This window comes from Pseudomonas sp. NPDC087358, from assembly GCF_044900785.1.
Classification (GTDB): Bacteria; Pseudomonadota; Gammaproteobacteria; order Pseudomonadales; family Pseudomonadaceae; genus Aquipseudomonas.
The window spans coordinates 538693-633974 of the sequence record NZ_JBJDOA010000004.1; the positions used below are offsets into that span (position 1 = coordinate 538693).

Annotated in this window: 80 protein-coding genes, 1 tRNA gene and 2 pseudogenes; 35 read left to right on the top strand and 48 right to left on the bottom strand. The window is 61.8% G+C overall.

The window, feature by feature from the left end; genetic code table 11:
* Positions 1-198: 198 nt before the first annotated feature.
* The 3 genes and pseudogenes from ACI2KS_RS12475 to ACI2KS_RS12485 all read right to left on the bottom strand — a co-directional run.
* Positions 199-792, bottom strand: a pseudogene (locus tag ACI2KS_RS12475) (transposase); the annotation flags it as partial.
* Positions 793-1151: 359 nt separating this feature from the next.
* Complete coding sequence (locus ACI2KS_RS12480; protein ID WP_404620525.1) at positions 1152-3566, bottom strand: membrane-bound PQQ-dependent dehydrogenase, glucose/quinate/shikimate family; 2415 nt, start codon at positions 3564-3566, stop codon at positions 1152-1154.
* 197 nt (positions 3567-3763) lie between these two features.
* The gene (locus ACI2KS_RS12485; protein WP_404620527.1) at positions 3764-3988 is read right to left on the bottom strand and encodes a hypothetical protein; all 225 of its coding nucleotides are present in this window, start codon (positions 3986-3988) and stop codon (positions 3764-3766) included.
* Between the two features lie 170 nt (positions 3989-4158).
* On the opposite strand from ACI2KS_RS12485, the gene ligD reads away from it, so the two are divergent.
* Both ligD and ACI2KS_RS12495 read left to right on the top strand, forming a co-directional pair.
* Positions 4159-7611, top strand: a complete 3453-nt coding sequence (ligD, locus tag ACI2KS_RS12490; protein WP_404620529.1) for a DNA ligase D — start codon at positions 4159-4161, stop codon at positions 7609-7611.
* Between the two features lie 24 nt (positions 7612-7635).
* The gene (locus ACI2KS_RS12495; protein ID WP_404620531.1) at positions 7636-7860 is read left to right on the top strand and encodes a DUF2188 domain-containing protein; all 225 of its coding nucleotides are present in this window, start codon (positions 7636-7638) and stop codon (positions 7858-7860) included.
* Between the two features lie 36 nt (positions 7861-7896).
* On the opposite strand, the gene ACI2KS_RS12500 is transcribed toward ACI2KS_RS12495, so the two are convergent.
* Entirely contained in the window at positions 7897-8394 is a 498-nt protein-coding gene (locus ACI2KS_RS12500) for a CinA family protein (protein WP_404620533.1), read from the bottom strand.
* Positions 8395-8642: 248 nt separating this feature from the next.
* Here ACI2KS_RS12500 and ACI2KS_RS12505 point away from each other — a divergent pair, with 248 nt between their 5' ends.
* Positions 8643-9866, top strand: a complete 1224-nt coding sequence (locus ACI2KS_RS12505) for a zinc-dependent alcohol dehydrogenase (RefSeq protein WP_404620535.1) — start codon at positions 8643-8645, stop codon at positions 9864-9866.
* A gap of 24 nt (positions 9867-9890) precedes the next feature.
* Positions 9891-10112, top strand: coding sequence for a PLD nuclease N-terminal domain-containing protein (locus ACI2KS_RS12510; RefSeq protein ID WP_404620537.1), 222 nt, complete (start codon positions 9891-9893; stop codon positions 10110-10112).
* A gap of 243 nt (positions 10113-10355) precedes the next feature.
* Here ACI2KS_RS12510 and ACI2KS_RS12515 read toward each other — a convergent pair whose 3' ends face one another.
* Positions 10356-10709 (bottom strand): hypothetical protein, encoded by a 354-nt coding sequence (locus tag ACI2KS_RS12515; RefSeq protein ID WP_404620539.1) that lies wholly within the window; start codon positions 10707-10709, stop codon positions 10356-10358.
* A 249-nt stretch (positions 10710-10958) separates the two neighbouring features.
* On the opposite strand from ACI2KS_RS12515, the gene ACI2KS_RS12520 reads away from it, so the two are divergent.
* Both ACI2KS_RS12520 and ACI2KS_RS12525 read left to right on the top strand, forming a co-directional pair.
* The gene (locus tag ACI2KS_RS12520) at positions 10959-12296 is read left to right on the top strand and encodes a Gfo/Idh/MocA family protein (protein ID WP_404620541.1); all 1338 of its coding nucleotides are present in this window, start codon (positions 10959-10961) and stop codon (positions 12294-12296) included.
* 142 nt (positions 12297-12438) lie between these two features.
* On the top strand, positions 12439-12582 hold the full coding sequence (locus tag ACI2KS_RS12525; RefSeq protein ID WP_404620543.1) for a hypothetical protein: 144 nt from the start codon (positions 12439-12441) through the stop codon (positions 12580-12582).
* Between the two features lie 107 nt (positions 12583-12689).
* Here the strand turns inward: ACI2KS_RS12525 and ACI2KS_RS12530 are convergent, their stop codons facing one another.
* The gene (locus tag ACI2KS_RS12530) at positions 12690-13004 is read right to left on the bottom strand and encodes an RcnB family protein (protein ID WP_404620545.1); all 315 of its coding nucleotides are present in this window, start codon (positions 13002-13004) and stop codon (positions 12690-12692) included.
* Between the two features lie 298 nt (positions 13005-13302).
* On the opposite strand from ACI2KS_RS12530, the gene ACI2KS_RS12535 reads away from it, so the two are divergent.
* Together ACI2KS_RS12535 and ACI2KS_RS12540 are read left to right on the top strand one after the other, a co-directional pair.
* Positions 13303-14202, top strand: a complete 900-nt coding sequence (locus ACI2KS_RS12535) for an SDR family oxidoreductase (RefSeq protein ID WP_404620547.1) — start codon at positions 13303-13305, stop codon at positions 14200-14202.
* Positions 14199-15992 (top strand): glycoside hydrolase family 15 protein, encoded by a 1794-nt coding sequence (locus ACI2KS_RS12540; RefSeq protein ID WP_404620549.1) that lies wholly within the window; start codon positions 14199-14201, stop codon positions 15990-15992. Before ACI2KS_RS12535 ends, ACI2KS_RS12540 begins: the two co-directional genes overlap by 4 nt.
* 241 nt (positions 15993-16233) lie before the next feature.
* Here the strand turns inward: ACI2KS_RS12540 and ACI2KS_RS12545 are convergent, their stop codons facing one another.
* The 9 genes from ACI2KS_RS12545 to ACI2KS_RS12585 all read right to left on the bottom strand — a co-directional run bounded on the left by ACI2KS_RS12545 (position 16234) and on the right by ACI2KS_RS12585 (position 24542).
* Positions 16234-16587 (bottom strand): RidA family protein, encoded by a 354-nt coding sequence (locus ACI2KS_RS12545; RefSeq protein WP_404620551.1) that lies wholly within the window; start codon positions 16585-16587, stop codon positions 16234-16236.
* Positions 16588-16596: 9 nt separating this feature from the next.
* Positions 16597-17808, bottom strand: a complete 1212-nt coding sequence (locus ACI2KS_RS12550) for an NAD(P)/FAD-dependent oxidoreductase (RefSeq protein ID WP_404620553.1) — start codon at positions 17806-17808, stop codon at positions 16597-16599.
* Positions 17801-19177: an FAD-dependent oxidoreductase gene (locus tag ACI2KS_RS12555; protein WP_404620555.1), complete on the bottom strand. Its 1377-nt coding sequence runs from the start codon at positions 19175-19177 to the stop codon at positions 17801-17803. Before ACI2KS_RS12555 ends, ACI2KS_RS12550 begins: the two co-directional genes overlap by 8 nt.
* A complete protein-coding gene (locus ACI2KS_RS12560) occupies positions 19174-19527 on the bottom strand; it encodes a (2Fe-2S)-binding protein (protein ID WP_404620556.1) in 354 nt (117 codons plus the stop codon). The genes ACI2KS_RS12555 and ACI2KS_RS12560 overlap by 4 nt, the downstream gene beginning before the upstream one ends.
* Positions 19517-20659, bottom strand: a complete 1143-nt coding sequence (locus ACI2KS_RS12565) for an NAD(P)/FAD-dependent oxidoreductase (protein WP_404620558.1) — start codon at positions 20657-20659, stop codon at positions 19517-19519. Before ACI2KS_RS12565 ends, ACI2KS_RS12560 begins: the two co-directional genes overlap by 11 nt.
* Positions 20656-21453 carry an ABC transporter permease gene (locus ACI2KS_RS12570; RefSeq protein WP_404620560.1) on the bottom strand — a complete coding sequence of 266 codons (798 nt, stop codon included), beginning with the start codon at positions 21451-21453 and terminating at the stop codon, positions 20656-20658. Before ACI2KS_RS12570 ends, ACI2KS_RS12565 begins: the two co-directional genes overlap by 4 nt.
* Positions 21454-21459: 6 nt before the next feature.
* Entirely contained in the window at positions 21460-22332 is an 873-nt protein-coding gene (locus tag ACI2KS_RS12575) for an ABC transporter permease (protein ID WP_404620562.1), read from the bottom strand.
* Positions 22319-23392 (bottom strand): ABC transporter ATP-binding protein, encoded by a 1074-nt coding sequence (locus tag ACI2KS_RS12580; protein ID WP_404620564.1) that lies wholly within the window; start codon positions 23390-23392, stop codon positions 22319-22321. Before ACI2KS_RS12580 ends, ACI2KS_RS12575 begins: the two co-directional genes overlap by 14 nt.
* Before the next feature lie 73 nt (positions 23393-23465).
* Positions 23466-24542, bottom strand: coding sequence for an extracellular solute-binding protein (locus ACI2KS_RS12585; RefSeq protein ID WP_404620566.1), 1077 nt, complete (start codon positions 24540-24542; stop codon positions 23466-23468).
* Positions 24543-24764: 222 nt separating this feature from the next.
* On the opposite strand from ACI2KS_RS12585, the gene ACI2KS_RS12590 reads away from it, so the two are divergent.
* From ACI2KS_RS12590 to ACI2KS_RS12600, 3 genes are all read left to right on the top strand, one after another.
* Positions 24765-25661, top strand: a complete 897-nt coding sequence (locus tag ACI2KS_RS12590; RefSeq protein WP_404620568.1) for a LysR substrate-binding domain-containing protein — start codon at positions 24765-24767, stop codon at positions 25659-25661.
* Positions 25662-25843: 182 nt separating this feature from the next.
* A complete protein-coding gene (locus ACI2KS_RS12595) occupies positions 25844-28396 on the top strand; it encodes a PAS domain-containing protein (protein ID WP_404620570.1) in 2553 nt (850 codons plus the stop codon).
* A 27-nt stretch (positions 28397-28423) separates the two neighbouring features.
* The gene (locus ACI2KS_RS12600) at positions 28424-29047 is read left to right on the top strand and encodes a glutathione S-transferase family protein (protein ID WP_404620572.1); all 624 of its coding nucleotides are present in this window, start codon (positions 28424-28426) and stop codon (positions 29045-29047) included.
* Positions 29048-29323: 276 nt separating this feature from the next.
* Here ACI2KS_RS12600 and ACI2KS_RS12605 read toward each other — a convergent pair whose 3' ends face one another.
* The gene (locus tag ACI2KS_RS12605) at positions 29324-29698 is read right to left on the bottom strand and encodes a MerR family transcriptional regulator (protein ID WP_404620574.1); all 375 of its coding nucleotides are present in this window, start codon (positions 29696-29698) and stop codon (positions 29324-29326) included.
* Between the two features lie 75 nt (positions 29699-29773).
* Here ACI2KS_RS12605 and ACI2KS_RS12610 point away from each other — a divergent pair, with 75 nt between their 5' ends.
* The 5 genes and pseudogenes from ACI2KS_RS12610 to ACI2KS_RS12630 all read left to right on the top strand — a co-directional run bounded on the left by ACI2KS_RS12610 (position 29774) and on the right by ACI2KS_RS12630 (position 34677).
* On the top strand, positions 29774-30223 hold the full coding sequence (locus ACI2KS_RS12610; protein WP_404620576.1) for a hypothetical protein: 450 nt from the start codon (positions 29774-29776) through the stop codon (positions 30221-30223).
* 278 nt (positions 30224-30501) lie between these two features.
* Positions 30502-30999, top strand: a complete 498-nt coding sequence (locus ACI2KS_RS12615) for an RNA polymerase sigma factor (RefSeq protein ID WP_404620578.1) — start codon at positions 30502-30504, stop codon at positions 30997-30999.
* 100 nt (positions 31000-31099) lie between these two features.
* Positions 31100-31264 (top strand): annotated as a pseudogene (locus tag ACI2KS_RS12620) (FecR/PupR family sigma factor regulator); the annotation flags it as partial.
* 165 nt (positions 31265-31429) lie between these two features.
* Complete coding sequence (locus ACI2KS_RS12625) at positions 31430-32062, top strand: FecR family protein (RefSeq protein WP_404620720.1); 633 nt, start codon at positions 31430-31432, stop codon at positions 32060-32062.
* 194 nt (positions 32063-32256) lie between these two features.
* The gene (locus ACI2KS_RS12630; RefSeq protein ID WP_404620580.1) at positions 32257-34677 is read left to right on the top strand and encodes a TonB-dependent siderophore receptor; all 2421 of its coding nucleotides are present in this window, start codon (positions 32257-32259) and stop codon (positions 34675-34677) included.
* Between the two features lie 2 nt (positions 34678-34679).
* Here ACI2KS_RS12630 and ACI2KS_RS12635 read toward each other — a convergent pair whose 3' ends face one another.
* Both ACI2KS_RS12635 and ACI2KS_RS12640 read right to left on the bottom strand, forming a co-directional pair.
* Complete coding sequence (locus ACI2KS_RS12635; RefSeq protein WP_404620582.1) at positions 34680-35375, bottom strand: cysteine hydrolase family protein; 696 nt, start codon at positions 35373-35375, stop codon at positions 34680-34682.
* Positions 35376-35421: 46 nt separating this feature from the next.
* Positions 35422-35706, bottom strand: a complete 285-nt coding sequence (locus ACI2KS_RS12640; protein WP_404620584.1) for a DUF2934 domain-containing protein — start codon at positions 35704-35706, stop codon at positions 35422-35424.
* Between the two features lie 306 nt (positions 35707-36012).
* Between ACI2KS_RS12640 and ACI2KS_RS12645 the strand changes: the two genes are divergently transcribed.
* On the top strand, positions 36013-37902 hold the full coding sequence (locus ACI2KS_RS12645) for a methyl-accepting chemotaxis protein (protein WP_404620585.1): 1890 nt from the start codon (positions 36013-36015) through the stop codon (positions 37900-37902).
* Between the two features lie 120 nt (positions 37903-38022).
* Here the strand turns inward: ACI2KS_RS12645 and ACI2KS_RS12650 are convergent, their stop codons facing one another.
* Both ACI2KS_RS12650 and ACI2KS_RS12655 read right to left on the bottom strand, forming a co-directional pair.
* Positions 38023-38415 (bottom strand): tautomerase family protein, encoded by a 393-nt coding sequence (locus ACI2KS_RS12650; protein WP_404620587.1) that lies wholly within the window; start codon positions 38413-38415, stop codon positions 38023-38025.
* Between the two features lie 255 nt (positions 38416-38670).
* Entirely contained in the window at positions 38671-40629 is a 1959-nt protein-coding gene (locus ACI2KS_RS12655; RefSeq protein ID WP_404620589.1) for an acyltransferase family protein, read from the bottom strand.
* Positions 40630-40965: 336 nt separating this feature from the next.
* Between ACI2KS_RS12655 and ACI2KS_RS12660 the strand changes: the two genes are divergently transcribed.
* The 3 genes from ACI2KS_RS12660 to ACI2KS_RS12670 all read left to right on the top strand — a co-directional run bounded on the left by ACI2KS_RS12660 (position 40966) and on the right by ACI2KS_RS12670 (position 42756).
* Positions 40966-41835, top strand: coding sequence for an oxaloacetate decarboxylase (locus tag ACI2KS_RS12660; RefSeq protein ID WP_404620591.1), 870 nt, complete (start codon positions 40966-40968; stop codon positions 41833-41835).
* 166 nt (positions 41836-42001) lie between these two features.
* A complete protein-coding gene (gene rnk, locus ACI2KS_RS12665; protein WP_404620593.1) occupies positions 42002-42409 on the top strand; it encodes a nucleoside diphosphate kinase regulator in 408 nt (135 codons plus the stop codon).
* Positions 42410-42426: 17 nt separating this feature from the next.
* Entirely contained in the window at positions 42427-42756 is a 330-nt protein-coding gene (locus tag ACI2KS_RS12670; RefSeq protein WP_404620721.1) for a hypothetical protein, read from the top strand.
* Between the two features lies 1 nt (position 42757).
* On the opposite strand, the gene ACI2KS_RS12675 is transcribed toward ACI2KS_RS12670, so the two are convergent.
* Entirely contained in the window at positions 42758-43657 is a 900-nt protein-coding gene (locus ACI2KS_RS12675; RefSeq protein ID WP_404620595.1) for a LysR family transcriptional regulator, read from the bottom strand.
* Between the two features lie 107 nt (positions 43658-43764).
* Between ACI2KS_RS12675 and ACI2KS_RS12680 the strand changes: the two genes are divergently transcribed.
* The 3 genes from ACI2KS_RS12680 to ACI2KS_RS12690 all read left to right on the top strand — a co-directional run bounded on the left by ACI2KS_RS12680 (position 43765) and on the right by ACI2KS_RS12690 (position 46483).
* The gene (locus tag ACI2KS_RS12680) at positions 43765-44286 is read left to right on the top strand and encodes a heme-binding protein (protein ID WP_404620597.1); all 522 of its coding nucleotides are present in this window, start codon (positions 43765-43767) and stop codon (positions 44284-44286) included.
* Between the two features lie 158 nt (positions 44287-44444).
* Entirely contained in the window at positions 44445-45614 is a 1170-nt protein-coding gene (locus ACI2KS_RS12685) for an SMP-30/gluconolactonase/LRE family protein (protein WP_404620599.1), read from the top strand.
* Positions 45615-45634: 20 nt separating this feature from the next.
* Positions 45635-46483 (top strand): aldo/keto reductase, encoded by an 849-nt coding sequence (locus ACI2KS_RS12690; RefSeq protein WP_404620601.1) that lies wholly within the window; start codon positions 45635-45637, stop codon positions 46481-46483.
* 28 nt (positions 46484-46511) lie between these two features.
* Here ACI2KS_RS12690 and ACI2KS_RS12695 read toward each other — a convergent pair whose 3' ends face one another.
* Positions 46512-47621: a Gfo/Idh/MocA family protein gene (locus tag ACI2KS_RS12695; protein ID WP_404620603.1), complete on the bottom strand. Its 1110-nt coding sequence runs from the start codon at positions 47619-47621 to the stop codon at positions 46512-46514.
* A gap of 147 nt (positions 47622-47768) precedes the next feature.
* Between ACI2KS_RS12695 and ACI2KS_RS12700 the strand changes: the two genes are divergently transcribed.
* The 3 genes from ACI2KS_RS12700 to ACI2KS_RS12710 all read left to right on the top strand — a co-directional run bounded on the left by ACI2KS_RS12700 (position 47769) and on the right by ACI2KS_RS12710 (position 51315).
* On the top strand, positions 47769-48680 hold the full coding sequence (locus ACI2KS_RS12700) for a LysR family transcriptional regulator (RefSeq protein ID WP_404620723.1): 912 nt from the start codon (positions 47769-47771) through the stop codon (positions 48678-48680).
* Between the two features lie 122 nt (positions 48681-48802).
* Complete coding sequence (locus tag ACI2KS_RS12705; protein ID WP_404620605.1) at positions 48803-49183, top strand: RidA family protein; 381 nt, start codon at positions 48803-48805, stop codon at positions 49181-49183.
* Between the two features lie 134 nt (positions 49184-49317).
* A complete protein-coding gene (locus ACI2KS_RS12710) occupies positions 49318-51315 on the top strand; it encodes a U32 family peptidase (RefSeq protein ID WP_404620607.1) in 1998 nt (665 codons plus the stop codon).
* Positions 51316-51367: 52 nt separating this feature from the next.
* Here the strand turns inward: ACI2KS_RS12710 and ACI2KS_RS12715 are convergent, their stop codons facing one another.
* The 4 genes from ACI2KS_RS12715 to ACI2KS_RS12730 are packed head-to-tail and all read right to left on the bottom strand — an operon-like array spanning position 51368 to position 55401.
* Positions 51368-52477, bottom strand: a complete 1110-nt coding sequence (locus ACI2KS_RS12715; RefSeq protein WP_404620609.1) for an ABC transporter ATP-binding protein — start codon at positions 52475-52477, stop codon at positions 51368-51370.
* Positions 52478-52523: 46 nt separating this feature from the next.
* On the bottom strand, positions 52524-53324 hold the full coding sequence (locus ACI2KS_RS12720) for an ABC transporter permease (protein ID WP_404620611.1): 801 nt from the start codon (positions 53322-53324) through the stop codon (positions 52524-52526).
* Positions 53321-54250 (bottom strand): ABC transporter permease, encoded by a 930-nt coding sequence (locus tag ACI2KS_RS12725; protein ID WP_404620613.1) that lies wholly within the window; start codon positions 54248-54250, stop codon positions 53321-53323. The genes ACI2KS_RS12720 and ACI2KS_RS12725 overlap by 4 nt, the downstream gene beginning before the upstream one ends.
* A gap of 23 nt (positions 54251-54273) precedes the next feature.
* The gene (locus tag ACI2KS_RS12730; RefSeq protein WP_404620615.1) at positions 54274-55401 is read right to left on the bottom strand and encodes an extracellular solute-binding protein; all 1128 of its coding nucleotides are present in this window, start codon (positions 55399-55401) and stop codon (positions 54274-54276) included.
* Between the two features lie 324 nt (positions 55402-55725).
* Here ACI2KS_RS12730 and ACI2KS_RS12735 point away from each other — a divergent pair, with 324 nt between their 5' ends.
* The 3 genes from ACI2KS_RS12735 to ACI2KS_RS12745 all read left to right on the top strand — a co-directional run bounded on the left by ACI2KS_RS12735 (position 55726) and on the right by ACI2KS_RS12745 (position 59208).
* Positions 55726-56508, top strand: coding sequence for a creatininase (locus ACI2KS_RS12735; RefSeq protein ID WP_404620617.1), 783 nt, complete (start codon positions 55726-55728; stop codon positions 56506-56508).
* 73 nt (positions 56509-56581) lie between these two features.
* Entirely contained in the window at positions 56582-57961 is a 1380-nt protein-coding gene (gene gabP / locus ACI2KS_RS12740; protein WP_404620619.1) for a GABA permease, read from the top strand.
* Between the two features lie 230 nt (positions 57962-58191).
* Entirely contained in the window at positions 58192-59208 is a 1017-nt protein-coding gene (locus ACI2KS_RS12745; RefSeq protein ID WP_404620621.1) for a GlxA family transcriptional regulator, read from the top strand.
* 123 nt (positions 59209-59331) lie between these two features.
* Here the strand turns inward: ACI2KS_RS12745 and ACI2KS_RS12750 are convergent, their stop codons facing one another.
* From ACI2KS_RS12750 to ACI2KS_RS12765, 4 genes are all read right to left on the bottom strand, one after another.
* Positions 59332-60672 carry an MFS transporter gene (locus ACI2KS_RS12750; RefSeq protein WP_404620623.1) on the bottom strand — a complete coding sequence of 447 codons (1341 nt, stop codon included), beginning with the start codon at positions 60670-60672 and terminating at the stop codon, positions 59332-59334.
* Between the two features lie 122 nt (positions 60673-60794).
* Complete coding sequence (locus tag ACI2KS_RS12755; protein WP_404620625.1) at positions 60795-62006, bottom strand: M24 family metallopeptidase; 1212 nt, start codon at positions 62004-62006, stop codon at positions 60795-60797.
* A 240-nt stretch (positions 62007-62246) separates the two neighbouring features.
* Positions 62247-63206 (bottom strand): GlxA family transcriptional regulator, encoded by a 960-nt coding sequence (locus ACI2KS_RS12760; protein ID WP_404620627.1) that lies wholly within the window; start codon positions 63204-63206, stop codon positions 62247-62249.
* A 171-nt stretch (positions 63207-63377) separates the two neighbouring features.
* Positions 63378-63707 carry a hypothetical protein gene (locus ACI2KS_RS12765; protein ID WP_404620629.1) on the bottom strand — a complete coding sequence of 110 codons (330 nt, stop codon included), beginning with the start codon at positions 63705-63707 and terminating at the stop codon, positions 63378-63380.
* A gap of 298 nt (positions 63708-64005) precedes the next feature.
* Between ACI2KS_RS12765 and pcsA the strand changes: the two genes are divergently transcribed.
* On the top strand, positions 64006-64725 hold the full coding sequence (gene pcsA, locus ACI2KS_RS12770) for a phosphatidylcholine synthase (protein WP_404620631.1): 720 nt from the start codon (positions 64006-64008) through the stop codon (positions 64723-64725).
* 170 nt (positions 64726-64895) lie between these two features.
* On the opposite strand, the gene ACI2KS_RS12775 is transcribed toward pcsA, so the two are convergent.
* Entirely contained in the window at positions 64896-65357 is a 462-nt protein-coding gene (locus ACI2KS_RS12775; RefSeq protein ID WP_404620633.1) for an Lrp/AsnC family transcriptional regulator, read from the bottom strand.
* A gap of 211 nt (positions 65358-65568) precedes the next feature.
* Here ACI2KS_RS12775 and ACI2KS_RS12780 point away from each other — a divergent pair, with 211 nt between their 5' ends.
* The gene (locus ACI2KS_RS12780) at positions 65569-66726 is read left to right on the top strand and encodes an aminotransferase class V-fold PLP-dependent enzyme (RefSeq protein WP_404620635.1); all 1158 of its coding nucleotides are present in this window, start codon (positions 65569-65571) and stop codon (positions 66724-66726) included.
* Between the two features lie 66 nt (positions 66727-66792).
* Here the strand turns inward: ACI2KS_RS12780 and ACI2KS_RS12785 are convergent, their stop codons facing one another.
* Positions 66793-67518: a hypothetical protein gene (locus ACI2KS_RS12785; protein ID WP_404620637.1), complete on the bottom strand. Its 726-nt coding sequence runs from the start codon at positions 67516-67518 to the stop codon at positions 66793-66795.
* Positions 67511-68128 carry a hypothetical protein gene (locus ACI2KS_RS12790; RefSeq protein ID WP_404620639.1) on the bottom strand — a complete coding sequence of 206 codons (618 nt, stop codon included), beginning with the start codon at positions 68126-68128 and terminating at the stop codon, positions 67511-67513. Before ACI2KS_RS12790 ends, ACI2KS_RS12785 begins: the two co-directional genes overlap by 8 nt.
* A 191-nt stretch (positions 68129-68319) precedes the next feature.
* Here ACI2KS_RS12790 and ACI2KS_RS12795 point away from each other — a divergent pair, with 191 nt between their 5' ends.
* Positions 68320-69465, top strand: coding sequence for a MalY/PatB family protein (locus ACI2KS_RS12795; protein ID WP_404620641.1), 1146 nt, complete (start codon positions 68320-68322; stop codon positions 69463-69465).
* Between the two features lie 107 nt (positions 69466-69572).
* Here ACI2KS_RS12795 and ggt read toward each other — a convergent pair whose 3' ends face one another.
* Positions 69573-71300 (bottom strand): gamma-glutamyltransferase, encoded by a 1728-nt coding sequence (ggt, locus tag ACI2KS_RS12800; RefSeq protein ID WP_404620643.1) that lies wholly within the window; start codon positions 71298-71300, stop codon positions 69573-69575.
* A gap of 273 nt (positions 71301-71573) precedes the next feature.
* On the opposite strand from ggt, the gene ACI2KS_RS12805 reads away from it, so the two are divergent.
* Entirely contained in the window at positions 71574-72788 is a 1215-nt protein-coding gene (locus ACI2KS_RS12805; RefSeq protein WP_404620645.1) for an MFS transporter, read from the top strand.
* Here ACI2KS_RS12805 and ACI2KS_RS12810 read toward each other — a convergent pair.
* From ACI2KS_RS12810 to ACI2KS_RS12865, 12 genes are all read right to left on the bottom strand, one after another.
* Entirely contained in the window at positions 72755-74098 is a 1344-nt protein-coding gene (locus ACI2KS_RS12810) for an MFS transporter (protein ID WP_404620647.1), read from the bottom strand. The two genes, ACI2KS_RS12805 and ACI2KS_RS12810, sit on opposite strands and share 34 nt — an antisense overlap.
* Before the next feature lie 215 nt (positions 74099-74313).
* Entirely contained in the window at positions 74314-74994 is a 681-nt protein-coding gene (locus tag ACI2KS_RS12815; protein WP_404620649.1) for a TIGR04211 family SH3 domain-containing protein, read from the bottom strand.
* Positions 74995-75343: 349 nt separating this feature from the next.
* Positions 75344-75439, bottom strand: a tRNA-Sec gene (locus ACI2KS_RS12820).
* An 8-nt stretch (positions 75440-75447) separates the two neighbouring features.
* Positions 75448-77379 (bottom strand): selenocysteine-specific translation elongation factor, encoded by a 1932-nt coding sequence (gene selB / locus ACI2KS_RS12825; RefSeq protein WP_404620651.1) that lies wholly within the window; start codon positions 77377-77379, stop codon positions 75448-75450.
* Positions 77376-78806, bottom strand: a complete 1431-nt coding sequence (gene selA / locus ACI2KS_RS12830; protein ID WP_404620653.1) for an L-seryl-tRNA(Sec) selenium transferase — start codon at positions 78804-78806, stop codon at positions 77376-77378. Before selA ends, selB begins: the two co-directional genes overlap by 4 nt.
* Before the next feature lie 187 nt (positions 78807-78993).
* Positions 78994-79920, bottom strand: a complete 927-nt coding sequence (gene fdhE / locus ACI2KS_RS12835; protein ID WP_404620655.1) for a formate dehydrogenase accessory protein FdhE — start codon at positions 79918-79920, stop codon at positions 78994-78996.
* Positions 79921-79924: 4 nt separating this feature from the next.
* A complete protein-coding gene (locus ACI2KS_RS12840; protein WP_404620657.1) occupies positions 79925-80602 on the bottom strand; it encodes a formate dehydrogenase subunit gamma in 678 nt (225 codons plus the stop codon).
* Positions 80599-81561, bottom strand: coding sequence for a formate dehydrogenase subunit beta (fdxH, locus tag ACI2KS_RS12845; RefSeq protein ID WP_404620659.1), 963 nt, complete (start codon positions 81559-81561; stop codon positions 80599-80601). The genes ACI2KS_RS12840 and fdxH overlap by 4 nt, the downstream gene beginning before the upstream one ends.
* A complete protein-coding gene (gene fdnG, locus ACI2KS_RS12850) occupies positions 81561-84626 on the bottom strand; it encodes a formate dehydrogenase-N subunit alpha (RefSeq protein ID WP_404620661.1) in 3066 nt (1021 codons plus the stop codon). The genes fdxH and fdnG overlap by 1 nt, the downstream gene beginning before the upstream one ends.
* A gap of 244 nt (positions 84627-84870) precedes the next feature.
* Complete coding sequence (glgB, locus tag ACI2KS_RS12855; protein WP_404620663.1) at positions 84871-87108, bottom strand: 1,4-alpha-glucan branching protein GlgB; 2238 nt, start codon at positions 87106-87108, stop codon at positions 84871-84873.
* Between the two features lie 2 nt (positions 87109-87110).
* Positions 87111-90431, bottom strand: coding sequence for a maltose alpha-D-glucosyltransferase (gene treS / locus ACI2KS_RS12860; RefSeq protein WP_404620665.1), 3321 nt, complete (start codon positions 90429-90431; stop codon positions 87111-87113).
* Between the two features lie 16 nt (positions 90432-90447).
* Positions 90448-92484: an alpha-1,4-glucan--maltose-1-phosphate maltosyltransferase gene (locus ACI2KS_RS12865; protein WP_404620667.1), complete on the bottom strand. Its 2037-nt coding sequence runs from the start codon at positions 92482-92484 to the stop codon at positions 90448-90450.
* 333 nt (positions 92485-92817) lie between these two features.
* On the opposite strand from ACI2KS_RS12865, the gene ACI2KS_RS12870 reads away from it, so the two are divergent.
* On the top strand, positions 92818-92994 hold the full coding sequence (locus ACI2KS_RS12870) for a hypothetical protein (protein WP_404620669.1): 177 nt from the start codon (positions 92818-92820) through the stop codon (positions 92992-92994).
* Positions 92995-93036: 42 nt separating this feature from the next.
* Here the strand turns inward: ACI2KS_RS12870 and ACI2KS_RS12875 are convergent, their stop codons facing one another.
* Positions 93037-93582 carry an MgtC/SapB family protein gene (locus tag ACI2KS_RS12875; protein ID WP_404620671.1) on the bottom strand — a complete coding sequence of 182 codons (546 nt, stop codon included), beginning with the start codon at positions 93580-93582 and terminating at the stop codon, positions 93037-93039.
* Positions 93583-93731: 149 nt separating this feature from the next.
* On the opposite strand from ACI2KS_RS12875, the gene ACI2KS_RS12880 reads away from it, so the two are divergent.
* Complete coding sequence (locus tag ACI2KS_RS12880) at positions 93732-93980, top strand: DUF3203 family protein (RefSeq protein ID WP_404620673.1); 249 nt, start codon at positions 93732-93734, stop codon at positions 93978-93980.
* A 456-nt stretch (positions 93981-94436) separates the two neighbouring features.
* On the opposite strand, the gene ACI2KS_RS12885 is transcribed toward ACI2KS_RS12880, so the two are convergent.
* Positions 94437-95282 (bottom strand): IS3 family transposase (locus ACI2KS_RS12885; protein WP_404620674.1); only part of this gene is annotated, 846 nt, incomplete at its 5' end.

Sequence of the window (95282 nt, forward strand, 5' to 3'; positions counted from 1 at the left end):
TCAGACGGCTCGGTAGGTCAGGTGCATAGCGTTCACAGGCTTTGCTGGCGCTTCGCGCCAGATCGTCGGCAAGGTGGAGCGCCACCCCGGCAAACTCCCACGCCCTTCGGGCAGAAGCGATTAACATGTTTTTTCTCCGCCTCCTTTTTGCATCTGGCGGCACGCAGTGGAAGATTCCATCGTTGACTGCAAACACATTTAGGCCGTTTTGCTGATGTATTCGTCCTGATTCTTCATCAGGGCGAATGCGACACGTGCGAGCTTACGAGCCAGAATTACCAACGCTTCAGTGGTTGCCTTACCTTTGTTTCGATAGTGCTGATAAGTCTCTTTCCAAGCTGTCGAGCGACTCGCTGACATCGAGGCGTTATGCAGCAAACGGCGGATTTCCGAGCACCCTCGTTTCGTCAGGCGGCGGCCTGTTTTCTGTCCGGAATCGGAAACGCGTAAATCCATGCCAAGGAACGCGACGAAGGCGTCGCTGCTTTTAAATTCGCCTCGGATAAACGCCATGACCAAGGCCGTAGCCGTCAGGAAACCGATACCCTCGATAGCCTGACAGCGGGCCACCTGGTCCAGTAAACCGGCCTCACGCAGCAAGTCCTTGAGCTTCTTTTGAACCAGCAGATCAAGCTTTTCCATTTGTAGGGTGAAGCTTTTGAAGGCGGCTTTCAGCAGCTGCTCATTGCCCCAGCTCTGGCTAAGGGCGGTGCGCATGGTGACCAGCGCAGCCCTGCGTCGCAGCAGACTCTGCAGCTTGCCGTAGACGGCTGGAGGCGGAGTCCAAGGCTTGTTTCTATCGTCGCTGAGGAAAACGAAGAATTTTTTATCGGCGCTTTGGTGGAAGGGGTGAGGACGATTTCTCCCACGGTCTGTACTGGTGCTAACAGTCAGAAGCCGGCTTTAGGTCCCACCCACCCCTTCGAGTCCTACTATACAAGCCGGCTTGCCGACGAGCCGCGGTCCGACGTGGGTGCCACCGCCGGCAAGCCCGCTCCTACGGGTTGTGCATACGACAGGCGATCTGCCGGACTGCTACGGGATTGGTGTGGATGACCACTGTGGCATCGGTCACGCCGCATACCTGCGTCTGCCCTCAGGGCGTAGGAGTGAGCTTGCTCGCGATCCGGCGCGTAGCAGATCCGGCCGTTTCAATGGGTACTCTGGATGTTCTTGCTCGCAGCATCAGCCGGCAAAGCGAAGGCTTCCAGGTAATCGCCCGATTGGGTACCCAGGCCGCCATGGCCGCCAGCGGCAATCACCACATACTGTCTTCCATCCTTGCCCAGGTACGTCATCGGCGTGGCCTGTCCGCCTGCCGGCAACCGCGCCCGCCACAGCTCGCTGCCGTTCTGGGCGTCGAAAGCACGCAGGTAGTCGTCGGCGGTGGCGCCCATGAAGATCAGCCCCGAGCGGGTCGTGACGTTGCCGCCGATGTTGAAAATCCCGGTCGGGAACGGCAGGTTGGCGTGCAAGCCCATCGGCCCCATGTCGCGGGTCGTGCCGACGTCATGTTTCCAGACGACCGAGCGGGTGCGCAGATCCACTGCCGCCAGCTGCCCCCATGGCGGTGCTTTGCAGGGTGCGCCCAGCACGCCGAGCCAGGGCTCGACTTTCACCACGTAGGGCGTGCCGTATTGCGGGTTGATCGCAAATTCCTTGGGCCTTGGCGGTTGGCCCTGGCCGTCCCACGGCTGCACCAGGCCTTTTTTCTCGGCATCGCCACGCTCGAAGGTCTGAGCAACAAACGGAATGTAGCTCAGGTTCGCGTAGAGCCGTTGGCGTTCTGGATCGACCGAAGCGCCGTGCCAATCGATGACGCCATCGAACGCTGGATACACCAGGGTCTTTTTCTGCAATGAAAACGGGGTGAAAGCACCCTGGTAATCCAGGCTTTGAAATTCGATTCGGCAGAGCATCTGGTCGATCGGTGTGACACCCCAGGCGTCCTTCTCCTGCACTGGCGGCGGTGCGAATGAAGGCATACCCACCGAGTAAGGCTGGGTGGCCGAGACCGGTTCGCCCGGCAGCCCGCCCTGGGGTGCGGGCTTTTCGCTGACCTGCGCCACCGGTTGCCCGGTCTCGCGGTTGAGCACAAACAACTCACCGCGCTTGGTGGTCTGCACCAGCGCCGGAATGGTCTTGCCGTTGCTGTCAGGCAGGTCGACCAGAGTCGGGCCTATGGGCACGTCCATGTCCCACAAATCGTGGTGCAAGGTCTGAAATGACCAGCGCGGCTCACCGCTTTCGATGTCCAGCGCGACCACCGAGCTTGAGTATTTTTCATCGAAGGGCCGTCGCTTGGCGCCGTAGTAATCGGGTACCGCATTGCCGGTGGGCAGATACACCAGGCCACGCTCGACGTCGGCGGTGTACACGCCCCAGGCGTTGGGCGTGCCTGGGGTGAAATTATCGTCCGGCGCCGGATTGGCCACCGCGCTATCGGGGCGTCCGACGTCCCAGGCCCATGCCATGCGTCCGCTGACCGGGTCGAAGGCACGCACGGCGCCCGACGGCTCGTTGGTTTTCTGTCCATCGTAGATCCAGCCGCCGAGAATCACCCGGTCGCCCACCACCAGCGGCGGCGAAGTGACAAAGTGAAAGCCTTTGGGCACCTCACCCAGGTGCTGGCGCAAGGAGACGAACCCCTGATCACCAAAGTTCGCACACGGCTTGCCGGTGTTGGCGTCCAGGGCCACCAGGCGCGCGTCGGCCACAGGCGAGATGATCCGCTGCGCGCACTCGGTGCCCGCAGGAGCCTGGTAATAGGCCACACCGCGACATGCCAGGTAGGCGTTGTTGGCGGTTTCCGGTTTGGGATCGAAGCGCCAGCGCTCGGCGCCCGATTGGGCATCCAGCGCGATGACCTGGCTGTGCGGCGTGCAAATGTAGAGGGTGTCGCCGACCTTGATCGGCGTGACTTCAAAGTTGAATTCGTAGCCGTGCTTGTTCTCCCCGGAGCGCACCACGTCACCGGTGCGATACTCCCAGGCCGGTTGCAGCTGATCGACGTTTTTCTGATCGATCTGGGTCAACGGCGACCAGCGTTCGCCCCGGGCAGTACGGCCGTAGTAACGCCAGTCATTGTCCGCATCATCCCGCGACAGCGACGGCTGGACTGCTTGCGCCTGAGCCTGGCGGGCGGCATAGGGATGGGCCAGGAACAGCAAAGCCACCAGCGCAATGCCGAGCAAGGGAATGAGCACATTCCCGACCGGGGAGACCGGCCTGACCGGCGCAAGCCGTCGGCGAATGCGCGGCAGCAACAGGTACAGGCCGAGCAATGTCGGCATCAACACCCGAGGTTCCAGCGCCCAGACGTCCAGGCCGGACTCCCACAACGCCCATACAAGGGTTGCCAGCCAGATAACGCCGTAAAGCCACAATGACCAGCGCCGTCCTTTGATCAGCCCGAATCCGGTGAGCAGCAAGCCGAGGCCTGTCAGCAGGTAATATGGCGTGCCGTGAAGGGTCACCAGCCACAGGCCACCGGCTGAAAATATCAGGCCGACAAGGGCGACCACCGCCCCAGTCAACAGCGGAGTGCTTCGTCTGAGCAGATTCATGGCATCACCTGAGCTCGATTCACTTGGGGTCGGCGTCACACCGCTGGCGGGCACAACCGCGGCCCACACGTAGGAATTCGCAGCGCCAGGGAAAGTTCACTGAAAATGCGCAAAGGCCGTGCTGTAGAGGCCTGGGGTACAAGCGAGCGGGTGAAAGGCGAACCCGGCACCCACGGCCGGGTTCGTCGGGCGGACGGTCAGCGTTGCGGCGGGTTCTCTTGCGACACGGAATTGTTCACGTCGACATCTCCCATGTCCTCCTCGGCCAGCGCCTCGTCGTCCTCTTGCTCGGGTTGTTCGCCCTGACCAGACGGCGGATCAACGGCTGGGTTGGGCATGATGTCCGGTCTGCCCGGCTCAAGCGGCTCGCCAGGCCTTTTATCGGTTCCCGCGCCGCCCTGCGATTGCGATTCGCTGTTCATAAGCACCTCTCTTACGGCCCGAAGAAGTCGTGGCCTGTGATTTTGAAGGCGCAATCGGGGCGCGGTTCTGTGAATTTCTCAAACGGTAGGCCAGCCATCGATTAAATCCCGAACTCGTGCCGACAGAAGGCCTCAGATAGGAAGGTTCGAGGAGTCGAAGGAACGAGGGCATGCAAAACCTTAAGATCGCCACCTACAACGTCAACGGCATCGGCGCGCGGCTGCCCAATCTGCTGCAATGGCTGGAGCGCGAGCGGCCCGACATCGTCTGCCTGCAGGAGCTCAAGGCGCAGGACAAGGCGTTCCCGGCCGCAGAGCTTGAGGCAGCGGGCTACGGCTCTTTGCATCATGGTCAGGCGTCGTGGAACGGCGTGGCGATTCTGGCCCGCGATTCCGAGCCGCTGCAGATCAACAAAGGACTGCCCGGCGCCGAAGATGATACCCAGTCACGGTATCTGCAAGCGGCGGTACACGGCGTGGTGGTCGGCTGCCTGTATTTGCCCAACGGCAACCCGCAGCCCGGGCCCAAGTTCGACTACAAGCTCAGGTGGTTCGAGCAGCTGATCGAACATGCCGCGAGCTTGCAGTCCGGCGAGCACCCGGTGGTCCTGGCCGGCGATTACAACGTGGTGCCCACCGACGAGGACATCTACAACCCGCGCTCGTGGCTCAAGGACGCCTTGCTGCAGCCCGAAAGCCGCGAGTGCTATCAACGCTTGTTGGCCCAGGGCTGGACTGACTCGATCCGTCACCTGTACCCGGACGAGCGCATCTACACCTTCTGGGATTACTTTCGCCAGCACTGGCAGAAGAACTCCGGGCTGCGCATCGACCATCTGCTGTTGAATCCGGTGCTGGCCGCGCATTTACAGGACGCAGGGGTTGATGCCTGGGTGCGCGGCGAAGAGCACGCCAGCGATCACGCGCCGACCTGGATTCGCATCGGCCAGACCGCGAAAAAATCCAGGAAAACCTCAAGCACGGCCAAACAGGCGCCCGCCCAAGCGAAACCGGCCACCGGGCAAGCTCTGGATGAGTACAACCGCAAGCGTGATTTCAATGCCACGTCGGAACCGTCCGGGGCAGCAAAGGCCAAGCGCGCTACGAAGCAAAAGGCCGACAGCCCCGCCGCGCTGCAGTTCTGCATTCAAAAGCACGACGCCACCCGGCTGCACTACGACTTTCGCCTGGAGCTCGAGGGCACGCTCAAGAGCTGGGCGGTGCCCAAGGGCCCTTCCCTCGATCCCAAGGTCAAACGCCTGGCCGTGCACGTTGAAGACCACCCGATCGACTACGCCACCTTCGAGGGCAACATACCGGAGGGTCACTATGGCGCCGGTGATGTGATTGTCTGGGATCGTGGTATCTGGAAGCCGATTTCCGATCCTGCCCAGGCTTACGCCAAGGGCCGTCTGAAGTTCGAGCTACAGGGTGAAAAGCTCGGCGGCGAGTGGAACCTGGTCAAGACCCACATTCCCGGAAAACAGGAGCAATGGTTCCTGATCAAGCATCAGGATGAGTTCGCCCGACCCGAAGCCGACTACGACGTGGTCCAGGCCGAGCCCCACAGCGTGTTGAGCGATCGCACCATTGTTGAGAAAAAACGCGGCGGCAAGGCGGCGGCACCCAAGCCGGTAGACACTGTACCGGCGCCGCGCAAGAAACCCGTCAAGGCCACACTTACCGGGGCTGTGCCTGCGCAACTGCCTGACAGCATCAAGCCGGAACTGGCGACCCTGGTCGAGTCGGCGCCCGAAGGCGATTGGCGCTATGAAATCAAGTTCGATGGCTACCGGGTCATGGCCAGGGTCGACGACGGCAAGGTGCAGCTGTTTACCCGCAATGGCCATGACTGGACGCACAAGCTGCCGCGCCAGGCCGAAGCCATTGCCAGCCTGGCCCTTGAGTCAGGCTGGCTGGACGGTGAAATGGTGGTCGCCAACGAGCAAGGCGTACCGGACTTTCAGGCGCTGCAGAACGCCTTCGAAGCGGGCCGCAGCGGCAATATCGTTTATTACCTGTTTGACCTGCCGTTTCTCAACGGCGTGGATTTGCGCGACGTACCCGTGGAACAGCGCCGGGCCGCCCTGGCCAAGGTCCTGGAAGGCAGCGAAGACGAGATCCTGCGCTTTTCCGATGACTTCGGCGAAGCCCCCGATGCCCTGCTCAACAGTGCCTGCCAGATGCAAATGGAAGGGCTGATCGGCAAGCGCGTCGGCAGCCCGTACGTGTCCCGTCGCAGCGGTGACTGGATCAAACTCAAGTGCAAGCGGCGTCAGGAGTTCGTGGTTGTCGGCTACAGCGAACCCAAGGGTGCGCGCAGCAAGTTCGGCGCGCTGCTGCTGGGTCTGCATGATGCCGACAGCGGCCAGTTGCGCTACTCGGGCAAGGTCGGCACCGGCTTCAATGAGGCGACCTTGAACACCATCTACGAGCAGTTGCTGGCGTTGGAGACAAAGAAACCAGCGGTGGTCAATCCGCCGACAGGGTTCGAGGCCAAGGGTGTGCACTGGCTTGAACCGGTGCTGCTGGCCGAAGTCGCATTCGCCGAGATCACCAAGGAGGGATCGGTCAGGCACGCGGTCTTCCATGGCCTGCGCAACGACAAGCCCGCGCAGTCGATCACCGAGGAGCGCCCTGCCCCGACGCCTGAAGCCGAGCAGGCACCCGCTGCGGGCAAAACCCGCGCGGCCAAAGCCGTGTCGGCAAAAACCAGGGAGCCCAGAAAAGACCCGGCGCCGGGCTCAGGAAAAATCAGACTCACCCACCCCGAGCGAGTCATCGACTCCACCAGTGGCGCGACCAAACGGGATCTGGCCGACTACTACATCGGCATCTGCCACTGGCTGTTGCCGCAACTGGCCAATCGTCCCGTGGCGTTAGTGCGAGCACCGGAGGGCATCGGCGGCGAACTGTTCTTTCAGAAGAATGCCGAGCGCCTTGCCATTCCGGGTATCGAAACCATGGGCAAGGAATACACCGGCCATCCGGTAATGCTCATCAACAACCCGGAAGCGCTGATTGGCGCGGTGCAGATGAGTGCGATCGAATTGCACACCTGGAATGCCGTGTCCAAAGACCTCGAACGCCCGGACCGCTTCATTCTCGACCTTGACCCTGACCCTGCGCTGCCTTGGAAAAGCATGGTCGAGGCGACCCATCTGACGCTGGCAGTGCTCGATGAGCTGGGCCTGAAGTCGTTTCTCAAGACCAGCGGCGGCAAGGGCATTCACCTGGTCGTGCCGCTGACGCCCAAGGCCGACTGGGATGCCGTAAAGGATTTCAGTCACGCCATCGTCAAGCACATCGCCAAACTGCTGCCGGACCGGTTTTCCGCGGTGTCGGGGCCGAAGAATCGCGTCGGCAAGATCTTCATCGATTACCTGCGCAACGGCTTGGGGGCAACGACCATTTGCGCCTACTCAGTGCGAACCCGTGAAGGCCTGCCGGTGTCGGTGCCCATCTTTCGCGAGGAACTGCTCGAGATCAAAGGCGCCAACGTCTGGAATATCCACAACATCCACGAGCGACTGGGCGAACTGGACAGTGACCCATGGGCCGACATGGCGAAAACCCGGCAAACCATTACCGCCCAGATGCGCAAGCGCGTCGGCCTCAAGTGACATCAATCAAGCAGGAGAAAAACCATGGATAACTACCACATCAGCAAGACCGATAGCGGCTGGGCGCTGAAGAAACAGGGCGCGGACCGAGCGTCGAAGACCGCCGCCACCAAAAGCGAGATTCTGACCCTGGCCAGTGAGTTTCTCGACGGCAAGACCGCGTCACTGAAGATTCACAAGGAAGACGGCACGATTCAGGAAGAGCGCACCTACCCACGCAGCGCCGATCCGCAGAAAACCAAGGGCTGACCGCGTTGCGGGCGGGCAATGCCGGCCGCGGATGGCTCAGCCGGATTCACCGGCGAGCATCCGCTGATGGAAACCCGGCAGCGACTCCAGCGCATGCAGCGCCGCCTGGTGCTGCAGCGACTCGCGGTCGCCGAAAAAGCGCTGGCGCCGGGTGAACAGCGCGGTTCGCCCCTGGTGTATGAACCCCCAGGCGAAACACACGGTGCCCGCCGGAATGCCATCCACATCCTCGGTACCGCACAGCCCGGTGGTGGCGATTGCAACCGTTGCCGGGCTGTCGCGCAACGCGCCCAGCGCCATCTCCCGGGCGACCTCGACGCTGGTCAGGTTGAAATGCTCGATAGTCCGGGCGCTGACCCCCAGCAACCGCTGTTTGGCCTCAGGCGAATAGACAACGTAGCCACACTCCACCAGCGAGCCACTGCCCGGCACCTGCGCGAGCAGCGCGACGATGCGTCCCGCCGTGCATGATTCTGCCGTCGCCAACAATAGGTCGTGCTCCTTCAGATAGGTGACGATGTCGTGCGCGATCATGGGACCACCCTCCTTACGCCTGTTGTATTTGCCGTTAGACAGGTGCTGATCGGGTTCGTCTCGACTTCTGCCCCAGCGCCCGTGCCGGCGCTATGAACGAGCCCGCCAGGCCGGCAAACAGAGGCGTCGCAGCCCGGTTTGGCAAAAACCGCACCGCACATCTCCCGGCCATGCAAATGGCTGAACTAAACCCATACAACCCGGCTCCGCTATTTAGTGGTTCACCATTGAGCAGCGGAGAAAACAAGATGAGAGCACTCACTTACCATGGCGCCCATGACGTCAAAGTCGACACCGTCCCGGACCCAACCATCGAGGCGGCCGACGACATCATCCTGCGGGTGACGGCCACAGCCATCTGCGGCTCGGACCTGCATCTGTATCGAGGCAAGATTCCGACCGTCGAGCATGGCGATATCTTCGGACATGAGTTCATGGGCATCGTGGAGGAAACCGGCTCGGCGGTGACCGCCGTCCAGCGCGGTGACCGGGTAGTGATCCCGTTCGTGATCGCCTGCGGCGAATGTTTTTTCTGCCAGCAGGACCTGTTCGCCGCCTGTGAGACGACCAACACCGGGCGCGGCGCGATCCTCAATAAAAAGTCCATTCCACCGGGCGCCGCGCTGTTCGGTTTCAGCCATATGTACGGCGGTATTCCGGGCGGTCAGGCCGACTACGTGCGAGTGCCCAAAGCCAATACCGGCCCGTTCAAGGTCCCCGGGACGCTGGCCGATGAGAAGGTCCTGTTCCTCTCCGACATCCTGCCCACCGCCTTCCAGGCAGTGACCAACACCGGGATCGGCAAAGGCTCCAGCATCGCCATCTACGGTGCCGGCCCGGTGGGCCTGCTCAGCGCGGCCTGTGCGCGGATGCTCGGCGCCGAGCGCATCTTCATGGTTGATCACCACGACTACCGGCTGGCCTATGCGCAGCGCACCTACGGGGTAATCCCGATCAACTTTGATGAAGACGACGATCCGGCTGACACCATCATCCGCCAGACCCCGGGCATGCGCGGCGTGGATGGCGTAGTGGATGCGGTAGGGTTCGAAGCCAAGGGCAGCACCACCGAAACCATCCTGGCCACGCTCAAGCTCGAAGGCAGCAGCGGCAAAGCGTTGCGTCAGTGCATCGCCGCCGTGCGCCGCGGCGGAGTGGTCAGCGTGCCGGGGGTTTATTCGGGCTTCATCCATGGCTTCCTGTTCGGCGATGCATTCGACAAGGGGCTGACGTTCAAGATGGGCCAGACCCATGTGCAGCGCTTCCTGCCGGAACTGCTCGAGCATATCGAAATGGGCCGGCTGACCCCGGAAGCGATCATCACTCACCGCATGTCATTGGAGCAGGCGGCTGAGGGCTACAAGATTTTCGACAAGAAACAGGAGGACTGCCGCAAGGTGATCCTGACCCCGGGCGGCAGTGACATTCCCGTCGCGCAACCCATTGTCGTCGACGGCGAACCTGCCATGTGAGCGACCTGATGCGAGGTGAAGAAAATGGAAATGACCATATTTTCGATTGCCGTGGTGGTGATCGTGCTGTTCGTGGACCTGTGGGCGATCGCCAGTGTCTGGCACTCGACCAAGACCTCTGCGACAAAAATGGGCTGGGCAGTCGTGATCCTGGCGCTGCCCGTTGTCGGATTGGTGATCTGGGGCATCGCCGGCCCGCGCGGAGTGGCCGAACCGCCTACGTCCAAGGAGCACAGCAAGGGCTAGTCAGCACGTGCCGGCACCGCTGATCTGATCTGATCTGCACAGCTCACGTCAGCGGCGCCGTGAATTTGCAGCACGGCCGCCGAACCACGATAGGCGACGGCGTGCTGGCGAACGCGGTCGATCAGCCATGCATCAGTAGACTGACACGGCGCATTCGTCAGCACGCCGCAAACCGTCCACTGCGACCTGCCGGTTGCCACCCTGGAATCCACACCGCTGCGCACAGCCATCCGCTCTGCGCGTTCAGCTTCGCTCCGCCAACAGGAATTCGATCAACGTCGCGGCGCAGGCGTCGATGCCCGCTTCATCGATGATTTCAAAACCATGGGTGTTTTCCGTGGGGATGCCGTTGGCATCGACCCGCTTGACCAGCATGGCGATTTCATCCAGGTGCGCCATGACCCGGATACCGTCATCCGGATGACTCGGCTGAGCCGAGCGTATCAGGCCAATCACGTTGCCGGCCCGGTCTAGCGTGACCTCATCGCAGTGCCGCGCAAGCTGCGCCTGGCACAGGCTGCGCACCTCGTCTTCCTGCCCGCCAGGCCCGTGGGCCAGCAGCAGACGTTCCAGCAGGCGGTGACTTTCACGATCCATAGTGTCCTCTGGGTAAACGGCGAAAAGGCTGTCAGGCAGGCAGCCGTCGCAGGTCTTTTGATAGGCGTAATGGTCGACCGGTTTGCCGGCGTCGAATTCCCTGCCGATGCGTCGCCAGGCCTTCGCACTCGGTGGGTGACCACTGCAGCGCCGATCACGCCGACAGCCTGCGCCGTACGGACAATTACTCGGAACCGACGTGCCTGCTGGCGTTTCTAACGGCAAACCCCGTCATCAAGGACCACTTCCATGAGCCTGAGCACCCCCGAGCAACTTCCAGAGCGTCGTCGTTTCCTGCGCATCACCGGCTCGGCGGTGGCCGCCGCCAGCATGCTGGGATGGGCCGCGCAATCAGGCTGGGCGCAAGCCGCCGAGGGCACTGCCGCGCAAGGCACTGCGCAGCCCGCCGCCGACCTGCCCAAACCGGTAAAACTGCCGGCGATGCAGGAGGATGAAACCGAGAAATCCGAAATGCCGGTGCAATTGGGCAAGGACGGTCGCCTGGGGATCGCCATCGTCGGCCTGGGCCGCTTGAGTCTTGAGCAGATCATGCCCGCGCTGGCGTCGTCGAAACGCTGTCGGGTCACGGCGCTGGTCAGTGGCGATGCACAGAAGGCCCGGCGGGTGGCGGCGATGTACGACGTGCCGGAATCATCGATCTACGACTACCAGAGCTTCGACCGGCTGCGCGACAATCCCCAGGTGCAGGCGGTGTACATCGTCCTGCCCAATGCCTTGCACCGCGAGTTCACGGTCAGGGCGGCGCAGGCCGGAAAACACGTGCTGTGCGAGAAGCCCATGGCCACCTCGGCCGCTGATTGCCAGGCGATGATCGATGCCTGCAAAGCGGCCAACCGGTTGTTGATGATCGCCTACCGCATCCAGTTCGAACCCCTCAACCGGCAGGTCATGGACTGGGTACGCGACGGCTCCACCCTGGGCAAGATCAAGCTCATCGACATGGCCAACTGTCAGAACCAGTCCAGGGAAAACGTCCACCAGTGGCGCCATGTCAAAGCCTTGGCCGGCGGCGGCGCATTACCGGACATCGGCCTGTACTGCCTGAACACCGCGCGTTTTCTGCTCGGTGAAGAACCTCTGGAAGTGTCGGCAAGCCAGTACAGCAGCGAAGGCGACGCGCGGTTCGCCGAGGTCGAGGAAGCCATGCTCTGGCAAATGCGCTTCCCCAGTGGCGTGCGCGTGCAGTGCACCTGCAGCTATGCGGCCTTCACCTCCAAACGCTATCGGGTCCTGGGTGAAAAAGGCTGGGCCGACATGGACCCGGCGTTCGCCTATGAAGGCTTGCAACTCAAGCGCAGCCGGATCGCCCGCGACACCGATGAATTCATCGCCCCGGGGATCGAGCAGATCAGCACCAAGGCGAAAAACCAGTTCGCCCTGGAGATGGACCACTTCGCCGAATGCGTGGTCAGCGGCAAGCAGCCATGGACGCCCGGCGAAGAAGGCTTGCAGGATCAACGCATCATGGAGGCGATCTACGAGTCGGCGCGCGTCGGCAAGCCGGTGCAACTGGCCCACGTCAAGGGTCTGGACGTTTTTCGCGGCACAGCGCCGTCCAAGGCATGAAACCTGCCCCCTGCCGGCGAGCGAGCCCAGCGGTGGCTGCTACGCCGCCCGCCCAGCGTAAACGGCTGAATCTTTTCCAGGCACTGCTATCCACATCAGTGAACATCGCCCAAAGGGCACGCACGCATGAGAGGAATGACCCATGACAACCACGATCCGCACTGTGCTCGGCCTTTGCTGCGTACTGGCGCTACACGGATGCTTTGACAACGACCACAACCAGGACAAGAACAAGGACCAATCCAAGCCTTCGCTGCAGATGCAGCAGAACGACGACAAGAAGTAGTCTGCTTCGCCTTCATTGGCAGTGCTGCCTGAGCACAAATCAGACCGCCCGCACACCGGCTGTGTTGGCAGGCGGCTGGGTAGACGCTCAGGCAGGCGCAGTGATCACTATTTCACACGGGCCTTGTCGACCATCTGCTTGATGGTGCCGGTCGGGATACTGACCAGTGCGTACTTGTCCTGGACTTCGACCCATTGCTCGTCCTTGCCCGGAGCACTCAGGTGACGTTTCTGCCAGTCCTTGAGGGCAAGGCTTTCGCGTTGGTATTCGTCAGGCAGGTTGTCGCCCTCCTTTATCTGTTTGACCCCGGCACCCGGTCTGTCCAGGGTCACGCTCGGCTCCTCGGCGGCATGGGCGAAGCTGCTCAATGCGCAGAGTGCGGCGAATGCCAAGTGCGCTAGATGGTTTTTACCCGTCATCATCAGTCTCCTTGTGAACCTTGAAGGCAGTGGCTGCCCGTAAAAAAACCGGGCCCGATTGCGGCCGTTGATCTATCGACCGAGCCAAGGCTGAAAGTTTCCATCGTTGTGCTTTTGATCGAGCATTCAATGCTCGCGCTGTGAAAATTTCCAGCGTCACAAATTCGCAGCCGCACGCTGGGCGCATCCGGCGTTTCCGGAAAAAAAATGAACGTTTGCTCTCCCCCGCCTCTCCGAATCTAGGACTGCACATGGCGCAAATGCCATCAGACGCTTCAGACCCTTCACAGGAGAATTCAACATGGCGACCGAAAACCAATACGCGATGCAGAATCCACTGACTCAGTACCCGCAGCCCGAATTTCCCAAGCAACCGCAGACTCCGCCCGGCACGGTGCACAAGCTGCAACCGGCCGCCGACCATGGCGAGACCAGCTACAAAGGCTTTGGCAGACTGGCGGGGCGCAAGGCGCTGATCACCGGCGCGGACTCCGGGATCGGCCGTGCCGCGGCGATTGCCTATGCCCGGGAAGGCGCAGACATCGCCCTCAACTACCTGCCCACAGAAGAGGCAGACGCCCGGGAAGTGGTGGCGTTGATCGAAGCCGAGGGCCGCAAAGCGGTGTGCATTCCTGGCGACCTGACCAACGAAGCGTTTTGTACCGAACTGGTTAGCCAGGCGGCGGCGGGCCTGGGTGGACTGGACGTGCTGGTCAACGTGGCGGGCAAGCAGACGGCGGTCAAGGACATCGCCGAGCTTTCAACCGAACAGTTCGACGCCACCTTCAAAACCAACGTCTACGCGCTGTTCTGGGTGTGCAAGGCGGCCCTGCCCCTGCTCAAACCCGGCGCCACCATCATCAACACCGCCTCGATTCAGGCGTATCAGCCTTCCGAAACGCTGCTCGACTACGCGCCGACCAAGTCGGCGATCGTCGCGTTTACCAAAGCGCTGGCCAAACAGGTGATCAGCAAGGGTATCCGGGTCAATGCCGTGGCCCCCGGACCGTTCTGGACACCGCTGCAACCCAGCGGCGGCCAGCCGCAAGAGAAAATCCCCGCCTTCGGCTCGGAAACGCCCATGGGACGTCCCGGGCAGCCGGCCGAGTGCGCGCCGATCTATGTGCTGCTGGCCAACCAGGAGTCGAGCTACATCACCGGCGAAGTGTTTGGCGTCACCGGCGGCAACCCACTGCCGTGAGTGCACAACGCTGCACCCCGACCCGCGACCGAGGCTACATAGCACTGGATCAGTACATTGCCCTGGGAGACGGTCGCTCCGTCGCCCTGTCGGCCACTGACGGTTCGATCGACTGGTGGTGCGCGCCAAACATGGATTCGCCGCCGCTTTTGGACCGCATGCTCAGTGCCGACAGCGGCGGCTATTTCAGCATCACCCCGCGCCAAGCCTTCACGATAGAGCGCGCCTACCTGCCCGAAAGCAACGTCGCCTGCACGCTGTTCAAGACCGCCACCGGGACCGTGCGGATGACCGAATCGTTGAACAGCGGCAATGCCGGGCGCCTGCCCTGGAGCGAACTGGCGCGGCGTCTGGACGGTGTGGACGGCGAGGTGGTTTTTGACATCGTGTTCAAACCCGGCACCCGCGCCGACAGCGTCAGCCCGTGGATCCAGGAGACCGGTCACGGGCCGGTCTTCCATATCAGCACGCTGATGGTGATGCTCAAGGTCAGCAGCCAGGTGGCCGTCAGCCTCTACAGTGACCGCCGGGTAGACGCACGCTGCACGGTCAGCGCCGGTGAACGCGTGACGCTGGCGCTGCTGGCGTGCGACGACGAGCCGTTCGCAGTGCCGACCCTTGAGCAGATCGATGCGCGGATCGAGCTGAGCGACAATGCCTGGCGCGACTGGACCGCCACCTTGGGTTTTAACGGCGACTACGCCGACCCGGTGCAGCGCTCGGCTCTGGCGCTCAAGTTGCTGCTTTACTCACCCAGTGGCGCGATTGCGGCTGCCGCCACAAGCTCGCTGCCGGAAAAAATCGGCTCGGATCGCAACTACGATTATCGCTATGCCTGGGTGCGCGACGCGGCGTACACCATCAAGGCGTTGCTGCGGGTCGGCGCGCTGCAGGAAGCCAAAGCCGCGTTTGCCTGGCTGATCGGTGCCATCGGCAAGCATGGTCCGCGCATGCACGTGTGCTACACCCTGGAGGGCGATCGCGTCGCCGACCTGCAGACCATTCCCTTGTCCGGTTATAAAGACAGCAAGCCTGTGGTCATCGGCAACTCTGCGTTCGATCAGCTGCAACTGAGCCTGTACGGCGACATCCTCGAGACCGCCTCGCTGTTCGTCGAGCGCGGCCACCTGCTGGATGAGTCCACCGCCCGGTTGTTGCACGATCTGGCCGACCAGTGCGCGGACGAGTGGAATTCTCCGGATGCCGGTATCTGGGAGCTGCCCGAGCAGCAGCACTACACGATCTCCAAGATCGGCTGCTGGATGGCTCTGGATCGGGCCAGCAAACTGGCTGAAGCCGGGCAGATCCCCGATGGCAAGGCGCAACGCTGGGCCAGGGAACGCGACCGGATTCGCGACTGGATCGATGAACACTGTTGGTCGCAGACGCTTGAGGCCTACACCCTGCATCCAGGGACCGAACGCCTGGACGCCTCGTTGCTGCTGGCCGCGCGGTTCGGCTTCGAGCGCAAGGACCGGATCGCCCAGACCCGCGACGCGGTGGTCGCGCAGTTGAGCCGAGGGCCGCTGCTGTACAGGTATTCCGGCGCAGAGGGCAAGGAAGGGTGTTTCCTGGCGTGCTCCTTCTGGTTGGTCGAAGCCTATGCCTTGTTGGGGGAACGCAGCAAAGGCCGGCAGCTCATGCAGGCATTGCTCGAGCAGACCATGCGCAGCAACGGCGTCATGGCCGAGATGCTCGACCCGGACACCGGCCTGCCGCTGGGCAACTTCCCCCAGGGCCTGAGTCACCTGACGCTGATCCACGCAGCGCTCGCTTGTAGGGGTGATTGAGGGCGGTTCAGATACCCGCCCTCGCCTACATGCCTTGCGTCTGGCGGCCTAGCTGCGTGTGTCCGGAGAATGAAAAATAAAGGGTGACCCTTCTGTAGCCGTCCGGCTTGCCGGCGGTGGTGATCTTGCGGGCGATACCGCCGGCAAGCCGGACAGCTACAGGGGTCTGGCGGGCGATCTGCTAGGCCCGGCAGGCAGCGGGCCTTGAGGGGCTCGCCTCTGCAGGGCTCTGGCCCGACTGTCAGCCTGCCGCGACGACGGTGATTTCCACCAGCAGATCCGGGGCGGCGAGGCGGGATTCGACCGTGGCCCGCGCAGGCGCATGGCCTTGCGGTGCCCAGGCGTCCCACACTTCATTCATGCCGGCGAAATTGGCCTGGATGTCCGACAGCCAGACTTGCGCGCTGAGAATCCGGGTCTTGTCCAGACCCGCCTTGGCCAGGAAGTTGTCGATTTTCTCCAGTACTTGAGCCGTCTGCCCCTTGATATCCAGGCTGCGGTCGGTGGCGGTCTGGCCGCCGAGAAAGGTGAAGCCGTTGCACTGTACGACGCGGCTCATGCGTTGATTGGTTTCGATACGGGTGATTTCCAGCATGTGAACTCCTCAGTGATGCGCGATGGTTGTAACGGGTTGAAAGTCAGGTGGCGATGTTGCATTGGCGATTGCGCCAAACCGGTCGACGGCGAAGGCATCCAGTGAAATGTCCGAATGCTCGCCGAGAATCTGTTGGGCCAGGCGCCGGCCGGTTCCGGGGCCCATCTGAAAGCCGCTGCCGCAGAAGCCGAATGAATAGCTCAGGTTGCTGGCCTTGCGACTGGCGCCGATGACCGGAAGATCATCGGCGGTGAAGGCTTCGACACCGGCCCAGACGCGGTTGACGCCCAGATGCCTGAGGTGCGGAAACAGATCGGTGACGGTGCGTGCACTGGTGCCGAGCCGGGTCATGTCGACCTCGCCGTGGCGCGCCGGAAAGTCCAGCGAGCCGATCAGCTTGCCGCCGATCACCACGGTGCCGTTGGCGAACTGCTTGAACGACAGCGAGCGACCGGTCGCCCCCAGCACCGGCGCACAGAAAGGCGCGACGCGATGGGTGACCATCAGCATCAGGCCTTCGGGATGGGCCGGCACCGTTTCGCCCACCTGCGCCGCGAGGTCCCGGGCCCAGGCGCCGGCGGTAATCACCAGGTGTTCAGCGCTGAACAGCCCCTTGGGCGTGCTGACCTTCCACTGCCCGGCGCTTTGTTCAATGCGCTGCGCCGGGGTCGCTTCATGCACCTGCACGCCAAGCTTCTCGGCGGCCAGGCGAAACGCGGTGACCGTCTTGTAGGGGACCGCATAGCCGTCGTCCTTGACCCAGATGCCGCCGACCACATGCCGCGCGACCGTGGGAATGATGTCGAACACCTGCTGCTGATCAATCAATACTTCGTGGTCGAAACCCAGCGCCTGCAGTTGCCGCACGCGCTGGCGGCAGTCTTCGAGTTCGGCCGGGTTCTCCGCCAGTTTCAGCTGACCGCTTGGCACAAACCCGCCATCGTCGCCCAGCACCTGCTTGAGGTCATGCCAAAGGGTGCGCGATGCCAGCGCCAAGGGGATTTCCGCCGCATGTCGGCCAAGGGTGCGCACGCCGCCTGCGTTGACTCCCGAAGCGTGCCGGCCGCAATAGTCGGCTTCCAGGACGGTGACCTTGACCCCGCGCTGCGCCAGATGAAACGCCGTGCTCAGGCCATGAATCCCGCCGCCGATCACCAGCACGTCGCCCTCCCGGGGGCTTGACTGATGCGCCGTCGACTTGCTCACCGTCGACTTACTCACCCGCCAATTCCCCCAACGTGATCGGTTTGATCGGCGGACGAATCCGGTAATAGCCGACCTCCGCTGCCGACACCCCGCGCGCCTTGGCAATGACTTCCGTCACGGTCAGGCCACACATGCGCCCCTGACACGGCCCCATGCCGCAACGGCCGAAGGATTTGGCCTGATTAGGCCCGGTGCAGCCCAGGGCGACGAATTGGCGCAGCTGGCCCGCCGTCACTTCTTCGCAGCGGCAGACCATGACCTCGTCCGCCGGAATGCGGTTTTGCTCCTTGGGTTGATACAGGGCATCGAGGAATGGCCGAATTCGAAGGTTGGCCGCGAGCGTTTCTCGCAGCGGGCCGGCTTGCTGATCACGCTCGGCATCAGTGATTTTCCCCAATTGGCGGGCGATCCCCAGCGCCGTCAACTGCCCCTGGAGTGCCGCCGCCTGTGCGCCGCCGATACCGGCACCGTCGCCTGCCACATACACGCCGGGGACATCCATTTCGCCCCAGGGATCGAGCACCGGGCTGAAGCACAGCTGATCGATGTCCCAGTGATGACGGGCACGCAGGGACTGGCTGAACTGGATGTTCGGCACCACGCCTTGATGCAGCAGCACGCAGCGTGTCGCCACCCGTTGAGCCTTGCCAGAGACGCTGAAGGTCAAGGCAGTGGCCGCCTCGCTGCCCTCGATCGCCAATTGCTCGGCACCGGTGTAGTGCGCGATACCGGCGCTGCGAAGGCTGCGCATCAGGTCCAGGCCCTTGCGCAGATAGGGCCAGGCACGCAGTGCTGCAAACAGATGACGTCGCGCGCGCCAGTAATCCTCCGGGCGTGTGGTATCGACCAACGCCTTGATCGGCACCCCGGCGCGCAGGTATTGCCAGCCCAGCAGGTAAAGCAGCGGGCCGCAGCCGGCCAGCACCACCGGTTCGCTTGGCGCAAGGCCGGAACTTTTCAGCAGAATCTGCGCCGCCCCGGCGCTCATCACCCCGGGCAAGGTCCAGCCGCTGATCGGAAACGGTCGCTCCATGGCGCCGGTTGCCAGCAGCACGGCTTTGGCCTGCAAGGTATGCAAGCGACCGTCGCGCAGGTAGCTGACCTGATGGTCGCGGGTCACCTGCCACACCGCTGCGCCTTTTTCATAACGCACCGTGGACGCGCCAAGCGCCTGCGCCAGCACGTTGCCCTGGGCATAATCAGGCCCGAGCATGTCGCGTCGAGACAACGGCGCCAGGGTGATACCACGGTAAATCTGCCCGCCCGGACTGCCCTGCTCATCGAGCAACACCACCTGCAAGCCCAGGCCGGCGAGCGCCACCGCGCCCGACATGCCGGCCGCGCCGGCGCCCACTACCACCACATCGACGCTCGCATGGCTCATGACTGCACCTCGACGGTCTGCACATTCAGCGGTTGGAAAATCAGGTCGCGGGCGCCTTCCTGGGAGCGGATGCGCATGCCTTCACTGACTTCGATCAGGCAGCTCTGGCGATTGGGTACGCCGTCGATTTCAACCAGGCATTCAAAGCACACGCCCATCATGCAGTAAGGGGCACGGGGCGATTCGCTCACCGGCGTGCCGCGAAAGCGGTTGATGCCGGACATCAGCAAGGCAGCGGCGACCGTGCTGCCCGCCGGAACTGTCAGCGCTTGGTCGTTGAAGCTCAGGCCCACGGTGCGCGTCGACCTGACCTCGCTGGCGACCGGTTGAAACAGCGGATCAGTGCGCATGGGAAAACACCTTGTCAGTCAGAAAACGTTCGCCGGCAAACACGCCCAGCTCATCCGGTATGGCGCCGCCCATGATCCACGGCGCGATGCGCAATGCGTGGGCAGCGGCCAGGGTTACGCCGCTGTGGCAGGTCACCACGAAGGCGCCGGGATGCGCGGCCGATTGCTGATAGATGGGGAAGCCATCGGGACTCATCACGCGCAGGGCGCCCCAGGCCCGGATCAGCCGCACATCCCGTAACAACGGGAAGGTCGCCAGCCCGCGTCTGGCGATGGCAGCCAGTACCTCGGTGGAGGTGCTGTCGTCAAAGCCCACCTCCTCCATCGAGTCGCCCAGTTGCACGGTGCCCTCGTCGGTCTGGCGCACGTTGATGGTCGGATAGTCGAGAAACGGTCGTACTCGCTCGCTGACCAGTACCTGCCCGCGATTGGGCGCCACCGGGGCGTGCAATCCCACCTGGCGTGCCAGGCCCGGATTGCCCAGGCCGGCGGCCAGCACAATGCGCGGCGCCACGAAGCGGCGCTGCCCGGCGGTCACCCGAAACTCGCCCGGCGCGCACTCGATGCGATCGACCTGCACGCCGTTGTGAAAGCGTGCACCTTTGGCCTGCGCCGAGGCATGCAGGGCGCGCAGCAACTTCAGGGGATTGACGTGGCCGTCCTGCGGGCTGTAGCTGGCCCCGACCACGGTCGGGCCGATCAGCGGCAGGCGGGCCTTGAGGTCGGCGGCATCGAGCATCTGGAACGGGTAGTCGCCCAGCGCGTCGTGCAAGGTCTGCAAGCGCGACTGGCGTTCGAGCAGTTCTGCATCACTGAAGCACATGTGAAATCCGCCCGGTTGCTTGAGCTGGACATCGACCCCGCTGTCGGCCTGCAGCGCCTGGGCAAGTTCCGGCCAGCGGCTGGCAGAGGATCGGGTCCAGCGTGCGTAATCCGGCAAGTCATGGCCTTTGCCCTGAACCCAGACCAGGCCGAAATTGCCTCGCGAGGCGCGAAACGCGTCATCGCCCTGATCCACCACCACCGTATCGGCGCCGTTGCGCGCCAGCCCGTACGCCACTGCGGTGCCGACCAGCCCGCCGCCGATCACGATCACATCCGACTGCGTGACGCTGTGCGTATCCTGGCTCATTTGCCTTCTCCGATCAGGACCCGGTCCAGCCCGACCAGGCGGTCGAGGACCAGCATCAACAACAAGGTGCCGACGATCAGTACCGTGGAGACGGCAGTGATCAAGGGGTCGATGGTCTGCGATATCTGGTTGTACATCGCCACCGGCAAGGTCGTGGTGCCGGGGGTGGCGACGAAAACGGTCATGGTCAGTTCGTCGAAGCTCTGGATGAAAGCCAGCATCCATCCGCCGATCACGCCGGTACGAATACGCGGCAGGACCACTCGGTAAAACGCCGTCCAGCGACTGGCGCCCAGCGACAACGCGGCCTGTTCGATGTCGCGCTCAAGGCCGATGGTCGAGGCCAGGGTCAGGCGCAACGCATAAGGCAGGACCACGATCACGTGGGTCAGGGTCAAGGCCCAGAGCGAGCCGCCGATGTGTGCCAGCGAGAAAAAGCGCAGAAACGCGATGCCCAGCACCACGGACGGAATCATCAGCGGCGACAGCAGGAAGCCGGTAACGGTGCCGCGCCCGGGAAAGTCGTAGCGGCTGATGGCCAATGCCGCCGGGATTGCCAGCAAGGCGGCGATGGTGGCCGAAGCCAGCCCCAGCTTGATCGACAACATGAAGGCATCGAGCATCTCCTGATTGTCCAGCAGAGCCCTGAACCAGCGCAGCGACAGGCCTTCGGTCGGCAACGAGAGGTAACCCTTGCTGGTGAACGCCATCGCCATCACCACCACCAGCGGTGCAACGATGAAGGTCACGAAGACAGCATGGAAAAGCAGCGAGAAAAATCCGTTCTTGTGCATGGTCGTCTACTCGAACACTTGCTTGAAGCGGCGCTCGGCCAGCTTGCTGCAGCCCAGGATGATGATCAGATTGGCCACCAGCAGGAGCATCGCAATGGCCGCGCCAAGGGGCCAGTTGAGGGTGCCGAGAAACTCATCGTAGGCAGCGGTCGCCACCACCTTGAGCCGCCGTCCGCCGATGATCGCCGGCGTGGCGAACGCCGATGCCGCCAGGGCGAAGACAATGATCGAGCCTGACAGCACGCCGGGCATGATCTGCGGCAGGATGATCCGGCGGAACACCGTCAGGCGTGATGCGCCCAGCGACAGACCGGCCCACTCGACCTGCAAATCCAGACGCTGCAGGGTGGCCCATACCGCAATGACCATGAACGGCACCAGCACGTGGGTCAGCGCAATGATCACGCCGACCTGGGTGAACAGCATCTTGACCGGCTGATCGGTGATGCCCAAGGCCTGCAGGGTGTCGTTGATCAGGCCGTTGTTGCCCAGCAGGATCGCCCAGCCCAGGGTGCGCACCACCACCGAAATCAACAGCGGCCCCAGCACCACCAACAAAAACAGGGAACGCCAGCGTGGCGCCATGCGCGCAATGATGATGGTTTCCGGGATGCCCAGCACCACGCACAGCAGCGTCACCGCCAGCGCCATGCCACCGGTGCGCAGGAAGATGTCGTGGAAGTAACTGTCCTTGAACACCTCCAGGTAATTGCCCAGGCTGTAACCGGGTATCACCCCGGCGGTGTCGCTGAACAGGTTCAATGACAGCACGGCGGTCAGCAGCAACGGCGCCAGCAGCAGTGCGATGAAAACCAGTAACGCCGGGCCGCTGAGAATCCATGGCGCGGCGCCGACCCGTTCAGCGTCATACGTGGCCATGGGCAACCTCCCGGTCCAGCAGTCGCAGGTCATCGTCGGACCAGTCCAGGCCGACTTCACTGCCCTCCTCCGGCGGCAGCGTGCCGAGGTTGGGCTGGGTCATGTGCACCAGGCCCAGGCGGCTTTCCACGGCAATCAACCACAGGTTGCCGAGAAATACCCGCAGCCGGACGCGTCCGCTCAGGCGCCCGCCAGCGACGCTGGTGAGGCGGATTTTTTCCGGCCGGATATAGACGTTGACGTCATTGCCCAGGGAGCGGTCTTCGTGGGGTACGTGCAACAGCGTGTCGTGAACCTGCACATGGCAGCATCGGTCATTGCGCAGCTGTACGGCCCCGGCGAAAGCGTTGGTCTTGCCCAGAAACGCCGAGGCGAATGGCGAGTGTGGCCGCTCGTACGCTTCAAAAGGTGTGTCGATCTGCACGATGCGACCGTTCTGCATGACCGCGATCCGATCGCTCATGGTCATCGCCTCGACCTGATCATGGGTCACCAGGATGGTGGTGATGCCCAGCTCGCGCTGAATCGCCCGCAACTCGATGTGCATCTCTTCACGCAGCTTGGCGTCCAGGTTGGACATCGGCTCGTCAAGCAACAGCAGGTTCGGCCGTATGGCCAGCGCCCGGGCGATCGCCACCCGTTGCCGTTGCCCGCCCGACAGCGCCTTGGGATAACGTTCGCCAAGCCCGCCCAGGCGTACCAGGTCCAGTGCCTCGTCGATGCGCTTGCTGCGGTCGGCCCTGGGCACGCCGCGCATTTCCAGACCGAAGCTGATGTTTTGCGCCACGGTCATGTGCGGGAACAGCGCGTAGCTCTGGAACACGATCCCCAGCCCGCGCTGTTCGGGGCGCACGTGGGTGATATCGCGCCCATCGAGAACGATCCGCCCTTCGGTGGGCTGGACGAACCCTGCAATCGACTGCAGGGTGGTGGTCTTGCCGCATCCGGACGGCCCGAGCAAGGCGATGAACTCGCCATGCCGGACTTCCAGGTTCAAACCGTCAATGGCCCGGAAACTGCCGTAGGTCTTGACGATGCCTTCGAGTGTGAGAAATGCCATTGGCTTGCCACGCAGGCGGGGCCCGCGTCTCCAGGATGGGTTTCGCAAGGATCGGAAATTGCAGGGTCAGCGATCAACGCTCGACGGTGCGATTCCAGCGCGTGGTCCACTCGCCGCGCTGCTGGTTGATGGTGTCCCAGTCGACCTTGATCAGCGCATTGACCTTGTCCGGTCCGTAGGGCATGCGCGCGGCAATCTCCGCTGGCAGCTTGACCGTCTGGTTGACCGGGGCAAAACCGTTCTCCCGGGCCTGGATTTCCTGAACCTCAGGCGTCAGCACGTACTGGATGAAGGCCTGGGCCAGCTCGGACTGCGCGTTGGGGGTGACGCTGCACGCGGCGATCTGCAAAGCGATGCCGCCTTCCTTGGGGTAGATGAATTTCAGCGGGAAACCGGTGCTCTGAAGCGCCACGGCCCGACCGCTACCGTAGACGGCCATGACCACGTCGCCGTTCTGCATCATGCCGTCCATCTCGCCGGGAGCCGAGACCCACGCCAGCACGTTAGGGCCGATTTCATCTTTCAGGGCCTTGAACCCCGGGTCGATGTTCTTCTCGCCGCCACCGCGCAGGCGGGCCATTTCCACCAACGTGTGCAGGCCATAGGTGTTGGTCACCGGCGGCATGCCCAACAACTGCTTGTAACGCGGGTCGGTGAGGTTTTCCCAGGAATCCGGGGCGCTCCAGCCGCGCTTCTTGAATGCCTCCTCGTTGTAGCCGATGCCGGTCGCAACCATGCCGATACCCGTGGCTTCGGGACTCAGGCGTGCCAGCGGGTAAAGATCCTTGTACACCGGCGCGTCGCTGAGCTTTTCACACAGCCCCATCTGCAACGCCTGATACATCGGGCCGTCATCCATCATTGCCACGTTGATCTGCTGGCGCCCCTTCTGCGCCTGCAACTTGGCCAGGGTTTCGGTGGAATTACCCGCCACATAGATCACTTTGACGTCGTGCTGTTTTTCGAAGGCGGGAATGATCTTGCTCTTGTACATCTGTTCGGTCGAACCACCGACACCGGCGACGTACAGCGTCGATTCGGCGAATGCCGGGGCGCTGCTCACGCCGGCAAGGGTCAGGGCGACGGCGACCGCGATGCGGTTCCATGGGGCAAACGGCTGTGCTGCTGAGGACGGTTTGAGGCTATTCACAGACTATCTCCGAAGTGCATGGGGCAGATCGAACAATGCGTCAGTCACCTGGGCGTAAACCCAAGCCATGCATGCACGGTGCATGCTCCAGGCGAATCCATCGCCCGGCGGCGCATCTTCATGTGCGCTATGGGTTGCTGATTCGAGTATTGCGACGGCCTGCTCATATGGTCAAATACGGATATGCGGGTTAGTTATTCATATTTGATATGGAGGGCACTCATGAACCTGAGGCAGATCGAAGCGTTTCGCAGCGTCATGCGTCTGGGCTCGATGACCGCTGCGGCCGAGGTGCTGTACACCTCACAGCCCAACGTCAGCCGGCTGATTTCACAACTGGAACTGAGCACGGGACTGACCCTGTTCAAACGCGCTGGCGTGCGCCTGATCCCCACCCAGGAAGGCCAGGCCTTCTTTCAGGAGGTCGAGCGGGCGTATGTCGGGCTGGACAGCCTCAAGCTATCGGCGAAGAACATCCGCAACCTGGGCACGGGGCGCCTGCGGGTCGCAGCGGTGCCTTCGACGGGCCTGAGCATGATCCCCAAGGCACTCAAGGCCTTTACCGACACACGCCCGGAGCTGACGGTTTCGCTGCACGTGAACTCATCGCCAACGGTGGAGCAATGGGTCAAGTCGCAGTTCTGCGACATCGGCATCGTGGTCCACCCCGGCGACGTCAGCAGCCAGCAGGTCGAGTTGCTGGCGATGATCGCCGCGGTCTGCGTGATGCCGGCCTCGCACCGCCTGGCTGAGCGCGAGCAGATCACCTTCAGCGACCTTGAAGGCGAGACTTTCGTCTCCCTGTGTCATGGCGATGGCACGCGCGCGCTGGTCGACGGCCTGTTCGAGCAGGCGGGTGTCGAACGGCTGATGACGGTGGAGGCGCAATACAGCGCCATCAACTGCGAGATGGTCGCGCTGGGCATGGGCATCACCCTGGCTCATCCACTGGTGGCCAACGATTATCGGCACCGGGATATCGTGATCAGGCCGTTCCGGCCGGACATCCTGTTTCCCACCTACGTCATCTGGCCCGCGGCACAGGCACGCACCCGACTGGCCGAGGAATTCGTACAAACCCTCAAGGACTTCTACCGCGATGCATTCGACGCAAGGTAAGCGCCCCGAATGCCTTGCCAGCCCGACTGCCAAGCGGTCTGCCCTAGTGCAACTTTGCGGCGTTTCTGCTTTGATTGCGCATCGCCAAATTCAACGTCCACGTTCAGCACACAGGTCATATCGATGCGTCATTGGGGGCAGATCTGAAACGTCTTACTCGTGAGCAGCTGGAGGCAGAAGTCATGCGCCTGCGCACAGCCCTGGAGCAGCAGCAGGTCAGCGCCCCGCCGCCTCCTGTCACACCGGCAGCCGCTGCATCGGCGCTGGTGATCGGCGATCGGCGCCATCGCGTGGGCTTCGAAAATCCCGCCGACCCAAGCCAGACCCAGGAACGTTACCGGCTGGCGGTCAGAGCGACCCGGGATGCGATCTGGGACTGGGATCTGCTGGCCGATCATGTGCTGTGGAACGAGGCGCTCGAGCGCGCCTACGGTCACCCGCTGAAAACGGTGGAGACCACCGGCAACTGGTGGATCGCGCAGATTCACCCGCAGGATCAGGCGCGGGTTCACGCCTCGATCCATGCGGTCATCGACGGCGTCGACAGTGCCTGGAGCGACGAATACCGGTTCCGCCGGGTGGATGGGTCATACGCGGAAATTCTCGACCGCGGGCAGGTAATTCGCAACGCCGACGGCCAGGCGGTGCGCATGATCGGTGCCATGCTCGACCTGTCGCAGGTGCGCACTGCCGAATCCGCGCTGCGCCAGAGCGAGGAGCGTTTCAGGACGATTCTGGAAACCATCGACGCCGCGTTCGCCATTGTCCGGGTCAAGTTCGATGCCGACGACCGCCCGGTCGACTACTGCTTCGTCGAGGCCAACCCGGCGTTTGAGAAGCAGGCCGGGGTCAACCTTCGCGGCAAATGGGTGACCGAGTTCGCGCCTGATCTGGAGCCGTTCTGGTTCCAGACCTATGGCCATGTCGCCAAGACCGGGGAGCCGGCCCATTTCGAGAACTACGCCAGCAGTTTCGAACGCTGGTTCGACGTGCGGGCGATCCGTGTCGGCAACCCGGCGGACCGCCTGATTGCCATCTTCTTCAGCGACGTCACCGAGCGGCGCCACGCTCAGGAGCGTCTGCTGGTCAGCGAGGCGGTGGCCCGAGAGAACGTTGAGCGGGTGCAACTGGCGCTGGCCGCTGGCGCCATCATCGGCACCTGGCACTGGCACCTGCCGACCGACCGCTTCACGGTGGATGAAGCGTTTGCCCGCGCGTTCGGCCTGGATCCGGCGTTGGGCCGCGATGGCCTGAGCCTGGAGCAGATCATCGCCACTGTCCATCCTGAAGACCGCAACGGGCTCACGGCTGCGATTGCCGAGGTGATCAGTCGCGGCGGCGCTTATGCGCATCAATACCGGGTACGCCGGGCTGACGGCCTGTACTACTGGATCGAGGCCAACGGCCGGGTGGAATTGGCCGACAACGGCACTCCGCTACGCTTTCCCGGTGTGCTGATCGACGTTGAGGAGCGGCGCTCCGTGGAGCGCGAACGCGACCGCGCAACCGCAGCGCTGCGTGCCCTCAACGATACCCTGGAACAACGCGTGGCCGAGCGTACGGTGGAGTTGATGCAGGCCGAAGAGAAACTGCGTCAGTCGCAGAAGATGGAAGCGGTCGGCCAGTTGACCGGCGGCATCGCCCACGATTTCAACAACCTGTTGGCGGGCATTTCAGGGTCCCTGGAGCTGATGAGCGCCAGGATCGCACAGGGCCGCCTGAACGAGGTGAACAAGTACATCGTTGCCGCTCAGGCCGCTACCCGCCGCGCCGCCGCCCTCACCCATCGACTGCTGGCGTTCTCGCGCCGGCAGACGCTGGATCCGCGGCCCACCGACGTCAACACCCTGATGGTCGGCATCACCGAGATGGTGGAGCGCACCGTCGGCCCCTCCATTGAAGTCCAGACCATCGGCGCAGCGAACCTCTGGTCAACGCTGGTGGATGCCGGCCAACTTGAGAACGCACTGCTCAATCTGTGCATCAACGCCCGTGACGCCATGCCCCAGGGCGGCCGAATCACCATCGCGACCGCCAACCAGTGGCTCGAAGGCGATGCCGCCAGCCTGCTCGATCTGCCCACCGGCGAGTACATTTCGCTGTCGGTCACTGACACCGGTACAGGCATGACGCCGGAGGTGGTGGCCAAGGTCTTCGACCCCTTCTTCACCACCAAGCCCATCGGCCAGGGTACCGGCCTGGGGCTGTCGATGATCTACGGTTTTGCCAAACAGTCCGGCGGCCAGGTGCGCGTGCATTCGCAGGTCGATGAAGGGACTTGCATGTCTATCTACCTGCCCCGCTACCTGGGTCCGGCGATCACTGACGAGGACCCGGCGAGCGACACGCTGGAGCCCGCACCCAAGGCCAGCGAGACGATCCTGATCGTCGACGACGAGCCGACCGTGCGCATGCTGTTGACCGATATCCTCAGTGACCAGGGCTACACCCTGATCGAAGCCGCCGACAGCGTTGCGGGCCTCAAGGTATTGCGTTCCGACGTACACATCGACCTGCTGATTACCGATGTCGGCCTGCCCGGCGGCATGAACGGACGGCAGATGTTCGATGCAGGTCGCGAGGTCCGGCCTGATCTGAAGACGCTGTTCATCACCGGCTATGCGCAGAATGCGGCGATCGGTGATGGCCATCTCGGCGCCGGCATGTGGGTGTTGACCAAGCCGTTTGCGGTGGATGCGCTGACGGCTCGTGTGCGTGAATTAATGAACAGCTAGTGCGCCAGGCACTACCAGGAGCAAATAATGTTACGGATATTGGGCAGAGCATCGTCGATCAACGTACGCAAAGTGCTGTGGGCCTGTGCCGAGATCGGCATCCCTTTCGAGCGCGAGGATTGGGGGAACGGATTCAAACCCACCGACGCCCCGGAGTTCCTGGCGCTGAACCCGAACGCTATGGTGCCGGTGATCCAGGATGGCGACTTCACGCTGTGGGAATCGAACTCGATCATCCGCTACCTGGCCGCGCGCTATGGGGACGGCGCTGTGTACCCCTCAGAGGCGCAAGCGCGGGCGATGGTCGATCGATGGATCGACTGGCAAGCCTCGGAACTCAACAGGTCCTGGAGCTACCCGTTCATGGCGCTGGTGAGAAAATCCCCCGACTATCAGGACAGCCAGGCGTTGGCCGCAGGGTGCAAGGAATGGTCGCGGAACATGCAGATTCTCAATGACCAGCTCCAGGCCACCGGCGCTTATGTCGCCGGACGCGAATTCTCGCTGGCCGATATCCCCATCGGTCTTTCGGTCAACCGCTGGTTCGAAACGCCCCTGGATCACCCCCCTCTGCCGGCGGTAACCGAGTACTACCAGCGGCTGACTGGCCGTGCCGGTTATGACGTGTATGGACGCAACGGCACGCCCTGAAAGATGAATGGCCCAAGCGGCTCAGGCGCTGGCACCGCAAGATTGTTTCCGAATCAAGGATAGTGTTTCTCATAATGTTAGCTAGCTAACGGTTTCGCCAACTGCTAACTTTTTCCTTGTTGAATCCGCCGATTTGACGCTACACCCCAACCGCGTCCCCGTCCGAGATAACGGGAACGCGGTTTTTTTTCGCGCCTGCGTCAAGAGGCCCGGTTTAGTCACGAATGCGCTGTGACAGCTTTGGGCGTTTGACACACGCTGGCCAGCAGCGGCCATTCAGGACAAGCCAACCTCACCGGTGACCAGCAACGGACATACCTGCGCGGCTCGCTCGGCCAAAAGATCGCGCAGCGCCTGCATGTGGCCGATGCGCTCATCCAGCAAAGCGATTTTCTGTTCAAATAATCCAGCCAGCAGGTCCCTGGAGACGCCTTCGCTGTTCCATAACAGCGGCAGATTTTCACCAATCTCTCTCAGCGAAAATCCGAGCTGCTGCGCTAGCTTGATGTACCCGACCAGCTGCAGCGTTTGCTCGGGATAAAGCCGATAACCGTTGGCAGCGCGGTGCGGCTTGACCAATCCTTTCTCTTCATAAAATCTCAGGGCGTCGACTGACACCCCTGTGTGCGCTGCCACTTCTCCGATTTTCATGAATATCCATTCTCGTGTTGACCCTGGACCTAAGACCAGGCTTTAGCCTGCAGGCTCGAACTTTGAGGGGTGGCTATGATCAGCGTAAAGAGAAATCTACATATCGTCCGGGTCAGCGCTTTATACGACCTGATAGTGACCGCGGGCTTCATGACGCCATGGACAGCCTCATGGGTTTTTAAAGCCTTCGCCGCATTAAGCGACGCGCTGGGATTGAACCGAGCAGTGCCGACGCTGGACGTCACCGCCATGCTTTTCGCCAACCTGCTGGGCAGCCTGGTGGTGGTCTGGTCGCTCTGGCGACTTGTGCAACCGAGTCGCAGGATTGGTTTGTACGATGCTTTGGCGAGAACACTGTTCGTTGTCTGGCAACTGTTCGCGGTCGCCCACGGAGCGAGTTTTCTGATCCTCGGTTTCACCTGTTTCGAGGTGGGATTTACCATGGCGCAACTGCTGCCGCTGAACAGCTCGCGCAAGGTTCAAACGAACGCAGGCCGCACGCCTTCGGGTCTTGCCTCGGACTAGAGGGAAGGTGTGCCAGTGCTGCGGCTACCGTGCGCTCAGCTCCAGTCGTCCATCGCATCTTAGAAGAGCCGGGCGCTCGCTGCCATCAGCGTCCAGAGGAACGATCCACCCATGCGTGTGGGAGTCGTAGTGGGCCTTCCCCATCAGGCGACATGACGTGTTTCGAAGGCGTTCCAGAGGAGCTCACCGGCACGTCAGAACCCGCCCGCCTCTATCGCAAACGATTATCGTTTGTGATATTTTGCCGCGCTCGCTTCCCTGCCCTTTGAGGTTGCTTCATGTCCGGCCCGGATCTCAAGGCGTTATATCTTGCCCATCGTGGAGAGATTCAGGATTATCTGGATCGCCGCTTGCGCTGCAAAGAGACAGCTGCCGACCTGACGCAAGACACGTTCATTCGTCTGTCCGAACAAATGAGCCGCACGCCCATCGCTAATTTCCGGGCCTACCTGTTTTCCAGCGCGCGCAATCTTTTCATCGATCACACCAGGCGCCAGGCGCACCGCAAAGGCGAGCCACTGGATCTGCAGACAACCCGTAGCCTTGAGCAATCGACGCCGACGCTTGAGCAAGCGGCTATCGCCAATCAGCAACTGACTGTCTTGAACGATGTGATCCAGAACATGCCTGCGTCCTGTCGCGAGGTATTTTTGATGGTTCGAGTGGAGGGGCTCACCTATATCGAGATTGGCCAGCGCCTCGGTATTCCTTCCAAGACAGCCTACAGTCGCATGGTCAAAGCCCTGGATCTGTTGAAGATCGGTATGTCTGAATGAATACCGTGCCCTGGTTGGAGTCAACAGAACGCCAGCCTTGCAGGCAACAGGTCGATTACAATCAGCCAATTGCCGTCCCCCAACCTGAATTGATCGCCCTATGAGTGCAGAACCCTCGCAACTCACCCCTGCTCCCCGCGCTGATGACATCTCCCATCAGGCCAGCGCCTGGTTTGCGTTGATCCAGGGTGGATCGCCAACCAAGGCCGAGCGCGAGGGGTTGCAGGCGTGGCTCGAAGCGGACCCCAGACACGCCGAGGCTTACGCCCGGCTTGAGAAGTGGTGGGCGGCCTCGGCACTTCTGTTGCAGCCCGGTGTTCCTGCACCCGAGGCTCGGCTGTCGCGGCGGCGCTTTGTAGGGTTCGGGATTGCCGCCAGTGCGGTCGCAGTCACTGCAGGCGCATCGAGCTTTTGGCTAAAAGACATGGACTTGTCCTTTGCCGACATCCGCACCTCGGTTGGGGAACGGCGCACAGTGAACCTGCCTGACGGATCTCGCGTCGACCTCGCCGGGCATTCAGCACTGAACCTGGACTTTGCAGCAGCCAGGCGCTCGGTAGAACTGCTTCACGGCGAGGCTTTTTTCAGCGTTGTGCCTGGCGCCGGTGATGAATTCAAAGTCAGCACCAAAGCGGGCCAGGTCGTTGCCCGCGAAGGCGAGTTCTGTTTGTCGTGCGACAACGCATCAGCGCTTCTGGCAGTCAGCCGAAAAACCGTGGGTGTAGTGACCGCCAGCCAACAGACGGACTTGGGAGAGGGGCTGTCCCTTCGCTTCAGCATCAATCAAACCGGGCCGATCCAGCGTGCGGAGCTCGATCAGATACTGGCGTGGCGCAGCGGGCGCCTGGTGTTCTTTGACAAGCCGCTGCTCAGTGTCGTTGATGAGTTGCGACGCTGGCGCGCAGGGAAAATCTTCATCATGGACGAGCAACTCGCCGCACGCCGGGTCAGTCTGATCCTCAACCTCGACCGGCCTGAACAGATGCTCGATGCGCTCACCAAAGCCCTTGCGGTGCGCGTGGTGCGGTACACCGATCTGGTCACTCTGATGTATCCGGCCTGAGCCAACAAACTACCTGTCCAGGTTTTCTATAGGCCACCGCCTGCATCAGGCGGGCGGTCAGTGCGCTCAAACCCCTCCTGCCAACATCATTCATAAATTGTTCACAGCGCCTTCAGGAATTGCGATAGCTCATGCGTCTTAACCTGACTGATTGGTATTCGCATGTTAGTGCAATCTTAAAGGGAATAACCTGAATGGCAACGCACCACCCCCATGAATCAAAAATCGAAAACCGCTGGCAACGTCATGCCCTAGGCACGGCATTGGCGTGTACGTTGCTCGTCGGTGCGTTGCAGGCTCATGGGGCGTCAGTTGCGGCAACTGCGGCTTCAGTGGAGAAGTTGTCACTCAACATCCCAGCCCAGCAATTGCGTCAGGCGCTGTTGGCGTTCAGTCAACAATCCGGCCAAAACGTGCTGCTGGACGGCAATCTGGATGCCGCCCTTCAAAGCACTACGGTGGTGGGCAACTACTCTGCGCAAGAGGGGCTGTCGAAGTTGCTACAAGGCAGTGGCTATAACTTTTCGCGCACTGATGCGGTGACTGTGTATCTCGTTCCGGCGCACGAGCCACATCCCGGCAGTCAAGTCATCCTGACCCCGACACAGATTCAATATCGCCCCACTACAGGCATCGGTCAGAGTGCCGGTTACCAGGCGAGAGCGGCCTCCAGCACCACCAGGCTGGGCCTCAGCGATAAGGAAACCGCGCAGGCGATCAGCGTCATCACCCGCGCGCAAATGGACGACTTCAAACTCAACAGTGTGAAAGACGCGTTGCGCAGCGCGCCGTCGGTCACCGTCGAGCAGTTCGAGACCGACCGCACAGCGTTTACTTCACGCGGTTTCAAGATTGAAAACTTCGAGTACGACGGCATGGGCCTGCCTTTTTCCGGTGGCGTGCTGGTCGGCGATCAAGACATGACCGAGTTCGAGCAGATTGATGTGCTGCATGGCGCAAACGGGCTAATGAGCGGTGCTGGCGATCCGTCGGCCACGGTCAATCTGGTGCGCAAACGTCCTACCGATACCTTCCAGGCAAGGGTCGACAGCAGCATCGGTGCCTGGGACAACCGCAGGCTGGCTCTGGACGTGTCCGGCCCTTTGACCGACAGCGGCAATGTTCGCGGCCGATTCATCACTTCGCACGACAAGGGTAATTCCTACCTCGACCAGTACGGCCACGAGGTCAACGTGGCGGTGGGCCTGTTGGCGTTCGACCTGTCTGATGCCGATACCCTGACCCTGGGCTTCACCGAGCAGGACAGTTATTCGAACGGGAGCACCTGGGGTGCATTGCCGATCGCCGATTACGCGGGCAATCGTATTCATTACAGCAGTCGCAGTTCCAGCGTCGGTCAGCCGTGGACTTACTGGAACGTCAAAACCCAACGCGCCTTCGCCGAACTGACCCACGCTTTCGACAATGGCTGGGCAGGCACTGTCACCCTGACCGGAATGAGTCAGGACTCCGATACCAAGATGCTCTACGCCATCCCCGCCACTGCGGATGATGCCTACGCCTACATCAACCGCACCACCAGCACCGAACACCAGGTCACGGGTGAGGCGAAGTTGTCGGGCCCTTTCAGTTTTCTGGGCCGGGAACACGAACTGACACTGGGGGCCAACTACGGGCGCACTCACCATGACGAACGTGGGTACTACAAAGATGCGTCGGGTAATCAGATTGTCAGCCTCGCCGACGCACTGGCCGGCAACGTTGTGCAACCGGCACTGAACTACACCGACGAGCTCAATACCCAATTGTTCACCGACCGACAGAAAAGCGTGTTCGCCGGGGCACGCTTGAGCCTGGCCGACGATCTGCACTGGATTGCAGGGGCACGCATGCTTAACGCCGATGGCGATGGCGCCGGCTATGGCTCGCCGCATGATACGCGGGTGCACGGCAAGGTCACGCCCTACACCGGCCTGGTCTATGACCTCACTCCGGAGTGGAGCCTGTACACCAGCTGGACGGAAATCTTCAAGCCACAGTACGTGCGCAGTACCAGCGGCGGCGTGATCATGCCGCTGCAAGGCAAAAGCCTGGAAGCCGGCGTGAAAGGGCTGTTGCTCGACGAACGACTGAGTGTGACCGCTGCGGTGTTCAAGACAGACCAGCAAAACGTCGCAGAACTCACTGGGGAAATCGTCGGTGGTCAATACGTCTATCGCGGAGCGAATTTCAAAAGCCGGGGCATTGAATTGGGCGCTTCCGGAGAAGCCTTGCCCGGCCTTGAACTGGCAGGCGGCTATACCTTCGTGCGGATCGAAGACGACGATGGCGACGAAGCTCGCAAGTACATCCCCACGCATACATTACGGGGCAGCGTGACTTACCGCCTGCCAGGCCTGCCCCAGGCAAAAGTCGGCACTCGCGTTCAATGGCAAAGCGCAACCGAGCTGGACACCAACAGCAATGTCCGGCAGAACGCCTACGCCCTGGTTGACTTGATGGCCAACTATGACGTCGATGCCCACTGGAGCACATCGCTGAACCTGAACAATGTCACCGACCGCAAATACCTGCTGTCGCTGTATCAGTCAGCCGGGTCCACCAACTACGGCGCGCCACGCAACCTGACCGCGTCAGTCACCTGGAAATACTGAGCCTACCCGGACTCGCTGCTGACGTCTGGCGCGCCCCGGGCAAGCCGGCCCAGTCCGGCGAGCACCGCAGTCGAGTCTGTCAGCGCCCCGAAGATGCCATTCTCGACGGTCACCATGTGCAGAGCCGCATCGTGAGCGTACCGGTCGCCGCTGGCGCAGGCGTCAGAGATCGTCAGGCACTGGAAATTTCTATCGCAGGCCTCTCGCAATGTCGTGTGGACACAGACATCGGTGGTGCAGCCGCTGAACATCAAGTGAGTGATACCGCGCGCACGCAGGATGTGCTCGAAATCGGTGTAGGTGAAAGCGCTGTTGCAGGTCTTGTCGATAATGATGTCTTCGCACGCAACGTCGAGCTCTGGAACCAGCTGGAATCCGGGACCGGAGCGCAGCAATACGTCAGTCCCTTCAAGCCCTGCCCGCTTGCGTCGCCAATTCTCGTAGGGAGTCATGTCCGCCAGGTCGGCCCGGTAACCCTGCCGGGTATGGATGACCTGAATCCCGACAGCCCGGCACTGCTTTATCAGACTGTTCACGGTTGGCAGTATCGCTCTGAGCGGCGCCGGGTCGTATCCGTTTTTGGCGAAGTACCCCGTGGTAGACAGAAAGTCTTCCTGAAGATCTATCACCACTAACGCGGTGTGCCTGGCTTGAAGTTGACCGTCGTAGGGATAATCAAAAGGCCGGGCTGTAATCATGGGTTGCTCCTGCGCGTTCGCATCGGGCATCGTTCATCAACGGCAGTCATCTGCGCGTCGTCTCTGCAGCGCTCTGGCTGATAGGGATCACGGATCCGTCAGCATCCAGAGGATCTGTCGAGCGTGGATCCCGAGGCTTTTGCTCGGCATCGTTTCCTTCCTGCACATCACCGGGAAAGGATTCCTCGATATGGGCGGGTGCTGCGCTGCCTTCGGCTTCGGCCATAACCCGGGCCTTTTCCCAGTGCCGCTGGTGTTCTCCTTCTGGCTCTCCTTCCGACTGCCAGATGGAGTATGCAAAATCGCTGATGCGTTTTTCGTCGATGTCCATTTTGTCTGCCCTCTGCTGGACGACGGAGCCGTCACTCATTTTAGATCCGGTCACGACCCCTGCTGTTGCATCAGATTTGCACCACCCATCAGATCACCGGGCTGGCTCCATTGATCGGCCCCGGTTCATTCAGGCCGCCCCAGCCACGGGCAGACAACCCCCGCAGACTACCGGCGATCTGAAATCCATCCCGCGCCGCCTTCACTGTCAAAATCTGCCTTCAGCAACCGGGTCTCCTGCCGATGCAGCCCGCAGCGATGCGCAATTGATCGTTTTCCTTGAAACAGCTCCATGGATCGCACCGGCATGACCAAATCACTGAAATTCAGTCACAAGATTCTTCTGGCGGCCTCACTGGTTGTTGTCGCCGCGTTCTCCCTGTTTACGCTCTACAACGATTACCTGCAGCGCACCGCCATCGGCGATCAGCTCAAGGACAGTCTCAACCAGGTTGGCCAGAGCACGGCCAGCAATATCCAGAGCTGGCTCAGCGGGCGGATCCTTCTGGTGGAGAATGTCGCCGAAAATGCAAACTGGGCGGCGAATGCCCAGACGCAGAACCTGGCCCTCGGTCAGCGCACGCTGCTTTCGACGTTTGTCAGCATCTATCTGGGCAAGGGTGACGGTTCATTCATCACCCAGCCGCCCGATGAAATGCCCGCTGGCTACGATCCGCGCACCCGGCCGTGGTACACCGACGCGATCAGCGCTGGCAAGACCACGCTGACCGAACCCTACCTGGATGCCCTGACCAAGGCTTTGATCGTGACCATCGCGACGCCGGTAAAAGGCGCATCCGGGGTGTCGGGGGTCGCCGGCGGTGACCTGAGTCTGGAGGCATTGGTGAAGATGATCAGCTCGCTGCGGGTTCACGGCGATGGCTATGCGTTTCTGGTCGATGCCAATGGACGCATCCTCGTGCACCCGGACACCTCGCTGGTCATGAAGACGCTGGCCGAGGTCTATCCGGCCTCCGCGCCGAAGCTTTCCAGCGATATCAGCGAGGGCAACCTGGGCGGCAAGGCGCAGATTCTGACCTTTGCTCATGTCGATGGCCTGCCGTCGGTCAACTGGTACGTCGGCGTAGCTGTCGACAGGAATCAGGCGTATGCAGCGCTGAGCGACTTTCGCACCTCCGCGGTGGTGGCCACGTTGGTTGCCGTGGTGCTGATCATCAGTCTGCTGGGGGTTTTGCTCAGCGTTCTTTTGCGCCCGCTGAACCTGATGGGCCGGGCCATGCACGATATCGCCGCAGGCGACGGCGATCTGACCAAGCGCCTGGCGATCCAGAGTGAGGACGAGTTCGGTTACCTGGGCAATGGCTTCAATCTGTTCGTGGAGCGTATCCATGAATCGATGCGCGAAGTCGCCTCCTCCACCGTGCAGTTGAATGAAGTCGCGCTGAGGGTGGTGCGTGCGTCCAACGCCTCGATGCTCAACTCCGATCAACAGGCCAATCGCACCAACAGCGTGGCCGCCGCGATCAACGAACTGGGGGCGGCGGCGCAGGAGATCGCCCAGAACGCGGCGCGGGCATCCGATCACTCCAGTGATGCCCGCACTTTGGCCAGTGGTGGGCAACAGGTGGTGGGCGAAAACATCGCCTCGATGACCCGTCTTTCCACCAGGATCAGCGGCGCGACCGGGCAGATCGAGACGCTCAATACCAAGACTGCCAACATCGGGCAGATCCTCGAGGTGATCAGCGGCATCTCGCAGCAGACGAACCTGCTGGCACTCAATGCCGCCATCGAGGCTGCGCGCGCCGGTGAGGCGGGACGAGGTTTCGCGGTGGTGGCGGACGAAGTGCGCAACCTGGCTCACCGCACACAGGAATCCTCGGCCCAGGTCCAGGCGATGATCGAGGAGTTGCAGCTGGGTGCTCGGCAGGCGGTGGCAATCATGACCGAAAGCCAGCGCGAGAGCGTCGAAAGCGTCGGCATTGCCCACCGTGCCGGTGCGAGCCTTGAAAACGTCAGCTTGCGCATTGGTGAGATCGATGGCATGAACCAGTCGGTCGCCACTGCGACCGAGGAACAAACAGCCGTGGTGGAAGCCATCAACGTCGACATCACTCAGATCAACACCTTGAATCAGGAAGGCGTCGAGAACCTTCAGACCACATTGCATGCCTGCAAGGATCTCGAACAACAGTCCGGGCGCTTGAGGCAGCTGGTGGGTAGTTTCCGCATCTGATCCGGGCGTTCATGGCCATCGTCGCGGATGCCTGGCGTCCGGGTCGGGGGCAGCCTGTCAGCAATGACCGACAGCTTGCCCCGCAGCGCTTGCGCCCTGCCCCGTCTGGTTGATACGCCCTCAGTCCGTCGGGGCGTACTGCATCTCTCCGTTGCCAAATGACCAGTCCTCACGTTTCACGTCGATGAGGTTGATCCAGATGTCCTCTTTGCGCAGACCGGTCTTGCGGTGAATGCCCTCGGCGACGGCCTTGTAGAACGCCTTTTTCACTTCAATTGAGCGTCCGGCATTCCAGGTCACCTGAATGAAGACGATGTCGGGGGTGTACGTCACCCCGAGATAGCCCGCGGCCGGGTAGATCAATTCGTCCTTGGCATGGCGGTTGATGACCTGAAAGCGATCGTGTTCTGGAACGTTGGCGGTTTGCACCATCGCGTCATAGACGACGTCGCTGATGGCGGCAACAGTTTCGGGGCTGGTGTGGGCAGCAACGTCAATTCGGGCTAACGGCATCAGGCGGACCCTTCTGGGAAATATCGGTTGAGACCGCCTGCGGTTGGCGGGGCCTGGCCTACCCTAGGCCAATGGCTGGCATTGATCAAACGCAGACTCGTCCGCGCGCACGGCGGCATGACCCATCGCTAGCCAGAACCGCTGTTGCGCCAGCCTGCGACGGGCAGGCCAGCGCCGCTGAAGATGAGCATTAAACCCTGCGAAACTGACCGCACTCCAGCAGCACCGGCGCTTGCTGGAGTCACAGCGGATCGGTCAATCGGCAATCGCCATCTTCAAAGGCTCGGTCAGCAGTTTCGCCCCTGACGGACTCAGGTGATTGTCGTCCAGGTAGTAGTACTGCTTGTCCTTGCCGATCTCGCAGGTGGTCGCGTCACAGAAGTACTGTTTGGTGTGAATCAGGCTCAACTGCCCGCCTTGGGTCTTGCTGTCGAGCAGCGCCCTTTCGTCCTTGTCCCATGCGTCGACGGCGGCCCTGGGCACGTTGTCGCCCAACGCACTGACCACCGCCCGGACATGCCCGAACATCTGGATATCGGGTACCTGCTCAAGAATGTACAGGCGGCTTGCCGGGGTCGTGCGGGCAAAATAGTTCACAGTCGCATCGATGCCGGTAGACACCACTTGCGACGGCGTCAGGCCCTTTTCACCGGTGTCCAGCTGCAGCAGGTGATGCTGCTTCTGTAGCACGTTCTTCTTTTGCCAACCCTGCATGTACAGCGTCCAGCGCCCCACTAGGACTATCTTTTCCGGCGCCAGCCTGGCCACGTAGTCAGCGTATTGCTTGATCTGGCCAGGCTTGTCGCAGTTGCCGCTGAAGCCCATGCCGTCATAGCGCTCCAGCCCCACCAGCGGCGCGCAGCCCATGACCGAGAGAAACATGTAGGTCACGCCGGGTTCTTCCTTGAAGTCATCGATCAGCGGCAATATGTGTGAGTCCCCGAAGAACACCGCGAGCTTGGCGCCGTTGCCGATCTTTTTGCAGACCAGCCCCGGAACGCCAACCTGAAAGTCCGGGCAGTCAGGCACCGTCACGGCCAAGGGGTCTGCCTTGGCGGTGTACAGCACGTTCAAGGTGCCGCCGATTGCCAGCAGCGCAACCATGCTGGCGCCCGCCCATTTGAAAACCGCAGCCCGGGAAACGCGGTTTTTGTAGCGAAACGGCGCCTCGACGTATTTCCAGCTGATCCAGGCCAGCGCAAACACCGCGAGGATCAAGACCAGGAACACTTGTGAGTCGTAAGCCGACAGCTGGAATGGGGATACCCGATACAGGGCGAAAACCGGTTGATGCCACAGGTAAGCGCTGTAGGAAATCAAACCGATTGCCACCATGGGTTTGAACGCGAGCACCTTGCCCGTCAGGCATCTGGGCGAGGCAAACATGATGATCAGGCAGGTGCCCAGCACCGGCACCACGGTATAGAGGCTGGGGACCGGCGTGGCCTCGTCGAACTCGAATATCGAGTACAGCACCATGACGCTGCCGGTGATCGCCAGTGCCGCTTTATAGAGGCTGAATGAAGGGACGGTCACAGCGGGCTGTTGGCGGAACAACAGCATGGCCGCCAATGACCCTGCAAGAAGCTCCCAGGCACGGGTCGGCAACAGGTAGAAGTTGAGCGCAGGGTGGTAAGTAGCGCCCCATTGCGACAACGCCAGTGAAACACCGATAACGCACAGAATGAACAGCGTCAGCCCCGGTTTTTTCAACTTCCAGGCCACCAGCAGAAACAACGGGAAGAAAATGTAGTATTGCTCTTCGACCCCAAGGCTCCAGGTATGCAACAACGGCTGCTCACCGGAAGCGGGATCGAAATAATCGGTGTTTCGCCAGAAAAACAGGTTAGAAGCGAACACCGCAACCGACATGATGCTTCGCCCCAGGTTCTGTATATCGCCGTCCAGCATCCAGGCCAGGGCAAAAGGCACGGTGGCCAGGATCACGAAGAACAACGCCGGCAATATGCGTCGAGCTCGACGCTCATAAAACTTGAGGATCGAGAAGTTACCTTCGGCTATTTCCGCGGCAAGTATCGAGGTGATCAAATACCCCGAGATGACAAAGAAGATATCGACGCCGACAAAGCCGCCCGAAAAGACAGTGAAACCGGCATGAAACAGGATGACCGGCAGCACCGCCAATGTACGGAGTCCGTCGATTTCAGGCCGATAGTTGATCACGCGACCAGAATGCACATGGGTCGATGTCATGGGGGCGCCTTCGTTTGAATATGGAAATTTGAAAGTGTCCTTAAAAGCGCCACTCCCTTCACCGCCACTTCAACATAAAGAACTCCGGGCGCAAGTCAAATTAATGGCTTGAATGTGGGTCGAGATTTGTGATGCTTTTGCGGCTGCCAAATACTTGGCACATTTAGGCGAGCACGTGGAAGATCCCTGTTTTTTGATGCCCTTCTGCTTCTTTTTGCTCCTGTGTCATCGCCAACCGCCATGACCTGGCGTTTTTCGGCATGGTAATCTCGCCTCACTCTTTAACGTGTTGGCGTTGATCGTTACCTTCGATGATGGCCAGAACCAGGAATTGTCATGTCCAGAATTTCCCACTCCGCCCTGCGTCGTAATTTTCGAGAACTGCTTGCTTCAAAAGGGTGTTTCGATACCGCCTCGGTGTTTGACCCCATGTCTGCGCGCATCGCCGCCGATCTCGGGTTCGAGGTTGGCATCCTCGGCGGCTCGGTGGCTTCGTTGCAGGTCCTGGCAGCCCCGGACTTTGCGCTCATCACCTTGAGTGAGTTCGTCGAACAGGCCACGCGTATCGGCCGCGTTGCGCAGTTGCCGTTCATTGCCGACGCCGACCATGGCTACGGCAATGCCTTGAACGTCATGCGCACCGTTGAAGAGCTCGAGCGCGCCGGTGTAGCGGCGTTGACCATCGAAGACACGCTGCTGCCGGCGCAATTTGGCCGTAAATCGACAGACCTGATTTCCATCGGCGAAGGCATCGGCAAGGTCCGCGCAGCCATTGAGGCCCGGGTCGATCCAGAGCTTGCGATCATCGCCCGGACCAATGCGGCGGTGTTGCCCGTCCAGGAAATCATCGAGCGCACCCAGGCCTATGAAAAGGCCGGCGCCGACGGCATCTGCATCGTCGGCATCAAGGACTTCGAGCACCTTGAGCAAATTTCCGAGAAGCTCAGCGTGCCGCTGATGCTGGTGACCTACGGCAACCCCAAACTCAACGACCGGCAACGCCTGGCAGACCAGGGTGTACGGGTGATCGTTGCCGGGCATGCGGCGTACTTCGCATCGATCAAGGCCACCTACGACTGCCTGCGCGCCCAGCGCGAGGTCACCCACAGCACCTCGAACCTGAGCGCCACCGAGCTGACCCATACCTACACCCTGCCGGAAAGCTATGTGGCCTGGGCTGAAGAGTTCATGGACGTCAAGGAGTGAGCTGACAGGCCTGCGCGCCGTCAACCCGAACGCAGCGTCATGGGTGATCGCAACGCGGGTTGTTGCTATGGTGAGCGATGCGTTGCTGATCAACGCCAGCCGAACCCCGCTGTCCGCCAGTGGGGTTCTGTTTTTGCGCCGGACCGACAATGGAGTTGTCCTGACCATGAATACCGCACCCGCTATTACCCTCACCCGCCCCGACGTTCAACGGCTCGAGCGCCTGATTGCCAGCCTGGACGAAGACGCCCCGGGCATTGAAGCCTTGCAGGGCGAGCTGGATCGGGCCGAAGTGCTCGAGGCCGAGCAGATCCCCGCTGGCGTGGTCACGATGAATTCGCGTGTGCACTGTCGCGAGGACATCAGCGGCAAGGACTACCACCTCACCCTGGTTTATCCCAAGGATGCAGGGCCCCAGGGCACGGTGTCGATTCTGGCACCGGTGGGCAGCGCCCTGATCGGCTTGCGCGTGGGCCAGCACATCGACTGGCCGACCCCTCAGGGCAAATCCCTGAGCCTGCAGCTGCTGGCGGTGGAGTACCAGCCTGAAGCCGCTGGCGACCATCACCTGTAGGCCCGGTGCCGCGAATGATCAATCCGACCACGCCGGATGGCCGCTACTTTGTCGTCAAGGAGCAACTATGGCGCTGCTCCAACCCCGCCCTTGACCTGCAGACCCGCCAGCATTGGGTCAATGCGCTGATGGCGGCCCGGCGCGAGGTCAAGGCCGCCAAGGCCTCGGGCGATCAGGACCGGATGAAGGCCGCACGATCCGAAGTCCAGGCGGCCAAGGTCGCCCTGGGTGAGCGAGGCCCGGTGTGGTGGGATGACGGCAGCCCCGACTTCAACCGAAAGCGGGTCGACAACACGCCGTACGCGCACTGGTACCGATCATTGAACGAGCAAGCGCCAGAGCCATGACTCAGCCCTGATCGAACCCACGAAACCAGTCAGCCGCCGCCTCCATGAACAGACACACTTTGCGCGATTGAGCCGTGCGCACCGGGTGGATGGCGTAAAACGAAACCGGCTCGGGTTCGTAGGCTTCCAGCACCGTGATCAGCGTGCCTTCGGCGACGTGGGGCGCGACCTCCCACCAGGATTTCTGCGTCAAGCCCAACCCGGCCAAGGCCCAACTGACAGGCAGCTCGGAGTGGGTCGAGGCCATGGCCCCCTCGACCCTCACCGAGCGCATCTGCTTGCCTCGGCCCAGGCGCCACTCGGCGAAATAATGCGCCTGGCTGTTGAACACCAGACACCGGTGTTTTTTCAGATCCTCGGGCGTCAGCGGGGTGCCCGACCGGTGCAGATAACCGGGACTGGCAACGATCACCCGCCGGGTTTCGAACAGGCAGCGACCGGTGAACTGGCTGTCGACCACCGGCCCGCCGCGAAAGGCGATGTCATAGCCTTCTGCGACGATATCGGTGAAGCGGTCATCCACCGACAGGTGAACGCGGATCTGCGGAGAGTCCAGACAGAACTGCGCAATCAACGGCGCGACATGCCGACGCCCCAGCGGGCCCGGTGCGGTGATCTTCAGGTCGCCACGGGCGACGGTGCTGTCCTGCATGACCGAGGCTTCCAGCGCGGCGATGTCGGCGATGATCCGGGTTGCCTGCTCCAGGTAGCTCGCGCCGCTTTCGGTCAGCACCTGAGTGCGCGTTGTGCGGTTCAGCAACTTCACCCCAAGGCGCGTCTCCAGGCCCTTGACGCGATCGCTGACCACCGAGGTCGCCAGGCCCATTTGCCTGGCGGCGGCCGAGAATCCGCCGTGGCGTGCAACCTCCACGAAAACGGCCATATCAGAAATGTCATGCATGGTTATTGTCCGGAATTATCGGAAAGACATTTCGATAATATGCGGTTTTTCCGCTTGGCGTGGTTGTCGATACTGCCCCTTCACCTCAATGGAAGAAGGAAACGAGCATGCCACTGACTCGCACAATCGCCCCTGTGACCCTGGCTGGGCTCTTGCTGTGCAGCAGCGCGATGGCCGCCGACAGCCACCTGATCAGCACCCAGAAACTGCCTTGGCAGACCGCAGAAAAACTCGCCAGCGAAGCGGTACAGATCTGTGCTGCACAGGGTTATTCGGTCACGGCTGCGGTGGTCGACCCTTCCGGGCACGAGCAAGTCGTGATCAAGGGCGACACGGTGCCGCTGCAGTCGCTGTCAGTGTCTTACCGCAAAGCCTACACCGCGTTTTCCTACGGTCAGGCATTCAACAAGGACAGCACCAGCGAGCTGATCGCAGCCAAGCTCGACGGCCCCAGCAACGGTGCGCTCAATACCGTGCCGCAGGTGCTGTTCATTCCCGGCGGCGTGACCCTGCGCCAAGCCAATCGCCAGGTCATCGGCGGGCTGGGCGTATCGGGTGCGCCAGGTGGCGACAAAGACGAGGCCTGCGCTGTCCAGGCGGTGAAGAAATTCCAGTCCTCTTTTGAATAGCCTGGCAAATCCCCGGAACTCCTGGCCTGCGACACCTTCAATAAATCATGAGCCCGCTCATCCACCTGTTCCACGACAACCCAGGGACAGGTTTTTTTCAGCTGGCTCTGTAACCGGTTTCAGGCCTGGCTCCCCGGGCTTTACCAGAGGAGCAATCAATGTCGAAGTATCCGCTAGCCGCGGGTTTCCTGGCCTCGCTGATCAGCATCGGGATGGCCTCGGTCAGCGTCAGTGCCCGTGCTGAAACAGTGGACAGAAGCCTGGTGCCCGTTGGCTCGGTTGAGGAAGTCGCCGCGTTCCAGGGGCCGGGCCCCTCCGGCATTGTCGTGACCCCGAACGGCCGCACCTTTGTCGGTTTCCCGCGCCATGCCATCGATCACCCGGGAATGACCCTGGGCGAACTGGTCAACGGCAAACTACTGCCTTACCCCTCTGCCTCTGTCAGTCAGCCATCGGCCCTGGCCGATCGTGAAAAGCTGATCTCGGTGCACGGCATGACCCTCGACAGCCAGGGCCGGCTGTGGTTGATCGATGATGGCAAGCGCGCCGGGCATGAGGGGATCGCGCCGGGGGCCGCCAAGGTGGTGGGCATCGATCTGAACAGCAACACCATCGTCGCTTCGGTGGTGCTCAAGGACGCGCTGCTGCAGGACAGCCACATGAACGATCTGCGCATCGATCTGACCCACGGCAGCCAAGGGACCGCCTATGTCGCCGACTCCTCGTTCGGCGAAAGCCCGGCGCTGGTGGTGGTCGATCTTGCCAGCGGCAGGCAGCGTCGGGTGCTGGCAGACGACCCTTCGATCAAGGCGCAGGCCGATTTCGTCACCCAGCTCGATGGCGTGCCCATGCGTTATCAGGGCAACAAGACCGTCTTCCCCCACGGCGGCGTCGATAGCCTGGCGCTGACCGCCGACGGCACGCGCCTGTACTACTCGCCCCTGACCGGTCGCCATCTGTGGAGCCTGCCCACTGCGGCGCTGTCGGACTTCACCCTCAACGACAGGCAGCTGGCGTCGCAGATCCGCGATGAAGGCGAAAAGGTCATGACCGACGGGATGGACATCGACCGCCAGGGCCGTCTCTACCTGACCGACGCCGAGCACCACCAGGTGCTGCGACGCTGGCCGGACGGGCATCTGGAGGTGGTGTTGCGTGATCCTCGGCTGGTCTGGCCGGACGGACTGTTCGTCACCGCCGACGCGGTCTACGTGACGCTCGGTCAATGGGACCGGATGGGCAAGGGTTTCGATACCCGCAGGCCGCCGTATCTGCTGATCCGCACGCCTGTCGATGGCACACCGCAATTTAACGCTCAACCTCAATAACGCTGTTTCTGAAGGCATTCATGACACCTGACACCCGCGTTCCCTCAATCGAGCTCAACGATGGCACCAGGCTGCCGGCGATTGGCTTTGGCACCTACAAACTCAACGGCTCCGAAGGCGTGGAGGCCATGGTCGCGGCCATCGAGTCGGGCTATCGACTGCTCGATTGCGCGGTGAACTACGAGAACGAAGGCGCACTCGGCGAAGCGATCCGGCGCAGCCCCGTGCCCCGGGAAGATCTGCGTATCGCGTCGAAACTGCCTGGGCGCCACTATGCGTTCGATCAGGCGCTGATCAGCGTCGAAGAGTCGCTGTATCGCAGCCAGCTGGACTATTTGGACCTGTACCTGCTGCATTGGCCCAACCCTGGCAAAGGCCAGTATGTCGAAGCCTGGAGTGCGCTGGTTGAGGCGCGCCAGCGCGGCTGGGTGAAAAGCATCGGGGTGTGCAATTTCCTGCCCGAGCACCTGGAAAAGATCATCGCCGCCAGCGGCGTGACACCGGCGCTGAACCAGATCGAGCTGCACCCCTACTTCCCGCAGCACGAACAATTGGCCTGCAACAGCGCCCTTGGCATCGCGACGCAATCCTGGAGCCCGCTGGGACGGGCCAATCACCTGCTCAAGGACCCGGCCTTGCAAGCAATTGCCCAGCGCCTTGGAAAAACCCTGGTGCAGGTCATCCTGCGCTGGCATCACCAACTGGGCGCCATCCCCTTGCCCAAGGCCAGCTCGCCCCATCGGCAGCGGCAAAACCTCGACATATTCGATTTCCAGCTGTCCGCCCAGGACATGCAGAACATCGCGCGCCTGGCCAGTCCGACCGGGCGGACCCATGACCAGGATCCGGCGGTTTACCAGGAGTTTTAACGCCAACGATGGCCGGTGCCTCTGCGCCTCAGCCGGCCAGACGCTCGCGTTGCCCGGTTTGCGATGACGCCAGCGCTGCATCCAGCAACTTGTGCATGCGCACGGCGTCATCGAAAGTGGCCGCGGCGTGGGTGCCTTCTGCGACGTCCTGGGCATGCACGTAATACAACTCCGCCAGCTCCAGCACCGCCGAAGGCAGGTCCGATTGCGGCAGGCGCAGATAATTGTCCGGGATCGGCAAGACCTGCATCGGCAGGTTGTCGCCATGGGCGCCCTCGATCACGTAGTCGTCGCCCACCGCGCCGAATGCCGAGGTGTTGGTGATGCGCAGGTCACCCTCGTGACCGGTGATTTCCATGCGCACCCCTGAGCCATTGCGTTTGCCGCCCTCGATGTGCACCGACACCAGAGCGCCATCCTCCAGCTGGCCGACCAGCACCATTTGATCGGGAGCCGTGGTGTCGAACACCTCGTTGGTCTCCTGGATCGTCACCTTGTCGAACTGGCTGGCCACCAGGCCCGTGACATTCACCGGCCAGCCGGTCGCCGTGAACAACATGTCGAGAAAATGCCCGGCGTAGATCGCGATCACGCTGGAGAAGTTCTCCACCGGCACGGTCCAGCGCAGCGCGTTGGGGCGCAGCGCCTGGAAGTAATTCATGCTCACGTGAATGCGCACTGACCGCACTTTGCCCACGTAGCCCTGCTGCAGCAGGTCTTGCAGATAACGGTTGTGCGGTGCATGCCGACGTTGCAGGCCGACGATGTGCCGTACCCCGGCGGCCTTGGCCAGCAGCGTCAGCTCCTCGGAGGTCGAGGTGCGGGTGGTCAGCGGCCATTCGCAATACACGTCCTTTTTCGCGCTGATGGCCGCACGCACGGCGTGTTCATGCTGTGGCGCGGTGGTGAGCACGATCACCAGATCCACCTGTGGGTGGTTGACCAGATCCTCCAGCGACTCGGCGACATGGGGGATGCCCAGCTCTGCCGCGACCGCCCTGGCGCTTTCCTGGCGCTGGCTGTAGATCGCGCTGATCTGATACTCAGGCAGCAGCGACAAAACGCGGATATGCCCATGCATCGCCCAGTTGCCGATCCCGACCAGGCCAACGCGAATGGGGGTGGAAGCTGCGCTCATAAAAGTCTCCATGAAGAATTGGCAACGAGCCTGAAGTCTAGAGAGCAAGCCTGCGAAGAAAAACAGACCGGACTTCCGAACATTGCGGACAAAATGGCTTAAATTGGCCCACCCATCCCTTGCCTGACTGCTGGAGCTCCAACGATGCTGGACAGCCTTAGCGGAATCACCGCCTTCGTGCAGGTCGCCGAAACCCGCAGCTTCACCGAGGCCGGGCGCCTGCTGGAGATTTCCTCCTCGGCGGTCGGCAAAAGTGTCGCGCGCATGGAGGAACGCCTGGGCGTACGCCTGTTCCACCGCAGTACCCGCAGCGTCACCCTGACTGCCGAGGGCGAGTTGTTTCTGGAGCGTTGCAAACGCATCATTATTGAAGCCGAACAGGCCGAAATCGAGCTGTCGCAACTGGCCGGGTCCCCACGGGGCAAACTGCGCATCAGCGTTCCGCTGCAAAACACCCTGATCTTTCCCCTGCTCTCGGGCTTCATGCAGGCCTATCCGCAGATCGAGCTGGATGTGGACCTCTCCGACCGCATGGTGGACGTGATCGAGGAAGGTTTCGATGCCGTGATCCGCACCGGACAGCCGTCCGACTCGCGGCTGATGGCGCGCAAGCTCGGCGAATACAAACTCGAACTGGTCGCCTCGCCCGCCTACCTGGAGCGGCACGGACGCCCGGTTCATCCGGACCAACTGCGCAATCACGCCTGCCTGCTGCACAAGTTTCCGGCCAGTGGCTCACTGGAGCGCTGGCCAGTCCGGGCGCCCGACGCTGAAAGCGATCCACTGTTGGGTAAGGTCATCACCTGTACCACCACCGACGCCCTGACCCATCTGGCCCTTGAGGGGCTGGGGATTGCCTGCATGGCTGACTTTTCGACCGTGCAGGCCCTGGGCGAAGGCAGGCTTGAAAAGGTTTTGGCCGAGTTCACCGACCATCGCGGCTCGCTGTGGATGCTCTGGCCGTCGAGCCGCAACGCCACGCCGAAACTGCGCGCCCTGATCGACTACTTCAAGGAGCACATTGCCGCCGTGCCTCAGCCCGACGTCAAACCTGCCTGATTGCCATGGGCGACAGGCAGGCTCGATGGGGCTTTACCGATCGTCGATCTCCCTTATCATGCATACCGTCTCGCCGCTCACCCAGTGCAGCGGCCGTTCACTACCACCAGCAAGAGATTGTCATGTCCAGCCAAGACCTCACGTTTTTCCCGGATCCGGATGCCGATTCCATCTCCTCCGACGTCGCCGCCTTTGGCGGGATCATGGTCTCCACCCAAGTCCCGACGCGCGCCGATGGCAGCCTGGAACTCGGTGGCATCACCGAGCAGAGCGAATGCACCCTGCAAGCGCTCAAGGTAGCCCTGGAAGGCGCCGGCAGTTCGATGAGCCGGGTCATGCACCTGACCATCTACCTGACCGACATGGCCGACCGCGCCGCCTTCAACGAAGTCTACAAGCGCTTTTTCGCCAAACCCTGGCCGGTTCGCGCCGCGGTCGGTGTGGCCGCGCTGGCGGTTGAAGGCATGCGTGTGGAAGTCACCGCGATGGCTGCCAAAGGCTGAATGAGCGGCCTGTTTCACCGGGTCATCCGGCGGCTTGGCGCAATGCGTCGCCGCCACCGGGCAGCATGAGGATGCCGGTCGGGCGTTTCACCGCTACAATGCCCGACTTGACCGTGAAGACCCGACTAAAAAAAATGTCCCTACCCAAGCATCACCTCGAATTGCTCAGCCCGGCCCGCGACGTGGCCATCGCCCGTGAGGCCATCCTGCACGGCGCAGATGCCATTTATATAGGCGGCCCCAGCTTTGGCGCGCGCCATAACGCCAGCAACGAAGTCAGCGATATCGCTGAGCTGGTGGAATTCGCCCATCGTTATCATGCGCGGGTGTTCACCACCATCAACACCATCCTGCACGACAACGAGCTGGAGCCCGCCCGCAAGCTGATCCACCAGCTGTACGACGCAGGCGTCGATGCGTTGATCGTCCAGGACCTGGGCGTCATGGAACTGGATATTCCGCCCATCGAGCTGCACGCCAGTACCCAGACCGACATTCGCACCCTTGAGCGAGCCAAGTTCCTCGATCAGGCCGGTTTCTCCCAGCTGGTGCTGGCCCGCGAGCTGAACCTGCAGGAAATCCGCAGCATCGCCGATCAGACCGACGCCGCCATCGAGTTCTTCATTCATGGCGCGCTGTGCGTGGCGTTTTCCGGCCAGTGCAACATCTCCCATGCGCAGAACGGGCGCAGCGCCAACCGCGGCGACTGCTCCCAAGCCTGCCGCCTGCCTTACACGTTGAAAGACGATCAGGGCCGTGTGGTGGCCTACGAGAAACACCTGCTGTCGATGAAGGACAATAACCAGAGCGCCAACATCCGTGCGCTGGTCGAAGCCGGTGTGCGTTCGTTCAAGATCGAAGGCCGCTACAAGGACATGGGTTACGTGAAGAACATCACGGCCTATTACCGCCAGCGCCTGGACGACGTTCTCGAAGACCGTCCGGATCTGGCCCGCGCATCCAGCGGCCGCACCGCGCACTTCTTCCTGCCTGACCCGGAAAAGACCTTCCATCGCGGCAGCACCGATTACTTCGTCACCGACCGCAAGATCGACATCGGTGCCTTCGACACCCCGACCTTCACCGGCCTGCCGGTGGGCATCGTCGAAAAAGTCGGCAAGCGCGACCTGCAAGTGGTCACCCACGAGCCGCTGTCCAACGGCGATGGCCTCAATGTGCAGATCAAGCGCGAAGTCGTGGGTTTCCGGGCCAACATCGCCCAAGCCAAGGGCGAGTTCGAAGAAGATGGCCAGAAACGCTATCGCTATCGCGTCGAACCCAATGAGATGCCGGCCGACCTGTACAAGGTGCGCCCCAATCATCCGCTCAACCGCAACCTGGACCACAACTGGCAGCAGGCCTTGCAGAAGACCTCCGCCGAGCGCCGCATCGGCCTGTCGTGGGAGGTTCAGCTGCGCGAGCAATCGCTGCAGGTGACGGCTACCAGCGAGGAAGGCATCGGCGCCAGCGTGGTCCTGCAAGGGCCGTTCGGCACGGCCAACAAACCCGAGCAGGCGCTGGAACAACTGCGTGACCTGCTCGGCCAGCTGGGCACCACCGAATACCACGCCACCGGGGTCGAGCTGGACGCGCCGCAGGCGTATTTCATTCCCAACTCGCAGCTCAAGACCTTGCGCCGCGAAGTCATCGAAGCCCTGACCAGCGCTCGCGTCGCCGCCCACCCGCGCGGCGGTCGCAAGGCCGAGACCAGCCCGCCACCGGTGTATCCGGAATCGCACCTGTCGTTTTTGGCCAACGTCTACAACCAGAAGGCCCGCGACTTCTACCACCGTCACGGCGTTCAGCTGATCGATGCAGCCTACGAGGCCCATGAAGAAACCGGCGAAGTGCCGGTGATGATCACCAAGCACTGCCTGCGCTTCTCCTTCAACCTGTGCCCCAAACAGGCCAAGGGCGTGACCGGTGTGAAAACCAAGGTCGCGCCGATGCAACTGGTGCATGGCGACGAAGTCCTCACCCTCAAGTTCGACTGCAAGCCCTGCGAGATGCACGTGATCGGCAAGATCAAGAGCAACATCCTGGGCCTGCCGCTACCGGGCAGCGGCGTGCAAGTAGTGGGTCAGATCAGCCCTGAAGACCTGATGAAAACCATCCATCGCGCTCCGCACTGAGGCGATCCGGGGGGGCGTCGCCTTGGCGGCGCCCTCTCCTTTCCTGCCGTCGTCAGCTGGCTACCGCTGACAGCCGGTCGCCGCGAAGAATCAGCGCGTGTGCATCTGCCCACCGGGCGAAGATCATCTGCCCGGCGAGCAGATTCAGACCGATGTAGTCGGCGTAGGGCTTTTGCACCTGCAACTCCAGCCCCTCGCTGCTTTCCAGGTAGAGGTTGACCATTGACCCGACAAACTCCTCGCCGACGACCCGGCAGGCCAGCGAATGGCCCGCAGTGGCGTGCAGCGTCAGTTCGATCTGCTCGGCGCTGATACACACCGATACCTGATCGCCGATCGCCACCGCCCCACCGCCAGCAGGCCTGGCGAGAAACTCGCCATGTTGTGCAGCAAGGCGCACCAGGCCGCTGTCCTCCTGGCCGACAACCGTTGCGCTGAGGATGTTCTTGCCGCCGACGAACTCGGCGACAAACCGGTTATGCGGTTCAAGGAAGATTTCCCGGGGCGAACCGGTCTGTTCCACCCGCCCCTTGCTCATGATCACCACCCGGTCGGCCATGGCGAAAGCCTCGGACTGGCTGTGAGTGACGTAGACGAAGGTGATCCCCAAGTCTTTCTGCAGGCCGGTCAAAACGCCCTGCATGCGTACACTCAGGTGAGCATCGAGGGCGCTCAGGGGTTCATCCAGCAGCAGTATCGGCGGCTCGGTGACCAGCGAACGCGCCAGCGCCACCCGTTGCCGTTGACCGCCGGAAAGCATGCTGATGTCTCGGCTGGCGAACTCCTGCAATCCCAGCCGTTCGAGCCATTCCAGCGACTTGGTGCGGCGCGCGGCCTTGGCCATGCCGCGCATGCGCAAACCGAACTCGACGTTCTCCTGGACATTGAGAAACGGAAACAACGCCAGGTTCTGCCACACCAGTGGGGTGTCGCGCTGCCATGAGTACAGGTCGTTGATGCGCTCGCCATTGAGGCGGATCTCGCCTTCGCTGGGCTTGTCCAGGCCGGCCAGCATGCGCAAGGTCGTGGTCTTGCCGCAGCCGCTGGAGCCCATGATGGCGACGAACTCACCTTTATGGATCTCCAGGTTCATGCGCTCGACCGCCAGGTAATTGCCGAAATGCTTGACCACGTTATCGAATACCACCAGCGGCTGATTCATCAGTGAGTCCTGCGTAAAGGAGTTAAGGGGCGATGACACGGCGGTGTCAGACATCGGCGGGCTTCTTGTGTCGGCGCATCAGCAACAGTTGCGCGAAGATCACCAGGGTCATGGTGGTAATGAACACGATGGTGCCAATCGCGTTGATGGTCGGGCTCACTTGCCCTTGCAGCGTGTTGAGGATGCGCACCGGCACCGTTTCATTAAGCCCCGAGACGAACCAGGCCACGGCGAACTCATCGAACGACACCGCCATGGTCACGAATAACGCGGCAAAGATACTGGGCGCTGCGAACGGCAGAATCACGAAGCGCATCGCCTTCCACTGGCTGGCGCCCAGATTCCAGGCGGCGGCTTCGATGTTCGGGTCCATCTGCGCCAGGCGCATGCGGATCACCGCCATCGCAAAGGGCGCACACATGACGATGTGGCTGATCATCACCGCGTAGATCTCGCCCGAAAGCCCGACGCGGGACAGAAAAGCGAGCATCGCCAGGCCCATGATCACCACCGGAATGGTCGGCGGCAGCAGCGCCAGGGCCATGTACACCGACTTGCCGAAAAACAGGTAGCGAAAGTCGGTGTAGGCCGCCGTGAACCCCAGCACGGTCGAGACCAGCGCCACCACCACCCCCACCATCAGGCTGTTGCCGAAGGCCTGCCAGATGGAAGGATCGGCAGCAATGGTTGCATACCAGTGCAGGCTGAAACCGCCCAGCGGCAGCGACGGGAAGCGGTCGATGTTGAAGGAGAAGACGAAACTGCCGACGATGGGCGTGAAGATGAACACGAACACCAGCACGACAAAGCCACGCAGCAGGACGTTGATCAGCCGATGCTCGTTCATGAGCGCCTCCGGTAGGCAAAACGAACCGAGGCGAAGGCGACCAGCAGCAGCGTCGCGATCATCATCGTGGCGATCACCGCAGCCCTTGGCCATTGCTGGCCTGACTTGGTGGTGTCGGCGATCAGCGTGCTCAAGGTCGGCGGCTGTCCTCCGCCCAGGTACAGCGGGCTGACGAAGTCACCAAAGGTCAGGATGAAGCAGAACAGCGCCGCCACCACGATGCCGATCCGAGCCGCCGGTATCACCACCACAAACACCGTGCGCACGCGACCAGCGCCCAGATTGTGCGCGGCCTCGATCAATGAACGGTCGATGTACATCAGGCTGAACAGCTGCAACAGCACCACCAGCGGCAGACACAGCGTGAAGTAACCGACGTAACTGCCAAACAGTGTATTGAGCATCGGCACCGGGCCCAGACCGAGGTAGCCCAGACCTGCATTGAGGATGCCGTTATCGCTGAGGAACACTTGCCAGGAGTAGGTTCTGACCAGGTAGCTGGTGAAGAACGGGGTGATCAGCAGCAGCACCAACAACTGTTTGCTCGACTCCCGAAACTTGAAAGCAATGGCATAGGCACAGGGCAACGCCACCAGGCTTACCAGTAGGGTCGCCCCACTGGCCATGATCAACGTGTGGGCGTAGGCGTCCCAGAAGAACTCGCGGCCCAGCATGTAACGCCAGTTGAGCCACTCGAACGCCGGCACCATGCGGAAATTGCGCACCTGCCAGAAACTGATCGCCAGCAGGAACAGCAACGGAAACACGAAAAAGATCATCTGCCATATCAGGATCGGCAGCGAGAATCCGAGACCGTACCAAGGGACGGGCGAGCGTCGTCTGCGCAACCGGGCATCCGCTGGGGACTGCTCGGCGCCAGCGTTGAGCGAGCGCGGTAAAGGTGTCTTGAGCTTGTCTGAAATCATCGCGATCTGCTCCTGGCCCGGGCTCATGCGCCTTTGTACTGCGACCAGAAGTCGTTCCAGTCTTCCAGGCTCTGCTGGATCGGCAGTTCGCGGTACTTGATGCGGCCGTCGCGGATGTCATCCATGACGTTGCGCTGACCGATCACCATGCCCTGGCGCTTCGCCTCGGCCGGATCGGTCTTGTTCAGCAGTTCCCAACCGCGCTTGCTGGGGATCAGCGCCGGATAAGCAGCCATTTTCGCCGACTTGACCTGGCCTTCAGGCGAGGTGATGTACTGGATGAACTTCTTCGCCAGCTCAGGGCTGTGGGCCTTCTTGGCGATGCAATAGGACTCGCTCCATTGCAGGCCACCTTCCTGCGGGATCACGGTCTTGACCGGTGCGCCAGCGCGTTGCAGCACGCCGGTGATCCAGTCGCCGATGCCACACATGGCGTGGATCTGGCCGTTCTTCAGTGACGAGAAGGTCCCGCCATAGTCAAAGAACCCGCCGATCTGTCCGCGCAGGCTCATGGTTTTCTGCTGCACGTGCTGCCAATGGGCGGCATCGATGTCGTACGGGCGGCTGTTGCCGGTGAGCAGGCTGATCTGGCCCAGGTTGGGCAGGTGCCAGTCGAAATGCCCGACCTTGCCCTTCAGGCTCTCGTCCCAGAACAGCTCGTAGCTGCGCACGCGGCTCTCGGGGATCAGTTGGGTATTGAAGGCGATGCCCAGAAACCCGAAGCGGATCAGCACCGAATACAGAGTGTCGCCCTGCCAGTGGCCGGGGAAATGCTGGAACTCGGGATAGAAGTCATCCAATGGATAGTCGGCCGGGTTCAGCGGCTCGATGTATTCGGCGGCGTTGAGCTGCTGCACATACTCGGCATCGGAAAGAATCAGGTCGAAGGTGCCAGGGGGTGATTGCGAGATCAGCCCGAGCATGTTGTCGCCGCCGGTGTAGTACTTGGCGCGCACTTTGACCCCGTACTGCCGCTCGAAATCGGCCACGATGTCCGGCTCGGCATGCCCGGCCCAGGCGAGTATCACCAGCTCTTTTTCAGCGGCGGCGAAACTGCGCAGGGGCAAAAGACCCGACAGCGCCGCAGTGCCCGCCAGCACGCTGCTGCCCTTGAGAAATGTACGGCGTGAAAGCTCGATGCGCTTGCTCATTGGTGTCTCCCCGACTGATCGAAAGGTGCCCTGCCGTCAATTCCCTGTGGTCTGCCTGCTGTCGCTCCCTGTCGACGTCGATTGCAGCAGATTGCCATCGGTTTTTTTTGTGCATACCCGACCTGTGCTATCCCAGACCCGCCCCATTGGCCTGGCCGGGGCAGTGACCGCAGAGGCCCGAGCACAGTCAGGGAATTTGTCAATTAGGGGTCGGAAACGGACAACTGCAAGGGCATGCGATCTGATCGAATCCATCTACACGGTGCCGTGCTTGCTCAAGACGGGCAGCCGTGAACCACACACGAACAATTGAAGGTGCAGCTTGTGAATGAAAGCGTCGTGATTGGAGAGATGACCTGGCCGGACTATGCACGCAAGGTCATGACCGGCTGCCCGATCTTCCTGCCGGTGGGCGCACTGGAACAACACGGCCATCACATGTGCATGGAAGTGGACGTGCTGCTGCCGACCGCGATCTGCAAGGCGGTGGCACACAAGGTCGACGGCCTGGTGCTGCCGGCGCTTGCCTATGGCTACAAGTCGCAGCAGAAGTCAGGCGGCGGCAATCACTTTCCGGGCACCACCAGCCTGGATGGCGCCACGCTGACCGCCACGGTGCAGGACATCATCCGCGAACTGGCCCGCCACGGCGCGCGCAGGCTGGTGATGATGAACGGTCACTACGAGAACTCCATGTTCATCGTCGAAGGCATTGACCTTGCGCTGCGCGAACTGCGCTATGGCGGCATCGATGACTTCAAGGTGGTGGTGCTTTCCTATTGGGATTTCGTCAACGATCCAGGGGTAATCGAAAAGCTCTACCCCGACGGTTTCCTGGGTTGGGACATCGAACACGGCGGGGTCTTCGAAACCTCGCTGATGCTGGCGCTGCACCCGGACAAGGTCGATTTGAGTCGCGCCGTCGATCACCCGCCGGCCACCTTCGCGCCTTACGACGTATTCCCGATCATCCCCGAACGCACCCCGGCATGCGGCACGCTTTCATCGCCCAAGGGCTCAAGCCGCGAGAAAGGCGAGCTGATCCTGGAGGTCTGCGTGACCGGTATCAGCGCCGCCGTGCGCGAGGCATTCAGCCTCCAACAGTAAAGCTGCAGCGCTGTACCACACCGACTCCCGCTAGCCCTTCATCGCGCCATCAATAATAAAAAGGGTTCATCACATGTCCAGCAGCTCCAGTCTGTCCCCAGGTCTCAAGCAGCGTCACGTCACCATGCTGTCCATCGCCGGGGCCATCGGCGCCGGGCTGTTCATCGGCTCAGGCCATGCCATCGCCTCGGCCGGACCGGCGGCGATCCTGGCCTACATACTGTCCGGCACGCTGGTGGTGCTGGTCATGCGCATGCTCGGTGAAATGGCGGTCGCCTCGCCGGACACCGGCTCGTTCTCCACCTACGCCGAGCGCGCGATGGGGCGCACCGCCGGTTTTACCATCGGCTGGTTGTACTGGTGGTTCTGGGTGCTGGTCATCCCCATCGAGGCGATTGCCGCCGCGGCCATCCTGCATGCCTGGTTCCCGGCTATTGAAACCTGGCAATTCGCACTGGCAGTCACCGGCCTTCTGACCATCACCAATCTGTTCAGCGTGGCGCGTTACGGCGAGTTCGAATTCTGGTTCGCCATGCTCAAGGTCATCGCGGTACTGGGCTTCATCGCTCTGGGCGGCCTCGCCCTGGCCGGTGCATTGCCGGACACAACGGTCAGCGGCGTGCTGGCATTGAGTCGGGATTTCGGTGGTTTCATGCCCAATGGCCTGTCGGCTGTGATCGGTGCGATGCTCACCACCGTGTTCAGCTTCATGGGCACCGAAATCGTTACCATTGCCGCCGCCGAATCGAAGAACCCTTCGAAACAGATCACCCGGGCGACAAACTCGGTGGTCTGGCGGATGGGCATTTTCTACATCGTGTCGGTGTTCCTGATCATTTCCATCGTGCCGTGGAACGACCCGATGCTGATGCAGGTGGGCTCCTATCAGCGAGCGCTGGAGCTGATGAACATCCCTCACGCCAAGCTGATCGTCGACATCGTCGTATTGATCGCCGTGGCCAGCTGTCTGAACTCGGCGATCTACACCGCATCGCGCATGGTCTACTCGCTGAGCAGGCGCGGCGACGGCCCTCGCCTCCTGCAACGCACCTCAAACACCAGCGTGCCGTGGGTCGCGGTGCTGGCAAGCACCGCCGTGGGCTTTTTCACCACCGCGCTCAACTACTTTGCCCCTGAGCACGTGTTCTCCTTTCTGCTGGCCAGTTCCGGCGCGGTGGCCCTGCTGGTCTATCTGGCCATTGCAATCTCTCAGCTGTTATTGCGCAGGAAGATGCAAGCCGCCGGTCAGCCGATTGCCTTCAGGATGTGGTTGTTTCCCTGGCTCAGCTACCTGGTGATCCTGTCGATCCTGAGCATTCTGGCGGTGATGCTGATCCTGCCGGAACACCGTATGGAGGTGGTCGCAACCGGCGCGCTGGCGTTGTCCATCGTGTGCATGAGCGCAATCTTTTCCGGCAGGAAAAACACTCAGCGTGACACCGAACTGGCTTAGCCAGCGGTACTGATCCACAGCGTGTCCGGGGTGACCGGCACGCTTGACGTTTCACCTCTTTCCGGCCGCCCCGCACCACGGAGCAGGCCGGTTTTTTTGCTTGTGATGTTTGTGCCTGTGGCACGGGCTGCGGGTGTAAGATCTTGCCCAGCCCCCTGAAATCAAATGATGTTGCCGATGTCGGCGAATGACGCAGCGCGCGTCACTGTTGCAGCTGAGGAGCGGTATTGATGGCGGAACCAAAGGCGACGATCCCCACTGCGGGAAGTTCGGTCAATCAACAGCAGCCCACCAAAATCATCGGATTTCTGGTCATTCCCAACTTCACCACCATCGGTTTCGCCTCCGCCGTGGAAACCTTGCGCATGGCCAACCTGGCGGCGCGCAAACCGCTGTTTCGCACGCTGATCATCGCCGCCGACCTGGAGCCGGTGGCCGCCAGCAACGGCATGCGCGTGCTGCCGGACTATTCGATCGGCAATGCACCGAAGCTGGACATGCTGTTCGTGGTCGGCTCCAACCCTATCGTCTCCAACCACAGCACGCGTCCGCTGCTCAACTGGCTGCGCAGGCTGGCCCACGACCAGGTGCCGCTGGGCGGGATCTGCACCGGCAGCCATCTGCTGGCCCGGGCCGACCTGCTCAAGGGCTATCGCTGCACGATTCATTGGGAGGACATCGAGGCACTCAAGGAGCGTTTTCCGGGGATCATCATTTCCAACCAGCTGTTCGAGCTCGATCGCGACCGCTACACCTGCTCCGGCGGTGTGGCGTCGATGGACATGACGTTGGCATTGATCGCCCGAGAGCCGGGTGGCCGGGACATCGCCGCGCATGCGGCCGAATTGCTGCTGTGTGATCGGGTTCGCGGCGCCCAGGAACGCCAGCGCGTGCCCTTGCGCCAGAAACTGGGGACCTCGCAACCCAAGCTCAGCCAGATCGTGGCGATCATGGAGGCCAATCTTGAAGAGCCGGTCAGTCTCGAAGAGCTGGCCAGCCTGAACGAGGTGTCGGTGCGGCAACTGGAACGCCTGTTCCACAAGCACCTGCAGCGCACCCCGAGTCAGTATTATCTGGAACTGCGCCTGTCCCGGGCCCGGCAACTGCTGTTGCGCAGTGAGTCGCAGGTGCGGGATATCGCGCTGGCTTGCGGGTTTATCTCACCGGCGCATTTTTCCAAGTGCTACAGCCGCTTCTTCGGTGTCTCGCCCATCGGCGAGCGTAAGCAGGTGGCTTCATTGCATTGATCGACCTGGGGCTGCGCTGCTGCCTACGCAGTACCAGCGCTCGCCCGCACACCCCCAATCGCCTCGGCTGAGGGACCCGCCGCAGGCGAACCGGCTCTACCGTTGGGCAGAGCCGCTCCCCCCTCAATCCTGCAACGCCTTGTGCGCCGTCTCCCGGCTCATCAGCATGGCGATCAACGCCACAGCCGCGGCTGCCAGCAGATACCAGGCCGGGGCCATCTTGTTGCCGGTCAGTTGAATCAACCAGGTGGCAATGAACGGCGCGGTGCCGCCAAACAACGCGTTGGCCAGATTGAAGCTCAAGGCAAAACCGCTGAATCGCACGCGGGTGGGAAATATCTCGGCGAGAAAGCACGGCAGCGTGCCGTCGTTCATGGCCAGCATCACCCCGAACACGATCTGAATCGCCAGTATCACCAGCAACGGCTGGTGGTCGAGCAGGCCGAACAGCGGAAAGGTCAGCCCCAGAAACAACACCGATGCGATCAGCAGCATGGTCTTACGCCCGAAACGATCGGACAGCGTGCCCATGAGAAAAATCAGCCCTATGTAGGTGGCCAGCGACACCGTGGACGCCAGAAACGAATCGCGCTCGCTCATGCCCATTTCGCTGGACAGGTAGGTGGGCATGTAGCTGAGCAACAGGTAGAACGCCACCGCGTTCAGGCAGGTGACGCCAATACCGATGAGCACGCTGCGCCGATGCACTGTCAGCAATTCACGCACCGGTGCCTGGGTGCCACCCTCCTTTGCTTGCAGACGCTGTTCCATTTCCAGGAATTTGGGCGTGTCCTGCAGGCTCATGCGAATGTAACGCCCGACCAGACCGAAGGGCGCCGCCAGCAGAAACGGCAGACGCCAGCCCCAACTGTGCAGATCCTCGACGCTGAGCCACGCATGCAAGCCTGCGACAAACAAGGCGCCGAACAACAGCCCCGCAGCGGTACTGGCCGGCACGATGCTGGTGTACAGACCGCGCTTGCCTGGCGGTGCATATTCGGCCAGGAATGCAGCCGCCCCTGCGTACTCGCCCGATGCCGAGAAGCCCTGGAACAGGCGGATCAGCAACAGCAATGCCGGCGCCCACAGGCCGATGTAGTTGTAGGTCGGCAGAATGCCGATGCAGAACGTCGACACCGACATGATCAGGATCGACCACGACAAGGCGCTGCGCCGGCCATACGTATCGCCGAAATGCCCCCAGACCAGTCCGCCCAATGGACGCACGATGAACGACAGGGCAAACACTGCAAAGGTGGCCAGCAACCCGGTGGCCTTGTCGGTTTGCGGGAAAAACGTCGAGGCGATGATCGTCGCCAGATAACCGTAGGCGGCATAGTCGAACCACTCGACGAAGTTGCCCATGAAGCTGGCACCGGCAGCGCGGCGCAATGCCTTGCGCTCGGCACTCTGGTCGCGTTGGACGTCGATGGAGGTAGGGACGCTTGTGGCTGGAATACTCATGACGGATACCCTCTATTGTTGTACTTGGCAGGGTGAAAAGTCAGGAAACGCTGCGCGTCTGGGCACGCATGCGAGAGGTTGGAAGCAAAGCGCCGCACGGTGGGCCCGTGCGGCGCTATTTGTCACTTTCTGATGATGTTGTGTTCGGGGCCATACGGGAATTTGGTGATGTTTTCGCCACCCTGCTCATTGACGATCAGGATGTCGTGCTCGCGATAGCCGCCTGCGCCCGGCAGCCCCTCGGGCAGCATGATCATCGGTTCGATGGACACCACCATGCCGGGTTCAAGCACCGTGTCGATGTCTTCGCGCAGTTCCAGCCCGGCCTCGCGGCCATAGTAGTGGCTCAAGGTTCCGAAGGAGTGGCCATAACCAAAGGTGCGGTACTGCAGCAAGTCATGTTCGAGGAATATCTCGTTGAGTTGCAGCGCAATGTCGCAGCAGCGCATGCCTGGTTTGATCAGCTTCAGACCGGCCTCATGCACTTTGACGTTGACCTCCCACAGGCGCAGGTGCTCGTCGGAGCAGTGATCCAGAAACAGCGTGCGTTCCAGGGCGGTGTAATAGCCGGCGATCATCGGAAAGCAGTTCAGGCTCAGAATGTCGCCCTTGTTGACCTTGCGCGAGGTCACCGGGTTGTGTGCGCCATCGGTATTGATGCCCGACTGGAACCAGGTCCAGGTGTCCATCAGCTCCGAATCCGGGAAGGTGCGGGCGATTTCGCGGACCATCGCCTGGGTGGCGTGCAGCGCCACTTCGTACTCAGGCACCTGATCACGCAGCGCTTCGACGATCGCCGCGCCGCCCACGTCGGCGATTCGGGCGCCCTGACGGATCACGGCGTGCTCTTCGCTGGATTTGATCATGCGCATGCGCATGCACGGCGCGCCAATGTCTACCAGTTCGGCCTGCGGGTAACGGGCGGCCAGCTTGTCACGGTTGAGCAGGTTCAGGTGGTCGTACTCCACGCCGATGCGTCCCGCCTTGGGCAAGGCTTGCTGGATGGCGACGAAATAATTGTCACGCTGCCAGTCGGTGTAGACGATGTTCTCGGTCCCGGCCGTGCGCCGCCATGGCTGACCGCCGTCGATGTTGGCACTGATCGAGACCACGCTGTCCTGGGTCACCACCAGTGCATAGGGCCGACCGAACGAGCAATACAGAAAGTCGCTGTAGTAGTTGATGTTGTGATAGGAGGTGAAGACCGCCGCATCGATATTGTTCTGTGCCAGATAGGCGCGCAACCTGGATTGGCGATTGGCAAATTCCTCGACCGAGAACGTGGGTTTGACCTTTTCGCCGTTCTTGATCTGGATGGTTTTCGGCATTTGCATGTCTTCTATCCTTCAGTGATTGAGCAACAGTGCGCGCCGTTTCATCGGGCCGCTGGAGATCATTCGAACAGAAGCATTGCGTGGCTTTTTGCGTGAATCCGACCTGTAGTTGACCAGATCCGCTGTGCTCGAGACGCTGCCACGCCGGACGCACGCAGAATGCAAAATGCCTGCGGCAAACGCTTTGACAGCCGCTTGGCGAAGGCATTGAGCAAAACCTGGATTGGAGAATGCAGTAGGTCAGAGCAAGGGTTGCGCAGGTGCCAGCTCTTCACGGGGGTGCGCACCGAAATACTGGCGGTAGCAACGAAAGAAGTGCGGCACCGAGACAAACCCGCATGCCTGCGCGATGTCTACCATCGAGCCCTTACCGGCCTGCAACAGCTGACGCGCCTGTTGCAGTCGCAGGTCCAGATAATGCCTGGACGGCGTGCAGCCCAGCTTGCTCTTGAACAACCGCTCCAGATGCCGGCGAGAGACGCCCATGCGTTCGGCCAGTTCATCGATGCCCAGGGTGCGGGCCAGATGCTGGTTCATCAGGGTCAAGGTCTGCTGCAGTTTCTCCGGCGCGGTATGCACCGATTGCATCGGCCGGGTCCGGCGCCGGGTGTGCCGGGTCATACGCAGCAGCAGACTGCGTCCGTGGGTTTGCGCCAGCAATTGATGCATCAGCCCTTGCACGGCCTGCGCGCCGACGCAGGTCAGGCGACCGGCATCGATGCAGAAGGGGGCCGGCACCGGCTTGAGCCTGGCGAAACCGGCCAATGCCCATGACGGATCGGGTTCTGGCAGGCTGCATTTCAGGTTGTCCAGCTCCCCGAGTCGGGCCAGCAGCCAGCCTGCTTTGCCCAAGGCTCCCAGGCCAACGGGTTGCGCCGCCCAGTGTTGCAGGTGTCGGCTCACCTCTGCGCAATCGCCGCTGGCCTGCAGGTCGTCAGCGGCGCAGAGGATCAACACATCCAGCGGTTGCGCCCGTTGCAGTGGCGCGGTGGCGGTGCTGATGCCGTTGCTGGCTTTGAGTGGGTGCCCGTGAAGGCTGAGAATCTGCCATTGGCAAACGGCTTGGCCCGCTGTCTCATTGGCCAGACGCAGCGGTTCCAGCGCGTTGGCCAGCGAATAGAAGTCGAATGCCTCGGTCAACCAGAAGCCGATGCGTAACACCGTCGGTGCCTGGCGGCGAGCCTCGGTCAGTTGCAGCATGTTCCCTCTCCCCGTGCAGACCCTACCAGGCCCTGTGGGCGCGGCCTTTAATGGTCCGATTCTCAGGGCAACGGGTCTGGCGCAGGTGTCTGGATTCGACCTGCGATTGTTCACTGCCACCACGTTGCACAGCCTGGGTCATGGGTTGACCGGCAAACCCTGCCTGCACCGTTACCGACGCGCCAGTTCGTGTCGCGTACAGCCTTCGTAATAGACCTGTCTGACGTTTTCCGGGCGCATGCGCGAGGGGCTGTCATAGGTCTGTTCGGTGATACCCAGGGCACTCATGCGCATCCATTGCTGGGGAAAGTGTCGAGCCTGGAGTTTATTGCGCGCGCCATACAGGGTCAGGCCGGCGAGTTTGTACTGCTGCGCGGTACCGGCGATCCCTGCGCCCCAGGTGCAAAGGTCGCGTTGGTTCTTGCTCAGGTCTCGTGCAAACGTAAGAGTCGAGGTGCTCGTCAGTACACAGAACACCAGAACAATCTTGATAGTTTGCATGCAGATCCTTGCCTAAATGATTGATAGGGCGATGATTCTGCCGTCATTGCAATGCGCCGGGGGCCAGCAAAAGGCCTGCTTTCGCGCTCAGGCGACGAGTGACACGCGATGCCCCGGCAAGGATGCGCGTCAGGCACTCATCGAGTAACCAAAGCCAACGCCGCCTGCTACCTTGTAAGATGAGCGTTGCCGGTGAACCTTATCGCCCGATGACCGGTCGATAGTTGCACCTCTGACCAGCTCCATTCACCGCTTGGGCGCGTGGATCTGGCTGGCTTTATTTCCAGAAGGACCGTTCATGATCCCAATTCAACGCATCGCCTGGCTCAAAGCATGGGGCGCCCATGGCTTCACGGCCACCGGCGTCGTCCTCGCTTTCCTGGCGACCATTGCCTTGTTCGATAACCAGCCCAAGGCCTGTCTGTTGTGGCTGGGCATCGCCCTGATCGTGGACGGTGTGGACGGCTCGCTGGCACGCAAGGTCAATGTGCAGTCGGTATTGCCGCATTTCGACGGTTCGGTGCTGGATCTGGTGATTGACTACCTCACCTATGTGTTTATCCCTGCCCTGTTCATCTACCGGTACATCCCGCTGCCTGAATACACCCTGCTGCTGACCACCTCGATCATCCTGGTGTCGTCGCTGTTCTGCTTCTGCAACACCGAGATGAAAAGCAAGGACAACTACTTCCAGGGCTTCCCGGCCGCCTGGAACGTGGTCGCGTTATGCGTTTATATCCTCTCGCCTGCGCCGTGGCTGACCTTTATCACCGTGATCTGCCTGGCATTGCTGACCGTGACCCGGATGAAGTTCCTGCACCCGTTTCGTGTACGTCGCTTCATGCCGATCAACATTGCAGTGACCAGCATCTGGTTTCTGTGCAGCTTCCTGCTGGTGATCAATCACCCGTACAACAGCCCGCTGGTGCTCAGCGTGTGGCTGGCAATGTCGGCGTACTTCCTCGGCATCTGCATCTGGCGAACCTCGCTCGAATGGATCGACAAGGCGCGCTTCTGAAGCGCGCCCTGCACCCCACCCTCCTCGTCACCGAGCCACCGCATTCGCCAGCAAGCCGGCTCCACAACAGCGCGGCTTGCTGGCGGTATCGCCCTCTGGTCACCCACCGCCGGCAAGCCGGACTGCTACAGCAGGCCCGCCGTGGCCGGGCAGGCACAGCAAGACCTGTGTCAGGCGATGTAGCTCAACGGCAACTGGGTTGTCGATTTGATCTGCTCCATGGCGAAGCTTGAGCTGATGTCGGTGATGCCGGACACCTGGATGAGTTTTTTGTAGACCGCGTCGTAGCCTGCGATGTCCGGCACCACGATACGCAGCATGTAGTCGGTATCGCCCGCCATGCGATAACACTCCACCACCTCGGGCAGGGTCGCGATCTGGTCGTGAAAGCGGGCCAGCCATTGGGCGTTGTGCTGATTGGTGCGAATGGCCGCGAACACAGTCACGGCGACGTTCAACTGTCCCGGATCGAGCAGCGCCACGCGGCCGCGAATCATGCCCTGCTCTTCAAGTTTCTGCACCCGGCGCCAGCAGGCGGTACTGCCCAGGCCGATGCTGTCGGCAATTTCGGCGATGGGGCGGGTGCAGTCGTGCTGCAGAATGCTGAGGATCGCTTGATCGAACTTGTCCATGGTGCTGACTGCCGTGCCGAACTAAAGAGCGTTATCGCCCGAAGCGATAAAGATATGCCGGATTGCTCACTGCGCGAAACCATATTCTTTAAAACGCGGTTGATGGAGAAAATAAATCTATAAACGGCCCACTGGGACGTCGATTAATCAATTTTTTTTCAGCGCCGCGCTTGTAGTATTTACCGCATTCACAGACCGCGCGGATTTTCCCATGAGCACCCTTCCCTGTTACTTCGATTACGCAGCCACCACGCCTGTCGATGAGCGTGTCATCCAGGCCATGGTCACTTGCCTGGGTCGTGAGGGCACCTTCGGTAACCCCGCGTCCAACTCCCACGCTTACGGCAATCAGGCCCGTCAGGCGGTGGAACTGGCGCGGCGTCAGGTCGCGGAACTGATCGGCAGCGACGCCGACGGGCTGGTCTGGACCTCAGGCGCCACCGAATCCAACAATCTGGCGATCAAGGGCATCGCGCAAAGCGCCCACGGCAAGCGCCGCCACCTGATTACCAGCACCCTGGAGCACAAGGCGGTGATCGACACCGTTCGCCAGCTGGAACAAGCCGGCTTCCCAGTGACCTGGCTTGAGCCTGACAGTCAGGGCCTGATCCAGCCCCAGGCCGTTAGCCAGGCATTGCGCGAAGACACGCTGCTGGTGTCGCTGATGCTGGTCAACAACGAACTGGGCACACTCACCGACATCGCCAGCATCGGCCAACGGGTCCGAGAGCATGGCGCGCTCTTGCACGTTGACGCGGCACAGGGCGCCGGCAAAGTCAGCATCGACCTCAAGGCGCTGGCGGTGGATTTGATGTCGTTCTCAGCACATAAGACCTATGGTCCGAAGGGCATCGGCGCGCTGTACGTCGGTGAGCGCGCACGCCCCCTGCTGCAGGCGCAGATGCACGGCGGAGGTCATGAGCAGGGCTTTCGTTCCGGCACCCTGGCCACTCACCAGATCGTCGGCATGGGTGCGGCGTACGCACTGGCCAGCGCCGAGATGACTGAGGAGGTCGAGCGTATCGGTCGGCTGTCGGCGCAACTGCGTGACGGCCTGTTGCAGCTTCCAGGCGTCAGCCTCAACGGCGACCTGCAACAGCGCGTTCCTCACACGCTCAACATTTGCGTCGACAAGCCGGGTTTCAACGCCATGAGCCTGTCCGGCGAGCTGGCGGTGTCTTCGACCTCGGCCTGCAACTCGGCCAGCAGCGGCGCGTCCCACGTGCTGCTGGCACTGGGATTGACCCCGGCGCAGGCCGGCAGCAGCCTGCGTCTGAGCCTGGGGCGCTACACACAGGGCGCCGATGTGGAGAAAGCCATCGCAGTGATTGCCGCACGCCTGAACAGCCAGCCGGCCACGTTTTGGTGATCTGGTCTGCCGAACCGCGCTTGAGTAACCTCTGCAGGTGACTTCAGGGAAAGTAACCTTCAGGGGTTACTTTCCAGATAATTTCAGCACCGCCAGCCCGACGGCAATACTGACGGTGAAGCTCACCAGGGTGCCCAGCAGCACGTATTCGCTAAGCGGCCGCTGTTCGGCACCCTTGATGTCGTTGAAGCGCAGGATGCTTTTGGCCGTGAGTAGAAAGCCGATGGCTTCCCATTGTTCCAGCAGGACGAAGGTCAGGATCAGCATTCGTTCCAGATAGCCGATCCAGGTGCCGGCTTTTTTCAACGAATCCCTGCTGCTCTCCTTCACGCCCTCCACGAATGGGGTCAGCACCGCGCCGATCAGCGCCGACGCCGGACGCAACACCAGCACATAGGCCAGCAGGACCAGCAGGTTATGCGCGCTGAACAGTCCCTTGCCCAACTCCCCTGCCCAGCCCCAGTAGCCTTCAGCGCTGAGCCAGATGGCCGTCAGGGCGACCACCTGCAATGCCGCTTGCAGGACGAAGGCGAATCCCGATCTCCACTTGCCGACGAGGCCGCGGATCAACGCCCAGCACAGGGCAAAACCCATGGTTGCACAGATTGCGGCAAGCAGGCGCCGGTCGAACCCGTACATCACCCCACCGACCGCCACCCCTTGAGCGATGGCCATCAGCACCGTAGCGGTGACAAGCTGCCGATGACCGCGCTCGCGCCAGCGAGAATACAGATGATCCAACAGCATGTTGAGCAGGATCAGAATCAGCAGCATTACCGAGGCATCACGCATTCTCCAGCTCCGACATCCAGTCCCGCGAAGCGGCCAGGTAGCGATCCAGCAGCCGTGCCTGGCCCCGTTGCAAGGCTTTGTTGATCGCCACCCGCGACTTGCCCAGGTTCTCGGCGATGCTCTGCTGATCGCCGGTGCCCAGCAGATGCGCGTAATAGGCCTGAGCCTCGACCACGGTCCACTTGTCGAGCGTGGCGGCAACGAACTCGGTCACCAGTTGCGCTGCACGCAGCAGCGAGGCGTCCTTGCTGAATAGCCCAAGGCTGAGCTTTTTCATGCCATCCAGGCCCTGACCGGAAAGTACGAACGCTTCGCCGTAATCTCGCCCGGCCGTGGCGGGTCCCACGCCGATTGCGATACGCGCATCCCAGCGCTCACCTTCCGGGCTGGCGGCAATGAGGCCGGCGCGAATCGCCAGTGCGCATTCGAATCCTTGCACTGCCTGCGTGGGCACCACCTGAAAGCCATCGCCACGATAGGTGTCGCTGCTCAGCCGGTAATGGGCGTTCAGGGTCGTCAGCACGGTCTGCAAGCCGTCCAGATACGCCTGGGTATCGGACACGCTCTGCGAATGCATGAGATCGCCGGTCAAGACAGCCTTGATGGTCATCGAACAATTCCTTGAAGCCATGGCAGGGGTGACGTTCACTATAGGGCACATCCGCTGGATGTAACCTTAAAAGGTTACTTTTTTGAATGTAACCTGTAGAGGTTACTTCGTCGGCAGCGACTGCAGCCAGTGATTCGCCCTCCAAGTCTCTGGCACAATCGCCCATCGCATTTTTCGAGATCGACAGCGCAATGGACCTGAACCGCGTTTACCACCGCCTCAATACCGGCAGCAAGAAGTGGAGCCAGTACCCTGAAGACGTGCTGCCGATGTGGGTGGCAGACATGGACTTTCCAGTGGCCGAGCCGATCATGCAAGCGCTCAAGACACGTCTGGAACATCCGTTGCTGGGGTACTCCACGGCCCAACAAAGCCTGCGCCAGACGTTGGTGGCGCACCTGGCCGAGCGCTACGGGTGGAGCATCCAGCCGCAGGACCTGGTGTTTCTGCCCGGCGTCGAGCCCGGGGTGAACATGGCGCTCAACGCGTTGTTGCCCGCTGGCAGTGGCGTCGTGGTGCAGACACCCAATTACGCACCGCTGCTGGCAGCCCCCGCGCACTGGAACCTGCCACGCATCGACCTGCCGTTCCAGGCGCACGCCAATGGCGAGTACGCCACTGACATCGTTGCTCTGCAACAGGCGCTGCCAAAGGCCCGCGCCCTGTTGCTGAGCAATCCGCACAATCCGCTGGGCAAGGTGTTCGAGCCTGAGGAGTTGCGCGCCATCGGCCAGGCTTGCGTGCAGCACGATGTGCTGATCATTTCAGATGAAATCCACGCGGACATTCTGTTCGACGGTCGTCGCCATACGCCCATCGCCTCCCTGAGCCCGGAAATCGCCGCCCGCAGCGTAACGCTGATGTCGGCAAGCAAGGCGTGGAACATCGCCGGCATGAAATGCGCATTTGCCATCGTGCCCAACGCCGAACTACGTCAGCGTTTCAATGCCGGGCGCCTGGGCCTGGTCGACAGCGTCAATGCCTTGGGGCTTGAGGCCACGCAGGCCGCTTATAGTCAGGGCGCGCCGTGGCTGGCCGAAGTGATGGCGTACCTGCAAGACAACCGCGACTACCTCGCCGATGCCGTCAAACGCCGATTCCCCGGGGTGCGCATGAACCTGCCGCAAAGCACCTATCTGGCCTGGCTGGATTGCTCGGCACTGGGCCTTGCCGACCCGCAGCGGTTTTTTCTGGATGAAGCCAGGGTAGCGCTGAGCGCCGGCCTTGAGTTTGGTGAGGCGTGCGGGCAATTCGTGCGCCTCAACTTCGGCTGCCCGCGGCCCATGCTGGAAGAGGCGTTGGCGCGCATGGAGCGCAGTCTGTCCAAGCGAGGCTGACCCGCCATCGCTGGAAGTGGCGAGGACTGCAGCGCCGGGGTGCAGCATCCGGCGCAGCGACGAGACCGACCGGGGCAGACAGCTGTGCCCCGGTCAATCGTCATGCCTCAGTAACCCAGCGACAAGCCGGTGTTGCGACGCGGGTCGTTGGCGCCGTAGAACCGATTCTTGCCGACCGGCTCGCCACCCAGTGACGGCGCGCCGACCAGGATCGCTGCCAGGTGGTTGGCATCCTGGGGACCGGCAAACTTGTGACCCCAGCTTTCCAGAATCTTCTGGGTATCGGCACTCACTGCGAAGTTTTCCAGGTTGGTAGTCTCCGGCATCCACTGCTGGTGGAAGCGTGGCGCATCGACTGCCTCCTGGATGTTCATCCCGTAATCAATGACGTTGAGCATGGTCAGCAAGGTGGCGGTGATGATCCGGCTGCCGCCTGGCGTACCCACCACCATCACCGCTTTGCCATCCTTGGTGACGATGGTCGGGCTCATCGACGACAGCGGCGTCTTGCCCGGGGCGATGGCATTGGCTTCGCCCTGGATCAGGCCGTACATGTTCGGGACGCCGACCTTGGAGGTGAAGTCGTCCATTTCATCGTTGAGGATGACCCCGGTCTTGCTCGCCATCACACCGGCACCGAACCAGTCGTTGAGGGTGTAGGTGACCGAGACGGCGTTACCCCACTTGTCGACGATGGAATAGTGGGTGGTGTTATTGCCTTCGTGAGGCGCGACGCCCGGTTTGATGTCCTGCGACACGCCGGCCTTCTGCGGCTCGATGGCGGCGCGCAGTTTTGTTGCGTAGTCCTGATTGAGCAGATGCTCGATCGGATTCTTCACGAAGTCCGGGTCGCCGAGATAGCTGTTGCGGTCAACGTAGGCGTGACGCATCGCTTCGATCTGGTAATGCATGCCCTGGGCCGAGTGATAACCCAGTTCCTTCATCGGGTAGCCTGCAAGGATGTTCATGATCTCGCAGATGACCACCCCGCCGGAGCTTGGAGGCGGTGCCGAGACCACGTGATAGCCGCGGTAGTCACACTCGACAGGCGCCAGCTCGCGGGTCTTGTACTTATCCAGATCGGCCTGGACGATGATGCCCTTGCCGGCCTTGCTCGAATCGACGATGGACTTGGCCACCCAGCCCTTGTAGAACCCGTCGCTGCCCTTGGCGGAGATTTCCTTGAGCGTCCTGGCCAGGTCTTTCTGTACGAGCTTGTCACCGACCTGCAACGGTTGTCCCTTGTTGAGGAAGATCGTGCCCAGATCCTTGGCGTCGGCCTTGAACTCGTCGGTGGCAGTGTGCAGCAGGTCGACATCCCCCTGTTCCAGGGCAAAGCCGTTCTCGGCCAGCTTGATTGCCGGTGCCATGACCTGCGCGCGTTTCTTGCTGCCGTATTTGCTCAGCGCCATCTCCATGCCGGACACCGTGCCGGGTACGCCCACCGCCAGATGGCCCTTGGAACTCAGGTCAGGGACAACGTTGCCATCCTTGTCCAGGTACATGTCGGCGGTGGCCGCTTGCGGCGCCTTTTCGCGAAAGTCCAGAAAGGTCTTGCGACCATCGGCCAGCTGGATGGTCATGAACCCACCACCGCCCAGGTTGCCCGCCGCCGGGTAGACGACCGCCAGTGCATAGCCCACGGCAACTGCGGCATCCACCGCGTTGCCGCCGGACCTGAGCACGTCCACGCCAACGTGTGTCGCCAGATGCTGGGCGGTGACCACCATGCCGTTTTCGGCGGCGACCGGCGCCACGGAGGCGGCGTATGACGTAGAGAAAGCAAGCGTAAGCGCCGTCGCGATCAGCGACTTGGCCAGGGGTTGGTACTTCATCGGTCGACTCTCTTTTTTCTTATGAATGTGGAACAGCTTCGATTCAGCCAGCGATCAATCTGCTACTGCACCAAAGTAGCGCGTAGCGCAGAACTTACCAGTCACATTTCAGGATATTTCACGATAAGTGCGTATGCGGGTAATCTTGGGACTGCGCGCTGAATGAAAGCAGTCTCGATGACCAGGTCGGGCGCGCAGACAACGGACGTCATCGATTCACTGACAAGGCCTGCCCCTGGTGAGAACGCCCCTCTTTGCCGTACGTGAATACTGATGGCCAGAACCTTTCGCTCACTGGCCGTCTACAACTTCCGCATCTGGTCCCTTGGCGGGATCGTTTCCAACATCGGCACCTGGATGCAGCGCACCGCCCAGGACTGGCTGGTGCTGACGCAACTGACCGAACAGAATGCCACCGCCCTGGGCATCGTCATGGCCTTGCAGTTCGGGCCGATGTTGTTGCTGCTGCCCGTCAGTGGCTTCGCCGCCGACCAGTTTGACCGGCGCAAACTGCTGATCGCCACGCAACTGGGCTTCGCCTGCTCGGCGCTGGGCCTGGGCCTGTTGACCGTCACCGGACACGTGGCGTTATGGCACGTCTACCTGTTTGCACTGATCTCCGGCTGCGTGGCCGCCATTGATGCCCCGGCACGGCAGACCATTGTCTCGGATCTGGTGGACGAGTCCTACCTGAGCAACGCCGTGGCGTTGAACTCACTGTCGTTCAATGCCGCGCGGATGATTGGCCCGGCGGTGTCCGGGCTGTTGATCCCGCTGGTGGGCAATGGCTGGGTGTTTCTGCTCAACGTGCTGACCTTCGCCGTGATGATCGCTTCACTGTGCCGGCTGCGCACCGCCCAGATGCATGTGCACCAGCGCCCTCCCCGCGCCCGGGGCCAGCTGGTCGAAGGGTTTCGCTATGTCTGGGCGCGCCCGGATCTCAAAGCCATTTTGCTGATGCTGTTTCTGATGGGCACTTTTGCGCTTAATTTTCCAATCTTCATTTCGACCATGGCCGTCGGGGTGTTCAACGCCGACTCCACGCATTACGGCTTGCTGACCTCACTGATGGCGGTGGGCTCGGTCACCGGCGCCCTGCTCTCGGCCCGCCGCGCCAGGCCTACGCCGATGCTGCTGTTCTGGGCCTGCGCGGTGTTCGGGACGTGTTTTCTACTGGCGGCGATGGTCAGCAGCTTCTGGCTGTTTGGCCTGCTGCTGTTCGTGCTGGGGATTTCGGCGCAGACCTTCACCACCTCGGCCAACAGCATGGTGCAGCTGTCGACCGAACCCATGATGCGCGGTCGGGTGATGGCGATTCTGCTGGCGACCACGTTGGGCGGGACCCCGGTGGGTGCACCGATCGTGGGCTGGGTGGCCGATCTGTTCGGCCCGCGCTGGGCCATGGGCATCGGCGCCGCCTCGGGGCTCGGCGCAGCGCTGGTGTGGTTTGCCTATCAGCGTCGCGCCAGGGTGCCTGCAGCGGCTTGAATCGCGGCCGGCGGCAGGGGTTTGCGGGTGCGCAGGGTCCACAGCAGGATCACGCCCACCACGCCTGCCGCCGAGAGTGACAGCATCCCTGCGCGCGGATCGGCAGTCCAGATTTCCATGTTGGCCTTGAGCATCGGCGCAACGAAGCCGCCGATGTTGCCCAGCGAGCCGATCAGGGCGATGCCCCCGGCGGCCGCGACGCCGCCCAGATAGCCGGTCGGCAAGGTCCAGAACAGCGGTTGCACGGTCACGAAGCCTGCGGCGGCGAAGCAGAACGACAGCAGCACCAGCGGCAGGCTGGCGAGCAAGGTCGAGGCGGCGATCCCCAGCGCGGCCATGCCCAGCATGCACATGGCCATGGGCAGATGGCGCGCGCTGCGGTCGGCATAGCGCGTCACGAAGAACATCACCACCGCCGCGCACAGCCATGGAATGGAAGTCAGCATGCCGACTTTCAGCCCCACCGTGGTACCAAGCAGCTCTGCGATGCGCGTCGGCAGGTAGAAGATCACGCCGTAGACGCTGACCTGCACGCTGAAGTAGATCAGCACGAACTTCAGCACTCGCAGGTTGCGCACCATACCCAGCAGGTTGCGCGGGCCATGGTCGAGCTTTTGCTTGTCCTCGGCCAGCAACTCGGCACTGAGCGCAGCTTTCTCTTCGGCGCTCAGCCAGTGGGCGTCCTGCGGTTTGCTCTTGAGGTAGAACAACGCGACGATGCCGACCACCACCGCTGCCAGCCCTTCAACCAGGAACATCCACTGCCAGTTGGTCAGCTTGAACACCCCGTGCATTTCCAGCAGCCAGCCAGACAGCGGGCTGCCGAGCATCAGCGCGAACGGCAGGCCGAAGTAGTAGATGCCGATGGCCTGGCCACGGCGGCGGGCGGGAAACCAGTAGGTCAGATAAAGAATCACGCCGGGCGAGAAGCCGGCTTCGGCGACCCCGAGCAGAAAACGCAGCACATAGAAGCTGGTCTCGCTGTGGGTAAACATCATGGCCGCCGAGACCAGGCCCCAGGTGATCATGATCCGGCTCAGCCAGACGCGGGCGCCGACCCGATGCAGCATCAGGTTGCTTGGCACCTCGAAAATCGCGTAGCCGATGAAGAAAATCCCCGCGCCCAGCGCAAAGGCTGCGTTGCTCAGGCCCAGGTCGGCCTGCAGCGCGGCCTTGGCGAAGCCGACGTTGGAGCGGTCGATCATCGCCAGGGCGAACATCAGGGCCAGGAACGGCAGGAGTTTCCATCGGCATTTGGCGATGGCGCTTTCGATAGCCGCTGCGGCGGCTGTATCTGCTTTTATTGTCATTGTTATGCCCGTCAGGAGGTGTGTATCTGGATGCCAGCCGAAACTAGACCAGACGCCTGATAATTCCCAATGACAAATCTTCAGTAATTGATAGCGGGCGGTTATCGCAAAACGCCAAGGGCTCTGTAGCAGTCCGGCTTGCCGGCGCTGGGGTTGTCGAAGACGCTACCGCCGGCAAGCCGTGCTGTTAAAGGGGCGTGAGGCTGCGGCCGGATTCAGAACCAGCGGTCGTTGCGCTTGCGCCCGCGGGTCAGGGCCGGAAGGATCAGCCCGAGCAACAGGCCTGCGCCGGCGATGCTGCCGCCGTAGACCATGTAGCGCATCAACACCTGGTTGTTCTCGTCGCCGAGCTTGGCCTGGGTGGCACGCAGCTCCGATTGAGCATCGGTCAGTTGCGCATTGAGATCTTTGCTGCGCGATTCCAGCTCATCCACCAGCTTCTTGCGCGAGTCCAGCGTCTCCTGCATGCCCTGCACCTTGGTTTTCCAGTCGTCATCGATGGTCTTCAACTGGGCACTGAGGTCAGCGACCTGCTGGGTCAGCTGCGGCAGACGCTCGGTCTGGCCCGGCACATCCTGAAGGTCGGCGGAGGGAATCCACACGGTGTCGCCCGAGTTGCCGCGCACCTGGCTGTAGTCGCCCTGGGTGTTGAGCAGCTCCACCTTCTGCCCCGACTTGAGCGTGCCGACGATGCGATAACCATCGGTGGGACCGCTGCGCACGTAGGTGCTCAGGGTGTCATTGACCCAGCGGTCCTTGCCTTCAGCCTGAACCTGGCCTGCAAGGCCGACGGTCAGCAGGGTTCCCAGCAGGCCGGCACTGAGCAAACGGCGTCGAGCGCCCGGCAGCTGGGAGGAATGGGTAGCGCAAACTGGAACTGGACGAGTTAGAGACATGGGGGATCTTCGACAAATAAAAAAGAAAGGCCAGATGGTCGGGCCACATGCAATGGACAAAAGCCTGATCGGCAGCGACGAGTCGAGCGCTGCCACTGCCGGGAACAGGCGACCGCGCTGCAAAAAACACCGGGGCCTCGTGACCCGGCGTACGGCGCGCGCAGTGGTCAACAGACCGTTCAAACGGTCTCAGGTTCATTACTGGGGGGTGACGTTCGTCAGGTGATGGATCGAGCATGCAGGAGTTCTCCAACAGTCCGGTTTGCCAGCGGTGGCGGGCGCATGATCGCCACCGCCGCCAAGGCGGACTGCTACAGACCGGGTTGCGCCGAGGATGATCCTGCAAAAATGGCGGAAGGCAGCCGGAGTCGAACCTGCCCGGGAACGGCTGCCGTCCCCAACCGGGTTTGAAGCCCGGCCGCGCCACCGGGCGCGATTGCCTTCCATGATCGATCAGACCCTGGCGTCAGCCCCGGGCATTTGCGCCAGGGCGTTGTCCGGCCTGACCCGGCGCTGATTGCCCAGGCGCCGGGTGAGACCGATGCGGTCGAAAAACTCGAGAATCTGGATACTGCGTTTGCGGCCGATGCCCAGCCTGTCGCGAAATGCCGCGGCCTCGATCACCGGGTCCGCAGTGGCCAGTTGCAACAGCATAGCCACCATTTGCGCAATTGTGGATTGGAGATAGAACAGATCGCGCACCACCTGATGCACCTGGCCGATCCGCGCCAGCTTGCGCAGCAACAAGCGCAAGCGGGCTTCAGCCACCCCGCTGGCCGTGGCAAGGTCGCGCACCCACGGTGGGTCGAACCGGGCCTGCTGCATCAGTGGCTCAAGGCGTTGCCACAGCTGCGCATCCTCCTCATTGAGCTGCACCTGATGCTCCGGCAGATGAAGCCACGGCCCACTGCTGGCCATGGCGTCCCGTGCCAGTAGCTCGTCGATCAGTGCGATGAACGCCGGGCGCTCCAGCACCATCGCCGCGAAGCGCCGCAGCCGGTCGCGGTCAGGGCCCAACTGATCGGGCTCCTGTTCATGAAACCGCGCCAGATGCTGCAACAGCGAGGATTGCAAGGCCCGCCAGCGCGCCTCGCTGAGCAGCAACGGCCCCTGGCGGGTCGCGATGAGGCGGGCATCGGCGGGCCAATGCCAGGTGTCGCGCAAGCGATTGAACTGCCGCTCCAGACGCTGTGGATCCAGGCCGCTTTCGCTCTGCGCAAGCAAAGCTGGCAGCGCCTGCTCCAGGCTGTCGGCATCGGCGAGGATCGTCAACTGCGCCAGTCGCTCGCTGCTGCGCCTGTGCCGCGACGGCGCGAACGGGTCCAGCACACGTCCACCGCCCAGGGTGCGCTGGGCACTCTGGTCGCGTAGCACCAGCCGGTCGCCGTGCAGTGCATGCACCGGCCCGTTGAGCAGCAGTTGGGCGAACATGCGTGCGCCGGGAAGCAGATGGGTGCCTTCGAGCAAAGCCACACGGGCGGTTACGTCTTGGGTACCGATATACACATGAACCGGGCTGAAATGCGCGAACGCCCGCGTTTCGCCGGCCAGCAGCTGCAGATCGATGTCGATGCGCCGGGTGGGTGAAAACAGCCAGGGTTCCAGCAGCCATTCGCCCCGCTGAATTTGCGCCAGGGCCAGTTTGTCCGCGCTCAGATTCAGCGCCACTCGCTGGCCGGCAGACGCCTGTGCAGCGCTATGGTTCTGGGCATGCAGACCGCGTACCCGCACCGCTTTGCCCATCTGACCGAGCAGCAAGGTATCGCCGACGCTGACCTGCCCGGCCAGTGCCGTGCCGGTCACCACGATGCCAGCACCGGACACACTGAATGCCCGGTCGATAGCCAGGCGAAAGGCGCCACCCTCGCTGCGTTGGCTGACCTGGTCCTGAGCCGCCAATAGCGCCTTGCGTAATGCGTCGATGCCGTCACCGCTCAGGCTCGACACTTCGAACTGCGCCGCACCGGCGTATGCGCCTGAGTGGAGCAAGTGGCTGATCTGGCTGCGAACCTGCCGCACTGAAGCAGACTCGACCCGGTCACACTTGGTGATCACCACCAGCAGTTGGCGGATGCCGAGCAATTGGACAATCGCCAGGTGTTCGCGAGTCTGCGGCATCACGCCGTCGTCGGCGGCGACCACCAGCAGCACCAGATCAATGCCCTGGGCGCCAGCCAGCATGTTGTGAATGAAGCGCTCATGGCCCGGCACATCGATGAAACCGGTCAATGGCGCATCCGGCTCAAGAGGCGCGTAGAGGAAACCCAGGTCGATGGTGATGCCACGTTCACGCTCTTCGCGCAGACGGTCGCCAGCCTGGCCCGTGAGGGCTTCGAGCAATGCAGTCTTGCCGTGATCGATGTGCCCCGCGGTACCGACAATCACCCGGGCTCACCCTGCCAATGCAACTGATTCAACTGGCCGACCCAGCTCGGCTCATCGTCCAGCTGACGCAAATCGAGCCACAAGGCATCGTCATCGATGCGCCCCAGCACCGGGATCGGCAAGCTGCGCAAACTGGCCTCCAACGCATGCAGCTGACGCCCGCGAAGCTTTTTCGAGACGATCGGTCGTAAACACAACGCAGCGCTCGGCAGGCGCGCCACCGGCTGGCTGCCACTGCCGATCATGCCAAGGCTTGGAAGTACGGCAACACCCCAGCCCTCGCCCAGTACCCTGGCCAATAACGGTCGCAGGCGCTCGGCCTGGGCGAGGATTTCGCCCTGGGGACGGGTCAGCAACCGCAGGCTGGGCAGGCGCAACGCCAGTCGGTCAGGATCGCGGTACAGGGTCAACACGGCCTCGAGGGCTGCCAGGGTCAGTTTGTCCACACGCAACGCGCGCTTTAGCGGGTTTTTCTTGATCCGGGCAATCAGCGCCTTGCTGCCGACGATCAGGCCAGCCTGGGGGCCGCCGAGCAATTTGTCGCCGCTGAAGGTGACGATGTCGGCGCCGTCGGCCAGGGTCTGGCGAACAGTGGGTTCGGCCGGCAGGCCCCAGCGCGTGAGGTCCAGCAGGCTGCCGCTGCCCAGATCTTCGAGCAGCGGCAGTTGGTGTTGATGGGCAATGCGTGCCAGCTCTTGGGTCGGCACGCTGGCGGTGAATCCCTGGATGCTGTAATTGCTGGTGTGCACGCGCATCAACAGGCCGGTGCGCGGGTTGATCGCCGCTTGGTAGTCCTTGGCGTGGGTGCGGTTGGTGGTGCCGATCTCATGCAGCTTGACCCCGGCGCGGGCCATGATGTCGGGGATGCGAAATGCACCGCCGATTTCGATCAACTCGCCCCTGGAAATGATGCCTTCCTTGCGCGCGCTCAGGCTGTTGAGCGCCAGCAGCACGGCGGCGGCATTGTTGTTGACCACGGTGACGGCCTGAGCCCCGGTCAGTTCGCGAATCAGCCCTTCGATGAGGTCGTCGCGGTCGCCACGTTTACCAGTGTCCAGGTCAAACTCCAGGTTCAGTGGGTAGCGCGCAGCCGTTTGTATCGCCTCGATGGCTTCCTCGGGCAACAGCGCACGGCCGAGGTTGGTGTGCAGCACCGTGCCGGTCAGGTTGAACACGCGCCGCACCCTGCTGCGATGCTGCATCGCCAGGCGCTCGGCCGCGCGGCCCGCCAGTACTTCGCTGCCAAGCTCGATGGCACTGGCCTGGCCCTGGCGCGCCGCATCCCGCAGGTCATCGAGTAGCTGGCGCAGCGTCGCCAGCAGCATGTCGCGGCCGTAACGGTCGATCAAGGGCTGGCAGGCGGGATGACGCAACAGGCTGTCGACAGAGGGTAAGCGCGGCGGGATCGAAGCAAGGTTTGCGGGCATTCATTGACTCCGAGGGGTCGGTACGCATTTGCCGACTGCGACACGAATCGTTGTAGCCGTCCGGCTTGCCGGCGGTGGCGTCCCTGAAATCGCTGCCGCTGGCAAGCCGGACGGCTACAGGTGCAAAGGTGTGTCAGCCGGCTGGCGCGCAATCAGAGGATGGCGAAACTGAGTGTAGACCCGGATCTCAATCTGCCCCCGGCGCCAGCATCAGGTTCGGGGCGATGCGCTTGATGCCCTCGATGTCCAGGCGCATGTCCAGCGCAAGGCTCGCCAGGTCGGCCGACAACGGCTCGGCGTCGGCATCGTTTTCCAGGTAGATCTGCTTGAGGTAGCTGTTGCACCCGGGACACACCTCGGCGCGCAACGGCGCCTTTTCCACGGCCACACGGTCGTCGTCCAGGCTCACATACTTCAGGCCCTTGCTCTGCTCGCAATACACACATTTGACCCGCACCACGTGCCACTCGCAGGCGCACAACGAACAGGCCAGATAACGCAGGCCGTTGAACGCGCCACGATGGCGGATGACCCCGGCCATGGCCGGTGAACCACAGGCCGGGCATTGACTCAGGTTATCGCAGGGTTTGAGCGCCGCCTGCGGCAGCTTCAACAACCAGTAACTCCAGGCTGCCTGCAATGCGGCCCCCAGAAACGGCACCAGGGCCGCCGGTACCCCGGCATATTGCCCGCTGAGCAATGAGATCGCCCAAGCCTTGCGCTGGCCCTCCCCGGCGCTGCGAAACTGCAACAGCGCGCTGTGGATTTCCACCTGTGCCGGCGGCGTGTAGCGATCGAGCAACGCTTGCAGAAAGACCTGCCAATGGATCTCGCGCACCAGGCTGTCGGCCGCCAGCGGTGGCAAGCCGTGCTCGCGGCACAGCGCCAGGCGCTGGCTGTCCGGCGCCCAGTCGGCGGGTGGGTGGTCGAGCAAGTCCTGTTGCACTCGGCACAGGCTGGCGATCAGGCGCAGGTAATCGGCCAGCGCATGGCCCTCGGCGAGTTTTTCCAGACGCGCGCCGCGCAACGCAAACACATTGGCCGGCGCAAGGTAGAGAAACGGCGGCGAACTGGCCGCCGCTTTGATCTGCTCAGGCTCGAGAATCTGACTCAAGGCGTCATCCTTTCTTGCTGACACGGGTGGGCACGCGAGGCGGCGGCTGTTCGTCGACGATCTTGCGATACCACAGTTCATGATGTTTTTTCGCCCAGCGCGGGCTGACCCAGCCATGCAGCATGGCGCCCACCGAACCCTTGATCCAGATGCCGGCGTAGATGTGCACGATGATGCTGACGATCAGCACGAACCCCGCCAAAGCATGCACCAGCGCGCCAAGGCGGATAACGCTGATGCCGAAGTACTCGCTGAAATAGGCACGCCAGATCACCACGCCGCTGATCAGCAAACCGAGCATGCACAGCAGCAAGGTCCAGAACAACAGCTTCTGCCCGGCGTTGTACTTGCCAATCGGCGGCACGCCTGCTTCGGAGTTGACCATCACCCGATTGATCCGTCTGAGCCACAGCCCATCGTTGCGGATGAACAGGTTGGCGCGCCAGAAGCGGATCACCAGGCCAAAGAAAAACACGAACATCGCCACGCCCATGAACGGGTGCAGGATGCGCGTCCAGGGCCCGCCGCCAAACAGGTGGGTCAGCCAGAACATGGCCGGATGAAACAATGCCAGGCCCGACAGCCCGGCCATGAAGAACAGAATCGCCACCAGCCAGTGATGGGTTCGCTCATTGGCGTTGTAACGCAGAATGGTCTTGCCCGGCTCACGGTTATCGCTCATGGCCGCCGCTCCCCTTCAGGTCCCGGTTCGTTCGGGTCATAGACATGCACCGCCGGATCGACTTGGTGCACGCTCGGGTCCCTGGCATGTCCGGGCATGTCCTCTTCGCGTTCAAGCGGCTCGCGTTGAGGGCCGATCCTTACGTAATGGAAGAAGCCCGCCAGCACCGCCACCCCCATCGCCAACAATCCCAGCGGTTTGCTGACGCCTTTCCACAACCCCACCAGCGGGCTGATCTGCGGGTCCTTGGGCAAACCGGCATACAGCCTGGGATCGTCGGCGTGGTGCAGCACATACATCACATGGGTGCCGCCGACCCCGGCCGGATCGTACAGCCCGGCGTTATCGAATCCGCGGGACTTGAGGTCCACCACCCGCTCGGCCGCATGCACCTTCATGTCTTCCTTGGTACCAAAGACAATCGCGCCGGTCGGGCAGGTTTTCACGCAGGCCGGCTCCAGCCCTACCGCCACCCGGTCCGAACAAAGAGTACATTTGTACGCCTTGTGGTCTTTTTGCGAGATGCGCGGAATGTCGAACGGGCAACCGGTAATGCAATAACCACAACCGATGCAGTGATCCTGATTGAAATCGACGATGCCGTTGGCGTGCTTGATGATCGCCCCGGGGCTGGGGCAGGCCTTCAGGCAGCCGGGGTCTGCGCAATGCATGCAGCCGTCCTTGCGAATCAGCCACTCAAGGTTGTCGTCGGCGGTCTGGTGCTCGGTAAAGCGCATCAGGGTCCAGGTCTGGGCGCTCAAATCCTGCGGATTGTCATAGGTGCCGTGGTTGTGACCCACCTCATCGCGCAGCTCGTTCCACTCCGAGCACGCGACCTGGCAGGCCTTGCAGCCAATGCATTTGGTGGTATCGATCAGCTTGGCGACTTCCTCCAGCTGCCTGACCGACGAGGGCACCGTGGTGGTGGCGGAACGGGCAATGATGTCTTGGATGGCCATCAGATTTTCTCCACGTTCACCAGGAACGACTTGGATTCCGGGGTCTGTGAGTTGGCGTCGCCGAGAAACGGCACCAGCGTGTTGGCCAGATATCCGTTGCGCGTGGCGCCGGTGAAGCCCCAGTGGATCGGGATGCCGATCTGATGCACCACCTGATTGTTCACCTGCAAGGGTCGAATGCGTTTGGTCACCACCGCCACGGCCTCGATGAACCCACGCTTGCTGCTGACCCGCACCCGGTCACCGGCAACGATGCCCTTCTCCCTGGCCAGCACCTCACCGATCTCCACGAATTGCTCGGGCTGGGCAATGGCGTTGAGGCGGCAGTGCTTGCTCCAGTAGTGGAAATGCTCGGTCAGCCGGTAGCTGGTGCCCGCATAAGGGTAGTCCTTGGCCACGCCGAGCGATTCCCACACCGAATCGAAAATGCGCCCGGCGGGGTTGCTGGTCGCCTGCTTGTTGTTCGGGTGCAGGGGGTTGATGCCGATGGGCGTTTCGAACGGCTCGTAGTGTTCGGGGAATGGCCCTTCGTTCATCTTGTCCACGGCGAAGAACCGCGCCACGCCTTCGGGGTTCATGATGAACGGGTTCATCCCCGCTTCCGGTGGCGAGGTGACGACGAAATCCGGGACATCGGTGCCGGTCCAGATTTTGCCGTTCCACCAGATCAGGCGTTTCTTCGGATCCCAGGGTTTGCCCTGTGGGTCGGCAGAGGCGCGGTTGTAGAGAATCCGCCGGTTGCTCGGCCAGGCCCAGGCCCAGCCCTGATGCTGATGCATGTTATAGGGGTCACTGTTGTCGCGACGCGCCATCTGGTTGCCGGTTTCGGTCCAGCTGCCGCAGAAGATCCAGCAGCCTGAAGCGGTGCTGCCGTCATCCTTGAGCTGGGCAAATCCGGCCAGCTGCGCGCCACCCTTGACTGCCGCGCCGGTGGCATCGGTGAAATCAGTGGTGGCGGCGCCGTTGATCTCCTTGGCGATCTCTTCGGGCGACGGTTCTTCCTGCACTTTGTACGGCCAGCTGAGTTTGAGCAGCGGTTCGGCGTAGGCACCACCCTGCTCCTGATAGCGCTTGCGCAAACGCAGGAACAGCTCGCTCATGATGCGGATGTCGGTGATCGCCTCGCCGGGCCCTTCGGCCCCCTTGTAGTGCCATTGCAACCAGCGACTGCTGTTGACCAGCGAGCCATCCTCCTCGGCAAAACAGGTGGTCGGCAGGCGAATGACTTCGGTCTGGATGTCTTGCGTGACCACATCGTTGTAAGGCCCGACCTTCTGCCAGAACTCCGAGGTTTCGGTGGCCAGGGGGTCCATGATGACCAGCCACTTGAGACGGGCCAGGGCTTTCATCACGCGGTTCTTGTCCGGCAATGCGGCAATCGGGTTGAAGCCCTGACAGATGTAGCCGTTGACCTGGCCCTGGCCCATCATGTCGAACATCTTGAGGATGTCGTAACTGGCGAAGTCCAGCTTGGGCAGGTAGTCGTAGCACCAATTGTTTTCGGCCGTGGCATTGGCGCCGTACCAGGACTTCATCAGGCTGACGTGGAACTTGCTGTAGTTCTGCCAGTAAGACAGCTGACCCGGACGCAACGGTTTTTGCGTGCGCGTGGTGATGAAGGCGTTGTAATCCTGCTCGCCGTCCATGGCCAGGGTCAGGTAGCCAGGCAGCGAGTTGGACAGCAGCCCAAGGTCGGTCAGGCCCTGGATATTGGAGTGGCCGCGCAAGGCATTGACCCCGCCACCGGGCATGCCGACGTTGCCCAGCAGCAGTTGCACCATCGCCGCGCTGCGAATGATCTGCGCGCCTATTGAGTGCTGGGTCCAGCCCAGTGCGTAGAGGATGGTCATGGTCTTGCCCGGCGTCGAGCAAGTGGCGATCTCTTCCCAGATCTTCATCATCTGCGCCTGGGGCATGCCGCAGGTCAGGCTGGCGATTTCCGGTGTGTAGCGGCTGTAATGCTGTTTCATCATCTGGTACACGCAACGCGGATCCTGCAGCGTTGGATCGACCTTGGCGAAACCGTCCTCCCCCAGCTCGTAGCCCCAGCCGGACTTGTCGGTATAGATGCGCTTGGCGGCGTCGTAGCCACTGAAAATCCCGTCCTCGAAGCCATAGCCGGCTTTGACGATGAACGACACGTCTGTGTAATTGCGCACGTATTCGTGCTGGATCTTGTCGTTGGCCAGCAGGTAGTTGATCAGGCCGCCCATGAAGGCGATGTCGCTGCCGGTGCGGATCGGCGCGTAATAGTCGGCCACAGAGGCGGTCCGTGTGAAGCGTGGGTCGACCACGATCAAACGGGCCTGGTTGTGCGCCTTGGCTTCGGTCACCCATTTGAAACCGCAAGGGTGCGCTTCTGCTGCGTTGCCGCCCATCACCAGGATCAGATTCGCGTTGGCGATATCGGTCCAGGTATTGGTCATGGCACCACGGCCGTACGTCGGGGCAAGACTTGCCACCGTCGGGCCGTGTCAGACACGCGCCTGGTTATCGAACCCCAGCATGCCGGTCGCGCGAATGATCTTCTGGGTCATGTAACCGGCTTCGTTGGAAGCCGCTGACGCTGCGAGAAAGCCCGTGGTCAGCCAGCGATTGACGGTCTGGCCCTTGTCGTTCTTCTCGATGAAGTTGGCGTCGCGATCGGCTTTCATCAATTCGGTGACGCGGTCCAGGGCCTGGTCCCAGGAAATTCGCGTCCACTCGTCGCTGCCGGGTTTGCGAATCTGCGGGTATTTCAGACGGCCCGGGCTGTGAATGAAATCCAGTAGGCCCGCGCCTTTGGGGCACAAGGTGCCGCGGTTGACCGGATGGTCGGCGTCGCCTTCGATATGGATGATGCTTTGCGCCACGTTTTTCGCGGCATCGCCCTGGCTGTACATGATCAAGCCGCAGCCCACCGAGCAGTACGGGCAGGTGTTGCGGGTTTCATGGGTGTGGGCGAGCTTGAAGTGGCGTATCTGCTCGGCGAAAGCCGGCGTGGGCGCCATGCCCAACGCCGCCAGGCTCGAGCCTCCAAGGCCGATCGCGGCGACCTTGAAGAACTGCCGACGGTTGAGGTCCATCGTGCACTCCTGATCAGGGGAATATTCCCGGTACGTTGCCGGGAGTTGTTCGATCACGGTGTCGACGCCATAACGCCGACCTCTGAAATTCTAGACCAGATCGCCGGCACCGCCATGAAACTGGATGTGTATTGGTCGCCGCCAGAACAGACGCGATGGACGCACTCTGTAGCAGCACGCCTTGCCGGCGGTGGCGTACTTGGGAGCACGACCACCGGCAAGCCGGACTGCTATGCGATTGTGCTTATGACTGTTCTGCCTGCGGTTTCAAAATCACCACACCCAGTGGAGGCAGGTTCAGCGACAGGGATGCCGCCTGGCCGTGGGCCTTGATCTGCTCAGCGGTCACGCTGCCACCGTTGCCGAAATTCGAGCCTGCATAGTTCTCGGCGTCGCTGTTGAGCAGCTCGGTCCACTTGCCGGAGAACGGCACGCCGACGCGATACCCTTCCCTTGGCACTGGCGTCAGGTTGGCCACGACCAGCACCGGCTCACCCTCCTTGCTCCAGCGCAGGTAGGCATAGACGCTGTTGCCTGCGTCATCACCGATCACCCACTGGAAGCCCTGGGGCTGGCAGTCCTGGTCATGCAACGCTTTTTCCGAGCGATACAAGCGGTTCAGATCGCCCACCAGCGAATGCACGCCTTTATGGTCGGCATATTGAAGAAAGTGCCAGTCCAGCTCAGTGTCATGATTCCATTCGCGCCATTGCCCGAACTCGCAGCCCATGAACAGCAACTTCTTGCCAGGATGCGTCCACATGAACGCAAGATAGGCACGCAGGTTGGCGAATTTCTGCCAGCGGTCGCCGGGCATCTTGTCGATCAGCGAATGCTTGCCGTGGACCACCTCATCGTGGGAAATCGGCAGGATGAAGCGCTCGGACCAGGCGTATACCAACCCGAAACTCAGCTCGTTATGGTGGTGCTGACGATGGATCGGATCCTGCTCGATGTAGTGCAGGGTGTCGTGCATCCAGCCCATGTTCCATTTGTACGAAAATCCCAGGCCGCCTTGTTGAGTGGACTGCGAGACGCCTGGCCAGGACGTCGACTCCTCGGCAATCACCAGCGCGCCAGGCGCTTCTATGGCCACTACGTCGTTGAGGTGACGCAGGAAGTCAATCGCTTCCAGATTTTCACGACCGCCATAACGGTTCGGCACCCACTCGCCGGCCTTGCGTGAATAGTCGCGGTAGAGCATCGATGCAACAGCGTCGACGCGCAGACCGTCGACGTGAAAGTTCTTCAGCCAGTGCAGACCCGAGGCGAGCATGAAGCCGTGCACTTCGGTGCGGCCCAGGTTATAGATCAACGTGTCCCAGTCCTGGTGGAACCCCTCTTGCGGGTTGCCGTACTCGTAGAGCGCGGTGCCGTCGAACTGCGCCAGACCGTGGGTATCGGTGGGAAAATGCGCGGGCACCCAGTCCAGGATCACGCCGATTTCCGCCCGGTGACAGGCGTCGACGAAGGCCGCGAAGTCTTCTGGCGTGCCATAACGTGCGCTGGGCGCAAACTGCGAGAGCAACTGATAGCCCCAGGAGCCACCGAACGGGTGTTCCATGATCGGCATCAGTTCGATGTGGGTGAAGCCCAAGTCCTTGATGTACGGAATCAGGTTGTCAGCCAGCTCATGCCAGTTGTAGGGACGGTCCGGCTCGTCTTCCGCACCGTGATGCCACTGCCAGGACCCGGCATGCAACTCATAGATCGACAGTGGTTGATGAATGTCATGCCGGCCGGCCCGGGACTGCATCCAGTCGTTATCCTGCCAGTCGAACTGCAACGGCGCGGCGACTTTGGAGGCGGTGTCAGGCGGCAGCTTGGTCGCCAGGGCCATGGGGTCGGCCTTTAGCGGCAAAATGCCGTGCTGGCCAAGAATCTCGTATTTATAGGCCTCACCCGGCTGTAAACGCGGAATGAAGATTTCCCAGACGCCCGAGGGATGACGTACCCGCATCGGATGCCGACGCCCGTCCCAGCTGTTGAAGTCGCCCACCACCGATACGCGGCGGGCGTTGGGTGCCCAGACCGAGAAGCGCACGCCGGCGACACCGTCGACCTCCACCACCTGCGCGCCCAGCGCACTGCTCAGGTCACGGTGGTTGCCTTCGGCAAACAGGTAAAGGTCCATCTCGCCGAGCAGCTGACCAAAGCTGTAAGGGTCCTCGGTGATCTGCTCCCCCGTGGCCCAGCTGATCTTCAACAGGTACGGTTCGCGAGCAGGGAAATGCCCGGCGAAAAAGCCGGGTTTGTCGGTCATGGCCAGTTCACCCAGATCGCGCTGGCCATCGCGTGATAACACTCGCACACCCAGCGCGTTGGGCAGGTAGGCACGGATCACCTGACCGTCCTTGCCGTCGCTGTGCGGGCCGAGCATGGAGAACGGGTCACGGTGTTCGGCGCGGATCAACGCGTCCATATCGCCGGCGCCGGGCAACAACCCCTGGTTGCCTTTGCCGAATTGGTCAGACGCACTCATTTTCATTCTCCATCAGACAAGTCCAGCAGCCCGCGCAAGCCTTGAAGCGGAACCGACAACCAGGTCGGCCGATTTTCGGCCTCGTAGGCCACTTCATAAGCGGCTTTTTCCAGGGTGAACAACGCCAGTGCGGCGGCTTCCCCCTTGGGATCTTTCCAGGCGTGGGCAACGGCGGCGGTGGCTGTGTTGTAGCCCTCGAGAAACGCCTGTCGCGCCTGGGTCAAATAAGTCTGTGCAACATGTTCACGTGCCGCCGTAGCCTCCTTGGAGGTGTCCGCGCTCTGCGCATTGCGCATCGCCATGGCGGCAGCGTAGTCGAAAGAACGCAGCACACCACTGACGTCTTTATACGGGCTGTATTTGGCCCGACGCTCCTGCAGCGGCCTGGCCGGTTCGCCTTCGAAGTCGATCAGGTAAGCATCGCCCTTGACCACCAGCATCTGCCCCAGGTGAAGATCACCATGGACCCGTATACGCAACCCGCCGACCGAACGTTTGGCCAGGCTTTGTACCTGTGCCAACAGCGCCTTGCGTTTACCCAGCAGTTCACTGACCAGTTGCTGGTCTGCAGGTTCCAGGGTATCGCGATGCTGTTCCAGTAAATTCAACGCGCGCTCGACTTGAGCCGCTACGCTTTTGGCCGAAGCCTGACTGTCCTTGACGCTGGTCACTTCGGTGGCGAAGTCCGGGTTGTCGGTGGGCGCGCTGAGCACCACGTGCATTTCACCCAGGCGCTGACCGAGCAAACCGGCGAAATCCTTGAGTTCCAGCAGCGCGTTGGCGTGCTGTTCAAGGGTCGACTGACCGCGGGCCATTTCATCGCGCACGGCGCGTTCAAGGTTGTTTTGCGTCCATTCCCAGGCATCGCCCTGATTGCTCAGGTAGCCCTGGGCAATCATCAGCAGATTGCTTTGACCGTCACTGTCGACCCGCACCACCGCGCCGAGCAACGGCGAGATGTGCTGATACCCGGCTTCGGTGAGATAAGCACCCATTTCCAGCTCCGGGTGGGTCCCGGCCGCGACCCGGCGAATCATCTTCAGCACCAGCGCCTTGCCCACTACCACCGAGCTGTTGGATTGCTCGGCGGACAGATACCGCACCTCGGACTCTTCATTCAGGCCCAGCGGGGCCAGTTTCGAACTCTGTTGAAAGCGCAACTCGCCATCGCCAACAGGCAGCACGGTCTCCTCGTGCATGCCCTTGATCACGGCACGAATGAACGGCTCCAGCGTGAAGGCGTCAGTGATCAACCCCACCTGCCGTCCGCGTCGCACACGCGCCAGAGCCAGCTGCTGCGGCAGGGCACTGCTGATGTCGTCTTCAGGCAGCAGGCCGAACGGCAGCTGATAGCGCACCACTTCATCGCCCGAAGTGACCTCGATTTCGCTCAGCAAGACCGGCCGCACCGTGGTGCCAAAACGCACCGCGTAAGCGATATGGACCTTGTCCAGCGACTTGCCTTTGCCGGCGAACCAGCGACGCTTGGGCAGGTAAGCGGCGAGCGAGTTCTGCTCCATGGTCTGGCGCAGGGGTTGTTCGAGCAATTCTTCAAGCCGTTGCTTGAGGACCAGGGTCGGAAAGTCCGGCAGGCTCTGGGCCGGTTCGACGTGCCAGCTGGGCATTTGATTCTCCGCCGCCAGCAAGAACCAGTAGAAGCCGTAGGGCGGCAACGTCAGCAGGTAATTGAGCTGGCCAATGGGTGGAAAGGCGCTGCCGCCGAGCATCTCCACCGGTACCGTACCGGCGTACTGCGACAACTCGAGTTCGGCAGCCTGGGAGGCCGCCGAAACGTTGGCGACGCACAGGATGATTTCGTTTTTACCGTCAGCCCCGGTGTATTCACGGGTGTAGGCCAGAATCCGCCGGTTGCTCGGCGACAGCATCTTCAGCGTGCCGCGACCGAAGGCCTTTTGCTGCTTGCGCACGGCAAGCATGCGCCGGGTCCAGTTGAGCAGCGAATGCGGGTCGTGATCCTGCGCCTCGACGTTGACCGACTGATAGCCGTACAGCGGGTCCATGATCGGCGGCAGCACCAGACTCGCCGGGTTGGCCCTGGAGAACCCGCCATTACGGTCGATGGACCATTGCATGGGCGTGCGCACACCGTCGCGATCGCCTAGGTAAATGTTGTCACCCATGCCGATCTCGTCGCCGTAATACAGGGTCGGTGTCCCTGGCATGGACAAGAGCATGCTGTTGAGCAGCTCCACCCGGCGACGGTCACGTTCGAGCAGCGGTGCCAGACGGCGACGAATCCCCAGGTTGATCCGCGCGCGCCGGTCAGAGGCGTAGTAGTTCCACAGATAGTCGCGCTCGCGGTCGGTGACCATTTCCAGGGTCAGTTCATCGTGGTTGCGCAGGAAAATCGCCCACTGGCAGTTTTCCGGAATTTCCGGGGTCTGGCGCAGGATGTCGGTGATCGGGAAACGGTCTTCCTGGGCCACCGCCATGTACATCCGCGGCATCAGCGGGAAGTGAAACGCCATGTGGCATTCGTCGCCATCCTTGCCCTTGCGGTCGCCGAAATACAGCTGGGTGTCCTCAGGCCATTGATTGGCCTCGGCCAGCAACATGCGGTCGGGGTAGTTGGCGTCGATTTCGGCACGGATCTGCTTGAGCACGTTGTGCGTCTCTTGCAGGTTTTCGTTGTTGGTGCCGTCGCGCTCGATCAAGTACGGAATGGCGTCCAGGCGCAGCCCGTCGATGCCCATGTCCAGCCAGTAGCGCATGACTTCCAGGACCGCTTTCATCACCTGCGGATTGTCGAAGTTCAGGTCCGGCTGGTGCGAGTAGAAGCGGTGCCAGAAGTACTGCCCGGCGACCGGGTCCCAGGTCCAGTTGGACTTCTCGGTATCAAGAAAGATGATCCGCGTGCCGTCGTATTTCTGGTCGTCGTCCGACCACACGTAGAAATCCCGGGCCTTGGAACCCTTCTTCGCCTGTCGCGCCCGCTGGAACCAGGGGTGCTGGTCGGAGGTGTGGTTGATCACAAGCTCAGTGATCACCCGCAAACCGCGAGCATGGGCCTCGGCGATGAACCGCTTGGCGTCGGCCATGGTGCCGTAGTCGCTGTGCACGCCGCGGTAATCGGCGATGTCATAACCGTCGTCGCGGCGCGGCGATGGGTAGAACGGCAGCAGCCAGATGGTGTTGACGCCCAGTTGGGCGATGTAGTCGAGTTTGGCGATCAAGCCCGGAAAGTCGCCAATCCCGTCATCGTTCGAATCGAAGTACGACTTCACATGAACCTGGTAGATCACCGCATCCTTGTACCAGAGCGGGTCGTCGATAAAGGCAGCGTTCCGGGGTTTCTTCGCCATGACCACTTCCTTTGAGTTATTGATTTGTGGCCTTGATGCGCCAGATGCCGAACGGTTGGTATGAGGGGTCTATGCGCATCCACTGGGTTTTGCCGTACCAGGTCCAGGAGTGACCGGTCATGAGGTCTTCGCCCAGCGTGGCGGCGTCGTCCGGCAGGCCCATCTCCCACAGCGGCAGTTCGAAGTACGCCTCTTGAACGTTGCGCGGATCGAGACTGACAGCCACCAGGATGAAATTGCTGCCGTCGGCACTGCGTTTACCGAAGTACAGAATGTTGTCGTTCCAGGCGGTGTAGATACTCAGCCCCAGATGGGTCTGCAGCGCCGGGTTCTGCCGGCGGATACGGTTCAGCTGGGCGATTTCGGCAATGATGTTGCCTGGCGCGGTGAAGTCCCGCGGACGAATCTCGTACTTCTCCGAGTCCAGATATTCTTCTTTACCCGGCACCGGCGCCGATTCGCACAGCTCGAACCCCGAATACATCCCCCACAGGCCCGAGCCCATGGTCGCCAGCGCCGCCCTGATCAGAAAGCCCGCGCGGCCGGAGTCGTGCAGGAAATGCGGGTTGATGTCCGGCGTGTTGACGAAGAAGTTCGGCCGGTAGCACTCGCGCCACGGCGACTCGTTGAGTTCGGCGAAGTACTCGCTCAGCTCGGCCTTGGTGTTGCGCCAGGTGAAGTAGGTGTAGCTCTGGGAATACCCGACCTTGCCCAGCCGAGCCATCATCGCAGGCTTGGTGAATGCTTCAGCGAGGAACATCACGTCCGGGTGCTGGGCGCGAATGTCGGCGATCATCCACTGCCAGAACGGCAACGGCTTGGTGTGCGGATTGTCGACGCGAAAGATCTTCACGCCCTCCTCGACCCAGCCCAGCACCACATCACGCAATTCCAGCCACAGGCTGGGAATGGCATCCGGCGCATAGAAATCGACGTTGACGATGTCCTGATATTTTTTCGGCGGGTTTTCCGCGTAGCGAATGCTCCCGTCGGGGCGCCACGAGAACCAGCCCGGATGCTCCTTGAGCCAGAGGTGGTCTTGAGAACACTGGATGGCGAAGTCCAGGGCGATCTCCAGGCCGTGCTCGGCAGCCGCTGCCACCAGCTTGCGAAAATCTTCCCGGGTGCCCAGTTGCGGATGGATAGCATCGTGACCACCCTCGGCACTGCCGATCGCATACGGGCTGCCCGGATCATCAGGGCCGGCCTCAAGCGAATTGTTTGGGCCTTTGCGGTGGGCGCGGCCGATCGGGTGAATCGGCGGGAAATACAGTACGTCGAAGCCCATGTCGCGGATCATCGGCAGGCGGCCATGGACATCGTTGAAGGTGCCGTGACGCTTCTTGTCGTCGGTGATCGAGCGTGGGAACAACTCGTACCAACTGGCGAACTGCGCCAGTTCGCGCTCGACATCCAGCGGGTACTCGAGGCTGCGGCTCAAGAAGGCATGGTTATCGGCCTGGGCCATGATATTGGCGGTTTCGCTGTGCAGCAGCAGCGCCACCTGGGCTTCGGGCTCGGTGTTCTCGCCCAGGCGCTGCAACAGGCTGTCGATCTGCCCGCGCAACTCATGCTGGCTGCGCTCGGCGGCGTGCACCAGGTGCAGTCGGCCTTCCTCTAGCTCCAGGCCAATGGAAACACCGGCAGCGTACTTTTTCTCCAGCTCGTAGCGGTAGCTGGCGAACTGGTCGATCCAGGCTTCCAGGCGGAAGACATAGCGGCTCACCGAAGTCGGGGTGAACTCGCCGATCCAGCTGTCATTGCCCAGCTCGCGCATGGGCGCCTGCTGCCAGTCCTGCTCATTGGCTGCGCGGAAACGAATCCGCACCGCCATTTTGTCGTGGCCGTCGGCAAACACCTTGCTGGTGACCGTCACCGGCTGGCCGATGATCGCCTTGGCCGCAAGCTGCCCGGCGTCGATCACCGGATGCGTGTCTTCGATCACGATGCGCGGCAACTGCAAGGCCTGGGTCAGGGGTAAAGGCTGGGTCGGGTGCGGAACATCGGTGGCCAGGGAATCCGGGCCGTATGGCTGATCAGCAGTCACATTCATCGAGCATCACTCCTCACGCCCCAGGGACGCTCCTTGTAGCAGGTCCGTAATGAGTCCATTGCGTCAACGTTTCATCCATGGCAGATAGCGACGCATGTCGAGACAGATGCCCTGTCCGAGAGTGGCCGCATAGGTTCCGAACGCCCGCCCCGGTGAAAAGTTCAAAGAGCTTGCATCGCGCAAAATCGATCCAGTGCCAGCTTAGCCGCCGGCACGATGTTCACCGGCAAAATGTGCCGAATCATTCAAACGCGGCCGCTGTCCAAGCCTGGGAGCGCGTTGAAAGCCCGGTACTCCTGCCTGTTCGAACCTGCGCTGAAGGAAGGTGAAGCAATGAACATTCCCATTCCCGCAGAAACGCCCGATCCAATGATCGATGACCCTGCCCTGCCCATGCCCAAACCTGACGAAGAGCCGCCACCCACCATGCCGCCGGTCATCGAGCCACCCAAGGGCGATCCTCCCAGTCAGGAGCCGCCGGCCATCCTCAGTGACGAGTTTGCCGAATAACCTGCCCTGCCATGGAGCAAGCCCTGAGCAGGCCAGGTGCGCTCAGGGCTGGTGTGAATCGCCGCCGGTATTGCGTTCGGGGTCTTTTTCCTTGTTATGCGGTGGATCGAAGCGTTCCACGATCAACGGCATCAGGCTGAAGATGCCCAGCGCCAGCACCGTGCTCAGCACCGCTGTCGTTTCCCTTCCCATCCCGGCTGCGATGCCAATGGCGGCCGTCATCCACAGGCCGGCCGCGGTGGTCAGCCCCTTGACCTGAGCGGTGTTGAGCTGTTGTCCCTTGAGAATGGTGCCTGCGCCGAGAAAGCCGATCCCGGCGACGATACCCTGCACCACCCGGCTCAACGCCGCATCGTCCGCCCCGGCCAGGCGCGGCACCAGCACGAACAGCGCTGCGCCCATGCACACCAGCATGTGGGTGCGTACCCCGGCCGCCTTGCCCTTGTGTTCACGCTCAAACCCCAGCACCCCGCCGAGCACCGCAGCAATGACCAACCGCACCGTGACCCGGGTCAGTTGTGCGGCATCGGTGATGTCCGAGAATTCGGACTGAAGGGTCTGGACGACTTCCTGCCACCAGGCGTTCATGGTCATTCCTTTTCTTGAAAGCGTCATTCGGTCAGTTCAGCAATGGACCGCGACGCCTGGCCGGAGTGCTGCGTACCCTGTGTCGGAAGGCGGAAACAATGATCGGCCGATGCAGTCCCACCCATAACAGCCCGTGAAGGAGTACGACCATGCCTCTTGAATTCGACAGCACCCATCAGCATTGCAGCGCCGTGGTGGACGGAGTTCAATGCCGCAGCGCAGTGACCGATGTGCAGATCACCACCAACGACGACACCCACATGTCGCAAGCCAACATTGGCGGCCAGCAGGTGCCTATCACCGAGGCAGAGGCTGATGCGCTGACGGTGTACAAGGCCCGTGATTTGCGGCATCACACCATCGGCGTCGAGCCTGGGGAAGACTCACCGGTGATTTGATTGGCCGACCCTTTGGCCGGGAAAAAAATCCAGTTGATGCAGCGAAAGGCTGGCGCTTCGCGCCAGATCGTCGGCAAGGTGGAGCGCCACCCCGGCGGACTCCCACGCCCTCCGGGCAGAAGCGGTCGGCATCTGCAGTCCTGCGGGTAGAAGCGATCACCTCTCTTGCGCCGCCTGCTTTTGATTCTGGCCAAAGGCCGTGGGAGCTTGGCTTGCCAGCGATCTGCCGGGCACCGGCAGTAGAATCAGGCCACTCGGTGTGTCAGGTGCATACCCTGCACAGGGTTTGCTGGCGCTTCGCGCCAGATCGTCGGCAAGCCGGACTCCCACGCCCTCCGGGCAGAAGCGGTCGACATCTATCGCCTTCCGAACAGCGGTGATCGAAATCTATGGCATCGCGCCGCCTGCTTCTGATTCTGGCCGAAGGCCTGAACTGACCCCAAAAAGTTGGACGGTCTATTGCCAAACGCCGCGAGACTGAGCCCTGTAATCCACAGGACTCAGCCCACCGAGCTTCGCCTTGATTCGGTCATGATTGTAGTAACGGATGTATTCGTCCAGGCCCGCTTTCAGTTCTTCTATGCTTTCAAAACGGTTGAGATAGAAAAACTCAGACTTCAGTGTCCCGAAAAAGCTCTCCATCGCCGCGTTGTCCAGGCAATTACCTTTGCGCGACATGCTCTGTTTGATGCCTCGATCCGCAAGCGCCTTTTGGTAGCGAGGCTGTTGGTATTGCCAGCCTTGATCTGAGTGAAACACGAGCTTGCCCGGGCCTTTCAGGCGTTCGAAGGCTTTGTCCAGCATGTCTGTGACCAAGGCAAAACACGGACGGGTAGCGGTTTGGTAGGCGATGATCTCGCCGTTGTACAAGTCCATTACAGGCGACAGATAGAGCTTCTTTTGCTCCACCTTGAACTCGGTGACATCCGTCACCCATTTCTGGTTGGGACGTTGGGCGACGAAATTCCGCTCAAGCAGGTCCAACGCTATTCTGCCGAGCTGGCCCTTATAGGAACTGTATTTTTTGGGACGCACCAGCGATTTGAGGTTCAAACGCTCCATCAAGCGTTGAATCATCTTTTCGCTGACCGATTCCTTTTTTTGAAGCTGCATGGCGATGCGCCGATAGCCAAATCGCCCCTTGTGCAGGTGATAGAGGTCATGGATCCTGCCTTTCAGCGCAGCATGTTTGTCAGGTTTCTCCAGCGCACTGACCTGATAATAGAACGTGCTGCGCGCCAGATTGGCCAGCTTGAGCAGGCCGTCCAGAGGAAATCTGGACCTCAACGCCATTATGGTGAG

Coding starts and splice junctions, on each gene's coding strand:
- ACI2KS_RS12480 (WP_404620525.1), bottom strand. CDS start 3,566: ATGAATCTGCTCAGACGAAGCACTCCGCTGTTGACTGGGGCGGTGGTC.
- ACI2KS_RS12485 (WP_404620527.1), bottom strand. CDS start 3,988: ATGAACAGCGAATCGCAATCGCAGGGCGGCGCGGGAACCGATAAAAGG.
- ligD (WP_404620529.1), top strand. CDS start 4,159: ATGCAAAACCTTAAGATCGCCACCTACAACGTCAACGGCATCGGCGCG.
- ACI2KS_RS12495 (WP_404620531.1), top strand. CDS start 7,636: ATGGATAACTACCACATCAGCAAGACCGATAGCGGCTGGGCGCTGAAG.
- ACI2KS_RS12500 (WP_404620533.1), bottom strand. CDS start 8,394: ATGATCGCGCACGACATCGTCACCTATCTGAAGGAGCACGACCTATTG.
- ACI2KS_RS12505 (WP_404620535.1), top strand. CDS start 8,643: ATGAGAGCACTCACTTACCATGGCGCCCATGACGTCAAAGTCGACACC.
- ACI2KS_RS12510 (WP_404620537.1), top strand. CDS start 9,891: ATGGAAATGACCATATTTTCGATTGCCGTGGTGGTGATCGTGCTGTTC.
- ACI2KS_RS12515 (WP_404620539.1), bottom strand. CDS start 10,709: ATGGATCGTGAAAGTCACCGCCTGCTGGAACGTCTGCTGCTGGCCCAC.
- ACI2KS_RS12520 (WP_404620541.1), top strand. CDS start 10,959: ATGAGCCTGAGCACCCCCGAGCAACTTCCAGAGCGTCGTCGTTTCCTG.
- ACI2KS_RS12525 (WP_404620543.1), top strand. CDS start 12,439: ATGACAACCACGATCCGCACTGTGCTCGGCCTTTGCTGCGTACTGGCG.
- ACI2KS_RS12530 (WP_404620545.1), bottom strand. CDS start 13,004: ATGATGACGGGTAAAAACCATCTAGCGCACTTGGCATTCGCCGCACTC.
- ACI2KS_RS12535 (WP_404620547.1), top strand. CDS start 13,303: ATGGCGACCGAAAACCAATACGCGATGCAGAATCCACTGACTCAGTAC.
- ACI2KS_RS12545 (WP_404620551.1), bottom strand. CDS start 16,587: ATGCTGGAAATCACCCGTATCGAAACCAATCAACGCATGAGCCGCGTC.
- ACI2KS_RS12555 (WP_404620555.1), bottom strand. CDS start 19,177: ATGAGCCATGCGAGCGTCGATGTGGTGGTAGTGGGCGCCGGCGCGGCC.
- ACI2KS_RS12560 (WP_404620556.1), bottom strand. CDS start 19,527: ATGCGCACTGATCCGCTGTTTCAACCGGTCGCCAGCGAGGTCAGGTCG.
- ACI2KS_RS12565 (WP_404620558.1), bottom strand. CDS start 20,659: ATGAGCCAGGATACGCACAGCGTCACGCAGTCGGATGTGATCGTGATC.
- ACI2KS_RS12570 (WP_404620560.1), bottom strand. CDS start 21,453: ATGCACAAGAACGGATTTTTCTCGCTGCTTTTCCATGCTGTCTTCGTG.
- ACI2KS_RS12575 (WP_404620562.1), bottom strand. CDS start 22,332: ATGGCCACGTATGACGCTGAACGGGTCGGCGCCGCGCCATGGATTCTC.
- ACI2KS_RS12580 (WP_404620564.1), bottom strand. CDS start 23,392: ATGGCATTTCTCACACTCGAAGGCATCGTCAAGACCTACGGCAGTTTC.
- ACI2KS_RS12590 (WP_404620568.1), top strand. CDS start 24,765: ATGAACCTGAGGCAGATCGAAGCGTTTCGCAGCGTCATGCGTCTGGGC.
- ACI2KS_RS12595 (WP_404620570.1), top strand. CDS start 25,844: ATGCGCCTGCGCACAGCCCTGGAGCAGCAGCAGGTCAGCGCCCCGCCG.
- ACI2KS_RS12600 (WP_404620572.1), top strand. CDS start 28,424: ATGTTACGGATATTGGGCAGAGCATCGTCGATCAACGTACGCAAAGTG.
- ACI2KS_RS12605 (WP_404620574.1), bottom strand. CDS start 29,698: ATGAAAATCGGAGAAGTGGCAGCGCACACAGGGGTGTCAGTCGACGCC.
- ACI2KS_RS12610 (WP_404620576.1), top strand. CDS start 29,774: ATGATCAGCGTAAAGAGAAATCTACATATCGTCCGGGTCAGCGCTTTA.
- ACI2KS_RS12615 (WP_404620578.1), top strand. CDS start 30,502: ATGTCCGGCCCGGATCTCAAGGCGTTATATCTTGCCCATCGTGGAGAG.
- ACI2KS_RS12630 (WP_404620580.1), top strand. CDS start 32,257: ATGGCAACGCACCACCCCCATGAATCAAAAATCGAAAACCGCTGGCAA.
- ACI2KS_RS12635 (WP_404620582.1), bottom strand. CDS start 35,375: ATGATTACAGCCCGGCCTTTTGATTATCCCTACGACGGTCAACTTCAA.
- ACI2KS_RS12640 (WP_404620584.1), bottom strand. CDS start 35,706: ATGGACATCGACGAAAAACGCATCAGCGATTTTGCATACTCCATCTGG.
- ACI2KS_RS12645 (WP_404620585.1), top strand. CDS start 36,013: ATGACCAAATCACTGAAATTCAGTCACAAGATTCTTCTGGCGGCCTCA.
- ACI2KS_RS12650 (WP_404620587.1), bottom strand. CDS start 38,415: ATGCCGTTAGCCCGAATTGACGTTGCTGCCCACACCAGCCCCGAAACT.
- ACI2KS_RS12655 (WP_404620589.1), bottom strand. CDS start 40,629: ATGACATCGACCCATGTGCATTCTGGTCGCGTGATCAACTATCGGCCT.
- ACI2KS_RS12660 (WP_404620591.1), top strand. CDS start 40,966: ATGTCCAGAATTTCCCACTCCGCCCTGCGTCGTAATTTTCGAGAACTG.
- rnk (WP_404620593.1), top strand. CDS start 42,002: ATGAATACCGCACCCGCTATTACCCTCACCCGCCCCGACGTTCAACGG.
- ACI2KS_RS12675 (WP_404620595.1), bottom strand. CDS start 43,657: ATGCATGACATTTCTGATATGGCCGTTTTCGTGGAGGTTGCACGCCAC.
- ACI2KS_RS12680 (WP_404620597.1), top strand. CDS start 43,765: ATGCCACTGACTCGCACAATCGCCCCTGTGACCCTGGCTGGGCTCTTG.
- ACI2KS_RS12685 (WP_404620599.1), top strand. CDS start 44,445: ATGTCGAAGTATCCGCTAGCCGCGGGTTTCCTGGCCTCGCTGATCAGC.
- ACI2KS_RS12690 (WP_404620601.1), top strand. CDS start 45,635: ATGACACCTGACACCCGCGTTCCCTCAATCGAGCTCAACGATGGCACC.
- ACI2KS_RS12695 (WP_404620603.1), bottom strand. CDS start 47,621: ATGAGCGCAGCTTCCACCCCCATTCGCGTTGGCCTGGTCGGGATCGGC.
- ACI2KS_RS12705 (WP_404620605.1), top strand. CDS start 48,803: ATGTCCAGCCAAGACCTCACGTTTTTCCCGGATCCGGATGCCGATTCC.
- ACI2KS_RS12710 (WP_404620607.1), top strand. CDS start 49,318: ATGTCCCTACCCAAGCATCACCTCGAATTGCTCAGCCCGGCCCGCGAC.
- ACI2KS_RS12715 (WP_404620609.1), bottom strand. CDS start 52,477: ATGAATCAGCCGCTGGTGGTATTCGATAACGTGGTCAAGCATTTCGGC.
- ACI2KS_RS12720 (WP_404620611.1), bottom strand. CDS start 53,324: ATGAACGAGCATCGGCTGATCAACGTCCTGCTGCGTGGCTTTGTCGTG.
- ACI2KS_RS12725 (WP_404620613.1), bottom strand. CDS start 54,250: ATGATTTCAGACAAGCTCAAGACACCTTTACCGCGCTCGCTCAACGCT.
- ACI2KS_RS12730 (WP_404620615.1), bottom strand. CDS start 55,401: ATGAGCAAGCGCATCGAGCTTTCACGCCGTACATTTCTCAAGGGCAGC.
- gabP (WP_404620619.1), top strand. CDS start 56,582: ATGTCCAGCAGCTCCAGTCTGTCCCCAGGTCTCAAGCAGCGTCACGTC.
- ACI2KS_RS12745 (WP_404620621.1), top strand. CDS start 58,192: ATGGCGGAACCAAAGGCGACGATCCCCACTGCGGGAAGTTCGGTCAAT.
- ACI2KS_RS12750 (WP_404620623.1), bottom strand. CDS start 60,672: ATGAGTATTCCAGCCACAAGCGTCCCTACCTCCATCGACGTCCAACGC.
- ACI2KS_RS12755 (WP_404620625.1), bottom strand. CDS start 62,006: ATGCAAATGCCGAAAACCATCCAGATCAAGAACGGCGAAAAGGTCAAA.
- ACI2KS_RS12760 (WP_404620627.1), bottom strand. CDS start 63,206: ATGCTGCAACTGACCGAGGCTCGCCGCCAGGCACCGACGGTGTTACGC.
- ACI2KS_RS12765 (WP_404620629.1), bottom strand. CDS start 63,707: ATGCAAACTATCAAGATTGTTCTGGTGTTCTGTGTACTGACGAGCACC.
- pcsA (WP_404620631.1), top strand. CDS start 64,006: ATGATCCCAATTCAACGCATCGCCTGGCTCAAAGCATGGGGCGCCCAT.
- ACI2KS_RS12775 (WP_404620633.1), bottom strand. CDS start 65,357: ATGGACAAGTTCGATCAAGCGATCCTCAGCATTCTGCAGCACGACTGC.
- ACI2KS_RS12780 (WP_404620635.1), top strand. CDS start 65,569: ATGAGCACCCTTCCCTGTTACTTCGATTACGCAGCCACCACGCCTGTC.
- ACI2KS_RS12785 (WP_404620637.1), bottom strand. CDS start 67,518: ATGCGTGATGCCTCGGTAATGCTGCTGATTCTGATCCTGCTCAACATG.
- ACI2KS_RS12790 (WP_404620639.1), bottom strand. CDS start 68,128: ATGACCATCAAGGCTGTCTTGACCGGCGATCTCATGCATTCGCAGAGC.
- ACI2KS_RS12795 (WP_404620641.1), top strand. CDS start 68,320: ATGGACCTGAACCGCGTTTACCACCGCCTCAATACCGGCAGCAAGAAG.
- ggt (WP_404620643.1), bottom strand. CDS start 71,300: ATGAAGTACCAACCCCTGGCCAAGTCGCTGATCGCGACGGCGCTTACG.
- ACI2KS_RS12805 (WP_404620645.1), top strand. CDS start 71,574: ATGGCCAGAACCTTTCGCTCACTGGCCGTCTACAACTTCCGCATCTGG.
- ACI2KS_RS12810 (WP_404620647.1), bottom strand. CDS start 74,098: ATGACAATAAAAGCAGATACAGCCGCCGCAGCGGCTATCGAAAGCGCC.
- ACI2KS_RS12815 (WP_404620649.1), bottom strand. CDS start 74,994: ATGTCTCTAACTCGTCCAGTTCCAGTTTGCGCTACCCATTCCTCCCAG.
- selA (WP_404620653.1), bottom strand. CDS start 78,806: ATGCCCGCAAACCTTGCTTCGATCCCGCCGCGCTTACCCTCTGTCGAC.
- ACI2KS_RS12840 (WP_404620657.1), bottom strand. CDS start 80,602: ATGAGCGATAACCGTGAGCCGGGCAAGACCATTCTGCGTTACAACGCC.
- fdxH (WP_404620659.1), bottom strand. CDS start 81,561: ATGGCCATCCAAGACATCATTGCCCGTTCCGCCACCACCACGGTGCCC.
- glgB (WP_404620663.1), bottom strand. CDS start 87,108: ATGAGTGCGTCTGACCAATTCGGCAAAGGCAACCAGGGGTTGTTGCCC.
- treS (WP_404620665.1), bottom strand. CDS start 90,431: ATGGCGAAGAAACCCCGGAACGCTGCCTTTATCGACGACCCGCTCTGG.
- ACI2KS_RS12865 (WP_404620667.1), bottom strand. CDS start 92,484: ATGAATGTGACTGCTGATCAGCCATACGGCCCGGATTCCCTGGCCACC.
- ACI2KS_RS12870 (WP_404620669.1), top strand. CDS start 92,818: ATGAACATTCCCATTCCCGCAGAAACGCCCGATCCAATGATCGATGAC.
- ACI2KS_RS12875 (WP_404620671.1), bottom strand. CDS start 93,582: ATGAACGCCTGGTGGCAGGAAGTCGTCCAGACCCTTCAGTCCGAATTC.
- ACI2KS_RS12880 (WP_404620673.1), top strand. CDS start 93,732: ATGCCTCTTGAATTCGACAGCACCCATCAGCATTGCAGCGCCGTGGTG.